This is a genomic window from Mycolicibacterium boenickei (assembly GCF_010731295.1).
Taxonomy (GTDB): domain Bacteria; phylum Actinomycetota; class Actinomycetes; order Mycobacteriales; family Mycobacteriaceae; genus Mycobacterium; species Mycobacterium boenickei.
Genome location: NZ_AP022579.1, coordinates 6,077,890 through 6,192,655, shown reverse-complemented (window position 1 = coordinate 6,192,655; position 114,766 = coordinate 6,077,890). Strand labels below are relative to the sequence as shown.

109 protein-coding genes and 2 pseudogenes (1 of these 111 cut by a window edge) are annotated in these 114,766 nt (G+C 63.9%); 49 read left to right on the top strand and 62 right to left on the bottom strand.

What is annotated here, in order from left to right:
* Positions 1-166 precede the first annotated feature (166 nt).
* From G6N57_RS29675 to G6N57_RS29640, 9 genes and pseudogenes are all read left to right on the top strand, one after another.
* Positions 167-3,505: an NACHT domain-containing protein gene (locus G6N57_RS29675; RefSeq protein ID WP_133118287.1), complete on the top strand. Its 3,339-nt coding sequence runs from the start codon at positions 167-169 to the stop codon at positions 3,503-3,505.
* Between the two features lie 173 nt (positions 3,506-3,678).
* Positions 3,679-3,802 (top strand): annotated as a pseudogene (locus tag G6N57_RS32150) (IS3-like element ISMyma8 family transposase); the annotation flags it as partial.
* Positions 3,803-4,217: 415 nt separating this feature from the next.
* The gene (locus G6N57_RS32340) at positions 4,218-5,309 is read left to right on the top strand and encodes a TniQ family protein (protein WP_077743301.1); all 1,092 of its coding nucleotides are present in this window, start codon (positions 4,218-4,220) and stop codon (positions 5,307-5,309) included.
* Between the two features lie 1,492 nt (positions 5,310-6,801).
* The gene (locus G6N57_RS29665; RefSeq protein ID WP_234815565.1) at positions 6,802-7,545 is read left to right on the top strand and encodes a TnsA-like heteromeric transposase endonuclease subunit; all 744 of its coding nucleotides are present in this window, start codon (positions 6,802-6,804) and stop codon (positions 7,543-7,545) included.
* Positions 7,542-9,692, top strand: coding sequence for a TnsB C-terminal domain-containing protein (locus tag G6N57_RS29660; RefSeq protein ID WP_077743302.1), 2,151 nt, complete (start codon positions 7,542-7,544; stop codon positions 9,690-9,692). Before G6N57_RS29665 ends, G6N57_RS29660 begins: the two co-directional genes overlap by 4 nt.
* Complete coding sequence (locus tag G6N57_RS29655; RefSeq protein ID WP_077743303.1) at positions 9,658-10,788, top strand: ATP-binding protein; 1,131 nt, start codon at positions 9,658-9,660, stop codon at positions 10,786-10,788. The genes G6N57_RS29660 and G6N57_RS29655 overlap by 35 nt, the downstream gene beginning before the upstream one ends.
* A gap of 56 nt (positions 10,789-10,844) precedes the next feature.
* A complete protein-coding gene (locus G6N57_RS32145; RefSeq protein ID WP_234815583.1) occupies positions 10,845-12,425 on the top strand; it encodes a TniQ family protein in 1,581 nt (526 codons plus the stop codon).
* A gap of 497 nt (positions 12,426-12,922) precedes the next feature.
* The gene (locus G6N57_RS29645) at positions 12,923-13,351 is read left to right on the top strand and encodes a hypothetical protein (protein ID WP_077743305.1); all 429 of its coding nucleotides are present in this window, start codon (positions 12,923-12,925) and stop codon (positions 13,349-13,351) included.
* Positions 13,352-13,424: 73 nt separating this feature from the next.
* Positions 13,425-13,583, top strand: coding sequence for a hypothetical protein (locus G6N57_RS29640; protein ID WP_174814532.1), 159 nt, complete (start codon positions 13,425-13,427; stop codon positions 13,581-13,583).
* Positions 13,584-13,617: 34 nt separating this feature from the next.
* On the opposite strand, the gene G6N57_RS29635 is transcribed toward G6N57_RS29640, so the two are convergent.
* Positions 13,618-14,007, bottom strand: coding sequence for an antitoxin Xre/MbcA/ParS toxin-binding domain-containing protein (locus tag G6N57_RS29635; protein WP_077743306.1), 390 nt, complete (start codon positions 14,005-14,007; stop codon positions 13,618-13,620).
* Positions 14,008-14,189: 182 nt separating this feature from the next.
* Here G6N57_RS29635 and G6N57_RS29630 point away from each other — a divergent pair, with 182 nt between their 5' ends.
* From G6N57_RS29630 to G6N57_RS29620, 3 genes are all read left to right on the top strand, one after another.
* Positions 14,190-14,789 (top strand): hypothetical protein, encoded by a 600-nt coding sequence (locus G6N57_RS29630; RefSeq protein WP_077743307.1) that lies wholly within the window; start codon positions 14,190-14,192, stop codon positions 14,787-14,789.
* Positions 14,790-15,038: 249 nt separating this feature from the next.
* Entirely contained in the window at positions 15,039-15,233 is a 195-nt protein-coding gene (locus G6N57_RS29625; protein ID WP_133118288.1) for a hypothetical protein, read from the top strand.
* Positions 15,234-15,593: 360 nt separating this feature from the next.
* Positions 15,594-16,142, top strand: coding sequence for a hypothetical protein (locus tag G6N57_RS29620; protein WP_077743308.1), 549 nt, complete (start codon positions 15,594-15,596; stop codon positions 16,140-16,142).
* 413 nt (positions 16,143-16,555) lie between these two features.
* On the opposite strand, the gene G6N57_RS29615 is transcribed toward G6N57_RS29620, so the two are convergent.
* Positions 16,556-17,008, bottom strand: a complete 453-nt coding sequence (locus tag G6N57_RS29615; RefSeq protein ID WP_061263190.1) for a hypothetical protein — start codon at positions 17,006-17,008, stop codon at positions 16,556-16,558.
* A gap of 358 nt (positions 17,009-17,366) precedes the next feature.
* Between G6N57_RS29615 and G6N57_RS29610 the strand changes: the two genes are divergently transcribed.
* The 3 genes from G6N57_RS29610 to G6N57_RS29600 all read left to right on the top strand — a co-directional run bounded on the left by G6N57_RS29610 (position 17,367) and on the right by G6N57_RS29600 (position 20,041).
* Positions 17,367-17,975 carry a DUF305 domain-containing protein gene (locus tag G6N57_RS29610; protein WP_061263191.1) on the top strand — a complete coding sequence of 203 codons (609 nt, stop codon included), beginning with the start codon at positions 17,367-17,369 and terminating at the stop codon, positions 17,973-17,975.
* Between the two features lie 732 nt (positions 17,976-18,707).
* The gene (locus G6N57_RS29605) at positions 18,708-19,343 is read left to right on the top strand and encodes an Rv1363c family protein (RefSeq protein ID WP_061263192.1); all 636 of its coding nucleotides are present in this window, start codon (positions 18,708-18,710) and stop codon (positions 19,341-19,343) included.
* Positions 19,340-20,041, top strand: a complete 702-nt coding sequence (locus tag G6N57_RS29600; RefSeq protein ID WP_174814531.1) for an Rv1363c family protein — start codon at positions 19,340-19,342, stop codon at positions 20,039-20,041. The genes G6N57_RS29605 and G6N57_RS29600 overlap by 4 nt, the downstream gene beginning before the upstream one ends.
* Here G6N57_RS29600 and G6N57_RS29595 read toward each other — a convergent pair.
* The 4 genes from G6N57_RS29595 to G6N57_RS29580 all read right to left on the bottom strand — a co-directional run bounded on the left by G6N57_RS29595 (position 20,021) and on the right by G6N57_RS29580 (position 23,780).
* Positions 20,021-20,641, bottom strand: coding sequence for a cysteine hydrolase family protein (locus G6N57_RS29595; RefSeq protein ID WP_061263193.1), 621 nt, complete (start codon positions 20,639-20,641; stop codon positions 20,021-20,023). The two genes, G6N57_RS29600 and G6N57_RS29595, sit on opposite strands and share 21 nt — an antisense overlap.
* Positions 20,642-20,976: 335 nt before the next feature.
* Positions 20,977-22,089, bottom strand: coding sequence for a cytochrome P450 (locus G6N57_RS29590; protein ID WP_077743562.1), 1,113 nt, complete (start codon positions 22,087-22,089; stop codon positions 20,977-20,979).
* Positions 22,090-22,149: 60 nt separating this feature from the next.
* Entirely contained in the window at positions 22,150-22,947 is a 798-nt protein-coding gene (locus tag G6N57_RS29585) for an SDR family oxidoreductase (RefSeq protein WP_061263195.1), read from the bottom strand.
* A 5-nt stretch (positions 22,948-22,952) separates the two neighbouring features.
* Positions 22,953-23,780: a mycofactocin-coupled SDR family oxidoreductase gene (locus tag G6N57_RS29580; protein WP_061263196.1), complete on the bottom strand. Its 828-nt coding sequence runs from the start codon at positions 23,778-23,780 to the stop codon at positions 22,953-22,955.
* 173 nt (positions 23,781-23,953) lie between these two features.
* Between G6N57_RS29580 and G6N57_RS29575 the strand changes: the two genes are divergently transcribed.
* Positions 23,954-24,781, top strand: coding sequence for an enoyl-CoA hydratase/isomerase family protein (locus G6N57_RS29575; RefSeq protein WP_061263197.1), 828 nt, complete (start codon positions 23,954-23,956; stop codon positions 24,779-24,781).
* A gap of 54 nt (positions 24,782-24,835) precedes the next feature.
* Here G6N57_RS29575 and G6N57_RS29570 read toward each other — a convergent pair whose 3' ends face one another.
* The 4 genes from G6N57_RS29570 to G6N57_RS29555 are packed head-to-tail and all read right to left on the bottom strand — an operon-like array spanning position 24,836 to position 28,709.
* Positions 24,836-25,615: an SDR family oxidoreductase gene (locus tag G6N57_RS29570; protein ID WP_061263198.1), complete on the bottom strand. Its 780-nt coding sequence runs from the start codon at positions 25,613-25,615 to the stop codon at positions 24,836-24,838.
* A gap of 45 nt (positions 25,616-25,660) precedes the next feature.
* Complete coding sequence (locus G6N57_RS29565; RefSeq protein ID WP_061263199.1) at positions 25,661-26,731, bottom strand: acyl-CoA dehydrogenase family protein; 1,071 nt, start codon at positions 26,729-26,731, stop codon at positions 25,661-25,663.
* Complete coding sequence (locus G6N57_RS29560) at positions 26,728-27,861, bottom strand: acyl-CoA dehydrogenase family protein (protein WP_061263200.1); 1,134 nt, start codon at positions 27,859-27,861, stop codon at positions 26,728-26,730. Before G6N57_RS29560 ends, G6N57_RS29565 begins: the two co-directional genes overlap by 4 nt.
* On the bottom strand, positions 27,858-28,709 hold the full coding sequence (locus G6N57_RS29555; protein WP_235680577.1) for an SDR family oxidoreductase: 852 nt from the start codon (positions 28,707-28,709) through the stop codon (positions 27,858-27,860). Before G6N57_RS29555 ends, G6N57_RS29560 begins: the two co-directional genes overlap by 4 nt.
* 106 nt (positions 28,710-28,815) lie before the next feature.
* Here G6N57_RS29555 and G6N57_RS29550 point away from each other — a divergent pair, with 106 nt between their 5' ends.
* From G6N57_RS29550 to G6N57_RS29540, 3 genes are read left to right on the top strand one after another with little or no spacing between them, the layout of a single operon-like run.
* The gene (locus tag G6N57_RS29550; RefSeq protein ID WP_061263201.1) at positions 28,816-30,033 is read left to right on the top strand and encodes a Zn-ribbon domain-containing OB-fold protein; all 1,218 of its coding nucleotides are present in this window, start codon (positions 28,816-28,818) and stop codon (positions 30,031-30,033) included.
* Positions 30,030-31,190, top strand: coding sequence for a thiolase C-terminal domain-containing protein (locus G6N57_RS29545; protein ID WP_061263202.1), 1,161 nt, complete (start codon positions 30,030-30,032; stop codon positions 31,188-31,190). Before G6N57_RS29550 ends, G6N57_RS29545 begins: the two co-directional genes overlap by 4 nt.
* Positions 31,191-31,201: 11 nt before the next feature.
* Entirely contained in the window at positions 31,202-32,011 is an 810-nt protein-coding gene (locus G6N57_RS29540; protein WP_061263203.1) for an enoyl-CoA hydratase/isomerase family protein, read from the top strand.
* Between the two features lie 45 nt (positions 32,012-32,056).
* Here G6N57_RS29540 and G6N57_RS29535 read toward each other — a convergent pair whose 3' ends face one another.
* The 5 genes from G6N57_RS29535 to G6N57_RS29515 all read right to left on the bottom strand — a co-directional run bounded on the left by G6N57_RS29535 (position 32,057) and on the right by G6N57_RS29515 (position 37,065).
* Positions 32,057-32,878 (bottom strand): PaaI family thioesterase, encoded by an 822-nt coding sequence (locus G6N57_RS29535; RefSeq protein WP_061263204.1) that lies wholly within the window; start codon positions 32,876-32,878, stop codon positions 32,057-32,059.
* Positions 32,875-33,615, bottom strand: a complete 741-nt coding sequence (locus tag G6N57_RS29530; RefSeq protein WP_061263205.1) for a FadR/GntR family transcriptional regulator — start codon at positions 33,613-33,615, stop codon at positions 32,875-32,877. Before G6N57_RS29530 ends, G6N57_RS29535 begins: the two co-directional genes overlap by 4 nt.
* Positions 33,616-33,726: 111 nt before the next feature.
* The gene (locus G6N57_RS29525; protein ID WP_061263206.1) at positions 33,727-34,869 is read right to left on the bottom strand and encodes an acyl-CoA dehydrogenase family protein; all 1,143 of its coding nucleotides are present in this window, start codon (positions 34,867-34,869) and stop codon (positions 33,727-33,729) included.
* 10 nt (positions 34,870-34,879) lie between these two features.
* Positions 34,880-35,860: an acyl-CoA dehydrogenase family protein gene (locus tag G6N57_RS29520; RefSeq protein WP_061263207.1), complete on the bottom strand. Its 981-nt coding sequence runs from the start codon at positions 35,858-35,860 to the stop codon at positions 34,880-34,882.
* On the bottom strand, positions 35,857-37,065 hold the full coding sequence (locus G6N57_RS29515) for an acyl-CoA dehydrogenase family protein (RefSeq protein ID WP_061263208.1): 1,209 nt from the start codon (positions 37,063-37,065) through the stop codon (positions 35,857-35,859). The genes G6N57_RS29520 and G6N57_RS29515 overlap by 4 nt, the downstream gene beginning before the upstream one ends.
* A 113-nt stretch (positions 37,066-37,178) precedes the next feature.
* Between G6N57_RS29515 and G6N57_RS29510 the strand changes: the two genes are divergently transcribed.
* From G6N57_RS29510 to G6N57_RS29485, 6 genes are all read left to right on the top strand, one after another.
* Positions 37,179-38,681 (top strand): aldehyde dehydrogenase family protein, encoded by a 1,503-nt coding sequence (locus G6N57_RS29510; RefSeq protein ID WP_061263209.1) that lies wholly within the window; start codon positions 37,179-37,181, stop codon positions 38,679-38,681.
* Between the two features lie 185 nt (positions 38,682-38,866).
* The gene (locus G6N57_RS29505) at positions 38,867-39,601 is read left to right on the top strand and encodes an SDR family NAD(P)-dependent oxidoreductase (RefSeq protein WP_061263334.1); all 735 of its coding nucleotides are present in this window, start codon (positions 38,867-38,869) and stop codon (positions 39,599-39,601) included.
* Positions 39,602-39,603: 2 nt separating this feature from the next.
* Entirely contained in the window at positions 39,604-40,185 is a 582-nt protein-coding gene (locus tag G6N57_RS29500; protein WP_061263210.1) for a nuclear transport factor 2 family protein, read from the top strand.
* Between the two features lie 32 nt (positions 40,186-40,217).
* Entirely contained in the window at positions 40,218-41,429 is a 1,212-nt protein-coding gene (locus G6N57_RS29495; protein WP_061263211.1) for a CaiB/BaiF CoA transferase family protein, read from the top strand.
* On the top strand, positions 41,429-42,373 hold the full coding sequence (locus G6N57_RS29490) for a VOC family protein (protein WP_061263212.1): 945 nt from the start codon (positions 41,429-41,431) through the stop codon (positions 42,371-42,373). The genes G6N57_RS29495 and G6N57_RS29490 overlap by 1 nt, the downstream gene beginning before the upstream one ends.
* A gap of 37 nt (positions 42,374-42,410) precedes the next feature.
* Positions 42,411-42,797, top strand: a complete 387-nt coding sequence (locus tag G6N57_RS29485; RefSeq protein ID WP_077743310.1) for a hypothetical protein — start codon at positions 42,411-42,413, stop codon at positions 42,795-42,797.
* A 50-nt stretch (positions 42,798-42,847) separates the two neighbouring features.
* Here the strand turns inward: G6N57_RS29485 and G6N57_RS29480 are convergent, their stop codons facing one another.
* The 9 genes from G6N57_RS29480 to G6N57_RS29440 form a co-directional block, all read right to left on the bottom strand.
* Entirely contained in the window at positions 42,848-43,759 is a 912-nt protein-coding gene (locus G6N57_RS29480) for an SDR family NAD(P)-dependent oxidoreductase (protein WP_061263214.1), read from the bottom strand.
* A 15-nt stretch (positions 43,760-43,774) separates the two neighbouring features.
* Positions 43,775-44,917 (bottom strand): acetyl-CoA hydrolase/transferase C-terminal domain-containing protein, encoded by a 1,143-nt coding sequence (locus G6N57_RS29475; protein WP_077743563.1) that lies wholly within the window; start codon positions 44,915-44,917, stop codon positions 43,775-43,777.
* 44 nt (positions 44,918-44,961) lie between these two features.
* On the bottom strand, positions 44,962-46,122 hold the full coding sequence (locus G6N57_RS29470; RefSeq protein ID WP_061263216.1) for an acyl-CoA dehydrogenase family protein: 1,161 nt from the start codon (positions 46,120-46,122) through the stop codon (positions 44,962-44,964).
* Positions 46,123-46,152: 30 nt separating this feature from the next.
* Positions 46,153-46,380 carry a hypothetical protein gene (locus G6N57_RS29465; RefSeq protein ID WP_061263335.1) on the bottom strand — a complete coding sequence of 76 codons (228 nt, stop codon included), beginning with the start codon at positions 46,378-46,380 and terminating at the stop codon, positions 46,153-46,155.
* 11 nt (positions 46,381-46,391) lie between these two features.
* Positions 46,392-47,543 carry an amidohydrolase family protein gene (locus tag G6N57_RS29460; RefSeq protein ID WP_097925771.1) on the bottom strand — a complete coding sequence of 384 codons (1,152 nt, stop codon included), beginning with the start codon at positions 47,541-47,543 and terminating at the stop codon, positions 46,392-46,394.
* Between the two features lie 116 nt (positions 47,544-47,659).
* Positions 47,660-48,811: an acyl-CoA dehydrogenase family protein gene (locus G6N57_RS29455; protein WP_061263218.1), complete on the bottom strand. Its 1,152-nt coding sequence runs from the start codon at positions 48,809-48,811 to the stop codon at positions 47,660-47,662.
* Positions 48,808-50,310: a class I adenylate-forming enzyme family protein gene (locus G6N57_RS29450; RefSeq protein ID WP_061263336.1), complete on the bottom strand. Its 1,503-nt coding sequence runs from the start codon at positions 50,308-50,310 to the stop codon at positions 48,808-48,810. The genes G6N57_RS29455 and G6N57_RS29450 overlap by 4 nt, the downstream gene beginning before the upstream one ends.
* Before the next feature lie 79 nt (positions 50,311-50,389).
* On the bottom strand, positions 50,390-51,610 hold the full coding sequence (locus G6N57_RS29445) for a cytochrome P450 (protein WP_077743311.1): 1,221 nt from the start codon (positions 51,608-51,610) through the stop codon (positions 50,390-50,392).
* Positions 51,611-51,649: 39 nt separating this feature from the next.
* Positions 51,650-52,804, bottom strand: coding sequence for a thiolase family protein (locus G6N57_RS29440; protein WP_061263220.1), 1,155 nt, complete (start codon positions 52,802-52,804; stop codon positions 51,650-51,652).
* A 135-nt stretch (positions 52,805-52,939) separates the two neighbouring features.
* Between G6N57_RS29440 and G6N57_RS29435 the strand changes: the two genes are divergently transcribed.
* Together G6N57_RS29435 and G6N57_RS29430 are read left to right on the top strand one after the other, a co-directional pair.
* Complete coding sequence (locus tag G6N57_RS29435) at positions 52,940-54,433, top strand: class I adenylate-forming enzyme family protein (RefSeq protein ID WP_061263337.1); 1,494 nt, start codon at positions 52,940-52,942, stop codon at positions 54,431-54,433.
* Positions 54,434-54,464: 31 nt separating this feature from the next.
* Positions 54,465-54,767 carry a hypothetical protein gene (locus G6N57_RS29430; protein WP_061263221.1) on the top strand — a complete coding sequence of 101 codons (303 nt, stop codon included), beginning with the start codon at positions 54,465-54,467 and terminating at the stop codon, positions 54,765-54,767.
* 48 nt (positions 54,768-54,815) lie between these two features.
* Here G6N57_RS29430 and G6N57_RS29425 read toward each other — a convergent pair whose 3' ends face one another.
* Positions 54,816-56,057, bottom strand: a complete 1,242-nt coding sequence (locus G6N57_RS29425; RefSeq protein WP_061263222.1) for an amidohydrolase family protein — start codon at positions 56,055-56,057, stop codon at positions 54,816-54,818.
* Positions 56,058-56,205: 148 nt separating this feature from the next.
* On the opposite strand from G6N57_RS29425, the gene G6N57_RS29420 reads away from it, so the two are divergent.
* Complete coding sequence (locus G6N57_RS29420) at positions 56,206-56,808, top strand: TetR/AcrR family transcriptional regulator (RefSeq protein ID WP_061263338.1); 603 nt, start codon at positions 56,206-56,208, stop codon at positions 56,806-56,808.
* A gap of 62 nt (positions 56,809-56,870) precedes the next feature.
* Here G6N57_RS29420 and G6N57_RS29415 read toward each other — a convergent pair whose 3' ends face one another.
* Complete coding sequence (locus G6N57_RS29415; RefSeq protein ID WP_061263223.1) at positions 56,871-57,476, bottom strand: TetR/AcrR family transcriptional regulator; 606 nt, start codon at positions 57,474-57,476, stop codon at positions 56,871-56,873.
* Positions 57,477-57,638: 162 nt separating this feature from the next.
* Here G6N57_RS29415 and G6N57_RS29410 point away from each other — a divergent pair, with 162 nt between their 5' ends.
* Complete coding sequence (locus tag G6N57_RS29410; RefSeq protein WP_061263224.1) at positions 57,639-58,646, top strand: aromatic ring-hydroxylating oxygenase subunit alpha; 1,008 nt, start codon at positions 57,639-57,641, stop codon at positions 58,644-58,646.
* A 28-nt stretch (positions 58,647-58,674) separates the two neighbouring features.
* On the opposite strand, the gene G6N57_RS29405 is transcribed toward G6N57_RS29410, so the two are convergent.
* The 3 genes from G6N57_RS29405 to G6N57_RS29395 are packed head-to-tail and all read right to left on the bottom strand — an operon-like array spanning position 58,675 to position 61,319.
* Positions 58,675-59,691, bottom strand: coding sequence for a DUF2889 domain-containing protein (locus tag G6N57_RS29405; RefSeq protein ID WP_077743312.1), 1,017 nt, complete (start codon positions 59,689-59,691; stop codon positions 58,675-58,677).
* 10 nt (positions 59,692-59,701) lie between these two features.
* Complete coding sequence (locus G6N57_RS29400; RefSeq protein WP_061263226.1) at positions 59,702-60,127, bottom strand: Zn-ribbon domain-containing OB-fold protein; 426 nt, start codon at positions 60,125-60,127, stop codon at positions 59,702-59,704.
* Position 60,128: 1 nt separating this feature from the next.
* The gene (locus G6N57_RS29395; protein WP_061263227.1) at positions 60,129-61,319 is read right to left on the bottom strand and encodes a thiolase family protein; all 1,191 of its coding nucleotides are present in this window, start codon (positions 61,317-61,319) and stop codon (positions 60,129-60,131) included.
* Positions 61,320-61,428: 109 nt separating this feature from the next.
* On the opposite strand from G6N57_RS29395, the gene G6N57_RS29390 reads away from it, so the two are divergent.
* The 3 genes from G6N57_RS29390 (at position 61,429) to G6N57_RS29380 (ending at position 64,703) form a co-directional block, all read left to right on the top strand.
* Positions 61,429-61,887: a MaoC family dehydratase gene (locus G6N57_RS29390; RefSeq protein WP_061263228.1), complete on the top strand. Its 459-nt coding sequence runs from the start codon at positions 61,429-61,431 to the stop codon at positions 61,885-61,887.
* Positions 61,888-61,951: 64 nt separating this feature from the next.
* Positions 61,952-63,145 carry a thiolase family protein gene (locus G6N57_RS29385; protein WP_061263229.1) on the top strand — a complete coding sequence of 398 codons (1,194 nt, stop codon included), beginning with the start codon at positions 61,952-61,954 and terminating at the stop codon, positions 63,143-63,145.
* Between the two features lie 19 nt (positions 63,146-63,164).
* Entirely contained in the window at positions 63,165-64,703 is a 1,539-nt protein-coding gene (locus tag G6N57_RS29380; protein WP_061263230.1) for a class I adenylate-forming enzyme family protein, read from the top strand.
* Position 64,704: 1 nt separating this feature from the next.
* On the opposite strand, the gene G6N57_RS29375 is transcribed toward G6N57_RS29380, so the two are convergent.
* A complete protein-coding gene (locus tag G6N57_RS29375) occupies positions 64,705-65,202 on the bottom strand; it encodes a CAP domain-containing protein (RefSeq protein ID WP_061263231.1) in 498 nt (165 codons plus the stop codon).
* Between the two features lie 51 nt (positions 65,203-65,253).
* Between G6N57_RS29375 and G6N57_RS29370 the strand changes: the two genes are divergently transcribed.
* Positions 65,254-65,604: a DUF732 domain-containing protein gene (locus tag G6N57_RS29370; RefSeq protein WP_061263232.1), complete on the top strand. Its 351-nt coding sequence runs from the start codon at positions 65,254-65,256 to the stop codon at positions 65,602-65,604.
* Here G6N57_RS29370 and G6N57_RS29365 read toward each other — a convergent pair.
* Both G6N57_RS29365 and G6N57_RS29360 read right to left on the bottom strand, forming a co-directional pair.
* Positions 65,583-66,899, bottom strand: coding sequence for a TetR/AcrR family transcriptional regulator (locus G6N57_RS29365; protein ID WP_061263233.1), 1,317 nt, complete (start codon positions 66,897-66,899; stop codon positions 65,583-65,585). The genes G6N57_RS29370 and G6N57_RS29365 overlap by 22 nt on opposite strands.
* 36 nt (positions 66,900-66,935) lie before the next feature.
* Positions 66,936-67,244, bottom strand: a complete 309-nt coding sequence (locus G6N57_RS29360; protein ID WP_061263234.1) for a hypothetical protein — start codon at positions 67,242-67,244, stop codon at positions 66,936-66,938.
* A gap of 102 nt (positions 67,245-67,346) precedes the next feature.
* Between G6N57_RS29360 and G6N57_RS29355 the strand changes: the two genes are divergently transcribed.
* Positions 67,347-68,546 carry an amidohydrolase family protein gene (locus G6N57_RS29355; RefSeq protein WP_061263339.1) on the top strand — a complete coding sequence of 400 codons (1,200 nt, stop codon included), beginning with the start codon at positions 67,347-67,349 and terminating at the stop codon, positions 68,544-68,546.
* A gap of 6 nt (positions 68,547-68,552) precedes the next feature.
* Here G6N57_RS29355 and G6N57_RS29350 read toward each other — a convergent pair whose 3' ends face one another.
* Together G6N57_RS29350 and G6N57_RS29345 are read right to left on the bottom strand one after the other, a co-directional pair.
* A complete protein-coding gene (locus tag G6N57_RS29350; RefSeq protein ID WP_061263235.1) occupies positions 68,553-70,157 on the bottom strand; it encodes an FAD-dependent oxidoreductase in 1,605 nt (534 codons plus the stop codon).
* Between the two features lie 27 nt (positions 70,158-70,184).
* Complete coding sequence (locus tag G6N57_RS29345) at positions 70,185-71,339, bottom strand: acyl-CoA dehydrogenase family protein (RefSeq protein WP_061263236.1); 1,155 nt, start codon at positions 71,337-71,339, stop codon at positions 70,185-70,187.
* Positions 71,340-71,662: 323 nt separating this feature from the next.
* On the opposite strand from G6N57_RS29345, the gene G6N57_RS29340 reads away from it, so the two are divergent.
* From G6N57_RS29340 to G6N57_RS29330, 3 genes are all read left to right on the top strand, one after another.
* On the top strand, positions 71,663-71,857 hold the full coding sequence (locus G6N57_RS29340) for a ferredoxin FdxE (RefSeq protein ID WP_072278936.1): 195 nt from the start codon (positions 71,663-71,665) through the stop codon (positions 71,855-71,857).
* A gap of 101 nt (positions 71,858-71,958) precedes the next feature.
* Positions 71,959-72,744, top strand: a complete 786-nt coding sequence (locus tag G6N57_RS29335) for an enoyl-CoA hydratase-related protein (protein ID WP_061263238.1) — start codon at positions 71,959-71,961, stop codon at positions 72,742-72,744.
* 19 nt (positions 72,745-72,763) lie between these two features.
* Positions 72,764-73,153 (top strand): PaaI family thioesterase, encoded by a 390-nt coding sequence (locus G6N57_RS29330; RefSeq protein WP_061263239.1) that lies wholly within the window; start codon positions 72,764-72,766, stop codon positions 73,151-73,153.
* A gap of 118 nt (positions 73,154-73,271) precedes the next feature.
* Here G6N57_RS29330 and G6N57_RS29325 read toward each other — a convergent pair whose 3' ends face one another.
* The gene (locus G6N57_RS29325; RefSeq protein WP_061263240.1) at positions 73,272-73,910 is read right to left on the bottom strand and encodes a TetR/AcrR family transcriptional regulator; all 639 of its coding nucleotides are present in this window, start codon (positions 73,908-73,910) and stop codon (positions 73,272-73,274) included.
* 224 nt (positions 73,911-74,134) lie between these two features.
* On the opposite strand from G6N57_RS29325, the gene G6N57_RS29320 reads away from it, so the two are divergent.
* On the top strand, positions 74,135-75,364 hold the full coding sequence (locus G6N57_RS29320) for a CaiB/BaiF CoA transferase family protein (protein ID WP_077743314.1): 1,230 nt from the start codon (positions 74,135-74,137) through the stop codon (positions 75,362-75,364).
* Between the two features lie 16 nt (positions 75,365-75,380).
* Here G6N57_RS29320 and G6N57_RS29315 read toward each other — a convergent pair whose 3' ends face one another.
* The 13 genes from G6N57_RS29315 to G6N57_RS29255 are packed head-to-tail and all read right to left on the bottom strand — an operon-like array spanning position 75,381 to position 87,179.
* Positions 75,381-76,220, bottom strand: a complete 840-nt coding sequence (locus G6N57_RS29315) for a thioesterase family protein (protein WP_061263242.1) — start codon at positions 76,218-76,220, stop codon at positions 75,381-75,383.
* A complete protein-coding gene (locus tag G6N57_RS29310; protein WP_061263243.1) occupies positions 76,217-76,960 on the bottom strand; it encodes an alpha/beta fold hydrolase in 744 nt (247 codons plus the stop codon). The genes G6N57_RS29315 and G6N57_RS29310 overlap by 4 nt, the downstream gene beginning before the upstream one ends.
* Before the next feature lie 13 nt (positions 76,961-76,973).
* Entirely contained in the window at positions 76,974-77,870 is an 897-nt protein-coding gene (locus G6N57_RS29305; RefSeq protein ID WP_174814598.1) for a TIGR03619 family F420-dependent LLM class oxidoreductase, read from the bottom strand.
* Between the two features lie 51 nt (positions 77,871-77,921).
* Positions 77,922-79,037 carry an acyl-CoA dehydrogenase family protein gene (locus G6N57_RS29300; RefSeq protein WP_061263340.1) on the bottom strand — a complete coding sequence of 372 codons (1,116 nt, stop codon included), beginning with the start codon at positions 79,035-79,037 and terminating at the stop codon, positions 77,922-77,924.
* A 44-nt stretch (positions 79,038-79,081) separates the two neighbouring features.
* The gene (locus G6N57_RS29295; RefSeq protein WP_061263245.1) at positions 79,082-79,669 is read right to left on the bottom strand and encodes a flavin reductase family protein; all 588 of its coding nucleotides are present in this window, start codon (positions 79,667-79,669) and stop codon (positions 79,082-79,084) included.
* 22 nt (positions 79,670-79,691) lie between these two features.
* Positions 79,692-81,182, bottom strand: a complete 1,491-nt coding sequence (locus tag G6N57_RS29290) for an aldehyde dehydrogenase (protein ID WP_061263246.1) — start codon at positions 81,180-81,182, stop codon at positions 79,692-79,694.
* A 9-nt stretch (positions 81,183-81,191) separates the two neighbouring features.
* Positions 81,192-81,971, bottom strand: a complete 780-nt coding sequence (locus tag G6N57_RS29285) for an enoyl-CoA hydratase/isomerase family protein (protein ID WP_061263247.1) — start codon at positions 81,969-81,971, stop codon at positions 81,192-81,194.
* Positions 81,968-83,542, bottom strand: a complete 1,575-nt coding sequence (locus G6N57_RS29280; RefSeq protein ID WP_061263248.1) for a class I adenylate-forming enzyme family protein — start codon at positions 83,540-83,542, stop codon at positions 81,968-81,970. Before G6N57_RS29280 ends, G6N57_RS29285 begins: the two co-directional genes overlap by 4 nt.
* Positions 83,542-84,057 (bottom strand): aromatic-ring-hydroxylating dioxygenase subunit beta, encoded by a 516-nt coding sequence (locus G6N57_RS29275; RefSeq protein ID WP_061263249.1) that lies wholly within the window; start codon positions 84,055-84,057, stop codon positions 83,542-83,544. Before G6N57_RS29275 ends, G6N57_RS29280 begins: the two co-directional genes overlap by 1 nt.
* A gap of 2 nt (positions 84,058-84,059) precedes the next feature.
* Positions 84,060-85,349 carry an aromatic ring-hydroxylating oxygenase subunit alpha gene (locus G6N57_RS29270; RefSeq protein WP_174814530.1) on the bottom strand — a complete coding sequence of 430 codons (1,290 nt, stop codon included), beginning with the start codon at positions 85,347-85,349 and terminating at the stop codon, positions 84,060-84,062.
* Complete coding sequence (locus G6N57_RS29265) at positions 85,346-85,786, bottom strand: PhlB family protein (protein WP_061263250.1); 441 nt, start codon at positions 85,784-85,786, stop codon at positions 85,346-85,348. The genes G6N57_RS29270 and G6N57_RS29265 overlap by 4 nt, the downstream gene beginning before the upstream one ends.
* On the bottom strand, positions 85,783-86,901 hold the full coding sequence (locus G6N57_RS29260) for a thiolase family protein (RefSeq protein WP_061263342.1): 1,119 nt from the start codon (positions 86,899-86,901) through the stop codon (positions 85,783-85,785). Before G6N57_RS29260 ends, G6N57_RS29265 begins: the two co-directional genes overlap by 4 nt.
* 32 nt (positions 86,902-86,933) lie before the next feature.
* Entirely contained in the window at positions 86,934-87,179 is a 246-nt protein-coding gene (locus G6N57_RS29255) for a hypothetical protein (RefSeq protein WP_061263251.1), read from the bottom strand.
* 198 nt (positions 87,180-87,377) lie between these two features.
* Here G6N57_RS29255 and G6N57_RS29250 point away from each other — a divergent pair, with 198 nt between their 5' ends.
* The 7 genes from G6N57_RS29250 to G6N57_RS29220 all read left to right on the top strand — a co-directional run bounded on the left by G6N57_RS29250 (position 87,378) and on the right by G6N57_RS29220 (position 94,924).
* Complete coding sequence (locus tag G6N57_RS29250) at positions 87,378-88,304, top strand: alpha/beta fold hydrolase (RefSeq protein WP_061263343.1); 927 nt, start codon at positions 87,378-87,380, stop codon at positions 88,302-88,304.
* Positions 88,301-89,122: a 2-oxo-hept-4-ene-1,7-dioate hydratase gene (hpaH, locus tag G6N57_RS29245; RefSeq protein ID WP_077743315.1), complete on the top strand. Its 822-nt coding sequence runs from the start codon at positions 88,301-88,303 to the stop codon at positions 89,120-89,122. The genes G6N57_RS29250 and hpaH overlap by 4 nt, the downstream gene beginning before the upstream one ends.
* Positions 89,123-89,166: 44 nt before the next feature.
* Positions 89,167-89,883, top strand: coding sequence for an aldolase/citrate lyase family protein (locus tag G6N57_RS29240; protein ID WP_174814597.1), 717 nt, complete (start codon positions 89,167-89,169; stop codon positions 89,881-89,883).
* 131 nt (positions 89,884-90,014) lie between these two features.
* Positions 90,015-91,187 (top strand): acyl-CoA dehydrogenase family protein, encoded by a 1,173-nt coding sequence (locus tag G6N57_RS29235; protein ID WP_061263254.1) that lies wholly within the window; start codon positions 90,015-90,017, stop codon positions 91,185-91,187.
* 21 nt (positions 91,188-91,208) lie between these two features.
* A complete protein-coding gene (locus tag G6N57_RS29230) occupies positions 91,209-92,231 on the top strand; it encodes an acyl-CoA dehydrogenase family protein (RefSeq protein ID WP_061263344.1) in 1,023 nt (340 codons plus the stop codon).
* Entirely contained in the window at positions 92,228-93,379 is a 1,152-nt protein-coding gene (locus tag G6N57_RS29225) for an acetyl-CoA acetyltransferase (protein ID WP_061263255.1), read from the top strand. The genes G6N57_RS29230 and G6N57_RS29225 overlap by 4 nt, the downstream gene beginning before the upstream one ends.
* A 66-nt stretch (positions 93,380-93,445) precedes the next feature.
* Positions 93,446-94,924 (top strand): class I adenylate-forming enzyme family protein, encoded by a 1,479-nt coding sequence (locus G6N57_RS29220; RefSeq protein WP_077743317.1) that lies wholly within the window; start codon positions 93,446-93,448, stop codon positions 94,922-94,924.
* Between the two features lie 120 nt (positions 94,925-95,044).
* Here the strand turns inward: G6N57_RS29220 and G6N57_RS29215 are convergent, their stop codons facing one another.
* Together G6N57_RS29215 and G6N57_RS29210 are read right to left on the bottom strand one after the other, a co-directional pair.
* Complete coding sequence (locus tag G6N57_RS29215; RefSeq protein WP_077743318.1) at positions 95,045-95,404, bottom strand: nuclear transport factor 2 family protein; 360 nt, start codon at positions 95,402-95,404, stop codon at positions 95,045-95,047.
* Entirely contained in the window at positions 95,389-96,000 is a 612-nt protein-coding gene (locus G6N57_RS29210) for a TetR family transcriptional regulator (RefSeq protein ID WP_077743319.1), read from the bottom strand. Before G6N57_RS29210 ends, G6N57_RS29215 begins: the two co-directional genes overlap by 16 nt.
* Before the next feature lie 74 nt (positions 96,001-96,074).
* On the opposite strand from G6N57_RS29210, the gene G6N57_RS29205 reads away from it, so the two are divergent.
* Positions 96,075-97,307 (top strand): FAD-dependent oxidoreductase, encoded by a 1,233-nt coding sequence (locus G6N57_RS29205; RefSeq protein WP_061263257.1) that lies wholly within the window; start codon positions 96,075-96,077, stop codon positions 97,305-97,307.
* An 8-nt stretch (positions 97,308-97,315) separates the two neighbouring features.
* Here the strand turns inward: G6N57_RS29205 and G6N57_RS29200 are convergent, their stop codons facing one another.
* The gene (locus G6N57_RS29200; protein WP_061263258.1) at positions 97,316-98,401 is read right to left on the bottom strand and encodes a phosphotransferase family protein; all 1,086 of its coding nucleotides are present in this window, start codon (positions 98,399-98,401) and stop codon (positions 97,316-97,318) included.
* 49 nt (positions 98,402-98,450) lie between these two features.
* Here G6N57_RS29200 and G6N57_RS29195 point away from each other — a divergent pair, with 49 nt between their 5' ends.
* Positions 98,451-99,512: a TIGR03857 family LLM class F420-dependent oxidoreductase gene (locus G6N57_RS29195; RefSeq protein ID WP_061263259.1), complete on the top strand. Its 1,062-nt coding sequence runs from the start codon at positions 98,451-98,453 to the stop codon at positions 99,510-99,512.
* Positions 99,505-100,839, top strand: coding sequence for a phosphotransferase family protein (locus G6N57_RS29190; RefSeq protein ID WP_061263260.1), 1,335 nt, complete (start codon positions 99,505-99,507; stop codon positions 100,837-100,839). Before G6N57_RS29195 ends, G6N57_RS29190 begins: the two co-directional genes overlap by 8 nt.
* Positions 100,840-100,857: 18 nt before the next feature.
* Here G6N57_RS29190 and G6N57_RS29185 read toward each other — a convergent pair whose 3' ends face one another.
* On the bottom strand, positions 100,858-101,493 hold the full coding sequence (locus G6N57_RS29185) for a TetR/AcrR family transcriptional regulator (RefSeq protein ID WP_061263261.1): 636 nt from the start codon (positions 101,491-101,493) through the stop codon (positions 100,858-100,860).
* 127 nt (positions 101,494-101,620) lie between these two features.
* On the opposite strand from G6N57_RS29185, the gene G6N57_RS29180 reads away from it, so the two are divergent.
* On the top strand, positions 101,621-103,036 hold the full coding sequence (locus G6N57_RS29180) for an amidohydrolase family protein (protein ID WP_061263347.1): 1,416 nt from the start codon (positions 101,621-101,623) through the stop codon (positions 103,034-103,036).
* A 68-nt stretch (positions 103,037-103,104) separates the two neighbouring features.
* Here the strand turns inward: G6N57_RS29180 and G6N57_RS29175 are convergent, their stop codons facing one another.
* From G6N57_RS29175 to G6N57_RS32135, 10 genes and pseudogenes are all read right to left on the bottom strand, one after another.
* Complete coding sequence (locus G6N57_RS29175; protein WP_234815567.1) at positions 103,105-103,371, bottom strand: hypothetical protein; 267 nt, start codon at positions 103,369-103,371, stop codon at positions 103,105-103,107.
* Positions 103,372-103,551: 180 nt separating this feature from the next.
* Positions 103,552-104,988, bottom strand: a complete 1,437-nt coding sequence (locus G6N57_RS29170; protein WP_061263263.1) for an MCE family protein — start codon at positions 104,986-104,988, stop codon at positions 103,552-103,554.
* Between the two features lies 1 nt (position 104,989).
* Positions 104,990-106,135, bottom strand: a complete 1,146-nt coding sequence (locus tag G6N57_RS29165) for a virulence factor Mce family protein (protein ID WP_061263264.1) — start codon at positions 106,133-106,135, stop codon at positions 104,990-104,992.
* Complete coding sequence (locus tag G6N57_RS29160) at positions 106,132-107,466, bottom strand: MCE family protein (RefSeq protein WP_061263265.1); 1,335 nt, start codon at positions 107,464-107,466, stop codon at positions 106,132-106,134. The genes G6N57_RS29165 and G6N57_RS29160 overlap by 4 nt, the downstream gene beginning before the upstream one ends.
* Entirely contained in the window at positions 107,466-108,827 is a 1,362-nt protein-coding gene (locus G6N57_RS29155; protein ID WP_061263348.1) for an MCE family protein, read from the bottom strand. Before G6N57_RS29155 ends, G6N57_RS29160 begins: the two co-directional genes overlap by 1 nt.
* Complete coding sequence (locus G6N57_RS29150) at positions 108,824-109,852, bottom strand: MCE family protein (protein ID WP_061263266.1); 1,029 nt, start codon at positions 109,850-109,852, stop codon at positions 108,824-108,826. The genes G6N57_RS29155 and G6N57_RS29150 overlap by 4 nt, the downstream gene beginning before the upstream one ends.
* A 44-nt stretch (positions 109,853-109,896) precedes the next feature.
* A complete protein-coding gene (locus tag G6N57_RS29145) occupies positions 109,897-111,333 on the bottom strand; it encodes an MCE family protein (protein ID WP_061263267.1) in 1,437 nt (478 codons plus the stop codon).
* Positions 111,334-111,337: 4 nt separating this feature from the next.
* On the bottom strand, positions 111,338-112,198 hold the full coding sequence (locus tag G6N57_RS29140; protein WP_077743320.1) for an ABC transporter permease: 861 nt from the start codon (positions 112,196-112,198) through the stop codon (positions 111,338-111,340).
* Positions 112,195-112,962, bottom strand: coding sequence for an MlaE family ABC transporter permease (locus tag G6N57_RS29135; protein ID WP_061263350.1), 768 nt, complete (start codon positions 112,960-112,962; stop codon positions 112,195-112,197). The genes G6N57_RS29140 and G6N57_RS29135 overlap by 4 nt, the downstream gene beginning before the upstream one ends.
* A 1,289-nt stretch (positions 112,963-114,251) precedes the next feature.
* Positions 114,252-114,766: pseudogene (locus G6N57_RS32135) on the bottom strand (IS1634 family transposase) (its annotated part continues 383 nt past the right edge of the window); the annotation flags it as partial.

Sequence of the window (114,766 nt, the reverse complement as noted above, 5' to 3'; positions counted from 1 at the left end):
ATTAGGCTTCCGGCAACGGTAGATGTGGATTGGGAGTTCGGCAGAGTTGAGTATTTCGGTACCCGTCGTGAAGGTCCTGTGGGCGCGCGCACGCAACCAATGTGCATTCCCGGGCTGTCAGCAATCCCTAGTCGAGGACTCCGTGGATGCAGACACGGGCGAATCGTTGACAAATCCGATCGGAGAACAAGCGCACATCCGTTCCTACAAAGTCAACGGACCTCGGTATGACGCGCACTACCCCAAAGAGAAGCTCCATACGTACGAAAATCTCATCCTCCTGTGCCCTACCCACCATGGGATGGTCGACGCCAACAACGGTGCCGCGTACAAGGCAGAAGAACTTGTCACGATGCGCGAACAGCATGAGCGCAGGGCTGAGCGAAAAGGCGCTCTGGAAGCGACCGTCAATAAATATGTCGCGCAGCGGTTTTCGCGGGAAGATCAGGTGCTCTTCGAGCAGGTCGACTTAAACGGTCCGAGTGTGGATTCGCTATTTGTCGACGTTCCGTTTGCATGTCGACCCGACGCTGCCATCGCCGAGCTCATGCAAAGCATCGCGCTCGTAGCGCCTGGTGACGTAGCGTCTGATGAGTCTGCTGACGGCCTTGTGGTAACGGGCGCGGCGCAGGCAATACTGCACCCAGAGTGGAAGAGCAACGCACTCTTAATCGGCGGACCGGGCCAAGGTAAGTCGACACTCCTGCAATACATATGCCAGTTCTATCGTTCCCGAATCCTCGGTAACGACCTTTATACAGGGAAGGCGCAGCAGTTACGCGATGTGACAGTCGTGCCCCGCATCCCTGTTCGGGTGGACCTACGTGAATATGCTCGGTGGGCTAGCAAGTCGACTGTGGTGTCCAAGGGACGCCAGGGCATTGCGAAAGGCCGTCCGATCAATAAGATCTCCTGGAAGACGATTGAGGAGTACATCGCTCGGGAGGTTGGCCGAAGCAGTGGCGGACGAGAATTTACGGTTGAGGATCTCGGAATTCTCATCTCTAGCGAGCCCGTCCTACTCGCGTTTGATGGCCTGGATGAAGTGGCGAATCTCCAGTTCCGCGAGGAAGTTAGTGCGCAGATCGTCGATACGCAAGCTCGCCTCAACATCGACGCCGCGGACCTCGTCATACTTGTAGCTACCCGCCCCGGGGGAGCAACCTCCGCGTTGTGGTCCTCCGACAGTTTCCCTAAGCTCAGCCTTCGGCGACTCACCTTTGGTTTACGGCTGCAGTACTTGCAGCGATGGGCCGCCGTCGCCAAGCTTTCCGATCAGGCCGTCGAAAAGCTGCAGCGGACGTTCCTTGAGAACCAGCACGTGCCTCATATTCGCGAACTGGCCTCATACCCGATGCAACTTGCGATTTTGCTGCATCTGCTCCATCGCCGGCAGCTACTTCCACAACGACGGACCGAGCTATATAGCGAGTACTTCAAGACCTTCCTCGATCGAGAACAGAGCGAAGATAAGGAACCGCTACTTGCCGAGGAACGCCAAGTAATAGAGGACATCCACGCCTACATCGGATGGTTCATACATACCCAAGCCGAGGAAGGCAAAGGTTTGGGAACCATCGATCGTGGCGAACTAAAGAGAGTGCTGCATGAGCATTTGCGAGGCAGAGAAGACGGGCAGGAGCTTGCGGAGGGCTTGTTCTCTGCGTTCACTACCCGCGTCTTATGTCTTGTGGAAAAGAATCCGGGGTCCGGGGAATTTCAGTTCGACGTTCAGTCGTTGCGGGAGTACTTCGCGGCGGTCTATATCTTCGATGAGGCGAGCCGCGACGCTCGGGACGACTGTCTCATCGCCCTACTGCAAAGGCCGTACTGGTCCAACGTATGCCGGTTCTTTGTGGGTAAATACTCGAAGGGCGAGGTTCGTGGAATGCGGGCTGTTCTGCAGGATATCAGCACTGATCGGCTTTTCGGCCTGCACCCGTTGCTGCGATCGACGGCGACGCTGTTTCTCAACGACCGGACATTTGAAGGTCAGAAGGACGGCCCGATACAGGAAGTCGTCGACTTCATACTCGACGGCCCTGGGGTCATACTAGCGGTCGATGGACTCCTGGATGTAGCGGGCTCAGCTCTAGAGTTTTCCGACCGTGCGGGCAGGATCCAAGCTGTGCGCCACTTGAAGTCGCGTCTGGAAGGTTTTCCACCGGCCGGTGTTCAACAAGCCCTGACTGCCAGCCTGCGGCGCCATGCAACGGAATCGGACAACATCGATGGGTGGTGGTGGAGCCGTTACGAGGAATCCTCGCAGTGGCTCGAAACGGCAAGTTCCCTGGGTATTCTCGGCAATCTGAGCGCTAGCGACGAGGAGCGTTTGGCCGCAGTTCTCCGCCACTACGCGTCGGCATCTCGTTGGGGGGTCGAGTTGCTGACCGCGGGCGGGTACTCAGGAACCACGGACGATGTTCTTGGCGTAGTGAGGGACGAGATCAATGACGGTGCCGTGGAAGCACTGCGCAACGTAGCTGCCTCGTCCTCGCTTGGACGTGTATTGGCGGGCGCTCTCCTGGCAATGAATCGCTTGAACGATGTGGACGATCAGACGGTCAGCGGTTCTTCGCGTCGAAGAGTACGTCGTCGCTCAAGCGCTGCAATCCTAGATGCGGTGGTGAGTTCCGTGGAGGAGTTGAGCGCTCGGACATCGGCAGGCACGTCCCCGACTGACTGGCAGCGCCGCCTCGTCCTGGTGGCGGCTGTCTGGGGCGACGGGTGGGTGTTGCGCCAAGCAGTCGCAGCCCTACCCGACGGCATCGACCTCGATCAGATCGCCACGATTACGAAAACCAAACACCCTGCGTTGCACGCAGCTTTACTTACGGAAGAGCAGGCGCGAGCACACCGCAAGGATGCGTCGTGGTGGCGCAACACTTTTGACAACGTCAACACAGAGCTGGACCAGCGGCACTGGATCTTTTCGCTGCTGACTACAGCGACCTCTAATGTAGTGATCGAACTGGCTGAGCAGATCGACAATGTTGTCGAACCGCTTCCAGCCAAGTACTTCGATGCGCTCCTTTCTGCAATCTACCGTTTCCGGGCTGCGACGCTAGGTAGCGAGCTGGTCATGCAAGAAGCGCTGCGACTGAATCGGATCAAACTATCCACCAAGTCCCTTTGGTTGTTGCGAGGCATAACAACTGAGGCGAGTGTGACCTGGATCGACAAGAGGCTCGCTGACTCTCCCGAAGGCCTATTACCAGTCGGCGTTGGTGATCTGCGAGATCTCGCAAGAATCTCTTCCGGGGGCAAGGTGGTCAAGTTCGAGCAGTTCAAGGGATTACGTACTCACTTTCCCCTAGGCGGTTGGGCTAGTGACACGCGAGTGGGTTCGCTCAAGGCCACGCTTGCCGAGAAGGTCTTGGAGCAGCCGCAGGATTGGCCCGGCGATCTGGTACAGCGCGCAGTAGAAAACGTTGAGGAGCGCATTCTGTCGGCAGTTGAACCCGTGGCGTTGATTGCCAAGCGCGAAAATTGGTTTGCCGAATGACAGCCGTCGCCGTAGCGAAACACGTTGCAGTGACCAGTAGTAATGGCAGCCGAGACTGCAGGTGATCGATGATGGTCCAGTCGCTATGCGACTCTGCTCCCCGGTCTGCGGGCAAGGAAGAAGTGGCAACGAAATGCCGCCGAAATTAGCGCCAGCGGCATCCTCCGGATCAGATCATTTGTAAGCTCGCCGAGGTCAACAAACTCGTTGGGACCCGGACAAGAGTGGGCCGAGATGTGGCGGCATCTGGAGATCGCGGAGTTGACGTGGCATTGCTGGCTGGCCCGGTACGGCGGACCTGGCCGCGGCCAACACCTTGCAGGACAAGTTCACCGCGACCTCCCTAATCAACTGGTCTGACCCAAACTATTGGTATGGGTCTTGTCCAGCCCGTCCATGAGGCGTTAACGCGGTGGGCAGCGTTGGTTTGCGGCGCGAAACAACCTCGCGGAATCCACAACCGCCATCGAGACAATTTGTTTCCCTCCCACCAGTGTCAACACGCTAATTCAATAGGGAACCATCGATTGAGCGCTTCGGTCCGGGTGAGTGGAAGACAGGCTCTCGGTGGCCGGCCGATCGCGGTCATCGGTACTCCGTCTTGGGGTAGGTAGTGTGCCCTACTAGTAAGGCATTAGGATACAATATCACTGGCTGCAGTGTCTGGTGCGAGAGAGTGTCGGTGTGCCTTGTTGTCTCGCGGAGATTGGTGATGGCGGTGCGTGCGGGACGGCTTCGTACATTTCCCCTACGAGTCCAGCCTTTGCCCGGTGAAGCGATCGACTCATGGCTAGAAGCAGTCGCTCGCGCCCACGGCGCGACCTTCGGGAGCGTGCTTGATCAGTGTGGAATCGATACGCGCAGTTTGAATCGCAAGCCATGGCAACAGATTTTCTCAACTCCGTCACCGACCATGATCAGCGACATTGCTTACACAGCCGGCATGTCTGCCGACGTTGTGCGTGCGACAACGTCATCCTCGGTTGGTGGGGACTCGGTGCTGAACCGCTATCGATGGGGTTGGCGGTGCAGCAGCCGGGCATGTCCGCGCTGCTTGGCTGAGACAGGTGGCCGGTGGTATCTGAACTGGCGACACAATCTGTGTTTCATTTGCGCCAAGCACAACTGCGTGCTGATCGACATGTGTGCGTCGTGCGGTCGTCCGTGGCGGACACGGCAACACCACGTCGGCCTGATACCGCGGGAGAGTTGTTGCGCGAATCCGCCGAATGGTGCAGGGCCGGGGACGGGCGCCATGTGCGGCGCGTATCTGCCTGCGTTAGAGCCGATAGTCCTTCCCGATGGTCATTCGGCAACTCGCGCCCAGCGGCTCATTGCTGACCTTACTGCGGATGAGCACGTTCCACTGGGCCTGTATAGCGCGCCTGTTCGCTCAGGCAAGGTACTCGAGGATATGAGGGTGCTGGCTCGATGGATGCTTCGTGCTGCCGAACTCACGGCCCTCGACCGGGTTTTGTCCACCGTCGACGCTGTAGTGCTGGGCGCGAATGCTGCACCATCAGTGACCGATCCTGATCGATTCGCTCAGCGTTCCGGTATCCACCCGGTAGCGATTGACATGGCGATCGGCTACACCCTCGCGCTGGAGGTGCTTGACAGCCCCACTCCACGTGCGGCGCACGAACTATTGGCCCTGGTCATGGCTGAGGTGCGACCTGAATGGGCTCTGCGTCTGGTGAGGGGCCGCGGACGAAAGGACGTAAGCGAGGATGTGTCTGTTGTGCTCATGTCAGCCTTTAACAGCGTCTTCAGAGGCCGGCCCGCCTCGGTCTGCCACAGCTGAGTCATTGCCCTGCGCATTCTGAGATTGAGCGAAGTCCACGTTCCGAGCGGGCTGCGGTCGATCAATCGAGGCACCCACCCGGGTGCCGGCAACGAGAGCGTGGGCGCGGACCGGGGAGGGCAAAAAGGGGACGACTAGTCACAGCATGACTGTGCCTTGAGTGGTCGAATCGCACCCGATGTTGACGCTTCAGGACGAGCCACGCCCGGTCCGCGAAGCAGGTGTAACCAGTAGGGCATGCGACTAGTAGTGCAACGGACGCAGATCTGCGACTAGGGTCTGCACCTCAGTGTCACCACAGTCTGGTAAACCTCCCCGAGTGCAATAGGCGAGAATTCAATCGGTTCTGGGACTCTGCGCGACGGTTTGATCGATCCGTAGGTCTGCGCTGCCAACAGGGACCAGAATGGCGTGTGAACGAGTCGCTCTGAGCAATGATCGGTGCGTCGCCGAGACAGGTCCGCTGGGGGACGTACCCGTTGGTAGTGCCAGATGCCAACGGGTTTGGTGTAGCGTGACCGCTTTCGCGATTCGGTTGGGTGCTAGTTGTGGCCGCTCGGCCTCGTTGTGTGAGCCTGCGATTATTCGCGGGTGCCGGTGTTCTGAATTGCGTCAGTTTTCACCGGTGGTGACTCATCTGGAGGGGCGCTCAGCCCCTTGAGGGTAGGTAGTGCTACTAGTAGTGCTACTCATTCTAAGAGGGTGAGCTTGATAGCTCCCCGATACCAGAGACCTCAGCTGCGCTCACGCACGTGCATCCTGGGGATCGGGGAATGTGCGCACATGTTCCGATTCGCAACTGTCGACAAATTCGTCACCACTTCGTGTGCGTACGCGACCGAGCCTTAGTGAGTTGAAATCGGTTGTACTGCCAGGAAATAGCAGAATTTGCAGGGTTACGCAGTTGCAAGGTTACGCAGTACTGTGATTCTGGATGAGGCATCACAGAATTCGCCATATGTGGTGAATTTTCCTGTGAAGGCAGCGATTTCGCGGTATCCACGCATGTTTTCGATTTCAATGTCGATTCGGGTGGCGCGCGCAAATGCCCAAATCAGTTCTTGACGACGGCAATTCGGTGGGCGCATGATCGGCAAGGTAGCACCGACGGCAGCGGGATCACCACTAGCTGCCGCGATGTGCGCCGCGACAGATCAGCCGCTCATAGAAGGGGGGCTTGGAAAATGGCGTAATGAATCTCGGGATTCAGATGGAGATCCCACCAACACCTCACGCAACGCTATCCGCATCTAAGGCGTTGCGCTCTTTCCAGGCGAGGTATGGCGCTAGGGGCGGCTACCCCGAAGCGCGACACCTCACCAACGAGCCTCGACAACTCTTCGGTCCTAGGAGGGCCAATGTCTATTTCACCTTGCGCGCATCCAACTGTCAAGCAACAACAAGGTATTGACGATCGTGCACACCCGGCCAACCGCCCGCCAGCGTTCACCTTACGATCAACTGCACTGTCCGCCGTGCGGGGGTGGTCTCGATGATGCGCACCGCGGTCGCCGCCGACGAACCGTCAGTCACGAATCCGACGGTCGCGGTACGCACAGACGACGGTCAAGCACACGAATGCAGTGTGCGCAACGCATCGGATCAACTCTTGCGTGGCGCGCAACCATGGCGGACGTTCCGTTGGTACTTCGGTCAGCGCCACTATTCGGGGAACTACTGGACGGCAACTGCCCAGCAACCACTGATCTACGAGTCGCTTCTAGAGAAGGCGAACTTGCTCCTGGCCGACTTCGATCGCGACATCACCCACATTGTGTCGCAACCGTTCCTAATGCGAGCGGAGGTCAACGGCAAGGTACGCCGGCACGTTCCGGACTTTCTGTTTTTCCGGCGAGACAGTGTTTCCGTGGTGAACGTCAAACCGTCGACGCAACTGGACAATCCGAAGGTCGTGGACACGTTCGCGTGGGTGCGGCGGGTGGTGGAGGATCGCGGCTGGTCCTTCGAGATCGCGTCCGAACCGGACCGCATCCGCCTGGCCAACGTGCGCTTCCTACGTGGCTTTTGTAAACCAACGGGCATCTCTACCGAGATCCTGCACGACCTTCGCACCAGGGCGCTCATCGGGCGCACCCTCGCCGAGTCGGTAGCTCTCATCGACGCCCCAGCGCCTTGCGTGCGGGCCGCCCTGTTTCACATGCTCTGGCACCACGAGCTGTCAGTCGATCTGACACGCATGTTGTCGTCAGACACTGTTCTGGAGGTTATGAAATGAACGATCCCTATATCCCCATTCGAGTGGGTACCCGCTTTAGCTGTGACGGTTCCCTGTGGGAAGTCATCGAGATCGACTCAAAGTACGGGGGACACGTCACCGCCGCCAATGGTGCATACGTCCGCACTATGACGATGAGCGAACTGCTGCACGACATACGGCACCGGTTCATCCCCCTCGATCCGCAGCGCGCCCCCGATCGCCTGGATGAAACGTGCGCGTTGATCCTCGCTCAACTGTCGGCCAAGGAGCTGGAAGAGGTTCAGGTCCGGGCCGGCCACGTCCGCGAAGTCCTGACCGGCTATAAGTCCGGTTCTGCAGAACTGGCACGTTCCAACGAACCAGAACCGCAATACGAGCCGACCCTGCCGCTGGAGGCTCGCTACGCAGCCAAAGCCGTCGAACTCAGGGTCAACGTCCGTTCGGTGAAACGGTGGGTCGCCGAGTTCCGCAAGTACGGCGAAGCTGGCCTGAAGGTTTCCCGAGAATACAAGGAACCACAGGTTGATCCGCGCTGGGCCACCGAGGCACTGGCAGTCATGGCCAGCTACGTCACTGCCTCGCGCCCCTCACGGTCGGCGGTCATTCGCAAAACCAACCGGAACTGCACAGAGCGATTCGGTGACGGGGAAGTGCCCACACCATCACGAGCGACCGCCTACCGCACCCTGTCCCTGCTGGATCGTCAGCAGTCGTTGTTCCGGTTGAGCACGCAACGCATCCGCGACATCGACCAACGCCCGGCACGCCCCTACAGAAACCTGCCCTGCACCCGACCCGGCGAGTACGTCTACCTCGACACCACCCCGCTCGATGTGTTCGCAATGGACCCGGTCACCCTGCGGTGGCTACCGGTGCACCTGACTGTGGCTATGGACCGCTACACCCGGTGCATCATCGCCCTCGTCCTGACCGCCGGTGACGCCAAAGCCGTCGACATCGCCTCGGTGCTCTATGAATGCATGCGCCCGCGCCCGGCGCCGGAGCATTGGCCGGCGTATGCGAGTTGGCCCGAGCACGGGGTGCCACGATGCATCCTGATCGACCCGGCCGCGATCGAAGAACCCCGCTCGGCGCGGCGTAAGAAGACCGAACGTCGTGCCAGCGGACCGGCCGTAGTGCCGGAGACGATCATCGTCGATCACGGGAAGATCTATATGGCCGAGCATGTGTCCAGTGCATGCGCTCGGTTGTGGATCTCGATTCAGCCGGCCCGCATTCGTGAGCCTCGCGACAAAGCGCCTGTCGAGCGGTTTTTCCGAACTATCCGTGAGGATCTGGTCCAGCATCTCGACGGCTATAAGGGTCCCGACGTGTACTCCCGCGGCCTTGACGTGGAGAACCGGGCGTTTTATTACGTCGACGAGCTTGAGCAGGTCATCCGCGAATGGGTGGCCACGGTGTACCACCACCGCCCGCACGAAGGACTGATCGAACCCGGGGTGCCCAACGCTGCGTTCACCCCAACCCAGATGTATCACCACGGTTTGGCCCGCGGCGGCTACATCGAGGCGCCTCGCGACCCGTACCTGGCCCTGGAGTTCCTCAAAGTCGTGCCACGCACCATCCAGCAATACGGCGTCGACGTGAACAAACGGGTCTATCGGGGAGAGATCGCCACCAAGCTGTACGGAAAACCCAGCCCGTATACGGGGAAGTTCAAGGACAAGTGGCCGGTCTACCTCGACCCCTACGACATCCGCCGTGCCTACATGCGTGATCCCGAGGACCACAGCTGGCAGACGCTGACATGGCAGTACGCCGAGATGTTGGATCAGCCGCTGGCGGAGGAAGCATTGGAGTTCGCCCGCAAACTCGCCGCCAAACGGCACCGGTTCGTCGACGACAAGCTCGCTCTCGAGGAGCTGCTGACGCGCTGGGAAGTCGGCAGTAAGAGCACCGTCGCCGAGCGCCGTCTCGCAATCAACATGGCTCGCCAGGATCGACGGCTACTGAGCGCTGACGTGCCCAAAACGGATGCGGAAACCGCTGCGGCGCTGGCATCCACCGCGCACGCCGTGCGCCAACAACAGCAGCCGTCACCTGAGCCTGAAACCGGCGACGACGACCTGCCCGAAGAACTCAACAACGACTACACCGGAGGTGAGGACGATGGCTTCTACGACGGCGCGTTCGAAGACGCCTAAACCTCGCGCCAATAACCGCACACGGTCGCTGGCCAACATCAGCCTGACCCGCAAAGAAGACTGGAACCACTATGTGCTGGCCCCCAGCCGCACCCGACCAGATCCAGTCACCCGCAGCCAGCTGACAGGCCTCAGCGACGCCGCCCGCACGCAGTACAACCGGGTACGCCGAGACTGGCACGCCAACCTCGGACCGTTCATCACACCGCAATTCAAGACGGTGACCGAGCAACTGTGGAACATCACCGACAGCAACCTGCACGACGGCGACCGGGTCAAGGGCGCGATCGCTCTCGACTCCGAGCCCGGTGTGGGCAAAACGACCGTCGCTCAGCATTTCGGCAAGCACTTCCACCTGGACCAGCTCAAACAGGAGGGACCACGCACCGACGACGGCCACGAACGCTGGCCGGTGTGCTGGGTGTCGCTGACCGGCAACACCACCCTGCGTGATCTCAATCGAGCCATGCTGTCGTTCTATGCCCACCCTGGCACGGACCGGGGCACCGCCACCCAGTACCTCCAGCGTGCCTTGGATTGCGTGTTGAACTGTGAGACAAGGCTTCTCGTCATCGATGACCTGCATTTTCTGAAGTGGCCGACGGCGCAAAGCATCCAGGTGAGCAATCACTTCAAGTTCATCGCCAACACCTTCCCAGTGACCCTGCTGTTCATCGGTGTCGAACTGAAGAAATCCGGCCTGCTCGCCGACCGCAACCACAGCAATGTCGTCGCCCAGACCGCACGCCGCACCACCGTGATCGGCATGGACTCCTTCCCGATCAAGGAGGACCACGAACGCGGAACCTGGCGCAATCTGCTCACCACCATCGAGGCTCGCGTGGTGCTGGCCGGGGCAGGGCGAGGCATGCTCGCTGACGTACTGCCCGACTACCTCTGGGCCCGAACGAACGGGTATATCGGCTCGCTGATGACGCTGATCAACCGGGGATGCTCCCTGGCAATCCGCAGCGGGGAAGAGGTTCTCACCGAGGAACTGTTCGACAGGATCCGGTTGGACGCCGCGGCCGAGGAGACCCGCGAAGAAAACTTCGCCGCCATCCGCACCGGAAAACTGAAAGCGAGGATGAACTGATCCGCAGTCTGCCGCTGCGCGTCGCGCCACAACCAGGGGAAAGCCTAACCTCCTGGTTGTGCGCGTACGCGCAGCGCAACGACGTCACCTGGCGCCAGATGCTCACCGCCACGGGACTGCATCGCCGCCCCGGCGACATGGACTACATCGGCTGGGCCTGCCGCCTCCACGGCCACGAGATCGACGCCTTGTCCGACGCGACGGGAATCGAATCCGATGTCTTGCAGGCGATGACTCTCGATCACTACGCCCCGCTGGGGTTACCCATCGTCCGCCGCCCCACCCGCACTCGCCGCGGCGCACTCAACCGGACCACATGCCTGAAACGTTTCTGCCCTCAATGCCTGCGGGAGAACCGGGGCCGATGGCAACTCGCGTGGTCGGTGGAGTGGACGTTCGCCTGTGTACGCCACCGGCGTCTCCTCGTCGATACGTGTCCGCGCTGCCTGCGTCCACCGATGCGTCCCGCGCCGCTGACCGACAAAGTTCCCAATCTCGCCCGCTGCACGCAGTCGGCCGACCGCCATGGGCGCACCATCTGCGGGGCAGACCTGAGCGCCCATACACCCGACCTGGCTTCACCGGAGGTGATCGCCGCCCAACAGGTCATCAACGACGTGGTTGCGGGGGACACCGCCCCATTCACCGTGTACGACCCAGCCACAGTGACGTCCGCGCATGCCGTGGCTGATCTGCGGGCACTAGCCGGCGACATCGCCCAGACACGGTGCCGCCGCACCGACGCCACCCGAATCGCGAGCGTCGCCGACAGCTTCGCCACCGCCGCCCACGTGCTGCAAGCACCCGATATCTCCACCGCCGCAGCAAGACTGCGTGAACATATCGCCTCGTCAGCAGTGATAGCAGTATCGCGTCGTGCAGGGCTGGCGCAAGACACCAGCACCCGCCATGCCCTCGCCGGCGCGATTGAACTGGGTGCGCTCGACACCGACCTACCGATCGTTGACGCGCTGCGCTACCGCACCTGCACCGCAGCGCCCCGTACACCGCGGCGACCGGCGGCCGCGCTTGCCACACTCACGCGCGCACTACCCACCCTGCTGTGGCCGGCATGGGCGACCTACATCCTCGACGAGGGCCATGAAGTCGATAGTGCACAACGTGCAGCACTGGCCTGCCTGGCGGCGCACGTCGGCACCGACACCCCTACACCGACGATCGTCACGATGCTGGGCAATAGCACCGCCGACTTCACCGAACTGTTTACCGCGATGCGGGCCCTTCGCCAACGACCAGACAGGGCGGACATCCTCAACCGGGTCATCGCGCTCGCCGATCAGCTCAGCTCTACACCCACCGAGATCGACTATCACCGCCGCCGCCGACTCGACTACACCGACCTGCTCGCCAACATCGAGAATCGGCACGGACATCGGGATCCGTTGCGATGTATCGCCTTCGAGCATCTGAGCGGGCTACCGCGCGCTTACGCTCCGTGGTTTCGCGACACCCAGAGCTTCGCACAGATGTGCCGCGTGCTCGAGTCAGACCAGACGCTATCCGAGCCAGCGGTGACGGAAGGGATAGGGGAGTTCCTTCAACACCGCAGGATCGAGGAACCGATCATCGCCGTGCCGGCATTGCCGCGACGAATTGCGGGCCGGTGCGCACCTTGACTGCCGCACCAATGACCGGTTGATTGGCCGACTGCCGGCGCTAATTGCTCAGAGAACAGGTGTGCTGCCTTCGGGCGATGAACCCAGTTCAGTCCGAAATCGCTGGTGCTGAAGGAATCCGAGTTCCTCGGCGCAGACGCTGCAGAGGGTTTTCACCCAGACGCGACGGCTCCGGTGCAGACTTCCAGGTTGTCCGCACCGTTCACAGGCGATCGCCGATGCGCGTCCGGCGTCGTCGATGATCGCATGCATGGCGTCAAACAGTTGCGATAGGCGGCCGACCAGAAAGCGGCTCTCTTGCCGTCGCCGAGCTGGATTTCCAAGTTCTCGGAGGCTGCTCGTCGAAATCGGACCGGGCCGGGGTACAGGGGGCTCGACTTTCTGCAAGCGTTGAGGTTGAGCGGACCGTGTCCGGCTGCTCCACGCACAGCCTCACTTCTCCGATACCTAACGTATCGAAAGGCGATAGGCTACGTATCAGTGACGAGGAGCAGGCCATGGCCACCGTTGAACGGATCACCCACCGAGCACTGATCCGCCGCGCCCACGAACGCCTCAACCAAATCGAGGAGATGCACGATGCGGTCCAGCTGCACAATCTCGGTAAGAGCCAACGAGACATCGCCGACCTGCTTCTCACCACGCAGCCGCGCGTCGGCCGGCTGGTGCGCGGCGGCCGGGCCCTCGGGGACACCCCAACCCCAGAAGAACTCATCTTGCGGGCCACCGTCGAAGCCACCCCCCGCGACGACCTGATCAAAGAGCTTTCCGCCTACGAATACACATTCACCGAATACGCCGCCTATCCCCATGACGGTTCTACACCGGGAACGTGGACCCAGGTCAGCGCTGCTCATCAACTCGGACTGCTCAGTGATCCAGAGTACGAGAATGTTCGGTCCGTTGTTAGACCGCCGGCTCCGTGACCGGATCCGGACCGCGTTCGCCAACCCAATTGTCGCCGCCACACTGTGACGCAGCAGCTTGAGGAGGACCGAAATGGCTGAGAACTACATTCGCGGCAACGACCGTCTCGCCAAGTTGCTCGCAAGTCCTGAACGGCGAGCACGCGTCGACGCCATCGTCGACGAAATGGACCAACTCGACCGCGCCGACAAGATGGGACTCCCATCGCCGCCCGACACGACCCAGCGGTGACATCGCGGTTGAGGGCAACGGGCCTCAGGCGACCTCAGGACTGGTAGGTGTCGGTGAGGAACGCCCCGGCAGCGCGAAAGACCGCAGGAATCTGATCCTCACGGACAAGCTGCGCCGGGGTCCGACCGTCGAGCCGAGGATTCGCCGACAGCAACCAGCTACGCGCCACCTGATCGTCCTCGGCGTCCTCGATCGACCGGAACGCCGCGTGCGCAGCCTTCAGACGCCGTGCCTTCTCCGGCGACGGCTCCGCATGCCCAGCATCTCCGGGCACAGAGGCCCAACGCGCCGGCATCGCAAGACTCTTCGACCCGGCCATATAGGCAACCGCCGTGCGCCCAAGTCGTTCCAGCAAGTAAGCGACCACCTCATGGGTCTTCATCCGGGCGGTGTCATCAGCAGCCTTGACCAGCAGATCGGCCATGCTTCGTGCACCTCCTTGCTTGGCAACCTCATAGTAGGCCGCAATAGCTCTGAAAATATCTCCATAATGACTGCCTAATACACCCAGTTTGACAGATTCAGTGGGGCGACTGCGTATCCCTGCGGCACTCGAACGCATCCCGCCCATCGTGACCTGTCCCCACGTCGTCGTAGGTTTATGCCATGACCGAGGACTCTCCCCAACCCCTCGACTCCGCTTCCGCAGCACGGTGGGAGGCCGCGCAGTCCGCGCTACGCGAGCTTGCCAACGCTGTTGTCGAGGGCAGCGACCCCGAGACTCGACAAGCCGCGGCTGAGGCTGCCAGACAAGCCCTCTCGGGTCTGGACCTCGACGCCCTTCGCGATGCGCTCAATGTTCCAGAGGACGCCGGCGACCACTACAACGCTCTGGCTGCCATCCTGCGTCGCATTCCCGACGGATGGGGCCGCTGGATCAGCTGCGACGCCGGTTGGTACTCCCTGATCGTGGACCTAGACCGTGACCTCGCCGCGATCGATCCCCATTACGCGCTACATCAGTGCAAGGAGAAGTTTGGCACGCTGCGCTTCTACGCACACGCCTCCGAAGAATTGCCCGACGAAGCAAGCCGTCGGTTTGCCGAACGTATTGCTGCCGCCGAGCGAGCCAGCGCAACCACCTGCGAAAGTTGCGGCACCACAACAGGATCACTGCACGAGCGGCGCGACTGGTTCAAGACGTTGTGCGAATCGTGCGCCACAGAAAACGGATATCGCCCGCTACCCAGTGGCGACGATTCATAACGCAGTTCGACCGCAGCCACGTTGCGCATGCAATTCGGTCACGAACTGTTGAGATGCCGAGTTCGCTCTGCGGCGCCGATTCGGGATCTGAGCGGCGCCCCAAGCGAGGCACGACCAACTGTTAGCGAAACCGTGCGTTCAGCGGGTCTGGAGAGGATGGCTTCGAGCGGAGATCGACGACCAGGGTGCTCGCACATTGCCGCCACCGCAGCGACTCGGCGAATCTGGTCGCTTACCAGTGGTTTTTTCGTGGGTTTAGATGTGCAAATTATTGCGTTATGCCATGCCAAAGGCGCTTGGGAGGTGATCACGGTGAACGGCAAGGAGCTCCATGCGCAGGCGGTGCGCCTGCCTGTCCACGAGCTGGTCAGTGAACTTCTCGATCATCTAGGGCCGACTTTGGTGGCCGCGTTGGCGGGGTCGCGTGACCGCAAACAGCCGTAGGGGTGAGCCAGCCAGGATGGCGCTGAGCCTCGGGATGCGTCGCTGGCGCGTCTACAAGTGGCCTATCGTGCCTGGTGGACGATCGCTGGCGTCGACGGCGAAACCATCGCGCGGGCATGGTTCATCGGAGCGAATCCTCGTTTCGACGAGCGTCCCCCTATGAATATGTCAATCCGACCTGGGTCCGGGGTGACGGTCTGATCTGAGTCCACGGTCTGGTCAGTGTTGGTGTTGTGGTGAATGTGACCCGCGTCCCGTACCCCGGTCGGTGCCGCGGTGTGCGCAGGCGAGATTCGAGCGGAGCGCTGCGCGCCTGCGGAGCTGGCTTCAGCGCAACCGGTCGACCTCTCCGGTAGTCCGATGATTCTTCAGGCCCAAGGCCAGGTGATGCGCCTGCTCCTCGCCGAAGCGCCGATCGCTACACGCCGCGGTCAGGGGTCAGTCGCTGCGCTCGACACCCTGAGAGTCCTCGTCAGGTGGGTAGCACTGACAATTGACTACTCTCAATTGCAGCCCCAGGCCGATTTACCCTGCTGCGATTCGGAACATCTCAATTCCGCGGCACCCCACTCGGGCCGCACCGCCCAGAACACGGCCGCCGAAACCGCCGCAAGGGTCACCACCGCACTAACGATCCTCAACGCGCACAGCATAACTGAGGCCGCGCACACCTGGCGGAACCTCATGATCGCAGCCACCCACGGCCGCATCCGCCGATCGAGCGAAGCCGACGAAGGCACCCTCACTCCTTCTCTGCGACTGGCCTACCGCCGCGCATACGCCGACGCCAACGTTCATCGCAAACTCCGCCGTTACTTCAGCACCTCCCGGGCCAAGCGCCAGTCGCATCTCGCCGGGTCTGCTCATGACGATCGGTATCGCAACGCCGAACAATGTTGGGCCCGTTGATATCACACCCTTGTGTGTACGGGCTTGTCCGTGTCGACGCGGCGAACTATCCGGTGACGGCCAAATGCGGTTCTCGTCTCGATACCGAGGTGGTCGGTCGCAGTCTCAGCCGCGGCGGCAACAAACAGTCAGTCGACATGCAGTTGTTCAGAGGTCATAGCGGTGGCAGAAAAGTCTGGTCCTTCAGAGGAAGGTCAGGAACCAGCTGACCGAACGGTGACACCTTCAACGGGAGCCGACGAGCCCGAGAAGCTTTGGCCAATAGACGGCCCCGCCCGTCGCCGTGGTGCAGCGCTGTAGAACTGCAGCGGGGAGTGGGATGGAATCAGCTGAGATTGCTGTGTGCGCACCTCATGTCGAGCATCCGCTTTCGTGCGGGCTGCTTTCCTCCGCAATGGTTGAGGGCCGATCGGCTACCCGTACCAGTCCAGCGCAGCTGCGCAGGTAAGTACTGACCGGGTAGGGCGTCCAGCCCGCAACCAGTCCAAGGGGGAGACCAACTTGTCACGGACGAGCAAATCGGGTTGGGGAGTGTGAAGGAATCCGTCGATGGACAAGGGATGAAGATCCGCGGGCAACTCCTTGAGCACCACCTCGAGGCCGGGCACTTGTCGGACCGGCCGCCCGTCGGCGACGACGAATTGCGCGGCCGGGAATCGCCATGTCCGCGCATGGTTGATTCCCCACAGCGCGCGGTGGCGCCGCCGGCGGTGCACGCTTGAGGCGCTGACCGAGAGCCCACGGGCCACTTCCTTGGCTGTGAACGCCGAACCGACCAACTCTCGGATGCGGGCATCGACGCCGATGCCGGCGTATTCCGGCAGATCGGCGATGTCGAGAAGTTCAGAATCGTCAGGGTTGAGCACTTGATGCACTACGTTCGTCTTCGCCGCATCTCCACCTGGTTGGGCCCGAGCGTCACCGCGCCGAATGGGGGGTGCGGGGCCGCCAGAACTGCCAAGAACGACCATCGGATGATGCGCGGCCCGCTCATCATCCTCAAGCAACGGACACTTCTGAAAAGCCGCTGTCGAACCCGCACCAGAACGCCCGACTCTTCCGAAAAGCCACTTCCGGACCCGCACCACTACCGTACTACTAGTAGGTCACGGCAAGGGGTCCGATCTTCGAAAACCCACTGATTTGGGTAGATCCGAATCTGTCGATCTAGTCCTTTCCGTCACTGGATGACGTTGGTCCTGGTGCGATCGATATGCTGCGGCGATGAGGCGCACTTCCTTCCGATCGCTGGCCGGTCTCAGCGCCGTGGCCGCGACGTTGTTCCTGGGGGCTTGTAGCGGCCCGACTCCAGATGAGAAGCCGCCATCGACATCGGAAGCGCCCGTCATCACCGGCGAACCGGCGGGATCAAATGATGAAGATACTGCTTTTGCGGACAGCATTATCGCCAATCATCAGCAGGCTATTCAGGTTTCAGGACTGGTAGCTGACCGCTCGACCAACTCGGACCTCATCGAATTTGCGGCAGACATCGCATCGTCACGGCGGCCTGACATCGAGCTGATGAAAGCACTACTCGTCCAATGGAACGCGGATTCCACCACGCCGCCCGATCCTGGCAGCCCTGGCCCGACTGCTCCGGGTGCTATCGACGAAGCGGCTTTGGCCCGGCTGCAAGGATCGAGCGGCCGGGACTTTGACGTTCTGTGGCTTCAGTCGATGATTGCCCACGGCCAGAGGGCCATTCAGATTGCCAACGCCGAGATTGCCAACGGGGTAAACGTCGATGCCGTCGGGTTTGCGAAGCAGATCGTTGGAAAACGGCAGGCGGAGATCGACCGGATGCAACAGATGCTCGCGGGTGGAGGATAGGGAGCTAGCGGAGGAAACTCGCTACCATATCGTTGCGGCACGCAACTGGTCCGCGAGATTGTTCAGCGACTCAAGGTCTGCTCTTACCGCGACCTGAACCTCTGAGGTGCGGGAGACGCGCTCGCCGCTGAAGCCATCCAAGGCGGCAAGACCGGGACGATGAAGTGTCGGAGCCGTCGCCGGACTTCGTCTTCGGACCAATCGATCTCCTCCAGCGGCGATGTACGTCTGCTTGACCAATTTGTCGATCTCGATGTCGGTACGCAACCTCACTGGTCACAACATCGTCGTGGTTCACATAGGCCACCTGGTGGCCTATGGCCGTACGTGGTCTCGCGTCGCGGAGGGATCGCCCAATCGTCGCGAGAGTTCTGTCCCGAGAAATCGATATATGATTAACTGTCTTGATGAAGTATCGGTGGTGCGTGAGTGCGTGGGGTGTGGGGCGCGTTCAGCAAAGCGGGCACCCACCGTCGCGTCATGTGACAGCAACGAGGTGCGCGTGCCGCTGAGCAAGGGTTTCAGTTGGAAGGGCGCCCCGACCTGCATATCACCTGGTTGGTCGGTTCCCGGTCACCGCCGGGATTGACGGCCCCACCTGCAGTGATGTCTGCGCCACCGTCGCATCCGGTAAGGCGCGGTCGCCGAGTATGACTCGGCGACGAAACGTACATCGGGCAGGACAGAAGGTCCACGCCCAACCAATGTGGCCCACGACGCAAAGGAACAAACATGGCAGACGACAGTGATGCCACCGGGACAGTGAATGGGTCCGTCGACGTCGTTGTCGACGAGCTTGTTGTCGACATCGATGCCGCTGCCGACAGCGACGAAGGAGGCGAAGTCGACATCATTGCTGGCGCCTCAGCGGACGCCAAGCGGTCGGCTTCACCCCTACGACTCGCACTCATTGCCGGGCTGATCGGCGTTGTGGTGCTGGGGGGCTTGGTCGGCTGGCTGGGATTCCGCACCTACCAATCTCAGCACGCAGAGAAGGAGCGGCAGCTATTCCTGCAGGTCGCCAGACAAGGCGCGCTGAACTTGACAACCATCGACTACCAGAACGCCGACTCCGACGTTCAACGCATACTCGACTTGGCCACGGGCCAGTTCCACGATGACTTCTCCCAGCGTGCGCAGCCGTTTGTCGATGTTGTGAAGAAGGCGCAGTCGAAGTCGGTGGGTACCGTCACTGATTCGGGTCTGGAATCTGTGACGGATGGTGAGGCCCAGGCGATCGTTGCGGTGACTGTCAGAACGTCCAATGCCGGCGCACCCGAGCAGCAGCCCCGATCGTGGCGGATGCGCTTCACCATGCAGAAGGTCGGTCAGGACGTGAAGGTTTCGAATGTGGGGTTTGTAGCGTGATCAAACTGAAGACGAGGCGTGCCGACGTGGACGCTATTGATGAGGATGCCGCTGAGGCCGTCGTTGACGGTGACGCCGCTGAACTGATCGCCGACGACATCGCGGACGTGAATGGCGAGCAGGACGAAGTACTGCCCACGGCAGAAGCCGGTAGCGGTGTCGGCGATGGTGACAGTGCGGCCTCAGAGTCGGAGACTTCGAGTGCGCGGCGCGGAACTAACTGGACACGCGTGTTCGCGTACGGAGTGCTGCCGGGTCTGGTATTGGTGCTCGTCCTAGTCGCGGGAATGCTGAAATGGCAAGATGGATCCATACGTGCCGCCGAGGCTGCGGCTGTCGAATCCGTTGAGGTGGCAAAGGATTCGACTGTCGCTCTGCTGTCGTACAAGCCGGAAAGCGTTGACCGCGACCTTACCGCTGCGCGGGATCTGCTAACCGGCAGTTTCCGTGACTCTTACACTCAATTGACCGATGACGTGGTGATTCCGGGCTCGAAGCAGAAGCAGATCACCGCTGTTGCAACGGTTCCTGCGGCAGCATCGGTGTCGGCGACACCGAAGCATGCGGTCGTGGTCGTATTCGTCAATCAGACCACGACGATTGGGCAGGACCGGCCGACGGACTCCACGTCGAGCGTGCGGGTCACTCTCGACAAGGTCGGGGAGCGCTGGCTCGTCTCAGGGTTCGATCCGATCTGATCCGGACCATTCCTGGATCAACTGATCGACGGTGGTCAGCCGGCCGAGGACGGCAATGGTGTTGTCCAGCACCTGCTGTGCGTAGCTGGCGGGCGTACCGCCGACCGCGTCGCGTGGGACCACGAGGTGAAACCCGGCCTGGGTCGCGTCTCCGGCTGTGTGCGTGATCGCCAGGTTCAGGGAGACTCCGGTAAGCACGATGGTCGTCACACCAAGGCCCTTCAGCACGGGCAGCAGCTCCGAGCCCGACGTCGGGAACAACCCGTGGTGCCGTGGCAGCACCAAGTCAGTAGGGGCCAACAGTTCGGAAACCACCGACGTGACGGAGGCCCCTGGCTTCCAGTCGGCTGTGGCGGGTCCCAAAGCGCGCCACAGCCGTGCGGTTCCGGTCGGTCGGCCACCCAGGTTTCCCTCAAAAGTGGCATGTACCACCCGCACGCCGAATTCGCGTGCGCTGTCGAGCAATCGACGTATGTTTCCCACCAGGTCCGTGGAGTCGGTGGCCAGCGCGGGCAACACCGAATCGGGGCCGAGCACACCGTTCTGGCATTCCACACAAACGACGGCGACGCTACTGGGATCGAAGAGAGGTGTAGACATCACTCAAACCTAGTTGAGTTGTGGGCCAAATGCCATCGCAATCTCACGAAATATGTTATCTCGTAGAACATTTCGATCAAAACGCTGAAACCGTTGATAGGGGAGTGTCATGCAGATTCGTGAGCACGCCGCATCCGGCAAACCAGCCGTGATCCTCGTCGGCAAGGTGACCTCGTTCGCCGAGTTGGAGGAGCGCACCAATCGCCTGGCATACTTCTGGCGTGCACTACAAGTGCCCGCGGTCGCTCTCGTTCGAAGACCAACTGCCGCGCACGGACACCGGCAAGCTCTACAAGCAGCGACTCGTCGACAAGTATTCACCTACGGTGTGCTAGTCAGCCCAGGCGCAATGGCAAACTGCGGATCCCAAAGGTATTCGCGGGGAACACTATCTGCGGTTCGTAGCCGGGCTCGAGAGAGAATTCGGGGATTCGCCGTAGCCACTCTCCGACGATGAGCGTCAGCTCCATCCGGGCCAGGTGCGAACCGAGGCAGCGATGCGGGCCTCCACCGAAGCCCCAGTGGCGGTGCACCTTTCCATCCATGACGACATCATTGGTCGAGATCGCGTCGCTGTCGTCGCGGTTGATCGCACCGATGCACAGCCGCACCCGGGTGTCGGGAGGCAGAGTGATGTCCCCGATGGTGACCTCCGCGGTCGTTACTCGTGGCAGCATTGGCGCCGGCGGCTCCAATCGGACGATCTCCTCGACAAATACGCCCATCTGGTCGGGATCCTCGCGGAGCGTGGTCCGCAGTTCCGGATTGCGGGCTAGTTCGAGTAGAGCGGCGGTCATCGCGGCAGTGACGGTGTCAAGGCCGGCGAGGACGAAAAGGTAACTCAGGCCGATGGCCTCGGCGTCGTCGAGAGCATCCTCGCCGGTGATCACCTGGGAAAGGATGTCGCGTCCAGGGTTCGCACGCCGTTCGTTGATCGCCTCGGTGAGGTAGGCGAAGAGTTCGAGGGCAGGGGTCAGGTCGGCCCCCTCGAGCGTCGGTGAATCCGCTAGCGCGATAACCGAGTCTTTCCAGGCGATGAGTCGGTCGCGGTCTTTCAGAGGCAGGCCGAATAACGTGAGGAACACCTGCGAGGGATAGGGGATTGCGATGTCGGCCACGACTTCGCAATTGCCCTTCGTGACCACGTCGTCGATGATGTCGGCCGCCTGCTTCTGCAGCGAGGGCAACATCTCGGCTAGGGTGTGCGGGCTGAAGAACGGTTGCAGCATCTTCCGGAACCGGGTGTGCTCTGGCGGGTCGAACGAGATCGGCACCAGAGGTAGTGGGCTGCCTAGGACATCGAAAGCCTTCTTCGATGAGAACAGTTCCGGTTTCCGCAACGCGGCCAGCACGTCGTCGCGGTGGCTCAAGTAGAACCAGCCGTCGACGAAGACCACCCGACCGGTGTCGCGCAGGGTCTTCCACCCGGCGTGGCGGTCGACTGCCATCGGCAGGCCGGCGTAGGAGAGTTGTGGTGCTCCAAGGGTTTCCACGTGTTCTCCTCTGGGCTAAAACGCCGACCGATGCAGGCCGCCGTCGACTTCGATCCAGCTACCGGTGAGGTATCCGGCAGGTTCCGAGCACAGATAGGCGATGAGCGAGGCGATCTCGTGTGGTTTGCTCATGCGGGCGGCAGGCACGCGGGCCTGGTTCAACATGAAGTCGCGCCGCTGCTCCTCGGAGCTTGTGCCGAGGTGGCGCTGCAGATAGTCGATCGCGTTCTGCGTCTCGATCCACCCCGGCGCGACGGTGTTGACCGTGATGCCGTACTGGGCATATTCGTCAGACACGGTTTTGAGCAAGCCGATGGTAGACGGGCGACTGGTGTTCGCCACCACATGGTGAATGTTCCCGGCGGGTTCCTTCGCGGTGGCCGAGCCGATGTGCACGAATCGGCCCCAGCCGGCGTCTTTCATCGCCGGCAGGACTGCCTGCAGCAGCAGGATCTGGCTCATCGTGTGCGACTCGAACGACTCGCGGTACACGTTGACGTCGGTGATGTCGGCGAAGTCGCCGGGCCGCTGGTACTTGGCCTGGCCGACGACGATGAGCGGCGATCCGTGTCCAGCTGTCACCTCATGGACGGCGTCGGTGAGTTCCTGCGGGTTGCTCACTTCGGCAGGGACGCCGATCGCGGTGCCACCCTCGCTGCGGACCGCCTCCACCGCAGCGTCGACGTCGGTCTTGGTTCGGGCCATCACGGCCACCCTGGCACCCTCTGCGGCAAGCAGTTTGGCGACTTCAAGGCCGATTCCCTTGCTGCCGCCGACGATCAGTGCCGACCGGCCTTCGATTCCGTAGTGCATGGGCGCTAGCGCCGTACGTCCATGCCGGCATCGACCTTCAGCAGGCTGCCGGTAAACGACCGGCCCGCGTCACTGAGCAGGAACAGGATGGCGTTGGAGACATCGCGGGGCTCGATCAATGGCAAGTCCGGCAGTGCGGTCTGCACGGCGTTGACCATGCTCGGATTCGCTTCGATCACCTTGAACAGCGCCGGGTTCTCGGTGATCATCGGCGTCGCGCAGTTGGTCGGTGCCACCGCGTTGACGCGGATCCGGTCGGGGGCGAGCATGGCCGCATAGGCCCGAACCAGGCCGACGATGGCGACCTTGGACATCAGGTAGGCGTCGCTACCGCCGCGGCCGTCGGTGAGATCCAGTAACGCAATCATGGAGCTGGTGGCGATCAGGTGGCCGCCCTGACCGCGTTCCTTGATGTGGGGGATGGCGACTTGAAAGGCGTTCCACACGCCGACGAGCATGATGTCGAGGCCGAGTCGCAGTGCCTCGGAGGCATCACGCTCATCCTCATTGGTCAGGACGGCGCCAGCGTTGGCGAGCACGGTATCGATGTGACCGAACTGCTCCACGCCTGCGTCGAAGGCGTCCTGCAATGCGGCCTTGTCGCGGACGTCAGCCTTGCGGGTCAGCATCTGTCGGCCGGTCTTCTCGACCAGGCGCGCCGTCTCTTCCAGCTCCTCGGCGGTGCCCAGCGGATACGGGACGACGTCGAGGTTCTCGCAGATGTCGATGCCGACGATATCTGCGCCCTGTTCGGCACACATCACCGCGTGCGAACGGCCCTGTCCTCGAGCTGCGCCGGTGATGAAGACGACCCGTCCGTCCAGTGAACCCATTCTGTATTCCTCCGGTGGTAGAGCGAGGCGGCCACCATGGTTCGGCGGCGCTGGGGCGCAGTGCATGTGAGATGCGCCACTGGCGTGAATGCTACGCAGAGAGGTTGGAAACATACAACTATTTCGCTACTTTGGGTGAAAATGGGTTCACTAAGATCTGGAAGGGATTCCTAATGCTCGACAAGCTCAATGGCGGTCCGCGGCCACCCGATGGCGATTGGTTGGGTACCCCTTTCCTGACGTTCAAAAGGGAAGGCCCGTTTGCGATCTGCACGTTGGATCGTCCGCAGGCGCGCAACGCGATGACACCCGCCATGTACTTCGGCATCCGGTACGCCATCAACCACGTGAATACCGATCCGGACCTGGCCGGCCTGCTCATCACCGGCACCGGAGATGTCTTCGCGCCGGGCGGCGATCTCGGCCAGGCTGCCGAAGACAACTGGATGGATTTCGCGTCGACCATGGGTATGGATGTCACGCCCTTCGATGTGCTGCGCCAGTCGCCCAAGCCGGTGGTATCGGCGGTCAACGGGCTCTGTCAGGGAGGCGGCCTGCAGATCGCGATGTGCAGCGATCTTGCCGTCGTCAGCGACCGGGCGACCTTCCGGGTGCCCGAGCTGTTCCGTGGTATCGCTGACACCTACTACAGCCAGGTGCTCGCGCGACTGATCGGCCCGGTCCGCACCAAGGACCTGATGTTCACCGGGCGAACACTCACTGCGGAAGAGGCGCTCGACTGGGGCATGGTGGCCAGAGTGGTTCCCCATGACGAACTATTGGATGTCGCGAAAGATCTTCTTGCACAATGCTGCCGGACCGCCCCTGGAGCCCGGGGCGTGATCAAAGCCAGCTTGGACAACTACCTGGGCCTATACGACCGGATTGGTATGCAGACAAGTTTGTTCGGTCCCGAGGCGCGGGAAGGTTTCCGCGCGTTCAAGCAGAAGAACTCGCCGGCCTGGGTGCACCCCGAGTTGCAGGTCGATGGCCGGCTTTAGCCCATGGCCACGGTCTGGCGCGGTGAGGGGTGCGCCAGACCGTGGCCGTCGGGGCTACTTTGGGGTGAAGCGCTGTGCGCCGTCGAGGCGCATCACCTCGCCGTTGACATAGCCGTTGCTCAGTAGGAATGCCGCAGCGTCCGCGTATTCATCGGGTTCGCCCAGACGCTTCGGGAACGGGATATTGGCCGCGAACTTGGCGATGGCCTCTTCCCCGACCGATTCCATGATCGGCGTCTTCATGGTGCCCGGCGCGATCGTGTTGACCCGAATGCCCGCCGAACTGAGGTCACGAGCGGCCGCGATGGTCAATCCGATGACACCCGCTTTCGCTGCGGCATATGCCGTTTGGCCGATCTGGCCCTCGTAGCCCGCGATAGACGCAGTCATCACGATGGCACCCCGTTCCCCATCCTCGCGGGGTTCTCTGGCGGCCACCGTTGCCGCGACCAGCCTGGTCAGGTTGTAGGTACCGGTGAGGTAGAGGTCGATGGTCTTGGTGAAGCCGCCCAGGTCGGCCGGGCTGCCGTCGCGCTGCACAATACGTTGGGCTACACCGAAACCACCGTGCGCCACCACGGCGTAGCGAAGCTCGCCCAGTTGGTTGGCCTGTTCGATGGCACCGAGGATGCTTTCGTCACTCGTCACGTCGGTGCTGACGAAGAGCGCCCGACTGCCCAACTCATCAGCCAGTGCCTTGCCCCTGTCGGTGGCGAGATCGGCGATCACCACGCCGAGTCCGTCGGCGTGGAGCCGGCGCACCGCGGCTTCGCCCAGGCCTCCCGCGCCTCCGCTGACAATCGCCGCAGCGCCTTCGAATTTCTTAACCGTCACCGGTACTCCTTCTCTCCTGTTGTTTTCATTGGGTTTTCGGTTGCGTCAAGTCGCCGCGACCAGGTCCCACGGGTCCTCGGTAGTGAGGCCAAGCCGGCCCAGCTTGCACGCGTACTGCCTCGTGGTGCCGTAATCTTCGGTCCAGCTCTGAGCGCGCAAAGTGAAGAGCCACAGGGGATGCTCGCGGGTAACGCCGATCGCGCCGTGCAGTTGGTGCGCGACGGTGGTGACCGGACCAACAGCACGTCCGACTGTCACTTTGGCGACCGTGACGGCATAGTCGGTGGCGGGAGAATCGAAGCCATGCTCGACGGCCGTGGTGACAGCCAGTTCTGCAGCCGCACGGGCGGTTTCAATCTCCCCGGCCATCCCGGCCAATGATTGCTGCACGGCCTGGAAAGCGCTGAGCGGGCGACCGAATTGGACACGCTCGCGCGTGTGGTCCACAGACAGTGCGGCGGCAGCGTCCAGCGCCCCGACGATCTGCAGGCAACGTGACCATGCACCGCGCCGCACCAGTTCCTCACCCACCTCCGGGTCTACAACAGCTAACTGATCGGCGGGCAGATCGAACGTGATCGAATCGCGGGGTTCGCCAGCGAGGTTGTGATCTTCGCGCAGGCTGCGGGGCGGCACCTCAACCAGGCCCACGCGCAGTCCGTCCGGAACGCGCACCGCCAGCAGCACCGTTGCGCAGGATCGTGCCCACGGCACCGACCGTGCCGTCCCGGTGACCCGGCGGCCGTTGGTGTCTGCGTCGGTAATGGCGACGGTCATCGGGCCCTCTGGCAATTCGATGCCGGCACGGAGGCCCAACCACCCTGCCAACAGGTCGGTTTCGGCCAGCGGCACTGACCCGGCATGACGGGCCAGGCCATAGAGCGAGATAGCAAGCTCTCGCGGACCGGCGCCATTATCGGGGGTGCTCGTCAGACGGGCCAGTCCGGCGTCTTCCAGGATGCGCCACAGGTCGGCGTCAAACCGATCGGGTAGGGCTCGGTGACCTAGCCGAGCGTCGAAGGCAAGCCGACCCAGATCGTCGACGAGCCGGCGAAGCTCGGCATCATCGTCATTGCGGTCACCGGAGCCGAACACTCCTCCTGCGAGTGCAGTCACCTCAACCCCATTCCGCGGGCGATCACGCCGCGCAGAACCTCGTTGGTACCGCCACGCAACGTGAACATGGGCTTGTGCATCCAGGCCGTTCTCAGCATGGTCTCCACTTCCGGAGTTGGGGGCAATGCCTCGAGCAGGTCGTCGATCAACCCGACGGACGCGGCTTCGAAGCTGGTGCCGAGGTCTTTCACCAACGCCGCCTGGTTCGCCGCGTCGCCGCCGTTGCTGAGCGTGCGGGCCACCGACAAAGACAGCTGTCGCAACGAGATCAACCGGGCCAGCAAGTCACCCACCGCGGTAGCCGTGCGGTCATCGACTGCCTGCCCGGACCCCAGCGCGCGGATTGCGGCGAACAGCAATGGGCCGGTGGAAAGGATGCGTTCAGGCCCGCTGCGTTCGAACGACAACTCCGACGTGACCTGGTGCCAACCGTTTCCGACCTCGCCGAGCACGTCGTCGTCGGGAACGAACACCTGGTCGAAGATCACCTCGTTGAAATGGTGTGCACCGGACATCAAGGCGATCGGTTCGACGCGGACGCCCTTCGCCGCGCACGGCACCAGGAACTGGCTGAACCCGGCGTGACGGTGCTCGGGGTCGGCGGGGCTGGTCCGGGCCAGCACCACCACCTGGTGTGCATGGTGGGCGCCGCTGGTCCACACCTTGGTGCCGGACAGCAGCCAACCCCCGTCGGTGCGGGTGGCTTTGCTGGTGACTGCGGCCAAGTCGGATCCCGCGCCGTGTTCGCTCATGCCGATCGACGAATACAGCTCTCCGGCAGCGATCTTGGGCAACAGGCGCTGACGCTGGTCCTCGGTGCCGTAGGTCAACAAACTCGGCGCAACCTGGCGGTCAGCGGTCCAGTGCGCTGCCACCGGTGCCCCCGCCGCGATCAGTTCCTCGGCCACCACGTAGCGGTGCAGGTGGCCGAGCTCATGACCGCCGTAGCGGCGCGGGATGGTCAGGCCGACGAAGCCGGCAGCGCCCAATCGTGCTGAAAATCCTTCATCCCAGCCGCCCAGCCACGAGTCGACGGCTGGCTGCCAGCCGAACTCTGCGTGGTCGGCTCGCAGGAAATCGCGCACGGCGGAACGAAGTTTGGCCAGCTCGGGCGCATCGTCGGCACTCACCGGGCGGCCGTCAGATAAAAGTTGGGCGTCAGGTCCTGCTCGTGGGCGGCCAGTCGGTAGTCCGACAGGTCGTCGCGGCCCTCGTCGCGAAGGATCTCCTCGTCGGTGTAGAAGTGTCCGCTGCACGTAGAGGCCGGACGGGTAACCAGCGCGTGCACCGCGTCGGCCATGATCTGCGGGCTCCGAGCCTGGGCGCGCACCTCCGCTTCGCCCATCGCAACCATCATTCCGGTGCTGGCGATCGTGGTGGCCGGCCATACCGAGTTGACCGCGATCGGCACGGAGGCGAATTCGTCGGCCCAGCCGAGTGTAAGCAAGCTTTCGGCGTACTTGCCGACGGTGTGCCCGACATGGGCGCCCACCCACCGGGGTTCCAGGCTCAGCGGCGGAGAAACGTTGACCACGTGAGCATTTGCCGATTTCCGCAAGTGCGGCAGGGCCGCCTGAACCACCGCGAAGGGACCTTCGACATTGATTTCCAGCAGCCTGCGCAAGTTCTTCGGGGGCAGAGTCTCGGTCGGTCGCAGATCCAGCGCGCCGGCATTGTTGATCACGACGTCGATGCCGCCGAACGCGTCGGCGACCGCCGCGACGGCCGATGCCACCGCGGCGGCATCACGGACATCGCACGCCACCGGAAGCGCCCGCCCGCCGGCGCGCTGCACCGCCTCCGCGGTCTCGGCCAGCGTGCCCGCGATTTTCGGACTGGGCGTCTCGGTCTTGGCCAGCAGTGCCACCGCCGCACCGTCCTGGGCCGCGCGTACCGCAATGGCAGCGCCGATACCGCGGCTGGCGCCGGTCACCACGACGACACGATCCTTCAGAGTGTTAGGAGCAGGAATGCTCACAGTCCAGTTGTCCTTCCGCCGTCGCTCGGCTGTACCCTTGAATGCTATAACTATATAGCTCATTAGTTGGCTGCTGTAGTGCGGCCACCGACCAAAGTGAGGCGCTATGACTCAGGTCGCCGCGATCGGCACCTACCTGCCGCCATGGACCGTGCGCGAACGCCGCGTGAAAGGGCCCGACGAGGACGCGCTGACCATGGCGGTCGCCGCCGGTCGTGCCGCCGACCCCGATGCCACCGCACGCCGGGTGGTGCTGGTGTCACGCGACTTTCCGCTGTTGGAAGGGGGTAACGGTGGTGTCCTGCTGGCAGGGCTGTCGCTGGCCGCCGATGTGCCGGTCAGCGAAGTGCTCGGCGGTGCACCAGCCGTGCTCGACCAACTCCTCGGGGCGATCGAGGGCACCCTGGTCATCGCCGCGGACGATGCATCGGTAGCCGGGGCGGCCGCGGTCCTGACCGGCGCCGAAGGCGCCACCCTGGCGCCGGTCGCCCGGCAGATCCGCAGCCTGCCGACCACCACCCGGGGTGAGGACGGCACGCGTCATCACTACGGGGACCCGCGGTTGGATCGTGAGGTCGGGGTCAAGTCGACCGTTGCGCGATTGAGGCTGGACAACTCCCGGAGGGTTGCGGCCGTCGTCGGCGTGAAGGCCAGAGAGCTCGGCGGCGACGTCGATGCCAGGGGTGCGATCGAAGACCCGATCTCGTCGGCCTCCGGAGTCATCCGCGCACTGGCCAATCTCATCGAGAAAGGTCAGACGAGCGGTCTGTTGCTGGCGGTCGAGCAGTCCAGCGTGACGGCGGCCGAAGTCATCACGTCAGCCAAAGCCCCGACGATCACACGTGACGAGGCCCCGTCGCGGGAGCTGCCCACATTCCGTACCGCCGAAGGCAACGGCATCCCGATCTCGCTGCCTGCCTACGCGCGCGCGTTCGAACCTAAACTGCGGTGGGAAGCGGCAGTATTCGACGAGCAGCCCGGCATCGACGTGGCTCCGCAGTTCCCGCCGCGCGCCCGGGTTAGCGACGACGGTGGCTTGGTCACCGACTACCGGTTGGAACCATTGCCGCGTACGGGGACCGTCTACACCCAGACCACCATTCGGATCCCGGTGCCGGACCTGCCCAGCCCGTATTCGATCGCCGTCGTCCAACTCGACGGCAGTTCCGTCCGGGTGCTGATGAAGGTCACCGGCGTCCCCGCGGGTGAGGCTGCCATCGGTCAGGCGGGATCGGTGGTTCTTCGCAAGATCGCCGACCGCGCCGGCGTTCCCGACTATGGCTATGCGTTTTGGCCCACAAGTACGGAAGGAACCCACGCATGAGGAATGTCGCGATCATCGGCGCGGGGATGACCCCGTTCGCCGAGCATTTCGACCTCGGCATCAAAGACCTGATCCCGATGGCGTATGCCGAGGCAGTCGCCCACGTCGACAAGGGCATCAAGAAATCAGACATCCAGGCCGCCTGGTTCGGCGAGCTGTCCACCACCGACGGCTTCCCGTCGGGCATCCTGGCCGACACCCTGGACCTCACCGACATCCCGGTCACCCGCGTCGAAAATGCCTGCGCCACCGGTAATGACGCGATCCGCAACGGGGCCTTGGCTATCGCTTCAGGGCTCTACGACGTGGTGCTCGTGGTCGGTGCGGACAAGGTACGTGAGACCTCGTCGAGCACTACGTTCTGGGATTGGGCGGCGATGACCCGCGATAACGCCTGGGACTATCCGCTGGGGCTTGTTGCACCCGCGAACTTCGCGCTGCACGTCGTCCGCTACCTGCACGAGTCGCCGGCAACCAAGGAACACATGGCGATGGTGGCGGTCAAGAACCACTTCCACGCGCTGAAGAACCCGAAAGCCCAACTGCGTTACGAGATCACCGTCGAGCAGGCCTTGGCTGCGCCGATCGTAGTGGAACCCTTCGGGCTGTATGACTGCACCCCTCAGAGCGACGGCGCGGCTGCCGTAATCCTTGCCGCCGAGGAGGTCGTGGATCGCTACACCGACCGGCCGGTCTGGGTGCGTGGTGTCGGTTTGGGTATGGACCGGGTGATGCACCAGCACAAGGGCGATATGACGAGTTTCCCGCCGACAGTACGGGCGGCGAAAGCGGCGATGGCGATGGCCGGCGTGACTCCGCGTGATATCGACGTCGCCGAGGTCCATGACTGCTTCACCGGGGTCGAGCTGATCAGTTACGAGGATCTAGGGTTCGCCGAGCGATTCGAGGCCTACAAGCTGGTCGAGGGCCGCGAGCACTACGTTGGCGGATCGATCCCGATCAATCCGAGCGGGGGACTGAAGGCTAAGGGCCACCCGCCAGGCGCAACCGGTGTCGCGCAATGCTACGAACTGTTCAACCAGCTGCGTGGTGAGGCCGAGAATCAGGTTGACGGTGCGCGAGTCGCGTTGGCCCACAACATCGGCGGCCCGACCGCGGTCTCCGCGGTCACCATCCTTTCCAACAAGAAGAACTGACGGGACATCACATGACGACATCCGAGATCGCGACCCTGGCCGGCTACGAGCAGTTCGCCCCGTGGCTGCTGGTGGAAAAGCGCGGCAACGTGCACGTGGTGAGCATCAACCGTCCCGAAGCGTTGAACGCGGTCACCGAGGAGGTGCACCACGCGTTCGCCACCATCTGGAAGGTGCTGGACGCCGACGACGATGTGAAGGCCGTCGTCACCACCGGGGTTGGCAAGGCCTTCTCGGCCGGTGGTGACATGGTGATGTTCGGTCGTCTGATCGAGGATGAGGCGGCGCGGGCATTCCAGATCCATGAAGCGCGCACGGTCTTTCTCGAGGTGATCAACTTCCCCAAACCGCTGGTATCCGCGGTCAACGGGCCCGCGGTGGGACTCGGGTGCTCAATCGCCCTGCTGTCCGATTTGCTGGTGATGGGGGAGAACAGCTACCTGGCCGACCCGCATGTCGCGGTCGGGCTGACCGCCGGTGACGGCGGTGCGGCGATGCTGCCCCTACTGATCGGCATGATGAAAGCCAAAGAGTATGTGCTGCTGGGGGATCGCATCACCGCCCCGATCGCCGAGAAACTCAACCTGGTCACCAAGGTGGTCGGCGACGATGCGGTACTCGACGAGGCACTTGCGCTGGGTGAGCGGTTGGCCGCGCTGCCGCCACAGGCTCTGCGATCGTCGAAGGTGGCGCTCAATATGCATCTGTCCCGCGCTGCGCACGGTGTGCTGGAGTACGCGCTCGCCGAAGAACTGACATCATTCTCAACCCCGGAGTTCAAGGAACGCGTCGCGGCGTTCCGGGCCCGCGCCAAGAAGTAACGATTTCGGGGCGCAGGCTTTTGTCCTGCGCCCCGAAATCGCAGGTCAGCGATAGGCGGTCACCCGCGCGGTGATCGCCACTTTGCCGTCGTCACCGATGGCCTGCGCGTCGCCGACGCCAGTGTTGCGGCCCACCCGCAGCGAGGTACCCACGTAGCGGGAGTCCGCACCGGCGAAGAACGGCCGCAGGAAGTTCACCCGTAACGAGCCCGTCCGCAGCGCGTCGTCGGTCCCGTTGATCGCCGCTGACGCGGCGAGTTCGAGACCGGTGGAAGCCACACCGCCGTGCACGATGCCGATGTCATTGTTGAGGTTGGGATCTGGGCGCTGGGCCAGTACCACGCCGTCGGTGTCGCGGCGAGGCGCTACCGCCATCAGATCCGCCAGGGTGGTCTGCGCTGTCCGCCGCAATGTTTCCGGTGGTCGCTTGGTGAGGACACCATCGGCTGGGATGAAAAACGACCGCACCGTTCCACCGCCGATCACGGCACCCCGATAGGTCAGGGTGCAGATCGACAGCGAAGTCGCTCCTATTGGACCCAGCGTGCGTGCGCTCGCGATGACGGGGCCGTTGAGATGCCTGGTGTCATCGGTGCTGAGTTCCACCGACAGCTCGGAGGACACCGTCCATTGCTCTACCGGCCTGCGGTAGTGGTTGACGATCCCGCCCGCCGCATCGATGAGGATGGCCAACGGTCCGATGGTCGGCGCGCCGGTGACCGGATTGCAGAAGCGCTCCATCGGCATCGAGTACACCGCGGTGGCCGCATCGGGGTCGGCATCCAGATACTCGATCCCGAATCGAACCTGAATGGAGTCCGGCGTCTCCAGGTCGTATTCGGTGGGGCGTTCGTCTACGCCCGTCATTCGAGAAGGTCGACGACAGTGGACAATTCAGATCCGGACAGGACGAACTCCTCTGCCTTCTGAAGATGCTTCTTCCATAGTGCGCCGGCCTTTTCCGCATCACCGGCCTTGATCATGTCCAGCACCATCCGATGTGTCTTGGCCGACCGGCGGACCGCCTGCTCGGCGCGGTCACCCCTGGTGGGCTGCAATGAGCGGTTGGCCTTCTCGATGATGTGGTGCAGCATGTCACTGACGATCTGCAGCGTGGCGTTTCCGGACAGGCGAGAAATCGCGGCGTGGAAGTCGGTGAGCTGGTCGACGGCCTCGTTGCCGGGTGTCAGCTGCGATTCACGCTCGACGATCTGCTCCAGTTCTGCGATCACCTTTGGATCCCGGTCCTTGGCCAACTGCTCGACCATCGGAACCTCCAGGGTCACGCGGGCCTCGTAAACATCCTTGACGGTGACGCTTTCGTACTCGAGGATCAGACCGGCGTAGCGTGCGAGTGTCTCGCGCTGGGGACGGGTGACGCGGGCGCCGCCCCGCACTCCGCGTTGAACTTGGATCAGCGACTCGGACTCCAGCACACGGAACGCTTCTCGCAGGGTTGGCCTCGATACCCCGAAGCGCTCCATCAGTTCGGATTCCGGGGGCAGCATGGTGCCTTCGGTGATCTCACCCCGGATGAACATCCGGCGCAGCACCGTGGCCACCCGATCCGCCATCTTCGGCTCCCGAAGACTGGTGACCTCCATGACAACCTCCACCGCTTGTGCAATCTACAAAATCATTAACTGTATTGCAGGTTAACCGAATCCCTGGTTCGATCTGGGTATTGGCGCCCCGCCAGTGACTAAAGTCATCTGTCAGTAACCCATCGCCCGACCCATGAGGTCTTTCATGATCTCGGTAGTGCCGGCGTACAGCCGCTGTACCCGTGAATCGCGCCAGAGTCTGGCAACCTCGTACTCATTGATGTAGCCGTATCCGCCGTACAGCTGTAGGCAGCGGTCGATGATCTCCCACTGGACCTCGGAGGTCCACCACTTCAGGCCTGCAGCGTCCTGGTCGGTCAGGGTGCCGTCGTTGACGGACAGCACGCACTGATCGAGGTAGGTCTGAGCGGCGTCGAGTTTGGTCTGCATCTCGGCCAGGAAGTGCCGGTTGACCTGGAACTTGCCGATCGGCTGGCCGAATGCGGTTCGTTCCAGCGCGTAGGCCTTGGTCAGATCGAGTGCGCGGCGGGCGGCGGGCAGGGCGTAACAGGCCACGCCGACACGCTCGCTGGGCAGGTTGGACACCAGATGGTAGAAGCCGCGGTTGAGTTCGCCGACCAGGTTCTCTTTGGGCACCTTGACGTCCTCGAAGAACAGTTCGGCGGTGTCGGCGGAGTATTGGCCGATCTTGTCGAGTTTGCGACCCCGGGTGAACCCCTCCATGCCGTCCTCGATCATCAGCAGGCTGATGCCCTTGTGCCGCGCCGAGGGGTCGGTCTTCACAGCGGTCAGCACGAGTTTGGAGAGCAGGCCGTTGCTGATGAAGGTCTTCTGGCCGTTGACCACCCAATGGTCGCCTTCGTCGCGGGCGGTGGTCTTGATGCCTGCCAGATCCGATCCGGCCGCAGGCTCGGACATCGCGATCGAGCCGATCAGTTCGCCCTTGACGAAGCCGGGCAGCCAGCGCTGTTTCTGTTCCTCGGTGGTGAGGTGGTTGAGGTACGGCATCAGTATGTCGTTCTGCACGCCCAGACCGATACCGACCGATCCGGTACCGAACATCTCCTCGGAGATGATCTGGTTGAACCGGAAGTCCTTGACACCCAGTCCTCCGTACTTCTCGTCGAACTCCCAGCCGATCAGGCCGTGTTCGCCCGCCGCGAGCCACGCTTCACGGCTGACCTTGCCGTCCTTCTCCCATTTCTCGACGTTCGGCACACATTCGCGCTCGAAGAATTCCCGGGCGGTGGCTCGGAAGTCGTCGTGGATCTCATCAAAGATGTTGCGGCGCATAAAAATCCCTCTACTCAGCCCACGTGACGACCGCGGGGAGTGCCTGGCCCGGGGTGTAGGTTTCGAAGAGCCGCTCGCCGAGGAGCGACTCCAGTTGATCGTGCGAACCGCACAGCGCATCCAGCTGGAATCCGCGGGTGACGTAGCGGTGCAGATCGTGTTCGGCGGTCAGGCCGATCGCGCCGCACACCTGCAGTGCTACGTCGCTGACCGCGCGGTGCGCCCGCCCGGCTGCGGACTTGGTGGTGATAGCCGACAGCTGGCCGCCGTAGCGCCACGACTCGCCGAGAAGAGCCCGCGCGCCGGCCAGCGCCGCCGACGCATCCGCGAGCGCGTGCCGGGGCGACTGGAACGATCCGATCGGTCCGCCGAATTGCACACGCACGCTGACGTGCTCGACGGCGATCCGCAACGCCTGCTCGGCCAGCGCTACCAGTTCGGTGGCCAAAGCCCGCTGTGCTGCGGCGATCGCCTGGTTCCACTCGGTGGACGCCTCGACGAGGGGAGTGTCCAGTGGACCGGTTACCTGTGTCCAGCAGACCGATGCATCGAAGGTGTCCAGGCGTTCGCCGTGTAATCCAGAGGCGTCGACCACGCAGATCGACACCGAACCCATCGGTCCTGGTACAGGGACTACCAACCGGCCCTCCAGCGGGCCGAGTGCGATACCCGAGATGTGGTGTTCATCGGAGCCAGGGAGGTGCCCAGGCGTCAGGTCGGGCAGCAGGACACGGTCGGCAGGTCCGTCGAGCAGTCCGGCCAATTCCGCCAACATGACGCGGTCCAGGCAGTCGGTGAGTGCCAGCGAGCGGCCCTGGGCGCGGAACAGTAGTTCGCAGGCCTCGACCGGATACTCGGCCTCGATGTCCGACCAGCCCAGGTCGGCGAGCCGCGGGCCGATCGCCACATGCTCGGGGGTGCCCTTGCCGGCCAGCTCGTCGAAGAGCCGGAATACCGCCTCCTCGACCATCGGCCACGATTCGTCGGTCATTTGCCCCTCTCCTTCGGGAGGCCGAGGAGGTGGTCGGCGATGATGCCGCGCTGCACTTCAGCGGTACCGCCCATCACCGTGGCGGCGCGCGAATACCACCACTCGGCACGCGCGGTGTTCAGCACGGCCCCGCCGGCCCCGACCCCGGCTATCAGGTGATCCCTGGTGATCTCGAGGACGAGATCGTTGACGTCTCTTTCGGCGCGGCCGAACAACAACTTGTCGATACTGCTGTCAGCGCCGACCGCCTCACCCGCGGCGAGCCGACGCACGGTGGTGGCGGTGCGGGCCTGAGCGGCCGCGACGTCGACGTACACCCGGGCGAAGCGCTGACGTTGTGCGGCGGTCGAACCCGCGGTGACCATGTCCTCCCGCAGACGGCTCAATTCGGTGAGCACCTTGTTCAGCACGGCGTAGCCGTACATTCCGCGTTCGTACTGCATCAGGTGCATCGCCACGGCCCAGCCACCGTCGATGTCGCCGACCACTCGCTCGCGGTCGACGCGTACATCGTCGAAGAACACCTCGGCCAGTTCCCGGCGTCCGCTGGCCAGCGCGATCGGCCGGATGGTGACACCCGGTGCATCAGCGTCGACCATCATCATGGTCAGTCCGCGGTGGCGGCTCTCGGGCGCTCCGGTGCGGACCAGCGCCAACAAGCGCGTCGCCGTCGGCCCTTGACTGGTCCAGATCTTCTGGCCGTTGAGGACGAATCCGCCGGCACCGTCGTAGACCGCGCGGGTACGCAGCGTGGCCAGGTCGCTGCCGGACTCCGGCTCGGAGAAACTCTGCCCCCACCATTCGGCACCACTGAGGTAACCGGGCAGATACTGGGCGCCCAGGTGGGATGCGAATTTCAGCAGGGCCGGGCCGAGCGTCTCCAACGTCCAATGCTGGGCCGGGATCGGCAGCATCGCGTAGCCGAGTTCCTCGTAGTAGACCGCGCGGTGAATTTCGTTGCCGCCCAGCCCTCCTGCGGACTCAGGCCATCCGTACCGGTTCCAGCCGTCGGAGTACAACCGGGCCATTACGGTGGCATCGTGGGCCAGGCCGTCCTCGGCGCTGGTGAAGGCGGCCGAGCGCCATTGATCGGCCACGTCCAGCTCACGCAGGTAGCGCCGGAAGTCCTGGCGAAACACGGCGATTTGGGCGACATACTCGTCGTGACGGCGGCCGGTCACGGCGCTGTCGGCAGGGGCGGTCAACCGGATCCCCCTTCGTTGGGTCGAGGATCCGTCGAGAAAGCCGAATCCGCTAAACAGTTATCTATAAAGGGCTACAATAGCGCAAGCCAACACTTCTTGGAGAGGGACCGCCAATGACGGCTTCACCGACCGCCGCCGCCACCGTCAACTGCAACTTCAACCCCGAGGCTCGACTGCTGATCAACGGTGAACTGCGTGAGGCGGCGACTGGTCAGACAGCCGACAACCTCAATCCCGCGACCGAGGAGGTGCTCGGTGTCACGGCCGATGCGGGTGCTGAGGATATGGACGAGGCGATCGCCGCTGCCCGTCACGCCTTCGACACCACCGACTGGTCGACCAACCGGGCGTTGCGTCAGCGTTGCCTGATCCAGTTACACGAGGCGCTGCAGGAGGAAAAGGAAGATATCCGCGCCGAGCTGATCGCCGAGGTCGGTGCGACGGTGGGGATGACCTATATCGCGCAGCTGGAATGGCCGCTGGCTGATGCCATCCGGTACCCCGCAGAGCTGATCTCCTCCTTCCAGTGGGAAAGGATGCTCGCCCAGGATGCCAAGATGGGCGTGCCTTATAACCGGGTCGTGGTGAAGGAGCCCATGGGTGTGGTCGGGGCCATCACGCCGTGGAACTTCCCGTTCGAGATCATCAGTAACAAGATCGGCCAGGTCCTGGCCACTGGTAACACCATGGTGCTGAAGCCGGCGATCGAGACCCCGTGGAGCGCGCTGCGCTGGGGTCGGATCATCGCCGAAAAGACCGACATTCCAGCCGGAGTCGTCAACATCGTGACGACGTCGGACAATGGCATTGCCCAGCGCTTGGTTACCGATCCGCGGGTTGACATGATTTCCTTCACCGGTTCGACGGCGGTCGGCCAGCTGATCCAGCGGCTGTCCGGGGACACCATGAAGCGCAACATGCTCGAGCTCGGCGGCAAATCGGCCTATCTCATACTTGACGACGCCGACATGAATATGGCGCTGCCGGGTTGTATCGGCGCGCTGATGCATTCCGGGCAGGGCTGTGCGCTGGCAACTCGAATGCTGGTGCCGCGCAGTCACTATGACCAGGCCGTCGAGGTTGCGACCGCGACATTCGGCGCTCTTGCCGTAGGTAACCCGGCCGACCCGAACACCTTCTGCGGTCCGCTGGTGTCGGCGAAGCAGCGCGACAGGGTCCTGAACTACGTCGAGATTGCGAAGGCCGAAGGGGGGCGGGTCACCGTCGGCGGCGGTGTGCCCGAGGGCTTGGCTCGTGGCTTCTTCGTGGCGCCGACGGTTGTCGCCGACGTCGCACCGGATCACACCATCTTCCAGGAGGAGGTCTTTGGCCCGGTGCTGTCGATCACCCCGTACGACGGCGGCGACGACGGTGCCGTCGAGATGGCGAACAACTCGAAATATGGTCTGGCTGGCGGGATCATGGGCTCCAACGAGCGCGCCATGGCCGTCGCTCGTCGCATCCGGACCGGCTCGCTGATGATCAACAGCGGCATGTACTACGGCGCCGATGCGCCGTTCGGCGGATACAAGATGAGCGGTATCGGCAGGCAGAACGGCATCGAGGGCTTCGAGCAGCATCTGCAGACCAAGACCATCGGATACCCGCTGAGCTGAATTTCTGGCAACTGTGTACTGAGATGTACTGCTCTGAATCTTATTCTTTGCCAGTCCACTTCTCTGTTTTGTGGGGAGATAGTGCGATACTATTCTGACAGTTATGTTCATAAACTGAAGGGTGACTGTCGGTGGATCTGAACGTCCGGGACAAGGCATATGTCATCGTCGGTGGTACCGCGGGTATGGGTTTGGCTGGAGCCAAGGTATTGGCGGCCGACGGGGCTGCCGTCGCAGTGATCGGTCGGGATGAAGTGCGGGCCAAATCGGCCATTGACGCTGTCACCGAGGCCGGAGCGTCGGCGGTGTACAGCGTGACGGCCGATGTCAGTCAGCCGGGCGTGGCTGTCGATGCCGTGACCGAGGCGGTGAAACTGTTGGGTCGCCTTGATGGCATCGCGGTCACGATGGGTACCGCGGGAATGATGGCCATCGATTCCTCCGACGACGCATGGGATGCGGCCTTCCGCGATGTGCTGCTCGCGACGACGCGGAGCGTCCAGGCGGCAATACCGCATCTGGTCAAGACGAGAGGGGCGGTCGTCACCACATCCGCGTATTCGTCGCGCGCGCCGCATGAGCCCCGGCTGCCATACGCCAGTCTGAAGGCCGCTGTCGCTACATTCACCCGCGGAATCGCGCGTACCTACGGTAAGGACGGTGTCCGGGCCAACTCCATTGCACCCGGAGCGGTGGAAACCGATGCGTTGCACGCTATTCGCGGATACATCGCGGAGAACAAGGGCTACCCGTACGACGAGGCTCTGGAGCGGGCCCTAGTCGAAGACTTCGGATTCGACGCGGCGCTGGCCCGGCCCGGCCAACCCGATGAGATCGGCGCGCTCATCGCGTTCCTCTTATCGGATCGGTGCGGATTCGTGACCGGCCAGACCATCTATGCAGACGGAGGAGCACCGTAGCCATGGCAGATCGTGCAGAGGTCGAGCGGGAGTTTCGTCACTACTATCTCACCGGTCCGGTGCTGGAGGACTGGGTCGGGTGGGCCAACCTGTTCACTGATGATGCCCCGTACTTCGACCACTTCTACGGAACCTTCATCGGCCCCAACGAGATTGCGCCGTACCTCGAAGGCACCATGGGTGCTTCGCCCATGGTGTACACCGTCCTGAAGTGGTATGTCATCGACGGTGATCGAGTGGTGTACGAGTGCCTCAACCGGGCCGATAACCCCGAGCCCGGAGCTCCGCCCATCGATTTTCCCTCCTTTCAGGTCGTCGACTACGCCGGCGCGGGCAAGTGGAGTCGCGAGGAGGACATTTGGCTCATGGGTGAGATGAAGGATTTCGCGCGCCGCTACGCCGAAGCCGAGCGCGACTTCCCGCAGACCCTCGAGGACAAACTCAGCCGCGACGACTGGGGCCCCTGGGTCGACTGGGCCCGCCCCGAGCCCGGCCACCGCGCACGACCATCCTGGTACGGAAAGCCCGATTTCACGCCGTTTCGGGGAATCGACGATATCCAATTCGGGATTCGATCCCACTGACCACCATTCCCTGATGCGAAGCGAGAGAGACAATGACAGACATTCTCAACGGAATCCGTGTCGTCGAGTTGGCGGCATGGACGTTCGTCCCGGCCGCCGGCGCGGTACTAGCCGACTGGGGGGCCGACGTCATCAAGGTCGAGCATCCTGAGACCGGAGACCCGCAGCGCGGCTTGATCAGCTCCGGAATCGTCACCGGCGCTGGGGGCGTGAACCACTTCGTCGAACAGCCCAATCGCGGTAAGCGCAGCATCGGCCTGGACACCTCGACCCCCGAGGGTCTGGAGCTGTTGATGAAGCTGATCGAGACTGCCGATGTATTCGTCACGAATCTGCTGCCGGATTCGCGGCAGCGCATGGGCATTGACGTCGACCAGGTCCGGGCGCGCAACCCCAAGATCATCTACGCCCGCGGGCACGGTTACGGCATCCGTGGTGACCTGGCCTCGCAGGGCGGCTTTGATCTCGCGGCGTACTGGGCGCGTGGTGGCATCGCCGATGCCTACTCCGACGGTACCGGCTCATACCCACCGATCCAGCGGCCGGCTTTCGGGGATTCCTATGGTGGGTTGGCGATTGCCGGCGGTATTGCCGCGGCACTGCTGAAACGTGAGCGCACCGGTGAACCGTCGGTGGTCGACGTGTCGCTGCTCAATGCCGCGATCTGGCAGCTCGGACCGGACATCGTCGGGGCGGGCGTCACCGGTCAGGACATCCCAAAGTTCAACCTGGACGAGATGCCCAACCCGGTGGCCAGTATCTACAAGACCCGCGATGACAGGTTCATCGCCTTCGTGCTGCTGCAGTCGGACCGCTTCTGGTCCGACTTCTGCACTCGGCTCGGCAGGGTCGACCTGATAGCCGATGAGCGGTTCGCCAACGCGGCCGCGCGCTTCGGAAACCGGGTCGAGTGCATCGCGGAGTTGCGACGCAGCTTCGAATCCGAGGACCTGGCCCACTGGGAGAAGGCTTTTGCGGGTTTCGACGGTGTCTGGGATGTCATGCACACCGCTCACGAGGTGCACAGCGATCCGCAGGCCATCGCCAACGGGTATCTGCCACGCACCACCGACGCGCAGGGCAACGAGTTCGCGTTGGCCGCCAGCCCGGTGCAGTTCGACGAGGTACCACTGAATCTGACCTGTGCACCCGGACACGGGGAGCACACCGATTCATTGCTGGCCGAACTCGGGTTCGACGAGGACGAGATCATCGACTTCAAGATCAACTCGGTGGTCCTTTAGTGGCGGTCGACGTTCTGGCCCGCCGTTTCCTGCACGTCAACCTGAACTGTGCATCGTTGGACACCACCGAGCGGGTCTACGGCGAGATACTCGGTCTGAACGCGCGGATGCGTACCGATCCCAAGGTTGCCACCGACGGCACGATTCTCGGTCTGGACGGTGAAACCTTCTGTGCCACCTCGTTTCTCTATGACGCGCGAGGTGGGCGCGGCGGCTGCGCGTTGGAGGCCATCGAGTACTTCTCACCGGCGCTGGGTCGGGACTTCAACAACGATCCGGTCCGGCCCGGGATTCGTGCCGCGCAATTCGGTGTTGCGGACCTCGATGGCGTGGCCTCGGCGCTACGTGAAGCCGGGTTGACGGTGGGGGAGCCGGTTGAGGGCTTGCTCGGTGACGGTACGGCGGTGCTCGCGATCGATCCCGACGGCGTCGTGATCGAGTTGACCGAACTGCCTGTCGGCGACGATGCGTCGAAGGGTGGATTGTTCAACGGAATCAGGATCTCGGCGATCGACGCGGCAGCCACCGGCGAGTTCCTCACTGCGATCGGGTTTGAGGAGGTGGATGCGCCGAAGACGGTGCCGGTGACAGGTGCCCAACTGGCTCCTCGCGGAACCGGCGCGATGGACTGTGTGGTCTCCAGTTACGCGCTTGCCGAGGATGGTCATCAGTTCACTCTCGTCGTGGTGCAGCACCCCGCGACCAAGCCGCAGAAGGTACCGTGGGGCGGCAACCGCCAAGGGCTGTACCGCTGCGCGCTGCGGGTGGAGAACGTCCGCGATGCGCTGGCATCGATACCCGATTCGGTTGAGCGCATGGGTGATCCGGTGTGGTGCCCGCTGCCGGGAACGAAGATCGATGGGTTGCACATCGCGTTTCTTCGGTCGCCAGACGGCGTGGTGTTCGAGTTCGTCGAGCGACCGCTGGCCCACTTCGGCCGCTAGCCACGCGGTCTGCAACGTAGAGATTGACGAGCAAGACATGACGGAAGCCAACGCGGTGGCCTGGGAACTGGCGGAGCTCGTTGGACCGCACCTAGGCCGCGCAGAGCGGGCCGAGCTCTACGTCAGTATCGGCAGCGGTGAAACACTTTTACCCACCGGGTATCTGATGGCAGCGGTGGTGCGATTGCGGTTGTCAGTACCTGATGACGTCATCGAGAAGTGCGTGGCGTGGCTCGAAGGCTATGTTGGCCATGACGCCGAATCCTCGCTTCGGGAGCTTGTCGCACAGTTCCGGACGAGTACGCGTATCCAACCGTCGCCTCCGCAACTGCAACGCAGGTTCCTGTCGGTCACCGCCCGCTACCGCCATGCCCGATCCAATTCGATTTCGCCGGAGGCGCCAGCCCGTTCCGACTGCCGGTGACCTCAGCCGTGGCACTCACGCAGAGTATCGCGGTCACGGTGTGAGGTCTGCTACCGCGCAGGTAGTGGACCGGCCAACCCCCGCGGTGATGTGCCGTACAGCCAGCTGACGGCTTGGCCGATCTCAGAGAACTCCAGTGACACACCATCTTTGGCGGCATAGCTGCCGGATGCTTCAGTGAATCCCTCGATCCGGCTGAGCTGGTGCCCGTTCACCCGCAAGATCTGGCCCGTGAGCCAAGACGACTCGCGCGACTGCAGCCACGCCACCACCGCCGAACTGCGGGCGGGGTCCAACGCTGGGTCGGCAGCCTGGTCACTTCCGAAGAAGTCCGCGCTGATCCGGGTTACCGCCAGCGGTGAAATTGCGTTCACTGCGACGCCATAACGACGGGCTTCCATCGCCGTGACGACAGTCAGATTGGCGATCGCCGCTTTGGCGGCACCGTATGCGCTCTGACCGATGTTGCCCCACAAACCCGCGCCCGAGACGGTGTTGACGATGTGCGCGTCGATCGGGTTGCCGGCCTTCGATTGGGCGCGCCAGTACTCGCACGCGTGCCGGGTCACCGCGAACGTACCCTTGAGGTGCACGGCGACCACCGCGTCCCAATCGGATTCCGACACGGTCGCGACCATGCCATCGCGCACGATCCCCGCGTTGTTGACAACACCGGTCAACGTGCCGAAGCTGTCGACGGCCGTCGAGATCATGTCGTCGACGTCGTCCCATGACGACACTGATCCCGTGTGGGCCACGGCCTTACCGCCGGCCGCCTCGATCTCGGCGACGACTTCGGCCGCTGGACCTGACGCATCACCGCCTGTCGTGCCGTCGCGGCTCACGCCCGGATCGTTCACCACAACGGCTGCACCGCGTGCGGCGAGCTCCAGGCAATGCGCCCGTCCGATGCCGCGCCCGCCCCCGGTGACGAGGACGACCTGACCCTCGAGTGTGGTCATGGAAATTCCCTTTCTTCAGGCGAAGAGTCCGGCGATGAGCGTGCGGCGCTGCGACCAGCCCGCCGCGCGCAGGTCGACGTACCCGGACTCGGTGACAATGAGATCGACATCGTGGGCCGGCGTGGAAACGGGCCGGCTGAGCCGTTCGACAAGTGGTGAGCGCCCATTGGTTTTGGCGGGCACGGCGATGATCGACAGTCCGCCACAACTCATTCTTGCGGCTGCGCAGTAGTCAGGGTGGCCACCGATCCCGCCGAACACCTTCTCACCCGCACCTTCCACGTTTATCTGCCCGTACGGGTCGATCTCGATGGCGGTGTTCACGGCGATCAACGGTGCGCCGCGGGAAAGCCGGCTCAGGTCGTGGGTGTGGTCGATTCCCCGCAAGATTCGGCGGCCGTCGGCCCAGTCGTAGAGCACGTCACTGCCGAGCAGGTATGTCGCCGACGGGGTGCCGACCAGTAGACCGTGCCGGTCGAGGTCGACGACGGCGTCGGTGAGCAGACCGGTGTCGATCTGCAGTGGTACCTGCGCCCGTTGCAGCAGCGCCGTCCCCAACTGGCCTGGACCATATTGCAGGCGCGCACCTTCGGGGACAAACCGCAATACCGCGTCGGCGAGCATCTCGTGGATCGGTTCAGGTTTTCGCTCGGGAAGGCGGGTCACGCCGCCGCCGACCGTGCCCAGCACTTCTACCGCGGTAACATCGACGGTGCGTTCAGCGTCGGCGGCGGGGGCGGACGTGTCGACAATACCGAGTACGCTTGCACCGCTTGCGATCACCGTGCGTTGCCAGGACACCTCGGTGCCGAACTGGAGCGCGCCGTCGCGTTGCACGAGGCGAGTGAGCAACACGTCGGGGCGCAGCACATCGGTCAACAGCGCGGGTATCGCAGCGAGCCGGGTCGGCAGGAACTGCGCCGACGGACTGCGTAGCACCTCGCGCACACCCCAGCCCGGCATCAATGCCACCACATCGGCGAACGCGTCTACTTCGATGCCGTCCACCGCGGCGGGCAGCCAGCCCAGCACGAGTCGTACCGAACCCACCTCGCGGGCTGCCGCGCTCACGGCCGTGCCGATCGATGTGCCGTCATCAAGGCAATTCAGCGCACCGACCCCGTCGCCGAGAGCCAGCGTCATCCCGGGACGCAGCATCGCACGCAGCGCGGCCGTGACGACGGCTGCGGTGAGATGCTGTGTCACCGTGGGGGTTCCTTCGGGAGCCCCAGCACCCGCTCACCCAGGATGTTGCGCTGAATCTCGCTGGTGCCGCCGAGGATTGTCTGCGCCCGCCCGACCAGCATGTGGTGCACCAGGTTCGAGGCGTCACCTGAGCCCGTCGGGTCGGTACATGCGTCGGTGCCCAGGACCTCGGTGGCCATGTCGCCGAGGTCCCGGTCAGTCTCCGAGGTCATCAGCTTGAGCACCGAGAAGGCCGGTGACGTCAGGTCGCCGGAGTCGATTGCGCGCTGCCAGGTGAATCGCAGCAGCCACATCCGAGCCCACAACCGCGTCATCGACCGGGAGAGTGTTTGGTCGAGCAAACCGCGTTGACGGGCCGCCTGGACCATCTGTTCGTGCAGCTGAAACATTGCCACGGCCTGCGTGCCCAGCGTCAGACGCTCGCGGCCGAGGGTGACCATTGCCACCGCCCAGCCCTGGCCGACCTCACCGATCAGTGCGCCTTCGCTCAGTTCGACGCCGTCGAGGAAGACCTCGTTGAACTTGCTTTCACCGTCCATCTGGGTGAGCGGGCGAACCGTGACTCCCGGAATGCCCATCGGCACAACGAACATCGATAGGCCGCGGTGTTTGTCAGGGCCCGTGCGGGCGAGTAGCAGCCCGTAGTCGGCCGATGCCGCCGCCGAACTCCACACCTTCTGACCGTCGATCCGCCAGCCGTTGTCGGTCCGCGCGGCTCGGGTGCGGACGCCGGCCAGGTCCGAGCCTGCGCCCGGTTCGGAGAACAGCTGCGTCCAGACGTCGTCGCCGAGCCGGATGCCGTCCAGGTAGCGGTCTTTCTGGTCCTGGCTGCCGAACTTGATCAACACTGGGCCGACCAGATCCGCCCCGGTGATGTTCAGTTGCCGGGGCAGGCCGGCCCGGGCACATTCTTCGGCGAAGACGGCCTGGTATGCCACAGAGGCTGCAGCGCCGCCGAATTCGAGCGGCCAGTGCAGGCAGGTGTAGCCGTGATCGGCGAGATAGCGGTGCCACTGCTGGCCCGCCTCGACGTCGCCCGCAGTCGGAGTGGGGCCGTAGTTCCGCAGGCCCGTCGGCTTGGGGGCATTGTCGAGGAACTCGCGGATCCGGGCACGCACCGCGTCGATGTCCTCGACCACGTCAGCGGAAGCCGACACATTTACTCCTTGGCCCCGGTCGGGTTGCAATCACTTCCCGTCCAGATAGTCGTTGTACTCGTTGTGGATTGATTCCATGGCGTGGAGCCGGCGTTCCAGCAGTGCGATCTCGGCCGGATCGCCGCTACCTGCAACGACTTTGTCGAGCCGGGCACGGGTGCGAGCGATCTCCTCGACGAGGCGCTCGCGTGCCTCGTCCTTGGTGAGGAGGTCCTGATCCGTCCAGTCCGACTGTGGCAGTTGCTCGATGCGCTCCACGCCGTCTCCCGTCACGACACCCGCGGGAAGTTGTAGAACTCGCGGGCATTCAACTCCACGATGCGATGCACCTCGTCGTCGGGAACCTTCTGCAGAGCTTGCGCTGCGCGATCGCGGCTTTGTGGCCAGAAAGAATCCGAATGCGGGTAGTCGCACTCCCAGGTGATCTGGTCGACGCCTACCGCGTGGCGCATCTCCACGCCGAAATCGTCCTCGATGAAGCAGCCATGGAAGTGTTTCTTCCACAGGTATGACGGCGGGTGGTCCTGGTTGATGTTGTTGTAGAACCGGTGCTTGCGCCACACGCTGTCGGCGCGCTCCAGGATGTAGGGAATCCAGCCAATTCCTCCTTCGGACAGCCCGATCTTGAGGTCGGGATGGCGGTAGAGGGTGTTGGAGAATAGCCAGTCGGTCAGCGCAGTCATCGACATGGTGCCCATCAGGGTGATGAATACCGCGAACGGGGCATCGGGAGCAATCGGCGGTGGGAAGCCACCCGACCCGAAGTGCTGGGCCAGCACCAGGCCGGTTTCCTCCAGCGCTGACAGCAGCGGATCCCAGTGGTCGGAGTGCACCGACGGCAGTCCGAGCCTGTCGGGGAGGTCGGGGAACGTCACGCACTTGGCGCCCTTGGCCGCGACACGGTGGATTTCCTTCACGCTGGCCTCGATGTCCCAGAACGGCAGCATCGCAACCGGGATGAAGCGGTCCGGCGCGGTGGCTGCCCACTCGTCGAGGTGAAAGTCGTTCCACGCGGCCGAACACAACTTGGCCAGTTCCTTGTCCTCACCCTCGGCGAACACCGCGCCGGCGAACCGTGGGAACGACGGGAAGCAGGTCATCGCCTGCACGCCGTCGATGTCCATGTCGGCCACCCGCGCTTTGGGGTCGTAGCAGCCCGGGATCATGTCGTCGTAGCGCACCGGCTCGATGCCGTACTCCTCGGGCTTCTTGCCCGCGACGGCGTTGAGGCCGATGTAGGGGTAGATCCGGCCTTCGTACTCCCAGACCTGACACATCTGGCCGGTGTCCGGACGCTCCCATTCGATGATTTTCGGCCCGGCTTCCAGGTACTTGCTGGGGAGCCGATCGCTCCACACCTTCGGGTGTTCGATCAGGTGATCGTCGACGGAGATCATTTCCATCCAGGGCTGCAGCGGCACTGGTGCCTCCTAGGGCTACTTCTTCGTGGGCCTAAAACAGGAAAACATTTAGTTATTTATGTGTGAGTCTAGTCACTCTGGTCAGTGCGCGGCAAGCCGGCTCAGCAGGGTGGGGGTCAGACCAATTTGGTCAATGCGGCCAACCGGTCCCAGTGTTGGGCGGGTGAGCCGAACAGCACCTCATCGGTGCGGGCTCGCCGCAGGTAGAGATGTGCGGAGTCTTCCCACGTGAAGCCGATCCCGCCGCGGATCTGCACGTTGGCGTGCGCTGCATCGCGGAGCGCTTCCGAGGACACCGCCTTGGCCATGCTTGCGCGCCAGTCGGATTCGTCTGCAGCACCGTCTGTGGCATCGATAGCCTGCAGCGCAGCCTGTGATGCCGACCGTGCCCACTCCAGATCGACCAGCATGTCCGCGCATTTGTGTTTGACCGCTTGGAAGCTGCCGATGGGGCGGCCGAACTGCTCGCGGGTTCTCGCGTAGTCGGTGGCGATTTCGAGGACCCGTTCGCATGCGCCGACCTGTTCGGCCGAGAGCACCGCAAGCGCCACGTTGACATTACGTTGGATGAGGTCGTCGATCGGTCCGGCACCGGAGAGTCGCGTCGCGCGCACCGCGCTGAGCGTGACGGTCGCCATCGGTCTGGTGCCGTCGAGCACTTGTTCGGCCTGGCTGGCGACGCCTTCGTCGGCCGATTCGACGAGAAACACCGCGGGCTCACCGTCTTCGGCGTTGGCAACCACGACGAGATCGTCGGCGATGCCGGCACTCAGTACGTGCCGCGCAGTGCCGTCAACGTGCCATTGTCCGCTTATGTGAGTTGCGTTGAGCGTCACCGCATCTCGGCTCCACAGTCCGCCGTCGCCGGTAAGCGCGGCCGCAGCGACCCGCCGGCCCTCGGCGAGTCCGGCGAGCCGCTTGTCGGAGTCGAGATCGTGCTCTGTCAGTTCGAGTAGCAGACCGGTCGCCAATACGGCTGAACTGACGAACGGCACCGGCGCGAGCGCGCGGCCCAGTTCGTGGGCGACCACGCCGAGTGCGGACGCGCCGTAGCCGGCACCCCCCAGATGTTCTGGCAGAGCGATGGCGGCCACCCCGACCTGATTGCACAACGCGTCCCACAGTGCAGCATCGAAACCGGCACGGCCGTCCGCACCGACGTCGCCGTAGGCGATGTCGCGCATTCGCTCCTCTGAGCCCATCCGTTCGCAGGCGGCACGTACCGACTGCGCGAGCTCGTGACGTTCGTCGTCTGCCAACGCGGTCATCGGGGTACTCCTGTGATCTGTCGGGCCAGTTCGGACTTGGCCACCTTGCCCAACCCGGTCAGCGGGAACTCGTCGACGATGACAAGGCGTTCCGGCCACTTCTGCTTCATGAGCCCGCGGTCGTCGAGGAATGTGCACAGTTCGGCGAGGGTGACGTCGCGGTGTTGCCGGGACCGCCGCACTACCGCGCATACCAACTCGCCGCGTTGTTCGTCTGGCTGGCCCAGCACGGCGATTTCGTCGACGAGCGGATGGGCCAGTAGCTCGTTCTCTATCTCGTCGGGGGCGATGTTCTCGCCCTTGCGGATGATCAGATCCTTGGTGCGGCCGGTGACCACGATGCGGTCGTCCGGACGTAGGTGGCCGCGGTCTCCGGTGCGGAACCAGCCGTCAGCGGTCAGCGCCTGCCCCCATTGTTCGGCGTCTACGTAGCCCGCTGTCAGGTTGCCGCCACGCAATTCGATCTCGCCGGTCGGCCCGACCCGGACGTGCGATCCCGGGATTGGCCGCCCCGCGCTGTTGGTGAGTTGTTCATCGGTGTCGGTGCACTCACTGACGCAGACCATCGGCGCCTCGGTCATGCCGTACGCGTGTACTACCGGAATGCGCAGATGCCGGCGTACCTGGTGGTGCACTTCGGGCGGGCACGCGGCACCGCCGCCGATCAGCATGCGCAGCGACGGCATCAGCAATTCGGTTGTCTTCGCGTCGATTTGGGCTGCCACCAGCATCTGGTAGAAAGCGGTGCTGGCGCCGGTCACCGTCACCTGGTGCTCGGCGAGCAGGCGGGGCAGGGACTCGGCAGAGACTTTCGGGACGAGCAGCACCGGGAAGTCTGCGAGCAGAGCCGCGGCGAGGTACACCATTCCACCTACGTGTGCGATGGGAAAGGCGATGGTGCCGACTTCCTGCGGATGATCGCCCAACCCGAGATGGGCCACGTACCCACGGGAAGCGGTGAGTAGCGTGGCGTCGGTGTGCACGACGCCTTTGGGGCGACCGGTGGTGCCCGAGGTGAAGTACACCCAGCGTGGGTCCGTCGCTGTGCGCGAGCCGTCCGGTTCGAAGTGTGGTCCCGGTACGGTCGGCAGCTGTCGGAGGAAGTCGTCTGGTATGACGACGGTAGGGATGTCGCCGGGGGCATTATCTGCTGTCGACTTGTCGGCCAACAGGATGTCGGCGTCCGCAACATCGAGTGCCGTGCGAACTTCACGTCGGCGATACAGGTGAAGGACGGGCGCCTGGGTGACGTGCATGCGGGACAGCGCCAGCATCACCACTGCCGCCATGACATGCGACGGCAGCTGCCAGGCCACTGTCGTCCCGGGCCGCACACCGGCGTCCCACAACCAGCGGGTAGCGGCCACCGACATCGAGGCGACCTCTGACACCGACAGTGTCATGCCGTCGGTATCGCGCAGGAGCGGCCGGTCCGGTCGGGCGGCCGCACACTCGTCGAGTAGACCGGCGACACTGCCTGCTGAGACAGGCCGCCGCACTTGGGTGTTCACTGGCTCAGCCGTCCAGGAAGCCGCAGATCACGGAAGCGGTCTGACCGGTGAATATCGTGGCTCAACGTCAGCTCAACCTTCGGCCGGGCGTGAACGTGACCGGCAGCTCGCGCACCGCGTACACCTCGCCGGCGTCTTCGAACAGCTTTGCCTCACCGGCCAATTCGAAGTCCGGTAGCCGCGACAGGATCTGGGTGATCATCACATCGAACATCATCTTGGCGTAGTGAGAACCCAGGCACCGGTGCATGCCGATGCCGAATGCCATGTGCTTCTTGGCGTTCGGTCGGTCAAGATCGAGGGTGTCGGGGTTTTCGAATATGGCGGGGTCACGGTTGGCCGCCGCCCACATCAGAATTGCCCGATCACCCTGGCACAGCGGTTGGCCGTGGAATTCGGCGTCGTGTGCGACGGTGCGGGCCAGGCCGAGCGTGGGCGTGTACAGCCGCAGCAGCTCGTCGGTTGACTTCTTGATGAGGCTGGGGTCTTCGATGAACTTCTCGCGGAGCTCGCTGTCTGTGCATAGCCGCAGCAGGACGTTACCGGTGAAGCCGCTGGTGGTGTCCATTCCGCCCAGCATCATCAGCACCGTGTACATGGTGATCTGGCCGTCGTCGAGCGGTTGGCCGTTGAGCGAACCGCGCAGGATATCGCTGAACAGATCGTCGCCGAGGCCCTCTGCGCGCCGTTCGGTCATGTGTTTGACGATCTCGCCGAACATCTCCATGCCGGCCGTCCCCGCCTTCTCCGGGTCGTGGGCGCGGTCGTGCACGGTGGTGTGCACCCAGTGCACCCAATCCATGAACCGTGACTCGTCGAAGTTCAGGAGGCGCAGGATCAACCGCGCAGGCAGCGGCGTGGTCAGCTCGCTGACGAGATCACACCGGCCCCGCTCGATGAACGCATCGATCGCCTCGTTGGTCATGCCGATCGCGGCTTCTCGGAAGCGTTCGGCCGAACCGGGGGAGAACCGCTTGAGGGTGACTTCGCGCAACTCCTGGGTCTCCGGCGGATCAGACTCGATCGGCAGGATGGGTAGCGGCAGCTCGCTGGCCGGCACACCGACCGAGGGGTAGGAGTTGAACAACGCATCGTCGCGGGCCGCCTCGAAAACCGAGGCGTAGTCGGTCAGGGCCCAGAAACCTTCGTAGTGATCGGAGTGCGCGACCGGACAACCGGATTCACGCATCTGACGGAATCTTCCGTAGGGGTCCTCGCGGAATTGCGCCGAGTGGTGATCGAGGTCCACCTCGGCGCGCGGGCGCGGCGTCGTTTGAGTTTCGGTCATCCGGAGGGCTCCTTCGTCGTTCGCGGCTACTTTTCGTGGCTACTTGGAGAGGATTGCGACCGCAGCTGTTCCCGGTGCGCCGTACAGCTGAGCCAGTCCGACCTGCGGGTCGTTGGGCACCTGACGTTCGCCGGCGGTGCCGCGCAGTTGCTGTACCAGTTCGTAGATCTGGCGCAGGCCGGATGCACCGACCGGTTCGCCGTTGGCCAGCAGGCCACCGTCGGTGTTGACGGGCAGCCGACCGCCGATCTTGGTGGCTCCGTCGGCGAGCAGTGCCTCCTGTTCGCCGTCTTTGCACAGGCCGGTCTCGGCCATGTGGATGATCTCCGAGCCCGAGTCGGTGTCCTGCAGCTGGGCGACGTCGACATCCTCGGGACCGATGCCGGCTAATTCATATGCGGCCGTGGCCGCTTCGGCTGTCGTGCCGGGCACGATGGGCAGTTCGATCGATGTCCGCAGCAGTTCGTAGGCGCCTTCGCGGCGGCTACGCAAGGCGGTTGATCGCAGGTAGATCGGAGTGTCGGTGTACTGCTTGGCTTTATCGGCGCGGCAGACGACCACGGCTGCGGCACCCTCGTTCGGGTTGCAGTACATGTACTGGCGCAGCGGCGCATTCACGACTGGGGAGCTGAGAATCGCCTCGATGCTCATGGGCTTGCGCCGCCAGGCGTGCGGTGCCAGCGCGCCGTTGTCGAAGTTCTTCGCCGCGACCCGGGCCAGCGTCTCTTCGCTGATGCCGTGATCGTGCATGTACCGCATGATCTTTGTGCCGAAGTAGTGGGTGGTCAGGAACATGCCTTGTTCGCCGTACCACTGTGGTAGGCCGGACACTGATGGGTCGGCGCCGAACGCGCCCCGCGGATGCTTGTCCAGGCCGACGCCGACTGCGATGTCGGCCTCCCCGAGTTGCACGTCGCGGGCCGCCAGCGTCAGCAGCGAGTTTCCGGTGGCGCACCCGCTGAGCGTCGCCCGTGCCGGCAGCCCGGTCATCCCGGCCAGCCCGGTGACCGCCTCGGGGTTGGCCACCTCGAGGCTGCCCGCGTACAGACTGCCCACGTTCGACCAGGCCACCCCGGCATCACGCAGTGCCCTGCTGATGGCCACGGCACCCATCTCCAGCGCGGAGCGATCCTCGTAGCGTCCGAATGGGTGAAGTCCGACGCCGATGATGGCGATGTCGGGCGTGCTGCTCATTGTGCTCCTGCGGTGTGCGTTGACTCGAGTACGCTAACTCTATAACTATATATCTGATTCTAGGGCGCAGGTTCTAGAATCAGATCACCGCCCGAAGGGGCGGGTCGGCGATATCGTGTGCGAAAGATGAGGGCGTTGAGTATCTCGTTGCTACTTGAGATGGCTGTTTCGGATGATCCTGACCGGGTCGCCTTCGTGGACAGCGATATCCGGCTGACCGCGGCCGAATTGAGCGGACTCGCCGACGGCGGCGCAGGCGTAGTGGCCTCCTCGGGGGCATCGCACGTCGTCTACGTGGGCACCGGGGGCGCGATGCTCCCGCTGCTGATGTTTTCCGCGGCACGCGCCAACGCCGCGTTCACCCCGCTGAATTACCGGCTGAGTGCCGACGGGCTGGGGCAGCTCATCGACAGGTTGGCCGACCCGTTGATCGTGGTCGATGACAACTACCGCGACATGGTGGCCGGGGCGCGCGTAGTGAGCTCCGCCGAATTCATAGCCTCCGCGCGGTCAGCCGAGCCTGCGGCGGAGTTCGCCGATCCCGATGATGTGGCGGTCGTGTTGTTCACCTCGGGCACCACGTCGCGACCGAAAGCCGTTGAGCTGACGCACAACAATCTCACCAGCTACGTCACCGGAGCCGTGGAGTTCGGATCTGCCGCCCCAGCGGACGTCGCACTGGTATGTGTACCGCCGTATCACATCGCCGGGGTCATGGCCGCGCTGTCGAACCTCTACGCCGGTCGGACGGTGGTGTACCTGCGGCGGTTCGATCCGCGGGAATGGGTGCGCCTCGTGGCCGACGAGGGGGTCACCACCGCGACCGTGGTGCCGACCATGCTGGACCGCATCGTGTCCGTATTGGAGCAAGACGCCACCGAGCTCCCGACCCTGCGCAGCCTGGCCTACGGCGGATCGAAGGTCGCGCAGCCACTCGTCCGTAAGGCGCTTGATCTGCTTCCACATGTCGGCTTCGTCAACGCCTACGGGCTGACCGAGACCAGCTCGACCATCGCGGTGCTGACCCCGGACGACCACCGTCAGGCCCACGTCGCCGACGATGAAGTCGTCGCCCGGCGGTTGAGCTCGGTCGGTCGTCCGGTACCCGATATCGAGGTGCAGATCCGCGCGGAGGACGGCACCGTGCTCGGCCCAGGTGACACCGGCGAGCTGTTCGTACGTGGCCCGCAGGTCTCCGGCCGGTATGCCGACATCGGCTCGGTACTCGACGCCGAAGGGTGGTTCCCGACCAAGGACATTGCGATGCTCGACGACGAGGGCTACCTGTTCATCGGCGGTCGATCCGACGACACCATCATCCGGGGTGGCGAGAACATCGCGCCGTCGGAGATCGAGGATGTGCTTGTCGAACACCCCGATGTCCGCGAGGTTGCTGTCGTCGGCCTTGAGGATGCCGAATGGGGCCAGATCATCGTCGCGGTGATCGTGCGTGAGGCCGGCCGGGATCCGGAACCCGAGCAGCTGCGGGAATTCGCCCGCACCAAACTGCGCGGGTCCCGCACGCCCGACCGCATCGTGTTCCGCGGGCAGCTACCGACCACCCCTACCGGCAAGGTGTTGCGCCGCGAGATCCTCGATGACCTCAGGCTAGCCTCCGCCGACCAATGAACAATTTCGCCGAAAGAGCTAGGAGCGCAGCATGATCAAGAACGGAACCCGGTTGCAGAGCCAGGTTTGTGACACCCAGGTGATTGTCGTCAAGGCGGCGGCCAGTCTCGACGATCTGCGCTGTGGCGGTCAGCCCATGGTCCCGGTGGGCGCCGACCGCCCGGTCGGTGCCGCGCCCGACCCCGCATTGGCCGACGGCAACGCGATGGGTAAACGGTATGTGGATGCGGGTGACGCCGAGGTGCTGGTCACCAGGGCCGGTGCGGGCACCCTCGCTGTGGGCACGACCGCGCTGGCGCTCAAGGAAGCCAAGCCGCTGCCCGCCAGCGACTGACAGCTAAAAAGGGCGCCCGGACACAAGCCCGGGCGCCCTTTCTATTGCTCAGGCGTTCGCCAACAACGGAGGCTTGACGGCCTCTGGGTCGGGATTGGCGATCGGCAGACCCATGAAGCGCCGCGCGTTGTCGCCCATGAAGTCGTAGGTGCGACGCTCGTCCATACCCTCGGCGTACTTGAAGTAGCCCTTGGGCGTCTCCAGGCCTTCGGGATGCGGCCAGTCCGAACCGAACAGCACCTTGTCCCACCCGACGGTTTTGACCACATCGGCAACCGAGCCCTCCCAGAACGGGCTGACCCAGATGTTGCGGCGGAACACCTCGTGCGGGTGCTCGGGGAAGTTCTGCGGCATCTTGCCGTAGGTTGACGCCAGATCATCGAAAAGCGGTTTGATCCAGGCACTTCCGTTCTCGACGCTGGCGATCCGGAGCTTCGGGAACCGGGTCAGGGTGCCGTGGCAGATCATGCTGGTCAGCATGTCGGCGATCTCGCGGTGCCCCAGCGCGGTCCATTTGAACGCCGACATCTCGAAGGCGTTACTGGTGTCCGCCGGCTCCCACTTGTCGATGTACTCCTGCAGTGGGGGTTGGCTGGCGTGGAACACGATCGGCAGCCCGGCGTCCTCGACGTCCTTCCAGAACGGGTCGAACTCGGGCAGGGCGGGAGAGCGCCAGCCCTTGTAGCCGTACACGGGCGCCGGTTTGATCAACGCGACCTTGGCGCCGTTGTTCAAGATGTATTCGAGTTCGCGACGGCCCTCATCAAGGAGGCCCAGGTTGATGACCGGCGTCGAGTAGATGCGGTTGGCGTGGCTGAAACCCCAGTGCTCGAGCATCCATTGGTTGAGTGCGTGGATGATCGCCGCCGTCAGCTCCGGATCCTCGGCCGAGGAGTGCTCGACCAGATTGGCCAGTGTGGGGTAGTTCAGGCAGGAATCGACGCCCTGGCGGTCCAGTTCGGCGATGCGGTCTTCGGGATTGCGTGACGCCGGCGGCGCATCGATACCGCGTCCGGACATCTCCCGCATGGTCAGGCCCTCGGGGTTCTGGCCCGAGTAGAACCGCTCGTGTGCGCCGGGGGCGGCGACCCGTTCGAAGGTGGGGTTCGGCATGTAGTCGGTGATCTTGTTCAGGATCGCGATCCGGGTGTGGCGGCCGACCTGGACGAACTGCACCTTCGACTTGTACTTGTCCGGCAGGAACTTCAGCAGCGCGTCGGGTGTCTCGTACATGTGCTGATCTGCATCGAAAATCGGCGCATCCGTGAACTGGTCAGTGGGCGGTGTCATCGGTCTCTCCCTCAAGGTCAAAACGTGGGCTCGGCAAGAGCATCGCCCATACTTGACACTAGTGTCAAGTATGGGCAGTCGATCTGTCAGAAATGATATTGAACTGCGGTGATTGAACTTGACGGATGTGTCATATATGGTCATCCGCATGACGATGACCTCGGGTACCGCGGCCGGTGCGCAACTGGACCGCGGCCGGGGTGAACGCACCCGGTCGGCAATCCTGGAGGCCAGTCGCCGGCTGTTCTTGGAACGGGGCTACGCCGGCACCCCGATCAATGCGATCACCGAGGCGTGCGGCATCTCGCGGGCCGGGTTCTACACGTACTTCAAGGACAAGCGGGAGATCTTCAACGTCCTCGGCAAGAACGCCTATCACGAGGTTCTCGCTGTCATCGCCGAATGGGCGGACGCCGATGAACCGTTCGGCGCGAATGACATTCGGACCTGGGTCGGGCACTACTTCGATTACATGGACCACCACGGCGCGTTCGTACTGGCTTCGGCGCAGTCCGCCCCCGATGACGACGACTTCCGAAACTCCCGTAACCGCATGGTGTCTCGCGCATCGTGGAAGTTGGGTCAGGCCATCGCCGGAAACGGCCCGCATTCACCGGATGTCATCGGTGTCGCGGTGATGGGCCTGCTGGACCGGGCCTGGCATACCGTGCATCGGCAAACGGTCGCCGTCGACCGCAACGAGATGATTGCGGTGGTCGCCGAGATGATCGGCCAAATGGTGATGCCGTAGCCTTGTCGTCGCGCTTTATCGGCCGAATTACACCTGTTTGGGAATGGTATTCCCATGACCGGTCAGGGCTCCACTGGCGCCGCTGATAATCCGGTTAAGATCAGCCGGGTCATCTGATTGCGAACCTCGTCGAAATCGGTGCCCAGGCGGCCGCGGATACGCGCCTCGAGGTGGCGCACGGCGACCGCGTGGATGGCGAACGAGTCGAGTTCGGGCCGCGCATTGGGAAGGCTGCCGTCGGCCAACCCCTCGGTCAGTGCTGCAGTGAGCACCTCGCGGTGACGGGCGTAGGTGGCTTCGAGGCCCGCGCCGATACCCGGGGCGCCGGCGACTTCTGTTGACATGAACGCTAATGCATCTCGGAACCGGGTCTCCTGCCAGCCGATGCTGAGGTAGTGCTCGATCCAGGCGGCCACCGCCTCGGCCGGCGTCGTCGCAGTGTCGACGGCCTGTTGTAGTTCGGTCAGGATCAACTCGCCCGCCCACTCCTGCATCGCGATGATCAAGTCGTCCTTGGAGGCGAAGTGGCGGTAGAAGATGCGCCGGTTGACCCCCGCCGCTTGCAGGATCTTCTCGATCGATGTGCTGGCCCTGGTCGAGTCGCTGCCGCGGCTGATCAACCGGTAGGCGGCACGCATGATCGCGTCGCGTTCGGATTGCTCACTCATGCGTGCATTCCTTTCTGGGAATCCAATTCCCAAATTAACATGAGCATTGTTTGGGAATGCCATTCCCGGTATGCTGGGTTCAGCCGCATCCCGACCCGTACGGCGGAGGTGATCGCCCGTCGTCGGCTCCAGTCCTCGGGTGTAGACGTCGAAGGGGAATTGATGAAGGGCCTGCCCAGCATGCAGCCGACCGGATGGTTCCAGGTCGGTTGGAGCGCCGACATCGCCAGCGGTGATGTCATCGGTTTGCGTTATTTCGGCGTCGAACTGGTCGCCTTCCGTGATCTCGACGGGTTCGTGCACGTGCTCAACGCGCATTGCCAACACCTTGGCGCGAACCTGTCCAAGGGCGGTTGCGTCGTCGAGGACGGCATTCAATGCCCGTTCCATGGCTGGGTATGGAACGGGCACGGCCGCAATGTGCGGATCCCGTATGAGAACCGTCCGAACCGTGGCCGCAAGGTGCGGTCTTGGCCGGTGGCCGAACTCAACGATTCCATCTACATCTGGCATGACGCGTCTGGACGCGACCCGATGTGGGAGGTGCCGGACGGGCTGCGGGTACTCGGGGACCACATCCGTGATCGGGGGTACCTCCCGGTTGGGCCGGAGGCGCGCATCAAGTTCCCAGGGATCCACGTGCACCCGCAGGTCATTGCCGAGAACGCCGTCGATCCGCATCATTTCCGATTTGTCCACCACACCCCGGTGAGCCCAACGGTGTTGCGGGAGAGCAGCGACGATTCGACGTGGTCGGCAAAGGTCGGCTTCGGCCGTCGGTGGAGCGATGGGGTCGACATTCCGGGGGAGACCACCAACACCCTGGAGATCTACTGGTCCGGCCTCGGCATTGCCTTCAACGGCGAACACACCCGCGAGGGGTACCGGGTCATCGCCATCTGCGCCACGCCAGTCGACGACGAGACGTCAGATATCTTCTCCACGTACTGGATCGACGAGGCCAACGGCAACTACGACGAACGCCTGAAGGCGGCCCAGGCGGCATTGCCCGACGATATCGCGATCTGGGACAGCCAGGTCTATATGGATCCGCCGGGCCTGACCGCCTCCGAAGCCGCGGGGTTCCGCCAGCTGCGCAATTGGGCTCGCGGCTTCTATCCCGAAACTGCCACAGCTGCTGCTGATTCCACGTCGTCCGGCGTCCGCTGAAGACATTGTCGACGGCGTCGTGCTCGGGTTACCCGCCGCGCACCCGCTCCATCAGCTGCGCAGCGTCGGCGACGCTGCGCAGCAGATCGTTGAGATGCGTGCAGGTGCTGGTCCCGAATAATTCTTGACGAACGCGGAAATGTAGGTCGCGCAATGTCATTCCGGTGATGCGCTCGGCGCTGGCGACCGCGCCCGGGCATTCCTGCCACGGCAGCACCCGTGGTGTGGCGTGTGAGTCGACGATGACGCCGGTGGCGGCATCCACTGTGGCGGTGAGCGTGTACTCGTGGATGATCGTCTCCAGGTCATCTCCGTGTACATAGGTATCGCGAAACATAGCGTCGATCCCGATCCGCTCGGGTGTCTCCTCGAAGACGTCGACGCGGCGCCGGCGACGCATGCCATAGCGCGGTAATGGTGAAACCTGATGCCAGGCATAGGGATCGTCGCTGTGATCGAGATCGGGAGCCTGTGGACCGGTGACGACTACCGGATCTCCCGCCTCGAAGGAGGTCATCAGCAGCCCGCCGGCGGCGAAGCCCGCACATTGATCGGCGACGGGCAGATAGCCGGAACTCCCGACGTCCCCGAGTAGACCGGACGCCGACAACGCATGCCCGGAGATCAGCGTCGCGACCGGAACATCGTCAAGCAGCGCGTAGCGCAGGTCTCGGGTCCGGCGCAATTCCGGGGCCGCCTTGTCGGCGGTGGCGCGGAACCCGCTCATGGCCGGTGCGCCTGAGAGTCGGGCCACCGCCGCGACCGGTGGCGTCACCTCAACATGCCGTACCACACGGGCCACCAATTCGACGGTGGCCGACAAACCGGCCGAACCGATTTCGGTGACCGCGCCCGCGTCGTCGGTCCAGATATCGCGGGCCCGCCCAGCCAAGTACACCGGGTCCAGCGCGCCCGTATCGCGCGTCATGTCGATCGACGAAGTGCGACGCGCGGACCGACGACGGCGCGGCGGATTGCCTGTCGTGGGCTGGTGCACACCGTGCAGGGGGTGAAGCCCGAACTCAGGGGTGCCCAGGTCTGTCACACCGCCGAGCTTAGGCAGGCCGGAACGCGAACGTCACCAGCGACTTGCCGTCGGCGGTCTCCAACGTGGTGGTCGTTGATACCAGGCGCTGCCCGATCCGCAGGTCGGCCGGTTCCGCACCGATGATCAACGTCTCCACCAGCAGGCCCTCGGCCAGTTCGACGAAACCCACCACATAGGGTTTGAACACCTCGGGGGACCGGTTGCCCTTGTACGGGAGCGGTGGCGCGAACTGCTGGGTGGTGTAGGTGTAAAGCGTTCCCTCGGTGGACAACTCGATCGCCTCGATATCGTCCTGGATGTCCGGAGCGCCATCGAAGAGTTCCGGTCGCTCGGCCGGGAATTTCACGGCACCCGTCGACCGCCGGCGCGACGCAAACAGGACGGCGCGGTCGCCGTCGATTCGGAACAGTCCCTCGGTGATCAATGTGGTCATCTCAGCTCACCTCGATGACCATCGCCGCGCCCATGCCGCCGCCGGCGCACATGGACAACACGCCGAGACCGCCACCACGCCTGCGCAGTTCGTAGATCGCCGAGGTGACCATTCGGGCCCCGGTTGCCGCGATCGGATGGCCCAGGCTGATGCCTGACCCATAGACGTTGACGATCTCCTCGTCGAGCCCGAGCTCTCGGGCACACGCGACTGCCTGGGCGGCGAACGCCTCGTTGATCTCGAACAGTGCCACGTCTTGCAGTTTGCGGCCGGCCAGCTCCAGTGCCTTGGGGATGGCGGTGATGGGTCCGCTGCCGGTACGGTTCGGCGCCACGCCGACTGCCGACCACGACAGCACGTGCGCCAGCACCTCGCGGGAGGCATCCGGGGTGGTCAGCGCCACCGCGGCGGCGGCGTCGTTGACACCTGAGGAGTTGCCGGCGGTCACGGTGAAGCCGTCGATCTCGGGATGGAGCACCTTCAGGCCCGCAAGTGTCTCGAGTGAACTGTCGCGGCGTGGATGTTCATCCTGGCTGAAGGTGATGGTCGAGCCGTCGGCCTGCGGCACCCGGACTGGCACGATCTCGTCGAGGAAGGAGCCGGAGTCGATGGCCTTGACCGCGCGCTGGTGACTGCGTAGCGCCCACTCGTCCTGCGCTTCGCGGGTGATGCCGTACTGCACCGCGCAGTTGTGTGCGACGGTGATCGACATGTCCAGGGCCGGGGCGTCCGCGGTGGGGGGATGAGAGAACGGGAACCATGGATCCTCGTAATCCTCGGCAGCCTTGCCGGTGGTAAACGGCTTGCGCTTACGCAGCAGTGGCGTGGTGGAGCAGGATTCCATGCCACCGGCCAGGATGGCCCGGCTCATGCCTGCCGCGATCTGGCCGGCGCCGACGGCGATCGCCGAGAGGCTGGACGCGCACTGGCGGTTCACAGCGAGGCCGGGGATGTTGGTAAGGCCGAGATCGACGGCGACGTAGCGGGCGCTGTCGCCGCCGCCCTGCAGGCTCTCGGCCAGCACCAGGTCATCGAAGTCCGCGGCACCGAGACCGGACCGTTCGACGACGGTAGCGACCACCGGTTTGGCGAGCTCGATCGCCGGCGTGTTGGCCAGCGTGCCCCGGCGTGCGGTTCCGATCGGTGTGCGGGCAGCGGCCACAATCGCTGCGCGGGACGTCGTCGAGCCCATGTGTCTCCCAAGATCCTCGAATGTCCGGGTCGCTTGCCCGGAGAGCGCAGTCAGTCTATACCGTTAAATGAATATCGGTATAGCGGGTGACGTCAGAGGGAGCTGGACAATGAAGGTGATCGGGTCTGTCGACGAGGCGGTCGCGACGATCGGCGAGGAACTCGGAGTGAGCCGGTGGGTAGAGATCGACCAGACCCGTATCGACGAGTTCGCGGACGTGACGATGGACCACCAGTGGATCCATGTCGATGTCGAGAAGGCCAAGGCTGAAAGTCCCTACGGCGCCACGATTGCCCATGGCTTCCTGACGATTTCGCTGATCCCGGGCGTGAGCAAGGACAACTATCGCGTGCAGAACGCGAAATTGGGCATTAACTACGGCCTGAACAAGGTGCGCTTCCTGTCCCCGGTCAAGGTCGGTAGCCGCATCCGGGTCCGCTCCCAGCTCGCCGACGCCACCCCGGTGGGAGAGGACGCCGTGAACCTGACGGTTCGTCATACCGTCGAGATCGACGGCGTCGACAAACCGGCCGCAGTCGCCGAACTGATCGCGCGGTTCGTGTTCTGATGGCTGCGGTGCAAGCTGAAAGGGTTAAACAGTTGGCTGGTATCGATGGCGAGGAGGTGATCGCATGAGGGGCGGTCCGTTCGAGGGCAAAGCCGTCCTCACCGGGGCGGGTAAGTCGCAGGTCGGGCGCCGGTTGGGCCGCACCGGCCTGGACCTGACGTTGGAAGCCGTACTGCGGGCAATCGAGGACGCCGGGTTGAGCGTCGACGACGTTGACGGCATCGCGAGCTACCCGGGGCCAGGGGTGCCCGACGCCGGGTTCTCCGGTGCCACCGTCCAGGAAGTCCGAAATGCCCTGGGTATGCGCTCGCGCTGGTACATGTCGGCGATGGAGACTGCAGGCCAGATCGGCCCGGTGATCGAGGCTTGCATGGCGGTCAGTCTGGGGCTCGCCAACCACGTCGTGGTGTACCGGTCGGTGTGGGAGTCGACCGCGGCACAGCAGGCCGGCGGCGGGCGCGCCTCGGTCCTGTTCGGCGGGGGCGAGCTGCCCCCGCATCTGGAATGGATGGCTCCGTTCGGCGCGCTGTCGGCGGCGAACTGGCTGGCGATGCCCGCCCAGCGTTATATGCATGACTTCGGTTTGACACGTGAGCATCTCGGCCTCATCGCGATCAACGCGCGCACCAATGCTGGGCTCAACCCCGACGCGGTCTACCGCGACCCGATGACCATGGAGGACTACCTCGGCGCCCGGATGATCTCCGAGCCGCTGTGCCTCTACGACTGCGATGTTCCATGCGATGGTGCCACCGCCGTGATCGTGTCGCGCCGTGATGCCACAGCCGACCTGCCACGGCATCCGCTGACGGTGGAGTCCGTCGGGCCGGGCATGTTCGAACGCGCCACCTGGGACCAACGTTCGGATATCACCACGATGGCCGCCCACGATTCGGCTGCCACACTGTGGGAGCACACCACGTTGACTTCCGCCGACGTGGACATGGCGCAGCTGTATGACGGCTTCTCCTTCCTGACTGTGATGTGGTTGGAGGCGTTGGGTTTCTGCGATCACGGCAAGGTCGGGGAGTTCTTGAACGACGGTTCCCGCATCTCGCTGGACGGCGCGCTGCCGATCAACACCAGCGGCGGGCAGCTCTCCGGCGGCCGGTTGCACGGTATGGGCTTCCTACACGAGGCGTGTGTGCAGATGTGGGGCGAGGGCGGGCAGCGGCAGGCCCCGAAGACGCCCGAAGTGGTGGCCGTCGGCGTGGGTGGCGGCCCGGTCGCCGGGTCCATGCTGCTGAGTAGTCGGTAAGGGCCGCGGGGCTCGCGCGATGGACACGGCCGACGGCATGACGCTCGGCGACATCGTGACCGATAACGCCGTGCGTTTCCCGGACGTGGCCGCCTACCGGTGCGGCAACCGCACCGTCAGTCACGCGCAGTTGCGTAACCGGGCCGTACGGCTGGTGTCGGCGATGGCCGCGGCCGGCCTGCGGCGCCAGGATCGCGTCGCGGTGCTCAGCCGGAACAGCATCGAGTTCGGTGAGCTGAACGCTGCCACCCAACTCAGTGGAATCATCTTGGCCACCATCAACTTCCGGCTCGCGACGCCGGAGATCCGCGACGTGGTACGCCGGGTGGAACCGTCGATCGTGTTTGTCGCCGACGAGTTCGTCGCCGTGATCACTGACCTGATGTCAGGTCTGCCGTCTCGGCCACTTGTGGTGGCCTTCGGCTGCGAACCACCACCGGGGACCGTCGGTTACGAAGGCTTCCTCAGCGCTGCGCCCAGTGAGGCGCTCGAGCTCGTCGCCGAGCCCGACGATATCGCCTACCTACTGTTCACCAGTGGCACCACCGGCGCTTCGAAGTGCTGCATTCTCGGGCAACGGGAGATGCGTGCCGTCGCGCTCACGATGAACAATGAGATGTGTTGCGGCAGTGATGACCGCGGGTTGATCACCATGCCGATGTTCCACGTTGGGGCACTCGCGATCGTCGGCGGCCTGCACGCCCGCGGCGGAACCGTGGTGCTGCAGCAGCAGTTCGACGCTGCCGATGCGGTGCGACTGATTGCGGCCCAGCGGATCACGGTGTTGCATCTGGCGCCGATCATGCTCCGGGCACTGCTCGATGCCGTAGGGGAGCGCGCGGATGTGGAATCGGTGCGCACCGTGGTGTATTCGGCCGCACCGATGACGGCGACTGTGCTGAGGCGCGCGATGTCGGTGCTTCCCGGCGCGGGCTTTCTCAACCTCTACGGGCAGACCGAGGTCATTGTGTCCGGGCTGCCACGAGAACTACATACCCCCGACGCGCAAGCGCAGCTGCGTTCGGTCGGATTCCCGTTTCCCGGCACCCGGATTCGCATCGTCGACGAGGACGGACGCGATGTGCCGGCCGGGCACGCCGGCGAAATCGTCGTGCGATCCGGCTCAATGTTCCGCGGCTACTGGCAGGACAGGTCGGCAACCGAGGTGACGCTACGCGACGGGTGGTGCCACACCGGCGACGTGGGCCGCGTGGACGAACGCGGGCTGCTCTACCTGGTGGACCGCAAGAAGGACGTGATCATCAGCGGTGGGGAGAACGTCTACTCGCCGGAGGTCGAAGACGCACTGAGTGCGATCGACGGGGTGGCGGCCTGCGCAGTGGTCGGCGTGCCCGACGACCGTTGGGGCGAAGCGGTCTGCGCGGTCGTCGTGCCATCGGCTGGCGCGACCTTGACGCTCGAGGTGCTGCAGGATGGAGTGCGCCAACGGCTCGCCCGCTACAAGGTCCCGCGCCGACTGGTGCTGGCCGCCGAACTGCCGGTGCTGCCCAGCGGCAAGGTGGACAAGAAGCGCCTGCGCGCCGAACTGGCAGTCTGAGCTACAGCGAAGGCTGCCCATACACCGCGACCACCACGGAGCGAGCCAGGCTGTTCTCCGACCAGACACCGATAGCTGTGTTCGCGCAGTCCTGCATAGTGGCCCGAGACGGCGGATCCCACCACCATTGGTTGAGTATTTCGATTCCGCTGATTGCCAGCGCCGGATTGATCGCGACGGTCTCTGACACCGTGCCGACGAACCCGGTGCCGTTGGCGCGGTCTTGCGGGGTCGAGCCATCAGAGCCGATGTCTCCGTTGATGTTTGGGTTGTTGAGCACGTCGAGTGCGTGGAGGCGTGCCGCCTCCACCAGGCGACCGTCCCGTTTCGGATTGGTGACGCAGCCATTCTGCTTCTGTGCCGTGTAGATGTTGGTGAATACGCTGTCGTTCAGTCGTTTGTTGTCGGCCTGTGCGGACGGCATCGCGACCGCGGCTGCGAGCCCGGACGCCAGCGCCAGTGTCAACGTGCAACGACGGCCGATGCGGGTGGGGAACATGGTTGAGCAGACTACCGGTAAACATATAAATGAATTACGCTTTGCCTGGTTATGAGGAAACTAATCTCATCGGTCGGGCTCCCCGCGCTGTTGGCTGCCGTGATGGTGGGCACGCCGGTGGCCCATGCGGACAACGTCGGGTATCTCGTCAACGTGACGGTGCGGCCCGGATACAACTTCGCCAACGCGGACCAGGCACTGGCTTACGGGTACGGGGTGTGCGACAAGATCGCAGCGGGCAAGAGCTATGCCCAGCTGGTCGGTGATATCAAGTCCGACTTCAACACCTCGGACGAATTCCAGGCTTCGTATCTGATCTCGCAATCGGCCCAGGAGCTGTGCCCGGCCCAGATCTGGCAGTTGCGCAATTCAGCGGCGGGCTACGTCGGCGCCCCGGGCTGACCCCAGGCCGAGCGAAGCAGGGAGCGTCGCAGCAAGTTCACGATGAGGTCGCCGGCGCGCTCGTCGCTGTCGGGTTCGTCGATCGCAGTCGGTTCGGTCATCCGTCCCAATACCGCGAGAAACACCGCACCGGCCGCTTCGCGGTCGATAGCGTCCGGCAGTTCGATGGTCTGCAGCAACGTATTCACCGCCAGGTGGATCGCCCCGATACCGTGACCCACCGCAGCGTCGGAGAGCTGCTCGGCGACGGTGCCATCGAACCAGGCCCGGATGACACCGCGGTAGCCGCGGTGGAACCGGACATAGCCATGAACCCATCTTGTGAACGCGTCGGTGTCGGCGATACGAGTCAGGGCGGTGGCGGACTCCTCGATCTCGGCCACCGCCTCGCGGGTGAGTTCGGCGAGGATCTTGTCCTTGGCGCTGAAATACCGGTACAGCGTGGCGCGGCTGATATCGGTAGCGGCTGCGATGTCCTCCATGCTGACCGCGTAGTAGCCATGCTCGGCGAACAATGACGAGCTGGCCAACAGAACGTCGTGGGCTATCGGCGACAGCTCGTCGGTCACCGTGGCGGGCTCGGGCGCGGCTCGTTCGGCGACGTCAGTCGGCATGTCGGTCGCTCCGGTGATTGGGGGTGGTGCGGCCAAGGCCTCTGCCGGGGTGTCGGGGAAGAGCATGAGCTGCAAGGCAACGGCCAGCGACCACGACACCACCTCGCGGGCAGGCAGCGGGAACATCGCGCGGTGCCGGTAGAGGTGGACCATGTGCGGGATGCGCATGAGCGCCGCCGCCGCATCATCGGTGCCGAGTCCTTGCAGTTTCGCGGCGTTTAGCCGGGCAGTCACGCGCCTGCGATACTCCTCGGCGACTGGACCGGCATCAATGACCGACATCTCGGTACCGATACCGGGGTACTCCGCGAACGCGGCCGTGTGGGCGTCATAGATGTCGGCCCATCCGGTGAGCCAGCGGTGCAACGCTCCAAACCCGTGCACGGTCGGGCCAAGATCGCCCAGTCGTTCGCCATGGTCGAGTACGGCGCGCCCGGCCGCGTCACTCAGTTCACGGAAGATCTCCTCCTTGCCGGCGAAGTACTGGTAGACGGTCGCTCGGGAGGCGTTTGCCTCCTTGGCGATGGTGTCCAGGGAGGTGCTGTGGAAGCCGTTGGACAGAAAGGCGTCGGCAGCGCAGGTCAGGATCCGCTGCCGAGTGTGCAAGCCGCGTCGTCCCACGCCGACGTTGTCCGACGGGGCGTAACCGGGACGGCGTGTCTTGTCGGGGGTAGGCGCCATAGGAGAAGTATCCGGGTTGGTCCACCCGGCGGTGGCCTACGGCGGTGGTCCTGGCAGGTTGCGTTTGGCCTTGCCGGGGTAGCCGAAGAACTTCTCGAAGTTGTCGTCGTTGATGGGCTGGGCGCTGTTGCGCTTGGCTGCGGCGCGTAGCGCTCCCAGCCGGGCGCTCGCCTTCTCCACGTCTGTCGGGGACCCGGTCTGCCGGATTCCCTCGAGCTTCGCTGCGGCCGTGGCGATTTCGAGGCGCAAACGCTCACCTGCTTCTCCGAAGGTCAGCAGATCATGGTCGTCCTCGTCGATCTTCCCGCGGGAGCCGGCCTCGCCGGCTTGATCCAAGGTGTTCATGTCGTGGCTCTCAATCGGTAGACGATCGTGTCCTACGTCATATAGTCTCTGAGATGAACCGTCAGAAAACAAGACGAAATGTCAGAAAAGAAGGAGCGTGTAGTGCCGCTTCAAGATGAACACCAGATCGTGTCCGTCGACGACCACCTAGTCGAACACCCGCGGGTGTGGCAAGACCGCCTGCCGCAGCGGTTCCTCGATGCCGGGCCGCGGATTCTTGAGATGGACGGTAAGCACCTGTGGAGCTACGACGGGCAGATCTTCCCGACGATCGGCCTCAACGCGGTGGCGGGCAAGCCGCCCGAGGAGTGGGGCATGGATCCAGTGCGCTACGAGGACATGATCCCCGGTTGTTATGACCCGGTGGCCCGCATTGCCGACATGGACGTGGACGGTGTGCAGGCCGCGCTGTGCTTTCCGTCCTTCCCGGGCTTCGGCGGCGGTACCTTCTATCGCGCCCAGGACAAGGAACTCGCCCTGCTGTGTGTGAAGGCGTGGAACGATTTCCATATCGACGAGTGGTGCGCCACCGCACCGGATCGTTATGTCCCGTTGGCGATCCTGCCGGTGTGGGATATCGATGCGACCGTCGCCGAGGCTGAGCGAGTGGCGGCGAAGGGGGCGCGGACGGTGTCGTTCCCGGACAGCCCGGTGCCGCTGGGGTTGCCGTCGTTTCATTCCGATCACTGGGATCCGTTGTGGCAGGTCTGCTCTGATGCGCAAATGCCGGTATCCCTGCACTTCGGGTCGGGCTCCTACGTGCCGGGGTTCTCGTTCTCGTCGATGAAGCCTGTGCCCGGCCAGATGGTCATCCCAGACGCCCCGTTCGCCGTGGCGATCACGCTGTTCTCCACCAACCTGATGTGGACGACGGTCGACCTCTTGTTCTCCGGCAAACTGCAGAAGTTCCCGAATCTGCAGATCTCGCTGGCCGAGGGCGGTATCGGCTGGGTGCCTTACATCCTGGAGCGCTCGGACTATGTGTGGGAACGTCACCGCTATTACCAGAACATCGATTTCGACACCCGGCCGTCGGATCTCTTCAAGAAGCATTTCTGGGGTTGCTTCATCGACGATGAGCACGGGTTGAAGAACCGCCACGAGATCGGTATCGACCGGATCACGCTTGAAATCGATTTCCCGCACAGCGATTCCAACTGGCCCAATTCGCGTCAGCGGGCCGCTGAGGTGCTCGCCGATGTGCCGGACGAAGAATGCTCACTGATCGTCGAGCAGAACGCCCGGCGGATGCTCAACTTCCCACGGGTCATTGCTGGCGAACACGAATTAGCCGGTGTCTGAACGGGTTCAGAGATTCGCCGCCGACACCATGTCGGCAATGGCTGTGAACTTCACGCGGGGCCGGGACACCTCGGCCCCGCGTCGACGTTCGGCGGCGTCGATCGACCGCCAACCTGCCCATCCGATCGGTGACAATCCGCGCTCGCTGAGCAGTCGCCTGACGCCCGCGGGGTCAGCCACATCGGGGGCCAACTTGCCGGTATGAAAGTCCTCCAGCAGGGCGGCGACCGTTTCTTCCGCGCAGTTTCGGTTGGTGCCGATGACGCCACGCGGTCCGCGTTTGATCCACCCGGTCACGTAGACACCGGGGACGGGCTGACCGTGTTCATCGATGACCCGACCGCCTTCGTTGGGAACCACGCCTCTTGCTGCGTCGAAAGGCAGCGAATCGATCGCCGATCCTTGATATCCGATGGCGCGCAGTATCAGTGGCGCCGTCAGCAGTTCGCTTTCCGGTGAGCCGTTGGTTGCCACGCGTAGGCCTTCGGCCCGGTCAGAGCCGACCACTTCGGTCGGAGACGCCGCGAATCGGAAGACGATCCGCTTGTTTGCAGCGGTGCTGGGCCGGTCTGCGTACTCGCGTGCGATCTGGAGTTTGAGCACAGTCTCGACATCGTCGTCCGGGCGGGTCGCCAAGTCGGTGCTGTCGATGATGACGTCGACTCCGGGGAGGTGGCCGAGAGCGAGGAACTCGCCCGTGGAGAAGGCCGCGTCACGGGGTCCACGTCGCGCGAGGACCACCACTTCGCGAATCCTGCTGTCGGACAAGGCAGCCAAGGCATATGGTGCGATGTCGGTGGTCGCCAGATGGTCGGTGTCGAGCAGCAGCACTCTCGCGACATCCAGCGCGACGTTGCCGTTGCCGATGATTACGGCCCGCTCTCCGGACAGATCAAACACATGATGTGCGTGATCCGGATGACCGTTGTACCAGCCCACGAAGTCGACGGCAGAGTGATTGCCGGGCAGTTCGTTACCAGGTAGGTCGAGCTCCCGGCTGCGGGATGCCCCGACCGCATAGATGACGGCATGGTGATGCGCCAACAACTCGTCGTGGGTCAGGTCCGAACCGATCTCGACGTTGAGATAACACTCGAAGCGCTTGTTGGTGAAGGTGTGGTCGAAGATTCGCACGACAGACTTGGTGTGCTGGTGGTCCGGCGCGACGCCGGCGCGGATCAGGCCGAATGGCGTGGGGAGGCGTTCGAAAAGATTGACCTCGACGCCGTCGACGCCGATCAGCGCGGTGGACGCATAGCAGGCGGCAGGACCGGCGCCGACGACGGCAACCCGCAGTGCACCTGGCTTGACGCCGTGGCGTTCCAACGGTGTTTCTTGGCTGTGGATCTGCAGTGGGTGTCGTTCGAAGAATCTGGCATTGATCTCGCGAAACCGCTCCTGGTCGGGTGGAAGATCCTCGTCGTAGAAGATCGCGTCGACTGGGCATTCCTCCAGGCAGGCGCCGCAGTCGATGCACGCGTCAGGATCGATGTACAGCATCTCGGTCCCGGTGAATTCGCCTGGACTGCCGGCGGGACGGATGCAGCTCACCGGGCAGACCGGGACGCAACTGCCGTCTTTGCAGCAGTTCTGCGTGATTACGTAGGCCACGGTCGATCCCTCGTTCGTTGCGTGGGTTTACAGGGTTCCGCGGGAGACCAGTTGCGCGGCGATGACGTTGCGCTGGATCTCGTTCGTGCCTTCGCCGACGATCATCAGTGGGGCGTCGCGGAAGTAGCGCTCGACGTCGTATTCGGTCGAATACCCGTAACCGCCGTGGATGCGGACCGCGTCCAGGGCGATCTGCATGGCAGCCTCTGAGGCGAACAGTTTGGCCATCCCGGCTTCCATATCGCAGCGTTCACCGCTGTCGTAGCGCTCCGCGGCATGCCGAGTGAGCTGTCTGGCCGCGGTGAGTTTGGTTGCCATGTCGGCCAGATAGTTGCCCACCGCCTGGTGTTTCCAGATCGGCTGACCAAAGCTTTCGCGTTCCTGCGCGTATTTGAGAGCGTCTTCGAGTGCCGCGGTCGCCACGCCGAGTGCGCGCGATGCCACTTGAATTCGTCCTGTCTCAAGGCCTTTCATCATCTGGGCGAATCCCTTGCCGGGCTCGCCGCCGAGTATTGCGGACTGCGGCACCCGGCAATCGTCGAACGAGAGCTCGCAACTCTCCACGCCCTTGTACCCGAGCTTAGGCAGATCCCGCGACACGGTCAGGCCGGGCCGGTGCTCGACCAACACCACCGAGATGCCGCGATGGCGCGGCGAAGCCTGTGGATCCGTTTTACACAGCAGGGCAATCAGATTGGATCGGCGGGCATTGCTGATCCAGGTCTTTGTGCCGTTGATGACGAGCTCGTCGCCATCGGCGCGCGCCGTGGTCGTCATCGCCTGCAGATCCGAACCGCCACCAGGCTCGGTGAGTGCCATCGTTGCCCGGTTCTCACCGGTTGCCATGTCCGGTAGATACTTTCGACGCTGTTCCTCGGTACCGAATAGCGAGATCAGCTTGGCGACCACGGTGTGCCCACCCATCGCACCGGCCAAACTCATCCAGCCTCTGGCAAGCTCCTGCGTCACCTGCACGTAGCAGGGCATCGACACGGGTGATCCGCCGTACTCCTCGGGCACGGCCAGGCCGAAGATTCCGATGCGCTTCATTTGTTCGATCCACGCATGTGGGTATTCGTTCGCGTGTTCGACCTCGCGCACCGAGGGTTTCACGTCACGGTCGATGAACGTCCGCACCGTCTCGACCAGCATGGTCTCTTCGTTGTTGAGCTCGGACGTCATTCGTGGACCTCTCTACCGGTGGACGACGCCTCATTACTATCGGATATAGCTGTCAGAATCAAGTGGGATACAGGCCTGATCATCCGCTCGAATGTTAGGGTTTGTGCACGGTAAAGACATGCTACCGGGGTTCCTCTTATGTGACAACGATGTCAGATTGTGGCAATCGCTGGATGGGCATTCCTGCGGGTTGTCGGCTTGGGCCCCACTTCCAAGCGCGACCGGTGATGCCATCCGGTAAAACTAAATAGTTAATCCTTTAGTGTTATGGATTGGAGTCTCGGCACCGCCGCAATCGTTGGCGGTCGAGTGGAGGAGGTCGCGTGCAGGTTCATCTCGACCGGTCGAAATGTGTAGGCCACGCGCAGTGTTACGCCGTCGATCCGGATCTCTTCCCGATCGATGACTCGGGCTACTCGGCACTTGAGCCGACCGAAGTCGGGCCTGGGGATCAGCAGCGCGTCCGCGATGGAGTTGCCGCATGCCCTGAATTGGCTCTGGTGCTCGAAGAGGAGTGACGCGACCTGCTCAGGGTTGACAGGCGCCGACTGCTCGCCATTCTGGCGGACTTCGGCGCCGGACAGACGAACGGTTCTCAACAAATCGACAAGGAGAAATCATGACTGACGCCGCCATCGTGGAGCGCAAGGGCAACGTCGCACTCATCACGATCAACCGGCCGGACGCCCGCAACGCGGTCAACGGTGCGGTGAGCACGGCGGTCGGCGACGCGCTGGAGGCGGCGCAACAGGATCCCGATGTGTGGGCGGTGGTGCTCACCGGCGCCGGAGACAAATCGTTCTGCGCCGGTGCGGACCTCAAGGCGATCTCGCGTGGCGAGAACCTGTTCCACGACACGCACCCGGAGTGGGGTTTCGCCGGTTATGTTCACCACTTCATCGACAAGCCCACCATCGCCGCGGTCAACGGCACCGCCCTGGGCGGCGGATCGGAGTTGGCGCTGGCCAGCGATCTGGTGGTCGCCGGTGAGACGGCCAGTTTCGGGCTGCCCGAGGTCAAACGCGGCCTGATCGCCGGCGCGGGTGGCGTATTCCGGATCGTCGAACAACTGCCGCGCAAGGTGGCGCTCGAACTCGTGTTCACCGGCGAACCGATCACCGCTGATGAGGCGTTGCGATGGGGGCTGATCAACCAGGTAGTGCCAGACGGCACCGTGGTGGAAGCGGCACTGGCGCTCGCCGAGCGGATCACGGTGAACGCGCCGTTGTCGGTACAGGCCAGCAAGCGGCTCGCGTACGGCGCCGACGACGGTGTCATCGCCTCTGAGGAACCCAAGTGGGACCGCACTTCGCGTGAGTTCGCGTTGCTCCTGAAATCCGAAGACGCACAGGAAGGCCCGTTGGCCTTCGCGCAGAAGCGTCAACCCATATGGAAGGCGCGCTAATCGGACGCGGATAGACACGGTGAATCTCGAGGGTGCGATCCCCATTGCCGACTTTCTCGGGCTGCGTGCTGCAGACGAGCATCCCGACGGCGCTTGGGTGGGTGAGATGTACGCCGGGCCCCAGACTCTCAACCTTGCCGATTCGGTTCATGGTGGCGCGACCGCGACGATGATCGATTGGGTGGCGGGCTGGGGCGCATTACATCTCACCGGATGTGCGGGATCGACTACAGACGTATTCGTCCGCTACCTTGCGCCGGCCCGCGAGGGTTCGACGCTGCGCGCGACCACCACGGTCGACCGCGTCGGTGCGACGACGATTGCCCTCTCGGTAAGGGTGTCCGATGACACCGGGCGGCTGATCGCGGTCGGCAACATCGGGTACACCATCACCTATCGAACGCAGTGAATTGCCTCGGCGAGTTTGTGCGGCCCGCATCGACGGCCGATTCGCGCCGGAGCAGACCGCCAAGGGGTACGCCGACGTGGTCGCCCGCGCTGCTTGCACGCAACATGCAGCGTGGGTCCTAACGCGTTCGAGGAGCCAAGCAAGCGGGCAGGAACGCGCGGAGGAGCCCTGCGTCGCCGCCGTCCTCGGGCCGACCGGGTTCGGCAACGAGGCTGAACGCGATACGGGTCACCCAGTGCGCCATGGTGTCAGCGGCGAGATCGTCGCGGACTTCGCCGGCGGCCTGGGCCACTTCCAGGCGTTGTCCCAGCACCTGCGCGAGGTGCTGACTCCAGGCTTCGGAAGCCTCTGCTGCGTGGAAGGTCCGGCCCAGGTCGTCGGTGCCAATCAGCAGCGCCATGGTCGGTGAGCTGCGCGCTGCCTTCAACCCGACCGCTGTCGCATTGACGAGGCGGTCGAGGAACGGTTCGTCGGTATTCCACAGCGGTCCGGTGGCGTCGATTACGGCACTGGTCGCGCGCACGAATGACGCGGCCAGCAGCGCGTCCTTGGTGGGGAAGTAGTCGTACAGGGTGCGTCGATGCACGCCGGCCTTGTTGGCTATGTCGCTCATCCGGGTACGGGCCGGACCGCGCTCTAGGTAGCACGCTTCGGCTGCGGCCAACAATCGCTCCCGGGCCTGCTCTTCGCCGACAGGCGCATCCGCTCCCCACGGGGCGGCTCGCCCCGAACTCGCTCGCCCCGACACGCTCGTCATTCTTGCCACCCCGATCCCACAGAACGTCTTGACTTCACGCCACAGTCGACCTTAGCGTGTGGTGCGAACCACAAAAATGGGAAAATGTGGTTCAAGAGGCAGGGCGTGCGAGTTGATCGACGCGTTCCATGTCTCGCAACGTTGGTAACTAGGCGCAGAAGATGGATTGGCTATTCGAAGCGCCGTGACATGCTCAGCCCTGGCCCGAGGATGGATGTGGGTAGATGCAGAAACCGATGACAGGGGTGCGTGTCCTGGAAGTCGCACAGTTCACCTTCGTGCCCTCGGCGGGCGCGGTGCTCGCCGATTGGGGCGCCGATGTCATCAAGATCGAGAATCCGGTAACCGGTGACGGCCAAAGGGGATTGGTGACCGTCGGCGGCCGCTCGGCCACCGCACCGGGGGTTGCGTTCGCGCCGATGATGGAGGCGCCGAACCGCGGCAAGCGTAGCGTCGGGCTGTCCCTGGCGCTCAACCACTCGCGCCCGGTGTTCGAGGAACTCGTTCGGCGCAGTGATGTCTTCCTGACCAACTACCTACCGCAGGCGCGGGCCAAGCTCCGGATCGACCTTGATGCGATCCGGCGGATCAATCCGTCGATCATCTATGTGGCGGGCAGTGGATTCGGCAGCGAAGGGCCGGACCGGGACTCCGGCGCACACGATGTAACGGCATTCTGGGCGCGCTCGGGCAGCGCCGACGAGGTGACGCACACCGACTCCGAGAGGTCGGCTGGTATGCCTGCCGCTGGGTACGGCGACAACATGGGCGGCATCACCATCGCGGGCGCGGTCGCTGCGGCGTTGTACGGCAGGCAGACCACCGGCCAGACCTCGGTCATCGACGTTTCCCTGCTGGCGGTGGGTGCATGGGCCAACCAATTCAATCTGAACCTGGCGATGCTGTACGACTGCCCGTTACCGAAAATCGATCACCGCGGCCAAGCCCCGGGTAACCCACTCACAGGGGCGTACCGGTGTTCTGATGGCCGGTTCATCCAATTGTCGATGCTGCAGCCGACTCGCTATTGGTCTCCCGTCTGCCGAGTGTTCGGTCTGGAGGAAGCCGCCGATGACGAGAGGTTCGCCTCGCTTGAATCCCTGGCGGCACACGCCGAGGAGGCCACCGAGCTGATCGCGTATGCGATCGGTTCGCGGACCCTTGAGCAGTGCAGGCACCTGCTCAACCAGTCCGGTGGGCAGTGGGCGCCCGTGCAGGACGCCTGGGAGACTGCCAATGACGAATCGCTGATCGCCAACGGGCGTATCGCCGATGTCATTGATGCACAAGGTAATAAGCAACGGCTGGTGGCCAATCCGGTGAAGTTCGACGAGGCGACGGTGCATCTCACCCGGGCGCCGATGTTTGCCGAACACACCGACGAGGTATTGCGGGAACTCGGCATCTGCGATCACGAGTTGGTTGAGCTGAAGATGGAAGGGGCCATCACCTGAGCCCCGTCGGGCTCGCTCAGCTCGGTACCAACGACCGCGGTGGCGTGAATCCGGGGTTCACCAACGCGGTTGCCATACCGCTGCCGATAGGCCCCAACGCGTCGAAGAGGGTGGCGACGCCGGTGCCGACCCCGGCATGGCCGTAGTGCGTGACTGACGCCAAACCGATGTAGGGACCTTCTGGCAACCGGCTGAGCGTGACGGTGTAGTCGGCGTTGATGAATTGCAGTCCGTCTGTGCCCCAATGGGTTATCGAGCTGGTCACGTCCCCGGCCATCGCGGCGCGCGTGAAAGGGGAGAGCGGCTCGTCGTCGACGAGCGACTTCGTCTCCCGCACCCACGCGAACTTCTGCCCACCGTGTCGCCATTCGTCGACCCCGACACCCGGACTGCCCGCGACTGGATCGCGGCCGTATGAATGGAACAGCATGAGGTGGTCGTCGTTCACCGCGTCGAGTCCAGCGGGGATCGCCGGCATCGTCATCGGCATTGTCCACACCTTGTCTGTGGTGTGCTCGCTGCGGCGGAGGAACAACGCGCTGGCCCGCGCCACCATGATGTCGTTCTGCGTCATCGTCGCGTCCACCAGCCGAAGCCGGCGGCCTTCGCGCACCACCGACGAATGCACCTGCAGCGGTGACAGAGCCACCGGTCTGAGCAGGTCGACCGTCAGCCGGGCGGGCTGCAGATCACTATCGGCATCGTTGACTTCCTGCTCGACAGCCCGCCCGAGCAATCCACCCACATAGTGACCGCTGAGCGACGGACCCCACGGCCCTCTCGCCAAAGGGGTTGGCACATAACCATTGCCATCGGTGACGAAGAAACAGGACGGCTTCGCCGATGAGTTTGTCACGCTTCTCCTCGCAGCCGGCACCGCTCGATCAGAATGCCTGCCAACACTTCTGGATGACTGATCATGACCTCGTGACAGGCATCGATGGGGATCACGTGCTGTACCCCGCCGAGTGCCGTGATGCTGGCCTGCTGGGACTTCTGTGACAGCGCCCGGTCCCGGGTGGTCAGAATCCAGGTTCGCGGGACATCGTCGGGGAGTCCGCTGCGGTCGACCGGTTCGGCAGGAATGCGGGCGGACTCGGCGTAGAGGCGCGTCAGCGTGAACTGGCGTTGTGCGCGTGTCATGCCGTTGCAGAAGGCATATTGCGCCGCGAGCTGTGGAATCTTCACCGGGTTGCCTCCTTTCGCGGCGCGGCGCGCAAAGAACGCCAACGGGCCGCCAAGAGTGTCCACGATCGCCTGGCCTTGCCCGGGCACAAACGCGGTCGCCAGGATCATCTCCCGTACCCGCGGCGTGCCAAGCTTGGCCACCACACCGGGTACCGTGACGCCGGCCATCGAGTGGCCGACGATCACGATGGCGCCCAGGTCTGCGTCGTCGATATCGGCGACCACCGAATCCACCCATTCGTCGATGGTCGCGGTGGCGAGATCACCCGGCTTGGCGCCGCGGCCGGGGAGATCGACCGCCAGGGTGCGCAAATCCGGTGCCTGACGGTGTAATTCGGCAATAGTGAGATCCCAGCAGTCGGCGGCATGCTCGCCGCCATGGACTAGGACGAGATCGGGAAGCGCCATGCGTAGCAGCCCCTCAGCGGTTGATCAGTCGGGATGCCAGTACGTCGATATCGGTGCGGAAGTCGCTGAAGCTCCTACTGGCGGGCTCGATGGTGATCCACGTGACGCCCGCCGCTGCGTAGTCGTCCAGCCTGGGCTGCACTGCAGTGGTGTAAGCCGTACAGTCGCCGCTGGCGAGCAGATCCGACTCGAACGGGACGAACGACACGTCGGCGGGGCCGCGGTCGAGTTCGCCGCGGCGCTTGTTAACTGCAGCAACCCATTCGCCGAGCGTCCCAATGTCTTCCAGCGGGCGCGACCGGGTGATGGTGGCCAGTTCACCCGATGCGGCCATCGGCATCCAACCGTCGGCCACCTCGATGACGCGGCGCTGTGCGGCGTCGCTGTTGCCGCCGATCCATACCGGCGGACCGCCAGGGGTCAGAGGGGGCGGCAGCGCGACGTGACCGCTCGCGCCGAACGCGGGTCCGTCATGGTCGATGCCCGCCCATGCCGCGCGCCACGCGGAGATCGCCTCGTCGAGCAGTGCACCACGATGGCCGAAATCGGCTCCCAGTGCCTCGAATTCGGCCCTCAGGTAACCGGCTCCGGTGCCCAGAGTGAAACGGCCGCCGGACAGCAGGTCCAAGCTTGCGGCTCCCTTGGCCGTCAAAAACGGGCTGCGGTAACCCGACACCAGGATGTAGGTCATCACCCGGATGCGGGTGGTCGCGGCAGCGGCAAAACTCAACGATACGAACGGGTCGAACGCGTGGTGGCCACCACTGGCCAACCATTTCTTGTCAGGGTAGGGGTGCTCCGACATCGCGAACCCGTCGAAGCCGGCCTCTTCGACCAGTCGCGCGATATCGCCGATGGCGGCGCCCTCGGACCACTGATTCCAGTGCTTGACCGCCCGCATTGGGAACATCAGGTTGTAGCGCACGTGACCCCTCTCGCCGACAATGAGCGAACTATATAACTATTTCAACAGTGATCTGGCAATAACCTCGCGCTGTACCTCGGTAGCACCCTCACCGAGTCGCTTGACCCGCAGGTCACGGAACCACCGTTCCAGTGGCAGCTCCGCGGAAATGCCCAGCGCGCCATGAAGTTGGATGCACCGATCCAGGACCTTGTAAGCCACTTCGGTGCCGTACATCTTGGCCACCGATGCGTCCACCCGGACATTGCGGCCCAGATCGGCATTCCACGCGGCTTGGTACATCAACAGTCGAGCAGCCCGCAGTTCCACTTCGCTGTCCACGAGCATCCACTGCACACCCTGTTTGTCGGCCAGCCTTCCGCCGAACACGTCACGGTCCTTGGCCCATTGGCAGGCCAGGTCCAGCGCACTCTGCGCGATACCGATCGGCCCCGCCGCATAGATGATCCGGCCGTGGATGAGGAAGTCGCTGGCCAGCGAGAAACCTTGTCCCTCTGCGCCGATCAGCTGCGCCGCCGGTAATCGCACGTTGTCGAAGTGCACTTCATAAGGGGCGAAGGAGGCCATCACCGGGATGCGGCTGAACGTGACGCCGGGGGTGTCCTTCTCCAGGATGAACGCCGAGATGCCCTGGCGGCCTTCCCCCGTACGTGCGTATACGACTCCCCAGTCGGCGCCGGGAGCGTGCGAGATCCACATCTTGGAGCCGTTGAGCACATACCCGTCAGCGCTTCTGACAGCCTTGAGCTTGATTGCCCGCGCCGGATCGGATCCGCCTGACGCCTCGGTGATCGCGGTGTATGCCTTGGACATGGTGCCGTCGATAATCGGCCGGGCGTACTTCTCGAACTGCTCGGCCGTGGCCTTGAACATAATGTTCGGTGGGTTACCGCCAAAGGCGCCGAGCGCAGGGAAGAACGCTCCCATCCGGCATTTCGCGGCCTCCTCGGCGACCACCACCTGACCCAGCACACTCAGCCCGGCGCCGCCGTACTCCTCGGGTGTCTGCAATGCCCACAGTCCGAGATCCCGGGCTTTAGCCTGCAAATCGACCAGCTGCTCACGAGGCAGCCCGACGCTGTCGTGGTCGAGTTTCTCCTCGAGCGGATGTACGTGCGCATCCATGAAACGCCGCACGGTATCGCGCAGCATCACAAGTTCTTCCGGCAGCTCCCAAGCGCCGGTCTGCTGGTCGGTCACGCCGATTGTGCGGCGGCCCGCAGGTCACGCGCGCTCTGCAGTTGTGGCTCGTGATTGGCCTCGTACTGCTCGATCCACTCGTGTGGCAGCTTGCCCCACGCCTCGCCGATACGCAGCCGCTGTGCGGAGCTGAACACCTCGGCGGCCACCACGTCACCGACGAAGATGGTGTTCTCGTCGTTGTCCAGTGAGCCGGTGATCCGGCACTCGACGTAGCTGTGTGAGTCCAGGAGGATCGGTGCCCCGGTGACACCGGTTTTGGTGCGCAGTTTGGCGATCTTGTCGCCGTCGCGGCCCGAGCTGCCGCCCAGTGTCATCAGGATATCCATCGACGCTTCGATCTCGTCGGGCCCGGCGGACAGCATGTGCATCACGAAAATGCCCGAGTTGACCAGCATGTCGTGGGTCCGGTTGTACTTGGTGAGGCTGACGGTGGCGCGCGGCAACTCCGGCACGATGCTGGCCGAGCCTGCCGACAGCGACATCAGGCCGTTCGCGAAGCCGTTGTCGATGGTGGTGATGGCCACCGGGAAGGGGCGTAAGCCGGCCAGTACCTTGTCGGCGGCCGTGAGGTCGAGTGTCATGTGTATCTCCTTTGTTGAGTCGCTACCCGAGAGTGAACGGGTCGCGGGTTTCCCCGGACAGTTCCACCCACACCGCTTTGGTCTCGGTAAAGTCCTTGACGGCGTCGATACCGTTCTCCCGGCCGATACCGCTGTGGCCGATGCCGCCGAACGGAACATGGGGGGCGACAACGCGATAGGCGTTCACCCAGACTGTGCCGGCCCGAAGCTTCGCGGCGACGCGGTGGGCCAGGTGGACATCCTTGGTCCACACTGACGCGGCCAGCCCGAACTCGGTGGAGTTGGCGGCGGCGATGGCCTCGTCCTCGTCGGAGAACGTCATCACCGCCAGCACGGGCCCGAAGATCTCCTCGGCGACGGCCCGCATCGACGGGTCGACATCAGTCAGGACCGTCGGCTTGACGAAGAAGCCACCCAGATCGGCGGCCGGCTCGCCGCCGTAGGCGATCGTGGCTCCCTGCTCACGGGCAGAGGCGAAGTGCGACAACACTTTCTCGTACTGCGGCTGATTCGACACCGGACCCATCTCAGTCGCGGGATCTTTCGGGTCGCCGAGTTTGATGGTGGCTGCGCGGGCGACGATGCGCTGCACCAGTGCGTCGGCGACGCTTTCGTGGACCAGCAATCGCGACCCGGCCAGGCAGGTCTGGCCGGTGGCGGCGAACACGCCGGCGATGATGCCGTTGGCTGCCGCGTCGAGGTCGGCATCTCCGAACACCACCTGTGCGGACTTGCCGCCGAGCTCCAGGGTGAACCGGGTCATGTTCTCGATCGCGGCTTTGCCGACCCGGATCCCGGTGTCGGTCGACCCGGTGAACGCGATCTTGTCCACGCCGGGATGCGAAGCCAACGCGGCACCGGTCTGTGGGCCCCAGCCGGTGACCACATTGATCACGCCCGGCGGAAAACCGGCCTCGGCGAACAACTTTGCGAACGCGAGCGTCGAGGCGGGGGTGTGGTCGCTCGGCTTCACCACGAATGTGCAGCCTGCGGCCAGACCGGCCGCCAGCTTCCAGGTCAGCAGCAGCAGTGGAGAATTCCACGGGGTGATCGCCCCGACCACGCCGACCGGCTCGTACCGGGTGTACACGAGATAGTTGGGTTTGTCGGTCGGTACGACGTCGCCCTGTAGCTTGTCGGCCAGCCCGGCGTAGTAGAAGTAATACTCCGGCAGCGCGCGCATCTGCCCGACCATCTCGCGGGTCAGCTTGCCGCCGTCGCGCACCTCTAACTCGGCCAACTGCTCGGCGTCACGCGCGATGAGCTCGCCCAGGCGCCACAGCAGCTTGCCGCGGGCGGTCGCGGTGAGTGCACCCCACGGCCCGTCCAGCGCGGCACGGGCCGCGGCCACCGCGCGGTCGATATCGGTGGCATCGCCGTCGGGGACCCGGGCCCAGGGCCGACCGGTGAACGGGTCCACGCTGTCGTAAGTGGCGCCGGATGCGGCGACCGTGGACTCGCCACCGATAACAAGGTCAAACTTGACCAAATGCTGGCTGCTGATGTCAGTCATGCGCGCTCCTCATCGAGTTCGCGGCTTCTTCTTGTTGTTGAGTGAGTCCGGCTTGGCGCCGGCATTGCCCAGATCGGTGTAGAACTTCCCGTGCCGCGCGGCGATCGTCGGCGGCAGATCACGGGCCTCCCACATGGCGCGGACTGTTCCCTGAATGCCCGCGGGGCGGCGGGCGGCGACCTCGGCCGCCAACTCGGCGGCGCGGGAGCGCAATCGAGCGTCGGGGACGATCTCGGTGACAATGCCGATGCGCAGTGCGGTCTGGGCAGTCATCCGTTCCTCGCTGCCCAGCAGCGCCCAGCGCATCACCTCGCCGTAGGGAAGGCCCATCGCGAGCATGCCCATGGGTTCCAGTGCCGACACGATGCCCGCATTGGGATGGGGGTCGAAGAAGGTGGCGGTCTCGCTGCAGATAGCGAAATCACATTCGTTGACGAAGTACATCGCACCGCCGGCGACGATGCCGTGTAGTGCGGCGATCACCGGCTTCCACACCTTGTGCGCCTTGGGGCCCAGGAGCTCGCCGGGGTCTTCCTGGTTGAAGATGGTTTTGTGCTTCCACCAGGTGCCGGCGGCGATGTCGATGCCGGTGCAGAAGGCTCGGTCGCCGTTGGCCTGGAGCACCGCGACGTGAATGTCGTCGTCGTCGCGTACTCGCGCCCACGCACTGCCGAGGTCGGCGGCCATCTGCTCGGTGAAACTATTCAACTTCTCGGGCCGATTGAGTGTCACAGTGGCGACGTGGTCGCTCACCTCGAACTCGATGGTCTCCAGGCCGGCGGTCGTCACGCGTGCTCCTCTGTCGATCCGGTGGGTACCGGCACCATCGCACCCTCATCGACGACGTTGTTTATCTGGTTGGCTATCTCGCGTTTGAGGATCTTCCCCGCGGGCCCCAGCGGGAACTCGGTCCAGAACATGAAGCGGCGGGGTTGCTTGTAGCCGGCCAACTCGGCACGACACAGCGCCGTGAGTTCTGTACTCAGCGCATCGCGATCGGTGATGTGCGACTTTGGAATGATCACCGCGACCGGGGTTTCGCCCCATTCCGGGTCCGGTGCGCCGACCACGGCAACCAGGTCGACCCCGCTGTGGTGCGCGATGACGCGCTCGATCTCCGCGGGATACACGTTGAACCCACCGGAGATGATCATGTCGGTCTTGCGGCCGGTGATGTGCAGATAGCCGTCCCCGTCGAGATAGCCGAGGTCGCCGCTGCGCAGGCCGTCGGGCCGGAACGTCTCCGCAGTCTGTTCGGGACGGTTCCAGTACCCGATGGCGTTGGCGGGGCTGGCGATCACGATCTCGCCGACCTCGCCCGTGGTGGCGTCGGTGCCGTCCGGGCCGATGACCCGGATGACGCACATCGGTGTTTCCTGGCCGCACGAAGTGGCGATCGATGTCCGGCCTGCAACGATATCGCGATGATCCTGTGGGGTGAGGATCGTTGCCTGCCCACCGCATTCGGTCAGCCCGTACCGCTGCTGGAGATCGCAGCCGAGCAGGTCCATCGCCTTGCGGGCCAGGCCCGGCGGCACGGGGGCCGAACCGTAGGAGATCCGACGCAGGCTGGACATGTCCCGCGGTGGACCCTCCTCCAGGATGGCCAGGGTGCGATGCAGCATGGTCGGGATGAATGTGGTGAAGGTGATCCTGCTGCGTTCGATCTCATCGATGACGGCCTGCGGGTCGAATCGCTGGTGGATCACCATGGTCTGGCCCAGATACAGCCAGGACACCGTGCGCACCATGCCGCCCGCGGTGAAGAACGGCGTCGTCGCCAGCATGACGTCCGAGCGATTGGCCTCGGTGACCAGGTTGGTGTCAGCAGCCTGATAGAGCAGTGCGCGATGGGAATGCATGACGCCCTTCGCGCGACCGGTGGTGCCGCTGGTGTACAGGATGACGGCGATGTCGTCGGGCGAGATATCGATCTGAGGGGCAATCGGATCCGCGCCGGCCAAGGCCGATTCGTACTCGGGGCCGATCGTCAGGACCACACTGAGACCGGTCAGCTCGTCGCCGAACTTGCCCGCGTGGTCGGCGTGAACGAGCACCGCCCGGGCACCGGAATCCTCGCGGACGTGGGCGACCTCGTCGGGTGCGAGCCGGATGTTGACCGGAACGGCGATCAACCCTGCTTTGGCCAGACCGAACGAGATCTCGGGCCATTCAATACAGTTGCGGGCGATCACCATCACCCGGTCCCCGGGTGTCAGCCCCCGGGTGGTCAGGTGGTTGGCGAGCCGGCGGGCCCGTTCGTCGACCTGGGACCAGGTGTGTGCCCGGTCGGCGTCGACGAGCGCGGTCTTGTCTGGGTAGCGGCGGGCATTGTTGGCCGCGATGTCTCCGATGAACATCAGATCAGGAATGCCAGGGTTTCGACCGGTCCACCCGCGTCGATCAGGTGCACGATCTTGCGGATCAGCCAAGGGCCGTCGGGGGAGCGGCGCACGGTGTGGATCACCCTTCCAGCCCAGAACCTTTGCCGTATCCGGTATTCGAACAACGCGAAGTTGGATTCGACGGTGACGGTATCGCCCTCTTCCGCGACGACCTCAGAGTTGGACAGCATCCTTCGCATCACCGAGGGCGGTGTCTGCGAGTGTCGATTGCCAGTGTTGAGTTGAGCCACCCGGCTCTTGATTCGGCGCCGGTTGTCGTTGATATAAGCGAGCGTGGTCCGTGGATTGTCCTCGGGGTGAATGGGGACGCGGTACTCGACCTGGTCGTCATCATCGGCCCATAGCGCTTCCCACTCCGAGTAGCGGCCCTCGTCGGCCAGCCGGGCCTCCAGGTTCAGGAAAGCCACGATCTCGGCGTCGGGAACCGGGTGCAGGACGGGACGGATCCGGGGTGTGGTGTCAGCGGTCATGGTCATGCCTCCCCGCCGACGACGGCCGCCCATTGCGAGTAGAACCCACGCTGCGGTGTCTCGGCGCTCTTGTCCCGGTTGATGATTCCGGTCTCGTCGGTGATGTCGTCGGACACTCCGCGGGCCAGGACCAGCCATTCCGGCAGTTCTGCGGCGAGTCCGGCTTGGTTGCGCATCCCGATCTCGCCATCATCGGCGATGAGGAAGCCTGCCGGGCCCATCGCACCCTCGGATCGCCGCAGGGTGCGTTCGTTGAGTGCATCCTGGCCGGGAATCAGCACCGCGGTGGTATACGCGACGGTGCGATCCGGAGCCTGCGGCTCGACGAACATCACGTTCATCTCGGCGAGGAACAGGTTCGGCCAGATCAAGGTGTGCGGCGGCCCGACCACCAGCGCGTCGTGTGCCTGCTCGGGGCCGTAGGCGCCTTCCAGCGCCTCGACGTAGTCGGGGAGCTTGGCCCGGGGAATTCGTCCGTACCAGACGAATTCCTCGTCAAGCTTCCGGTATTCGTCGGTGTAGTCGATCTCCGAGTGCCCATTGCCGAGATCGCGCACGAGCACGTCCACCTTTGTCGGGACGTGCGACACCTTGGCCGGCTTGATCGCGTCGTACACCGAGGCGTGGGTGAACAGTGCGTGGTAGCCGTCAACATTGTTCTCCACCACCATCTTCCAGTTTGCGTGGTGAAGATGCTTCATCCAGTTGGCCCGCAGGTCGATCTTGCCGGTGGGGGACAGGTTGAGCAGACGGTCGATGGCCCGTGCGGCGTTGCCGAGATGCTCGCGTAGGGAGACGCCGTCGGGGGACAGTGAGGCGAAGACGAACCCGCCATAGCTGTCCACCCGCGCGGCCTGTGCCAGACCGAGTTCGGCGCGCACCTCTGGATAGGCGTCGCCGTAACCCTCGCGCATCGGAACACCTTGTAGTGCACCGGTGTTGCTGAAGGTCCAGCCGTGATAGGGGCAGCGGAACGAGTTTGCGTTGCCCATCTCGGCGTTGCACAGCTTGTTGGCGCGATGGGTGCAGCGGTTGAGCAGGACCCTGACCTCTCCGTCCTTACCGCGGACCACCACGACGGGGTCGTGACCGATGAACCGGGTGAGGTAATCGCCGGGCTCGCTGACCTCGCTGTCGTGCGCGACGTAGACCCAGCCGGTCTTGAAGATGGTGTCCATCTCACGTCGGAAGATATCGGCGGAAGTGTAGACCGACCCGTGCACGCGGTCGGTCTGGACGATGCTGCGGACGTCGAAATCGTCAACGTCGGTCGCAGGTTCGAGAGTCGTCACTGGTCCTCCAGGGTGTCGATGGCTGGTATCGCGACATTGCCGAGGTGGCGGAAACCGATAGTCGCCGCGGTGCCGATAGCGGGTGCGGCGTCCGCAGGACGCAGCGTGGTGAGTACCAGACGGTGCCCGCTGTTCAGCTCGATGTCGATGATGGGATACGGGTTTTGTGCGCGGACCAGGCCAGGTTCGCGCCGGTGCATGAGCGTCGCGGAGTGCACGATGCCCTGCAGTTCGACTGTGCGCCAATTGTGTTCGGGGGACCCGCAGATATCGCAGATTTCCTGGTCGAGTTCGACGGGCTGCGCGCACCCGGCGCAGAACGGCAGCGCGAGCTCACCCCGGGTGGCCGCGTCATACAGCGGCGCCAACGAATCGCCGACGACGGTAGGCGCAAGGGTGTTGTCCAGCAACCAATCCTGCAGCGTCACGGTGGTCATGCCGTACGCTCCAGCACCAGCGCGGCGTGGTGGTCCAGTCGGCCGCCGATCCCGCCGACCAGTGCCACCGTCGCGTCCGGGACCTGGCGTTGCCCGCCGGCGCCACGCAGCTGGACGACTGCCTCGGCCAGCGGCGTCATGCCCTGCAGATAGAAACCGGACAGCTGCCCCCCGCCGGTGTTGGTCGGCAGCGCCCCGCCGGGGCCGGTCTGGCCGTCGCGCACAAAGGAGCCCGCGGGAACGTCGCCGGTCAGCTGGTATTCGTCGAGCAGCAGCAGCGTGACGATCGAGAACGGGTCATACAGCTCGGCGATATCGAGGTCCGACCGGGTCATGCCGGCCTGCTGCAGTGCGTCGTCCACTGCTCGGCGGCCCCCGCCGAACCATGACTCCGCGCTCGCGCGGCGGCGTCGCACCGGATGGTCGCGGCCGGCGCCGCGCACCCGCAGCCGGTTGGTCCCGATCGAGGGCCGGCCCGTCAGTACCACTGCGACCGCGCCGTTCACCGGGCGGGCACAGTCGAGCCGGCGCAATGGTTCGGCGATCATCGGGCTGGCGTCGTAGCCAGCGTCGTCGAGCGGTTCTCGATTCACGGCATCCGGGTTACCCAGCGCCCAGCCCCGGGCGGTGACGGCAACCGAACGCAGGGCGGTCGGGTCCGTGCCTGTGATGTGCAGCCAACGCTGGGCCAGTAGGGCGTACGTCGGTACCGAGCCGAGCAGCCCGGAGGCGCGCTCCAAGCCGCGGATCCCGGCATTGCCGCCACTGTGCGCATACGTCGAACCCGCTCCCTTGCCTGCGACCAACGGTGTGTCCGCGAAAACGCAGAGCACGGTCGACGCCTCGCCGGTCAAGATCGCGTGGCGGGCGCGCTGAATCATCGCAATGGTGGTGGCGCCCTTGATCTCAACGTGTTCGAGCAGCCGCAGATCCCCGAACCCGCCGGCCGCGGCGAATCCGACACCGAGGCGGTCCGGTCGCACGCCTTGCGAGGAGCCGACCAGCAGCCCGTCGATCTCGGCGCGGCCGATCTGAGAATCGGCCAGCGCGGCGGCACTCGCCTCGGCGGCCAGGTGCAGCGGCGTCGCCCCGGGCTGCAGCGACATCGCTGTCATACCCAGGCCGACCAGGTCGACATCGGGTGTATTCACCGCTGCTCCCGTGGTCGACGTTCGCCGCGGAAGTTGCCAACCCACAGCCAGTCTTCACGGTCCTGTGGTGTGGCCTGGGTGAAGCTGGCCAGCTCAAGGGGGCACAGAAAAACGTGCTGGCCGCTCTCCAAGTCTTCGACGAGCAGGCGAGGCCCGTTGCCGTTGACGTCCAACGACACCCGCACAGCGGCGAACTCGTTCACCAACTCGGCGAGTTCGCGGCGTCCGGCGGAAGAAGTCACCTGCCAAGTATTACCGCATACAACTGTCAGAATCAATGCGCGGGACGTGATCGGATCGGGGTGTTACAAGGGGGGCATCGGTCCATCTCATCTGTTATTTACATGGGAACATAGTGGTTATGGCACCATTGACGTACTCGTCTGGCGTCACGAGAATAAGTTGACAAGGATGTCAGAAAGATGATCAGGAAGGGTGAGATGACCCAAGCGCAGGCACCGCATACCGAGGCGGAGTGGGGCTCCGGGCCCGATACCGGCGATTACCGCAGCATCTGGATGTATCTGAAGGAGCTCGAGTTCCGTCAGGGGTTCATCGATATCGAGGTCAACGGAACGACGGTGCGGACGCGCTACGTCGAGGCCGGCGATCCAGCCAAGCCGCACGCCATCCTGCTGCACGGCACCGGCGGGCACTGGGAGACATTCGCGCCCAACTTGGCCGCGTTGAGCGAGCACTTCCATTGCGTGGCCATCGATATGGTGGGCAATGGCTTCACCGACAAGCCCGACTATGACTACGAGATCGCGGTCTACGTCGAGCACGTGCTCGGGGTGATGGACCACTTCGGCATGTCCTCGGCCAGTCTTGTGGCAATGTCGCTGGGCGCGTTCGTCGCCTCCGCCGTATCGGTGGGCCACCCCGACCGGGTGGACAGGCTGATCCTGATGTCGCCGGCCGGACGGGAGGCGTCGGCGTCGAATATGGCGCGGATTCGCGCGGAACGGACCAAGGCGGTCAATGAACCGACCTGGGAGTCGCTGCACGCCGTGTTCGCGCATCTGATCGCTGACGAGGCCAACCGCCTGCCTGACCTCATCGGTTTGCGTCAGTCGATCTATCGGCGTGCGGACACTCGCAACACCATCGACCGGCTGCTGATCCTGCAGGACGAAAAGGTGCGCCACCGCAATCTGATTCCGGACGACAAGTGGCGGGGTATCAGCGCGCCGGTGATGATCGTCGCCTCCGGCAAGGACCACGGCGTCTACCAGGACACCGCACGCACCATTGCGGATCTGATCCCGAACTCCGAGGTGTTCGAGATGCCGTCGGTGCGGCACTGGCCGCATTTCGAAGACCCAGAGGCGTTCAATGCGGCAGCGGTGGAGTTTCTGACGAGATGACCCGCCCCGATCCCGCTGCCCTCGAAGACATCGCTCGTCGGCTGTACGGCGCCGAGCGGACTCGCACGCCGATCCGACAACTGTCGCTGGACTACCCCGACATGACCATCGAGGATGCGTACGCCGTCCAACGGGCATTGGTGGAGCACAAGGTCGCGGATGGCCGAAAGGTCAAGGGCCGCAAGATCGGTCTGACCTCCAACGTGATGCAGCGCGCGGTCTCGATCGACGAACCCGACTACGGTGCGCTGTTCGATGACATGTTCTTCGAAGACGGCGGACGCGTACCGCCCGACCGGTTCATCCGTCCCCGCGTCGAAGTCGAATTGGCCTTCGTGCTCGGCGAAACACTACAGGGGCCTGACGTCACCCTGTTCGACGTATTGCGCGCCACCGAATTCGTCACGCCCGCAATGGAAATACTCGATGCCAGGGTGCAGATGTCCGATCCCGAGACCGGCCACTTGCGCACCATCGTCGATACCATCGCCGACAACGCCGCCAACGCGGGTCTGGTGCTGGGGGGACGGGTCTTCCGGCCGTTGGACGTCGATCTGCGCTGGGTATCGGCACTGCTGCTGCGTAACGGAACCATCGAGGAGTCCGGGGTCGCCGCCGCGGTGCTCAACCACCCCGGTAACGGTGTCGCCTGGTTAGCGAACAGGCTGGCTCCGCACGGTGTTTCGCTGCAGCGCGGTGAGGTGATCTTGTCCGGGTCATTCACCAAGCCGGTATTCGCCGAGCTGGGGGACACCTTCGTCGCCGACTACGGACCGCTGGGCACCGTCTCGGTGTTGTTTGATCGGGAGTCGTCGTGAACCGGTGGGTGCAACGGATCTGGGCCGGACGCCCGAGATTCGGCATGTGGCTGGCTTCTGGAAGCGGGTACGTCACCGAGATCTGTGCGGGGTCCGGTATCGACTGGGTGCTGCTGGACCAGGAACATGCTCCCAACGATCTGCACACCACGCTGGAACAGTTGCAGGTGCTGGCCGGCTACCCCGACGTCGACGTCCTGGTGCGCCCGCCGTCCGCAGACCCGGTCACGATCAAGCGGCTACTCGACATCGGAGTGCAGAACCTCATCGTCCCGATGATCGACGACCCCGCGGAAGCCTGTGCGGCGGTGGCGGCCACGCGCTACCCACCCACCGGCATCCGCGGCGTGGGCAGCGCCCTAGCGCGCGCGTCCCGGTGGAATCGGATCTCGGACTACCTGGCGACCGCGGACGCATCGGTGTCGCTGACCGTGCAGGTTGAGACGGTGGCGGCGCTGGAGCAGCTAGGTGACATCGCCGATGTCGACGGCGTGGACGCGGTATTCATCGGACCCGCCGACTTGGCCGCGTCGATGGGCAAGCTCGGCCAGCCCGAACACCCGGAGGTGGTGCACACCATCGAGACTGCGCTGGCGACGATCGTGGCACACGGCAAGAGTGCCGGGGTGAATGCGTTCAACGAGGCGATTGCGCGGCGGTACGTCGCAGCCGGCGCGAGTTTCGTGCTGGTCGGTGCGGATGTAGCACTGCTGGCGCGGGGGGCCGAGCAGCTGGTCGACAGGTATCGGGAATCGTCGTGAGATACGAGTATCTGACTTGTTCGTCACTAAAACGGACCGGGTGAGTAGCGTGTACTTACGCGACTATTACGCGCTCCACCGTCGCTGTGGCGCCATTGTTTCTGACGATCCTGTCACCTACACTCGTTAGTATGGACCTGGACTTCACTCCTGACCAGATCGAGTTCCGCGATCAGGTCCGCACCTGGCTCGACGAGAACAAGCCGAGCGAACCCCGCCCCCGTGACGATGCGGGCATCCGTGAGTACGACCTGGCCTGGCAGCGCACCCAATGGGCGGGCGGCTGGGCCGGCATCGCGTGGCCGCAGGAGTATGGCGGCAAGGGCCTGACCCTGCTGCAACAGCTGATCTGGTACGAGGAGTACGCCGCACGGGGATTCCCCGGTATCGACGCGTGCTTCGTCGGCCTGTCGCACGCCGGGCCGACACTGATCACCAGGGCCACTGATGCGCAGAAGTCCCTTCATCTGCCGAAAATCCTTCGTGGCGAGGTGATCTGGTGTCAAGGATTCTCCGAGCCGGACGCCGGATCGGACCTGGCGGCGCTGCGCACCAAAGCGGTAGTCGACGGCGATCACTTGGTCGTCTCCGGACAGAAGTTGTGGACCAGCTTCGCCACTGTCGCCGACTACCAGGAACTCTTGGTCCGCACCGACAACACCGGCGGCAAGCACAGCGGCATCACCTGGGTGATCTGCGATATGAGCACACCGGGTATCGATGTCCGCCCGATCGAGACCATCGAGGGCGGCGCCGAATTCTGCGAGGTGTTCTACGACGATGTCCGTATCCCGCTGTCCAATGTGGTGGGCGATGTCGGTGCGGGGTGGTCGGTTGCGATGGCCACGCTGTCGTTCGAGCGGGGGACCGCCTTCACCGCGAACCAGGTTCGACTGGCCAAGATCATCGAAGACCTCATCGACTATGCGCGCGACCATGTCGGCCCCGATGGTCGCCGGCCGGCAATTGCCGACGACGAGATCGCCCGCCGACTGGCTCACGCACGGGCATCGGTCGCAGCGCTGCGCGCGCTTACGTACACCAATATCTGTGAGGCGATGAAGACCGAAACCCCAGGCCCGCGTGGGTCGATCGTCAAGTTGATGTATGCAGAGTTGGCCAAGGAAATAGGCAAATTGGCGATGGACATTGTTGGTCCCGCGTCGAATCGTCATTCGTCACGATGGGACATCGACGGGTGGGTGGGCTACTACTACTACAGCTTCTCCCAGGCGATCGGCGGCGGCACCTCGGAGATTCAGCGCAATATCGTCGGCGAGCGGGTGTTGGGGCTGCCCCGATGAGTGATCAGTCAGGAGACGGCCGTGAACCTGTTACCAGGAGCTGAACAGCTCGAAATCGTTTCGGCGGCAGGGGAGTTCCTCGCCGAACGGATGCCGGTCGAACGCATCCGCGCCGACCGGAATGCGGAAATGTCAGTGCCCGAACAGCTCTGGCGCGAGGGTGCGGAGATGGGCTTGCTCACACTCGGGCTCGACGAGGAGTTCGGTGGGTCCGGTCGGCCGTTCGACGACGAGGTGTTGCTGTTCATCGAACTCGGTAAGCGACTCGCACCCGGCCCGTTCCTGGCCTGCACCCTGGCCGCCCGGGTGGCCGCGCGCAGCGGGGACACTGCGCTTGCCGAGCACATCGGTTCCGGACGTGCATTGGTGGCGCTCGCGGTGCTGCGAGGCGACGGTGAAGTCCGGCCCATCAAAGGCACCTTCGACGTCTTCGAACCCACTGGGGCCTCTTATGCACTCGTGGTGGCCCGCAGCGGGGCTGCGGTCATCGACATCGAGTCGCTCGGCGAACTGACGCCGGTGGATGCCGCTGACCCCGGTACCCGAATCGCCACCGCCACCGTCGAATCCGCCGAACCTCGGCACTGGCTGCCCACCGACGACGAATGGATCTGGGGTCGGGCCATGGTGCTGTCGGCGGCGTTCCTGTCCGGTCTGGCGGCCGCGGCAGGCGCCTCAGCGACCGAACATGCCAAGACACGAGAGCAGTTCGGTAAGCCGATCGGTGTGCATCAGGCCATCAAACACGCCTGCGTCGATATGGAGATTGCTGCCGAAGCCGCACAGGCACAGGCGTTCTTCGCCGCGATCGCACTAGCTGACGGGCGTGCCGACGCGCTGTGGCAGGTACTCTCGGCGGTGACTGTCGCAGGCTCGGCTGCGGTGGACAACGCCGCCGCCGGGATCCAGGTATTCGGCGGCATGGGCTACACCTTCGAAAACGATATGCACCTATATCTCAAACGCGCGCATGTGTTCCGACATCTCTTCGCTGAGCCCACCGAGGTGCTGGCCGAATTGCTGGCGCAGGACCGCGCGCAGTGAATCGCGGTGTTGCGATTGCCGGGGTTGCGCTGTCCGACGTCGGCCGAGTCGACGACAAGAGTCCCTATGAGCTGATCGCGCAGGCTAGTCGGCGGGCACTGGCGGATGCCGGGCTGACACCCGCCGATGTCGACGGACTGGCCTCCACCGGGCAGGGCACCCTACCTCCGGTCGACGTCGGTGAGTACCTCGGTCTGCGGCCCAGATGGATTGACTCGACCGCCGTCGGGGGCGCGTCATGGGAGGTGATGGCAGCACATGCCGCCGATGCCATCGCCGCCGGGCACGCCGACGTGGTGCTGCTCACCTACGGGTCGACCGCGCGGGCTGATCTTCGAAAAGGCCTGCGGGGAGCCAGCATCAACTGGGGTGCCCGCGGGCCGCTGCAGTGGGAGGCACCCTACGGGCACACTCTGATCTCCAAGTACGCAATGGCGGCGCGTCGGCACATGCACACCTACGGCACCACCATCGAGCAGCTGGCTGAGGTTGCGGTATCTGCACGATTCAACGCCGCCGACAATCCCGAGGCCTACTACCGAGATCCGATCACCGTCGACGACGTACTGGCCGGGCAGATGATCGCCGACCCGTTCACCAAGCTGCACTGCTGCATCCGCAGTGACGGCGGGGCGGCTGTCGTTCTGGTCAGTGCCGAACGTGCGAAAGATCTCAAGAGCAAACCGGTCTGGATGCTCGGAACGGGCGAGACCACCTCCCACATGCTCACCTCTCAGTGGGACGACCTCACCGTTGGCCCGGCTGCCGTCAGCGGCCCGCTGGCCTTCGCGCGCGCCGGGGTATCCCCGGCAGATGTCGACGTGGCCGAACTCTACGACGCATTCACCTACATGCTGCTGCTCACGCTGGAAGACCTCGGGTTCTGCCCGAAGGGCGAGGGCGGGGCGTTCGTCGAGTCGGGGGCCTTGCGGCTGGGCGGCGCACTGCCCACCAACACCGACGGCGGCGGGCTGTCGGCGTGCCACCCCGGGCAGCGCGGTCTGTTCCTGTTAGTCGAGGCGGCACGCCAATTACGCGGGGAATGCGGGCCGCGGCAGGTTCCTGACGCCAAGATCGCCTGTGTCAGTGGTACCGGCGGATGGTTCTGTTCCAGCGGCACCGTGATCCTCGGCGCTGAACAGCCGTAGATGCCCGACCAGCCCAATCAGCCCGCCGACACTACGGTTTGTGACAAGTACTCATCGAGTTCCGTCATGAACCGTAGTTTCGCGAGTACGCGGGAGCTGTTGGAGGCGGCGGCTCTGGCCCACGGCGACCGGGAGGCCTACGTCGAGCCGGGCGGGCGGGTCACGTTCGCCGAGTGGATAGGCCGAGCCCGCAGCGTTGCTGCGCAATTCGCCGAACTAGGGGTCGGCAAGGGCGACGTGGTCACGCTTTGGCTGCCGTCGGGCATTGACTATGCGACGTGCTACGCCGCAGCAGCGTTGATCGGAGCCATCACCACCGGACTCAACCCGCGGCTGGGCCGGCGCGAACTCGAATCCATCGTCCAACAGGCTGATCCCGCATTGATCGTGGCCGATGAACAACTGGGCGAGCTGCCGGCTGCCGGGCGCCGTCTGCTGCGGCGTGATGCTCTGTCGACCGATCCCGGCGGGGTGGCGCCACCTGCCGAACTGACCCGGCGCGACCCTGTGGCGCTGATCTTCACCAGCGGAACCACCGGAACACCCAAAGGAGCGGTGTTCGATGCTGACCGGTTGGCGGCCGGTGCCGCGGCGGCCGGAGTGATGAGTGCTCCCTACGATCGGCGGCTCACCTCGACGCCGTTCGCGCACGCCGGCTACATGTTCAAGCTGTGGGATCAGTTGATCTGGGGCACCACGCTAGTGATCCCGCCGACGCCGTGGTCGGCTCGGGGCATGTTCGACGTGCTGCGCGACGAGCGGATCACCGTGGCCGGTGCCGTACCGACCCAGTGGACCAAGCTGCTCGACGTTGAGGGCGTGAGCCCACGGACGTTGCCGCACTTACGGATCGGTGTGGTGGCGACCGCGCCGGCACCGCCCGAGCTGGTGCGCCGGGTCACCGAGCGGATCGGTGTGCCGCTGGTGGTGCGGTACGCGATGACGGAATGCCCGACCATCAGCGGCACCGCACCCGATGACATGCCCGAGGTACAGTTCCGCAGCGTCGGACGGCCCGCGGCGGGGACCGAGGTACGTATCGGACCCGACGGTGTCGTCGAGGTCAGTGGTCCGTGCGTGATGCGCGGCTACTGGCGAAACCCGGAACTCACCGCAGAGGTACTGCGGGACGGCTGGCTACGTACCGGCGACATCGGGGTTCTCGGCGACGACGGCAACCTCATCCTGGTGGGACGCCGGGGCGACATGTACATCCGGGGCGGCTACAACGTGCACCCTGGTGAAGTGGAACGGACCCTAGGTGACCACCCCGGGGTCAAACAGGCCGCAGTCATCGGCCGTCCCGCACCGGTGATCGGGGAGATCGGCGTCGCCTTCGTGGTGGCGCGTGACCCTACCGATCCACCGACGCTGGCCGAGCTGCGCACTCATGTGGCAGCCGAACTGGCCGACTACAAGGCACCCGACGAACTGCTGATCGTCGACGAATTACCGCTGACGGTGATGCTGAAGCCCGATCGGGCCGCGCTGCGAGAGCTGATCACTGTGCACGACAATGAGTTTCAGCGGCGGGTGCCGAACTGAGCGCACTGGCTGTCAAACTGATAGGCAATCTGCTGTTCGCTGCCAATGCCCAGCTCATCGCTGCGGCAACACAATTCGGCGACAATCTGGGAGATCGGCGCCCACCGAAATCCGCCGCGATCACTTCTTGGGTGAGGCATCCCAGAAGTCGCGGTTGGTCAGTACTTTGCCGTTGCGCACGGTTCCCACCGATGCGCCGTGCAGGCCTGCCGGTTGCATGACCCACTCAACGGCGAACTGATCGCCGCTGACCAATGCCGTAAGAACCTCGTAGCGGGCGCCCGGCACAAGCTTCAGGGCACCTTCGACGAAGCTCCGGGCTTCGCCTGCGCCCCTGGCGGTATGGCCGGTCGGGACGTCTTCCAGAACGACTTCGTCGTCGAACCAGGCGCTGATCGCCCTGGCGTCGCCGGAATCCCAGTCTGCGTAGTAGCGCTTCACCCAGGATGCGTCGTCGTTCGCCGTCAGTTTGTCGGACACTGCGGATCTCCTTTGGCGGTTGTCAAGATGCGGCGTATCGCACCTTCGATTGGTTGACCGCCATCGCGGCCCAGGTCTTCGGCGCCGGCAGCGGCCAACGCGGGATGGATGGTGTTGCCTTCAGCTCGGCTTCGGGTGGCCAGCCAGCCGACGAACATCAGGTATGTGGCGGTGAATGTCTGTACGGCAACCTCTTCGGTGAATCCTGCATTGCGCAGGATGTCCAGCGCGGTATCGGTGAGCCGGGTGGCCGCCGCTGACGGGCCGGTCGATGTCAGCGCGTGCAAGCCGGTACCCGGATAGGCGAGGAATGCTCGATCCATGGCGAGGACCAGTTCGACGTATTGGTCGATCCAGGAAGCGTCCGGATCCAGGTGCACCTCGATTCGCGCCGCGACGGCCTCGACAACGCGATCGGCAAGGTCGTCACCACCGCGGAGGTGGTAGTGGATCGCCGGAGGGGTCACTCCGCATTCGGCGGCTACTTCGCGAACCGTCAACTTCTCCAAAGAGGATTGCGAGACCACGCGCATGGCGGCTTCCACCACATCGACTTTCGAGATAGGGGACGACTGCGTACCGCCTCGGCGTCCCATGGCTGTACCCCTTCCTGTGGCGTCGGCAGATCTCATTATGTCATAGTAAATGGGATTCGTGGGAGAGGAGCCTGATGGACGCCGATGTTGTGGTTGTTGGTGGTGGGATTGCTGGATGTACGCTCGCGATTCGACTGGCCAACGCGGGAATCGCCGTGACGGTTCTCGAACGTGAGCAGGCCTACCGCGACATCGTGCGTGGAGAGGCCATGGTGCCCTGGGGTTTTCGGGAGGCCGTCGAACTTGGAGTAGCCGAAACGATCTTGCTGGCCGACGGTGTCTCGGTGATGACAAAGATGGTCCCGTACGACGAGGGCTTCAGCGTCGAGGAGGCCCAGCGGCGGTCCCGGGACCTTTCCACCGCGGTACCGAGCGCGCCGGGAGTCGTCGGCGTGGGCCACCCAGAGCTGCGCGAGGCGCTGGCCACCGCTGCGGCCAAGGCCGGCGCCGAGGTTGTACGCGGCGTTCGCCGGACGTCAATAAAGGCCGGTGCGACCCCCTCCGTCGGCTACGAGACGGACGACGGCACCCAAACTGCCATGTGCCGCTTGATCGTCGGAGCTGACGGCAAGATGTCGGCTACCCGATCGGCGCTAGGTATGACGCTGTTCACGACACAGGCCCGGGTTCGCTTGTCGGGCATGCTGGTTGACGATGGAGGGGTATGGGATCGCGCAGAAACGGCCATATCTGTGGACGGCCGGAACCAGTACATCGTCCTTCCGCGCGCTGACAACCGACTGCGGCTCTATGTCGGTCGCAGGGTCGACGACCCCGAGCCGCTCAGGGGGATCTCTGCGGTCGGCGAATTCATGAACGCGTTCCGAACGCCAATATTCCCAAATTCGAGCGCTCTCGCCGCCTCCACGCCGATCGGTCCGTGCGCGACGTTCCCGATGAATGACGCCTGGGTTGACGAGCCCGCCGTGCCCGGCGCGGTGCTCATCGGCGATGCGGCCGGCTGGAGCAATCCGGTTACTGCCCAGGGGCTCAGCATCAGCATGCGTGACGTGCGGGTGCTATCGGAGGCGCTGTTGGGCAGTTCCGACTGGACTCCGCATGGGCTGGCTGAATATGTCCACGAGCGGCGCATGCGGATGAGCCGCCTGCGCTTCGCCAGTGCCCTGACAGACCTGCTCACCGGTTTCGGCATGCCGGATCGGTTGGCCCGTCGGTCGCGGATGTTCAAGTTGCTGCATCGCCGTCCCGAACTCGGTGCCGCCCTAGATGCTGTGCACGCCGGCCCGTGGGAAGCGCCGGACGAGGCGTATACGCCTGACATCTTGACCACGCTGGCGCTGGCCTGAGCGAAGCGCTACAGCCGCCGCAGGTACCGCTCGACCAGGTCGACCGCGGACTGCGGGTAGCTGCGCGCGGTGGCGACATCCAGCCCGTCGCGCACCAACAGCAGCGCAAGCCGATTGTTGATCAGCGACAGTACGAAGGCCGCCACCAGCTGGTAGTAGACGATGTCGCCGGTGAGCTTCCCGCCGAATTCCCGGTAACGGCTGACGAATTCGTCATCGGTCGGCACCCCCGGAGGTCGGGCGAATCCCAGCGATTCGCAGAGAAACGTCTCGAACATGAGCCACCAGCCGAGATCGATGTCGGCGGGTCCGGTGCTGGCTGTCTCCCAGTCGAACAGGGCGGCCACCGAGAGATCATCGGCGAACGACATGTTCCCGACGCGCGCGTCTCCCCAGACAATGGTCTCGGCGTTGGTCTCGGGAGCCTGATCGTGGATCACCCGCAGCGCACGGCCCAGGGTGTCTGCGCCGACCTTCAGGTCGTCGCGGCACCAGTTATACCAACCCTGCAGGGTGTGCAGGTAGCGCTGTAGCGCGGTGGACCCACCGGGGTCAGTGGCGCGAAGAAACTCCAGGTCGGCCGGAGCATTGACCTGGTGGACCGCCACCAGTGCGCGTAAGCCGTTGTTGCACAGCAATTCCCGTTCTGATGCTGACAATTCGACAGTCCACCCACGCTTATGCCAGCTCGGGACATCGGACGGGGTGCGGCCGTGAACCCGCCGCATCACATAGAACGGTGCTCCCAGTATCGATGGATCTGTCTCGACCCCCACAATGTGTGGCACTGCGATTCCGTGCCGCCCGAGTCTGCGCATCACCTCGGCTTGCCGAGGCGCATTGGGTGTGGTGAACAGCTGATGGTCCTTGGCCTGCAGCCGCAATACCAGATCCTCGCTGCGAGGACGGCTCTGCGGATCGGTCCAGGTCGCCGTGAAGAACACTGTCTTCCCGGAGTAGCCGGCGTCAGGCGCGCTGAAATCGGAAATCTCGATCGGCGTCGCGTTGTCCGGCTTCAGGCATTGCGGCAGCCAACCGCGCATGATGTCGTCGATCCCGGAACCGATGTCACCACGCGTTGATGTGTAGGCCACGCTATACCCCTTTCGCCCACAAAGTGAACACTAGTGTCAGAATAGGGCGATGGACGCCGAAATATCCAGTCGCGTACCGCTCGGTGCTTACACGCTGCCGGGCCGGGTTTCCGACCCCCGGGCAGCGGTGGCGCAGGCCGATGCGGCTGAACGGCTGGGACTGCGGACCCTGTGGCTCAGCGAGCGATGGGGTACCAAAGATCTGGGTGTGATCGTCGGTGCGCTCAGCCAAGTCACCACAACGGTCCGAATCGCCTCAGGCATAACTCATTTCCAGTCCCGCCATCCTGCGCTGCTGGCTTCGCTGGCGATGACGGCCCAGGCGTTATCGGACGGCCGCTTCATCCTGGGCATCGGACGTTCCGTGGACGCCATGTGGGCCGCTGTCGGTCTTCCGCGCTCGACGAACGCATCGATCGTTGATCACGCCGACATCTTCCGGCGACTCTGCCGCGGGGAGAAGGTGCGCTACGACGGACCGGCAGGTCGGTATCCGTCGCTGCGACTCAACGATGTACCCGATCAACCGGTGCCTTCGCTGGTTTTCGCTGCTATCGGTCCTAGAGGCCTGGAGTTGGCCGGTCGGCACTTCGACGGTGTGTTGCTGCACCCGTTCCTGACTCCGTCGGCGGTGGCGCGCGCTGTAGCGGTCGTCCGAGACACCGAGCGATCCGCAGGGCGGCCGGTAGGTAGCGTGCGGGTGTACGCCACGGTGGTCGTCGCCTGCGATCTGCCCGCGGCGGAGGAGCTCGCTGTGGTGGGGGCCAGGGCGGTCACCTACTACCAGATTCCGGGGTTCGGGGAGCGCCTGGCGGCGGCGAACGGATGGGATCCGGAACCATTGGAGCGCTTACGCTCTCACTCTCTGCTGGCTGGGATCAGGGGCGCGGCAGACTCGGTGCTCACCCGCGAGCAATTGGTCGAGGTGGCGTCGGTGTTGCCAGTTGAATGGACCGCGGAGGCGGCTGCGGTTGGATCGGCGCGGAACTGCCACGAGGCTTTCGAACGCTATCGCGACGCGGGCGCAGACGAACTCGTCTTGCACGGCAGTACCCCCGATCGGTTGGGCCCGTTGTTTCCGACTATCAAGGTAGGTCCCGGACGTGAATGAAATCGAGCTGATCAGCGAATGGGTTCGCACCGGTCTGGGCGGTGAGGTTCTCGCGATCGAACGACAGACCCGGTGGCGACCGAACTGGCTTGTCGACGCAGAGCTCGATGGTCAGCGCCTCGAACTGATGGTGCGTGGACACCGGATCGACTCACCGCTGGTGTTCCCGCTGCACCACGAGATGACCTTCCAAGATCTCCTGTACCGGAACGGTATTCCGGTTCCACGGGTGTATGGCTGGCTCGAGGCCCTACCGGCCTACGTGATGGATCGGGTGCCGGGGCGCCCCGACTTCGCCGACTCCGCCGTGGCCGAGCGTGACGCGGTGATGGCTGAATACATGCGCATCCTTGCGCGTATTCACGCACTGAACGTCGATGAATTCGACGCGGCAGGTACGACCCGGGCATCGTCGCCAGTCTCGACTCCAGGCTCGGTCGGTATGGCTTACTTCGAGAAGCTCTACCGGCAGACCAAGGGCAGGCCGGATCCCTTCGTGGAGTTCGCGTTGGGCTGGCTGCGCCGAAACCCGCTGCCCGACAACACTCGCGAGGCACCTGTCGTGTGGGACTCCGGTCAGTTCCATCATGAGGACGGCAAGATCATGGCACTGCTGGATCTCGAAATCGGTCACATCGGTGACCCGATGATGGACCTGGCAGCCTTTCGCATGCGCGACACGGTTCTGAACTTCGGCGACTTCGATGAGCTCTACGGCATCTACGCCGAGGCTGGCGGGGCCGAGCTCGACATGGCGGCAATCCAACACCACCACTTGTCGTTCACCCTGACCAATGAACTCGCCTTTCATGGTGCTCTGGCGGCTCCGAGCCCGGGTTCGGCGTATATGACCAATTTGCAGTGGTGTACCGAAACCAACCTGCACTCGGTCGAAGCCTTCGCTGAGCTGCTGGGCTACGACCTTGACGAGACGATCGATGTGCCCGAACCGGCGCAGTTCACCAATGATGTTGCGTTCCATCACATGGTTCAGACGCTGGGCTCGGTGACCATCGACGAGCCGTTCGCCCGCTACGAGGTCCGCAATTCATTTCGACTGGCCAGACATCTGCTGCGCCGGCAGGAGATCGGGGCGCAGCTCGACGAACAGGATCTTGATGATCTGACGCCGCTGCTAGGGCACCGGCCCCGGGACGTCGTCGCCGGTGACGCCGAGTTGGAGGACTTCGTCCTCGCTGACGACGGGCGCCACGACGAGGCCCTGGTCCAGTTGTTCTATCGACGCTTCCTGCGCGCCAATGCCGTGCTGGGGCCCGCCGGATCGGCAATGACCGTCCACCGGAAGGTGCAGCCTTTCAAGGGATGACGCGGCGCAGATTCCATCTCAGCGTGGCGGACCGAGCCGTTGCAGTATACCGTCGATGACCTCTATGGCATTGTCGCGTGCCTGATGTGGATCGGGAGCGTTGGCAACGAACTGGGCGGCTTCGTCGGCGGCGGCGAGCAGCACATGGGCAAGCACGTCTAGTGGCTGCGGAATGACGGCACCCTGCTCGACCGCCTTCTCCAGGAGAGCGCGAATCGACCCGAGACCGAATTGAACCTGTAGCTCGCGCCACCGCTGCCAACCGAGCACAGCAGGGCCCTCGATCATCAGGATGCGCTGAACCTCGCCGGTGAGCGACGACTTCAGATAGGCACGCAGGCCGGCGCGCAATGCGCCCAAAGCGTCGTCGGCATCTTCGGGCCGCGGCGCTTGGCTGTTGACTTGTTCCTGGACGGCGAGAAAAACCGCGAGGAACAGTGCTTCCTTGTTCGCAAAATGGTGGTAGAGCGCACCTCTGGTGCCCACGCCTGCGGCCGCGACGATCTCCTCGGTGCCGGTAGCGAAGTAGCCCTTCTCGACAAAGAGTCGGCGCCCAGCAGCGACCAGTGCAGCGCGGGTGGCCTCAGCACGTTCGGCGATCTCCGCCGTACGGACAGCACGCTTCTGCGCTTTTGACGGTTGACCACTAGACATACAATTTGTATCCTCTACATACAGCCTGTATGTACCGCGTGCGGTGGCACCAGGTCGATCGGATTGAGTGCTCGATATTGCAAAGGTATCCCGCGCAGCGCCGGATGCCGTGAATCAGGAGCGAAACATGGGTGAGACGCAGGACAAGGTGCTGATCTTCTCGGCCGATGGGCATGCCGGCGCGAAACGGATGGCCGACTATCTGCCCTATTTCGATCCGGATGTTCGCGACACCGTCAAGGATCTGTTGTCCGAGGAGGAGCAGGCCTATCGACGAATGCTGGCTCCGGACTTCAGTTCGGGGCCGCGCGAGGAGCCGGCGGCCGAGTTGGACCCGCGCTGGGCCCCCGCCTTCCCGGAGCGCTTCGGTGGCTGGGACATCGGCGTACGCATGGAACAGCTCGATCGCGAGGGCGTTGCGGGTGAGATGTTGGTACCGGGGCACCAGTTCTCGTCACTGCCATTGTTCAGTGTGGTGAACAAGCCCTTCGAGGCGAGTTTGCGCGACGCAGGCATGCGGGCGTACCACCGGTGGCTGGCCGACTTCATGTCCGGGGGCGACGGTCGGCTCTACGGAATGGCGGACCCGGGTACGTGCCACGACATCGAGGCCTCAGTTCGCGAACTGCATTGGGCGCGCCGGCACGGCTACGTCAGCGTAGGTGTGCCCGGCATCATCGAGGACCCCGCCCTGCCGGCTATCGTCAGCGACCACTACGAACTGTTCTGGAAGGCGTGCGTCGACCTCGATCTCACCCTCGCAGTGCACGCCGGGTGGGGATTCCCGCAAGGTCGCTATCAGGAGTTCATCTCGGCGTTCGTGGCCACCCATCTTGGCGGCGCGGAGGCAAGCCAGATGATGGCTACTCAGCAGCGACTTGACGAGCAGGCCCGCGAGGCGCTGCAGAAGGAGTTCGCCGAATCCCCGGCATCGCCGTTCCGCTTGGATTACGGCCCACGCCGGTTGCTCTGGCAATTGATGATCGGTGGAGTGTTCGACCGGTACCCGCAGCTGCGGTTCGTCCTGACCGAGGTCAGGTCGGATTGGCTGCCAATCACACTGCAGATTCTCGATTCCTGGTACGAGCAGCGGGATACTCCGCTGAAGATGCGCCCGAGTGAATATTGGGAGCGTCACTGCTTTGCGACCCCGTCATCGATTCACAAGGTCGAGGTCGAGGCCCGCGACGATATCGGTGTGGATCGGCTGATGCTGGGCATCGACTACCCGCATCCGGAAGGCATGTGGCCTGACACTTGGAACTGGATCAAGGTGGCGTTCGCCGGAGTTCCGGAAGGTGATGCCCGAAAGATCCTGGGGGAGAATGCACTACGTGCCTTCCCAGTGGACGGTGCGCATCTGCGCGCAGTGGCAGACCGGATCGGTCCAGCTTCGATCGACGTGTTGACTGGCGGTGACGCCGTGCCAACGGAACACGTCGAGCACTACCACCGGCGGGGCGGATTCCTGCGCCCCACCGAACGGGTCGATCAAGACGCGGTGCTTCGGTTCGCAGACGAGGATCTGCTGCTCGCACCCTGAGCTGATACCGCCTGTCAAGGCGGCACTGTGCAACAAATCGGTCCGGGAGCGTGATACCGCGGGTGGTATCACGCTCCCGGACCGCATGGCTGGGCATTTCGAGGTGCCGATGCAACCGAAGATCGTCGATGTCGGGCCCAGCCGGCGAGGCGCAGCCCGGTGTTGCGGGTGCCGAATATGCCTGTGGCCATGATCGCGCCGAATTTATTTGCATCCCAGCGCTTCTGGCCGTTGGACACCGAGGCCGCCGGATACCAGCCCTTGAGCAGCTGGATATTCTCGCCGATCGCGCGGATCACCTGACCGCTGATGTGGTCGGCCTCGGGGCCGGCCAACCACGCGACCACCTATGAGCGCAGCGACGAATCCTTCGGGTCGAACTCATTTTCGCCGCGTTCACGGTCGCGCCGGAGTCAACCAAACCGGGGCAATCCCGTGTGCGGGGTCATCAACTGCGCGTCGTGCATCACCACCGGATTCCCAGCTCGACGGACCAGGCTCAATTCCGCCGGGCGTCAAGGCGTCGGAGGGATGAGCATCGTCTGCCAGTTCTTGTCCTTCGGTGCGTTCTGACCCACGTCGGCCTGGTTGTACAGCTTTCCGTCCGGACCTACGTAATCGCCCGTCGCAGGGTCATATTGAGCCACCGCTATTGGCGGCGCGGGACCCGTAGACCCCGGCGGCAACTGGGGGACACCCTGCCCTGTCAAGGTGGCGTTGGGGTCGCCTTTCCAGTTGAAGCCGTCGTTGAGCGGAACGTAGTTCTCGTCGCTTTCGCATAGCTTTACCGTCGGCGCGCGTTTGCCGGGCACCGTCTCGCACGGAATATTGCGTGCGCCACGGACACCCAGCGGCGAATCCTGCGGCACCCGGCAGTAGAGGTCACCGGCCGGGCGTTCGGGATAGTCCTCGAAGTTGGCGGTCCGCCGCTGCTGGGCCGGGAGGAATCCTGTCGTACACGGCGGGGGCAGGTTGAGATTAAGGTTGAAGGCCAACAGGCCACCCGCGTACGGGCTCGGGTTGTTCATGCTCGGAACGCTGATGGCCTGCATCATCGCGGTGGCCTGAGGGAGCAGGACGAGCAGCTGCTCCAGATCGGCGCGATAGGTGATCAGGACCGGCGCGACGTTGGCCAGGTTGGCCGCCAGGATCGGTAGCGTGGGTTGGACCCGGTCGATGAGCGCGCGTACCTCGGCGGCGGCCGGCGCGCCTTTCTCTAGGATGCCTGCCACCGCGCCGTCGTTGTCGCGCAGTTGCTGCGTGATGGTGGCCAAGTGAGATGTCCAGGCCTGCACCGAGTTTGATGTATCAGTCTGGGTGTCGAGGATAGGCCAGGCCTGGTCGACGAGGTTGGTGAGGTCTCCGAGGTTTTGCCGGGCGTCGGTGGCCAGCGCGGTAGATCCCTTGACGAACCGTGCGATATCGGGCCCGAGACCGCCGACTGCGTTGTACGCCTCGTCGATGGTGGTGCGCAGATCGTCCTGAGGGATCGCCAGTAGTCCGCGGTTGGTGGCGTCGAGCAGGCTGTTGATATCTGGTGGAACGCTGGAGTTGGCCCGGGTGATGACGTCGCCGTCGCGCAGCGGTGGCGAGTCGGCGTTGCGCGGCAACAGCGCAACGAATTGCTCTCCCACCGCGGTCTGGCTGTGCACCTCGGCCTGCAGATCTGAGGGGATTCTCACGTCGGACCTCAACGACAGCACCGCTTCGACGCCGCCGCCCTTGATCAACCGGACGTCTTTGACCTGACCGACTTCGGTGCCCCGGTAGGTGACGTTGCCGCGGGCGTAGAGCCCGCCGGCTTCAGGAAGTTGAACGGTGACCTGATAGTGCCCGACGCCGAAGAGCAGGTTGGGCAACCCCATGTAGCCGAAGGCCATAACGGCGAACGCGACCGTGGACACTACGAGAAACGCGATCAGCTGTATCCAGATGCGTCTGGTCATGTGCATACTAGGGTCCTTGATCGCCGTGGTAGGGCGCAACCAGTGGGTTGGCCGCGGTGTACGGGCTGGGCATCTGGCCGATCGTGCGGCCCCACTGCAGCTCCAGTTCGGTCAGGTCGCCTTCCCAGCGGGTGCCGGTGAAGAAGCTGGCGTCCAACCGGCTCAGTGTCAGGTCGAGGATGATGGTCTGATTGGCGTACTCGCCACGTAGCCACTTGTTGAGCGTCTCTTTCGGATACGGGAAGGTGGCGAAGAAACTCAGGGATCTGGTCAGCGCCGGACCGGCGTCGGCGAGCGACTGCAGAACCGGCCCGAGATCGTTGAGCTCCTTGATCAGATTCTCCTTGGTCTGGTTGACCGTGTCAGCTGTCAATGCGCTGAACCTGCCGAGTTCCGTCAACGCATCGGCAAGATGCTGACGCTGATCACTGAGCACCTGCAGGGCGGCAGGCAACGTCTGTAATGCCTTGTCCAGCACTGGCTTCTGGTCGGCGAGCTGGCTCACCAGTCCGTTGAAGCTGTCCGTGGCCGCGATGATGTCGGTGGTCTGGTCGTTGAGGGAACCGATGAATTGATCCAGCTGGGTGAGCAGGCTACGTAGGTCGCCTTCGCGGCCGGCAAAGGCGGTGCTCAGCGACTGTGTGATGTCCTGGAGTTGCCCGATGCCGCCACCGTTGAGGAGCATCGAGATACCAGCCAGGGTTTGCTCTGTCGAGGGATAGATAGACCCCGACGACAACGGGATCACCGCCCCCGCGGTCAGTCTGCCTTGCGGTGCGACTCCGACCGGCGGAGCGAGCTCGACGTGCAGTGAGCCCAACAGGCTTGTCTGGCCGACGGTTGCCGTGGCATTGGCGGGGAGTTTGACGTCGCCATTGAGGCTCATCGTCACTAGCGCGTGCCAGCCCTGCCGTTCGATCTTGGTGACATTGCCGACTGTGACGTCACCGACGCGGACGCGCGAATTCCTTTGCAGGTTCTCGACATCGGGGAACTGTGCCTGGATGGTGAACGGGTTGTTGCGGTGGCCTTCGGTGCCCGGAAGGTCCAGGGTGTTCACGCCGCGCCACTGTGAACAACCGGATGCGCTGCTGACTAGGACGAGGGCGGCCAACAGGGCCGAGCCGGTCCGATGGAGGCGGCGGTCGATCACGAGCCACCGCCGGGGGGGATCATCATGCCGGTCAATCCGTTGTCTGGGTTGGTAGCGACGGGTGCAGGGGCGGGCGGCGTAGACGTCGATGATTCCGCGGCCATCGGCGCTGTGTCGGTGGGCGCTGCGCCAGCCGGTGGCGGCGAAGATTGCTGCGGTGGAACGTAATCCGGCCGCATCCAATCCTCGCTGTAAGTGATCTCGTTGGGCCGCGCCTGAGCGCCGACAAGAACGTTTTGTCCCAAGGGAAGAAAGTTGTACTGCCGGTTCTTGATGATGGGCGCCAGGTATTGTGCGCACAGTTTGGCGGATTGTTCGGCGCCGAGTCGTGAGGCCGCCTGGATGGCGCCGCAGATGAATTCGATCGGATTGGAAAACTGGTTGACGGCCAGCGCGCCTGTCAGCGCGCCCTGTGCGGGCTGGTAGATGTTGACGAAGTTCTGCAACGCAGTTGGCGCGATGTGCAGCGTCTGTTTGATGTCGTCGAGGCTCTGATTGAGCGCGGTGCTTACCGAGGCCAGTTTGTCCGACGTGGTGCCCACCGTTTCCTTGTTGGCGGCGACGAAGGCCGTCAGTTCGCCGACGACGGAGTCGATATCGCGGACGGCGTTGGCGATCTCGTTCGGATCGTTGGCCAGAAGTCCGGTGACGGCGGCGAGGTTCTGATTGAGCTGGCGTAGCAGGTCCTGACTGCTCTGAAGCGCCGTGACCACGGCTGAGATGTTCTTGACTGTGCTGAACAGGTTCTTGCTGCGATCTCCGAGCGCCGAAAATGCCTGGGACATCTGAATAATCGTTTGCCGGATGTTCGCGCCCTGGCCGCGCAGGTTGTCCGCCGAGGTGTTGATGAGCCCGCCCAGCGTGCTGACACCGCCTGGATGAGTGGGTTGCAGGGTGTCGGTGAGTCGCTCCAACTGCACGCGAAAGTCGTCCCATTCAACGGGAACAGCGGTGCGCTCCTCAGGCACGACGGCGTGATCCGCCATGGTGGGCCCGGTGGTGTACGCCGGCGTCAGTTGGATGGCCCGGGAGGTGACCAGCGACGGAGAAAGGATAACCGCCTTGGCATCGGCGGGCACCTGGTACTGGGCGTCGTACCAAAAGGTGATCTTGACCCGGGTGGCCTCTGGCGTGATCGTGTCGATCTTTCCGACCGGCACCCCGAGAACTCGTACTTCGTCGCCGGCGAAGATGCCATTGCTGTTGGCGAAGTAGCCCACAACATTGACGCGGTTGATGCGCTGCTGAGTCTTCGTCACGACCACGATCCCGGCCACCACCAGGACGGCGAGAAGGGCGGCGAGGCCGACTCGCGCTCTGCGTGCGGTCATCACTGTCCTCCGTTGGTGGGTGCGCTCGGGGCCGGCAATTCACCGGGGGCATGAACAGTCACGGGGTTGGGTACCGGCGAGGGAACGGATGCCAACCCTGGGGCGGCCGCGGCCGGTGGTCCAGGAGGCGGGCCTCCCGGCGGTGGAGCGGGCGGCGGTTCCCGGTACGGGTAGCAGCCGGTCGGTCCGGGCAGTGGCAGGCCGGGCTGACCGCACCCCTGATCGCCCGGCTTGCCGGTGATCGCGTCGGGCAGTGTCAGATTCGGCTCGCCGCCCTGACCAGTGCGGGGGTAGGGGACCGGCAGAGCCGGTGTGCCGGGTTGGCCGACGGGTGGGTCTGTCAGTTGCGACGGCAGCAGCACGCTGGGATCCAGGCCGAGGTCGGAAAATGCGGCGTCGATAAAAGGTTGCAGGAACTGGCCCGGTAACAGGTTGCCGATGTAAGCCTTGAAGAACGGGGCCGCGGACACCGACTCGCCGAGAGACATCGCGTAGGCGTTCAGTAACTTGATGGACTTCTGCACCTGCTCTTTGCGATTGTCAACAATCGCGAGTACCCCGTTGAGCTTGTCGATCGCGGGCTTGAATGTCGCGTTGTTCTCGTCGATGAATGTCTTCGCCTGCCGCGAGAGCGCCGAGATGGATCCAGCGATCTGGTCGAGTGCCGCGCTTTGGCTCTGCAGCTGGACGAGCAGTGCATCGCTGTTGGCGATGAGGTTGACCACCTGGTCACTGCGCTCCGACAGCACCGCGGTGGCTTTGTCGGCGTTGGCCAGCAGGTTGCGTAATTGCTCGTCGCGGGCGCTCAGGGTGCGCGAGAATCGCTCCACGCCGGCAACCGCGACCTTCAGATCTGGGGGAGTGTCCTTGAATGTGTCGGTTAGGACCGCCAGCGAGTCCGACAGCTGATCGGTGTCCAGGCCGCTGATCGTGGCGGTGAGATCGCCAAGGGCATCGGGCAATTGATACGCAGAACGTGTGCGGTCGAGCGGGATCGGACCGTCTTGAATGCCACCACCCCGTGGGGTGATCTCGATGATTTTCGACCCCAGCAGGCTCTTGGTCTGGATGGCTGCTTCGGTGTGGTCGCCGAGACGGATGTCGTGGGCCACGTTGAACGTGACCAGCACGCGGGCATGGTCGAGCTTCACACCTTCGACGGCACCGACCTTGAAGCCGGAAACCTGCACTGGCGCACCGGGAGTGAGGCCACCGGCCTCGGCGAAGTACGCCGAGTAGCTTGTTGTCCGATTGACGACGGGCAGTTTGTCGTAGTTCAGCGCCAGCAGCATCAGACCGGCGGTGATGCCGACGCCGACGGCGCCGATCACCACGGGGTTACGTTCTCGGAAGGACTTCATTTCGGCGTGCACCTTCCGGAGTCTTGGCCGACGAGCTTGATGTAGACCGGTTGGCCCCCTTTGCCGTTGACTTTCAAGGCGACTTCGCACAGATAGAAGCTGAAGAAGTCTCCGTAAAGCCCTTGGCGGCCCAACTGCTGGTATGCCTCGGGCAAGGTGTTGAGGAGGTTGTCCATGTAGTCGTGGTCGGCCACTACCAGGCCTGCGGACCGGTCGGTCTCGGCGATAACCTTCTTCAAGGGGGTTCGTGCCTGGGCCAGCAGATCGGCGATCGAGTTTGAGGCGGCGTTGGTGTATGCCACGGAATTGCTGATATCGGATTTGTGGCTGGCCAAGGTGTCGACGAGGTCGGACAGGGAGGTCACGGCGGTGTCGACGTTCTTGCTCTGATCGCCGAGCGAGCCCACGACGGTGTTGAGGTTCACGATCACCTGTCCGATCAACTGGTCCCGGTCCGCGAGGGTGTTCGTCAGTGCCGCAGTTTGATTCAAGAATGAGCCGATCGTGGCGCCTTGGCCCTGCAGTGCTTTGATCAGCTGGCCCGACAAGGCATTGACCTGGTCTGGGTTCAAGGCGCGGAACAGCGGTCGGAAGCCACCGATGAGTGCGTCGAGGTTCAGCGCTGGCGAGGTGTTGGCTAGCGGGATAGTGCCACCGGGCTTGAGCTCAGCGGTGCTTCCCGCCCCCTCTTCGAGGGCCAGGTAGCGGCCGCCGATCAGGTCGTCGTAGCGGATCACCGCCCGGCTGCCCTGGGTCAGTACGACGGTGTTATCGGCGGTGAAGTGGACCAGCACCTTGTTGTCGGGCTGGATCCGGATATCCGTCACCTTGCCGACCTCGACGCCGGCGACGCGGACGAATTGGCCCGTCTCCAGTCCGCTGATGTTGCTGAACTCCGCCCCGTAGGTCTTTCCGTCCTCGAACCGCAGCTGGGCGAAAATCGCGAAGAGCGAAAAGATGCCTAGCGCTGCTGCCACTGCGAAGACGGCAAGTCGCCAGACGGCGCCTCGCAGATTAGATCTCACGACTGTTGCCTCTCATAGCTTCGCGGTACGGCTGTTTGGCGGATTCAGGGCACTGGCGGGGGTAGCGGTGTCGGCACCAGTTCCGCGGGCGCGGGCGGCGTGAACGGCTCCGCCCCGGCGGGGACATCGTTGGGGTCGGGTGGCGGTGACGCCGATGGAACTCCCGGGGGAAGTCCGGGCCACAGCGGGGTGCCGTCCGGGGCGTACATCGGTGCGCCGTAGGGCGGGGCGCCGGGATACGGGATGGGGCCGGGCGCTGGGCCTCCGAAGAGATTGCGGATGCTCGGCGGCTCGGGGTTGCCCCGGGTGACGGGGAAGAAGTTGTTGTAGGCCGGGAAACCGATACCGGGGTTGGTCCGAATATCGTTGCCGGTACCCCAACCGGTATTGGTGACCAACTGGCGCACGGGGTACATGTTTTCGACGTACGGAAGGGATCCGCATCCTGGCTTTCCGCCGGGACCGCCCTTGGCCGCGACGATCGGCAAGTTGTCCGGATACTTGTACGGGTCATCGCCCAGCAGAAGTCCGACGTCGGTGATTGTCGAGTAACCGTTTCCGCCTGCGCCCTTGTAGCCGCCGTTATCCAGAAAATGCTTTCCGCCGACGATGGTGCACGTGATCATCGGGTTGTATCCGAGCAACAAGCTGGTGGTCGACGAGAGGTCGTTGACTGACGTCACAAGGTTGTCCTTGCTCGACCCGAGTAGGTTCTCGCCGCTGCGTGAGAGTCCGGTCAGATTGAGCAGCAGTGCGTCCAGTGCCTGCGCGTGGTCGGTGATCGTGGTGCTGGTTGTACTCGCTGCATCCAGCACCGTCAGGATGTTCTGGGCGGCGGCGCTGTAGGTGTCGCTGAAACCCTTGAGCGACTGCCAGTCTCGCCGCATGGTGTCTGCTCGGGGGTTCAGAGCCGACAGCACCTCATTGGCATCGGTAGTGGCCTGGCCGATGGTCGAGCCCTGGCCGCGAAGGCCCTCGGCCAGGGCGGACAGCACACCATTGAGCTTGGCTGGATCGATCTGCTTGAGCACGCCCATCAGATTCTGGAAGACAGTGTTGACCTCGGTCGAGACGTTCGACGCCTCGATGACCGCCCCTGGCTGCAGGTGGTGTGCGCTCGGAGCAGACGGGTAGGTCAGGTCCACGAACTTTGCGCCGAAGGCTGTGGTCGCCCGAATCTGGGCGCCGATGTTGGCGGGGAGGTATTGGAGCTGGTCCGGGAAGATCTCGAGCTTGAGCCGAACGGGGTCGCCACCTTGGACCTCGCCAACCCGGCCTACCTCCACGCCCTGCATCTTGACCTTGCCGCCCGGCTCCATCACCAGGCCGGATCGGTCGGAGGTCAAGGTGACGGGCACGTAGGCGGTGAAGGCCCCGGAGAACAGCGCACTGGTCACGAACACCACGGCCGCAAGGAAAGCGACTAGGAAGAGCGTCCACCACCCGGGGTTCAGCCGGCTGTCATTGCGTAAAAAATCCATCGCGTTATCCCGAAAGGTGGAAGTTGCCGGACTGGCCGTAGACGGCTAGCGAGACGAACAGGGTTACGAAGACAGTGGCGACGAGCGACGTACGTACACCCCGGCCGACAGCCTCGCCGACTCCGGCGGGGCCTCCCGTGGCGGTGAAGCCGTAATAGGTGTGCACCAGCATCACCACGACGGCGATCAGGATCGCTTGCATGAACGACCAGATGAGATCGGTGGGGTTGAGGAACGTTTTGAAGTAGTGGTCGTAGACGCCGGTGGACTGCCCATAGACGAAGGTGGTACCGAACCTGGTGGCGACGAAAGCCATGATGACGGCGATGCAATAGAGCGGAATGACTACCAGCACACCGGCCAACACGCGCGTCGACGCCAGGTACGCGACCGACCGGACACCCATCACTTCGAGTGCGTCGATCTCCTCACTGATCCGCATGGCGCCAAGTTGGGCGGTGGCGCCGGCGCCGATGGTCGCGGCGAGGCCGATGCCGGCCACCAGCGGCGACACCAGTCGGACGTTGAGAAACGCCGACGTGAATCCAGCCAGCGCCTCGACACCGATTTGGGCGAGCTGGTTGTACGACTGAACCGCGATGAGCGATCCGGCGGACAACGTCAGGAAGGCCACGATGACCACCGTCCCGCCGATGAGCGCGAGCGCGCCCACACCCAGACTCATCTGAGCGATCTGCCGGATGACTTCGACCTTGTAGTGGACAACGGCGTCGCCGATGCCGCGCACGGTCCAGCCGTAGAACTGGGTCTGCTCGCCCACCCGTTTCCAGCTCTTGGAGCAGGACGCCAAGAACCGTCGGGTCCGGGGATGCAGGCTGCTGGCCCTTCCAACTTGCGCCGTCACGCTGTGACCCTGACTGCGACCGCTGTGGCGATGACGTTGATGACGAACAGAGCCATGAAGGTGAAAACCACTGTCTCGTTGACCGCGTTCCCCACGCCCTGGGGACCGCCGCCGACCGAGATGCCCTTGTAGCAGGCGATAAGGCCGGCGACGAGACCGAAGATCGCGGCTTTGGCAAGGTTCACCACCACGTCAATGCCCCCGACCAGGAGGGTCAGACCGGATGCGAAGGCGCCAGGCGTGACGTTCTGGAAGAACACCGCGAAGAAGAAGCTGCCGACGATGCCAACCATGGTCACCAGCGAGGTCAACATGACGGCGACGACGGTGGCGGCCAACACGCGGGGCACGACGAGTGCCTGTACCGGGTCGATGCCGAGCACCCTCATTGCGTCCAACTCTTCGCGGATGGTTCGCGATCCCAGGTCCGCGCACATCGCCGTCGCGCCCGCGCCTGAAATGACAAGCACGGTGACCAGCGGGCCGATCTGAGTGACCGCGCCCAGAGCGGCTCCAGTGCCCGAGAAGTCGGCCGCACCCAGCTCAACGAGCAGGATGTTGATGATGAACACGGTCAGGACCGTGAAGGGGATCGATAGCAGCAAGGTCGGCGCGATAGACACACGTGCGACGAACCAGGTCTGCAGCAGGAACTCGCGCCACGCGAAGGGCGGCTTGAACATCAACACGAACGTGTCCAAGGTGGTCGCGAAGAAGTCGCCGAGCGCGCGAAGGGGTCGATAAGCATTTCCCACGGTCACCAAGACTCGTGCACCACCTGTGCGTCGCGATGTTTCATGGCCTGCGATTCCCTTCATGGAACTTTATCGACAGATGACTGGATCGGAGATGTGGTCCAGCACACACGCCGTTGCGGGGGAACCGTACACCATTGTTTTCGGCGGTAGCAACAGATTCGACCCAATGCCGACGGACGATACAGGGGCCGACTAGTTCGGTCGGGTGGATTTGCTTGTTCTGTCGAGATGGTCGCTGTGACCGTGTCTTGCGCGGAGGCAAGAGCTGGTGCCGCTGCTCGTAGTGCTACTAACGCAACGTCCACTCCGGGTGAGATGTCTGATGTCAGTGCAGCTAGAAGTGCATATCGACATACCTGGCGCGGGTTGCGCCGCGTTGGGCATGAGCCTGTGCTCGTGCCTGGTGCGTCGACGGGGGCAAGGGGTTTGCGTTACCGGAGAGAGTTGCTGAGGTATTTGTCGCCGACGGTCGACACCCACTAGCTAGGATTTGCTAGCAACAAGCAAAGGAAACTCAATTGACGCCATTGTGGTGCTTATTCGGCCGCGAATATGCGCCCCTTCGTACGCGTTAAAACAGCCCCCCTTTATGACAGGAAGTGCGCCTGATGGTTTTTGGTCGAAATGTCTTATGTCGATGAATTCACGGTCGGTGTCGACGTGTCGGCGCCGGGCATCTCGGGGTGGTCGAGATCGCAGCCGGCAGGCGATTCGGGCAGTCTTGCTCCCGCCTGGGGCGCATCCGTGCTGCACACGGCGCCGCGCCCCCGGGGGGTCTCCGCCGGGGCGTCTGGCTGGTCGCCTGTGGAACCCATTGCGGCGGTGGGGGTCGGACCCACGGCCAGCAGTCGATTCTTACCTACATGGATCGTTAGATGGGCAAATGGTCGCCCGATGAAGGGGCAATATATATATCTATTTATCTAGTTAATGAACGGTGGTCAACGCGTTGAACGCGCCGTACCTGCGGTGGGTGCCGCACGCGGGACCATTGTTTGTCGACCGTTGCTCGCGGCGGTCTGCGCGGCCTTGGACCGCGTCCGCGCCGTCGACCTGACGTTCGCAGAACACGCGATGGAAGTTCTTCAGGTGTCGTTCGTCGGCCGGTGTAGGCGCGGGCGATCGTCCCTGGGTCGACACGGGTTCACAGGCTTTTGGAGACGCGAGCAGCTGGAGGCCGGCTTACCGGATAAGCGGTCCCGGTGCCGGGAAACGCAACACATCAGCCGAGATGCAGACCGCGGTCCCAGCTGGGGAGCGCAAGTTGACGATGGCAGATTCTCGCCGCCTTGCCGCAGGTCGTGGTACTCGGCGATCACTTCGGCAGCCGGTATCGCTGCGACGGCCATGTTGGTGACGTAGGTCTTGAGTCCGACCAGGGATTGCGCCGGGGCCAGGCTGGTCTCATCGACGCAGCGGTCATTGCCGCGGACTTTGACGAATCATGCTGAGTTGGCTTTCTTTTCGCCGTCTACGACCGCTCTCGCGCGGGCTTCCTGAGCGGCCAGGGGTTTCTGGTCGCGCCGGGACCGATTGGCCGAGTATGCCCAGATCGCCCACCACGCTCCTGGATGAGTGTGGGGGTCCCGGACCGGCTCGGCTCGTAGAGCTAGATTGTTGGCTTTGGCGTTGCGGTGCCGGGGGTGTGACCGTGTTGATGAACTGCCCGTCGGTGAAAACGTCACCGTTCCAAGGAAATGCGATTCCAGGTCTGCGGCCGCTTTTGTTGCGCGGGAGCCGACGATGGACGACAGTCCGAGCTCGTCGAGGGCTTCGAAGTTGACCGCCGAGAGCATGGCCCGCATCGGCA

Excerpts from the sequence above, each read along its gene's own strand:
- G6N57_RS29665 (WP_234815565.1), top strand. The coding sequence starts at position 6,802 with ATGATGCGCACCGCGGTCGCCGCCGACGAACCGTCAGTCACGAATCCG.
- G6N57_RS29380 (WP_061263230.1), top strand. The coding sequence starts at position 63,165 with ATGGACACGGCCGACGGCATGACGCTCGGCGACATCGTGACCGATAAC.
- G6N57_RS29180 (WP_061263347.1), top strand. The coding sequence starts at position 101,621 with ATGGGTGAGACGCAGGACAAGGTGCTGATCTTCTCGGCCGATGGGCAT.
- G6N57_RS29265 (WP_061263250.1), bottom strand. The coding sequence starts at position 85,786 with ATGACCACCGTGACGCTGCAGGATTGGTTGCTGGACAACACCCTTGCG.
- G6N57_RS29630 (WP_077743307.1), top strand. The coding sequence starts at position 14,190 with ATGACCGAGGACTCTCCCCAACCCCTCGACTCCGCTTCCGCAGCACGG.
- G6N57_RS29310 (WP_061263243.1), bottom strand. The coding sequence starts at position 76,960 with ATGGCGCTTCCCGATCTCGTCCTAGTCCATGGCGGCGAGCATGCCGCC.
- G6N57_RS29205 (WP_061263257.1), top strand. The coding sequence starts at position 96,075 with ATGGACGCCGATGTTGTGGTTGTTGGTGGTGGGATTGCTGGATGTACG.
- G6N57_RS29445 (WP_077743311.1), bottom strand. The coding sequence starts at position 51,610 with ATGACCGAAACTCAAACGACGCCGCGCCCGCGCGCCGAGGTGGACCTC.
- G6N57_RS29320 (WP_077743314.1), top strand. The coding sequence starts at position 74,135 with ATGCAGAAACCGATGACAGGGGTGCGTGTCCTGGAAGTCGCACAGTTC.
- G6N57_RS29540 (WP_061263203.1), top strand. The coding sequence starts at position 31,202 with ATGACGACATCCGAGATCGCGACCCTGGCCGGCTACGAGCAGTTCGCC.
- G6N57_RS29385 (WP_061263229.1), top strand. The coding sequence starts at position 61,952 with ATGAGGGGCGGTCCGTTCGAGGGCAAAGCCGTCCTCACCGGGGCGGGT.
- G6N57_RS29430 (WP_061263221.1), top strand. The coding sequence starts at position 54,465 with ATGATCAAGAACGGAACCCGGTTGCAGAGCCAGGTTTGTGACACCCAG.
- G6N57_RS29360 (WP_061263234.1), bottom strand. The coding sequence starts at position 67,244 with ATGAACACCTTGGATCAAGCCGGCGAGGCCGGCTCCCGCGGGAAGATC.
- G6N57_RS29240 (WP_174814597.1), top strand. The coding sequence starts at position 89,167 with ATGTGGCTGGCTTCTGGAAGCGGGTACGTCACCGAGATCTGTGCGGGG.
- G6N57_RS29545 (WP_061263202.1), top strand. The coding sequence starts at position 30,030 with ATGAGGAATGTCGCGATCATCGGCGCGGGGATGACCCCGTTCGCCGAG.
- G6N57_RS29635 (WP_077743306.1), bottom strand. The coding sequence starts at position 14,007 with ATGGCCGATCTGCTGGTCAAGGCTGCTGATGACACCGCCCGGATGAAG.
- G6N57_RS29480 (WP_061263214.1), bottom strand. The coding sequence starts at position 43,759 with ATGACCACACTCGAGGGTCAGGTCGTCCTCGTCACCGGGGGCGGGCGC.
- G6N57_RS29300 (WP_061263340.1), bottom strand. The coding sequence starts at position 79,037 with ATGCTGCGCGATACCGTGCGGCGTTTCATGGATGCGCACGTACATCCG.
- G6N57_RS29605 (WP_061263192.1), top strand. The coding sequence starts at position 18,708 with ATGGCAGACGACAGTGATGCCACCGGGACAGTGAATGGGTCCGTCGAC.
- G6N57_RS29475 (WP_077743563.1), bottom strand. The coding sequence starts at position 44,917 with ATGCTGCGTCCCGGGATGACGCTGGCTCTCGGCGACGGGGTCGGTGCG.
- G6N57_RS29655 (WP_077743303.1), top strand. The coding sequence starts at position 9,658 with ATGGCTTCTACGACGGCGCGTTCGAAGACGCCTAAACCTCGCGCCAAT.
- G6N57_RS29370 (WP_061263232.1), top strand. The coding sequence starts at position 65,254 with ATGAGGAAACTAATCTCATCGGTCGGGCTCCCCGCGCTGTTGGCTGCC.
- G6N57_RS29410 (WP_061263224.1), top strand. The coding sequence starts at position 57,639 with ATGAAGGGCCTGCCCAGCATGCAGCCGACCGGATGGTTCCAGGTCGGT.
- G6N57_RS29580 (WP_061263196.1), bottom strand. The coding sequence starts at position 23,780 with ATGGGTTCACTGGACGGACGGGTCGTCTTCATCACCGGCGCAGCTCGA.
- G6N57_RS29325 (WP_061263240.1), bottom strand. The coding sequence starts at position 73,910 with ATGACGAGCGTGTCGGGGCGAGCGAGTTCGGGGCGAGCCGCCCCGTGG.
- G6N57_RS29395 (WP_061263227.1), bottom strand. The coding sequence starts at position 61,319 with ATGGGCTCGACGACGTCCCGCGCAGCGATTGTGGCCGCTGCCCGCACA.
- hpaH (WP_077743315.1), top strand. The coding sequence starts at position 88,301 with ATGACCCGCCCCGATCCCGCTGCCCTCGAAGACATCGCTCGTCGGCTG.
- G6N57_RS29440 (WP_061263220.1), bottom strand. The coding sequence starts at position 52,804 with ATGAGCAGCACGCCCGACATCGCCATCATCGGCGTCGGACTTCACCCA.
- G6N57_RS29335 (WP_061263238.1), top strand. The coding sequence starts at position 71,959 with ATGACTGACGCCGCCATCGTGGAGCGCAAGGGCAACGTCGCACTCATC.
- G6N57_RS29425 (WP_061263222.1), bottom strand. The coding sequence starts at position 56,057 with ATGACACCGCCCACTGACCAGTTCACGGATGCGCCGATTTTCGATGCA.
- G6N57_RS29530 (WP_061263205.1), bottom strand. The coding sequence starts at position 33,615 with ATGGAGGTCACCAGTCTTCGGGAGCCGAAGATGGCGGATCGGGTGGCC.
- G6N57_RS29290 (WP_061263246.1), bottom strand. The coding sequence starts at position 81,182 with ATGACTGACATCAGCAGCCAGCATTTGGTCAAGTTTGACCTTGTTATC.
- G6N57_RS32340 (WP_077743301.1), top strand. The coding sequence starts at position 4,218 with ATGGCGGTGCGTGCGGGACGGCTTCGTACATTTCCCCTACGAGTCCAG.
- G6N57_RS29160 (WP_061263265.1), bottom strand. The coding sequence starts at position 107,466 with ATGACCGCACGCAGAGCGCGAGTCGGCCTCGCCGCCCTTCTCGCCGTC.
- G6N57_RS29415 (WP_061263223.1), bottom strand. The coding sequence starts at position 57,476 with ATGAGTGAGCAATCCGAACGCGACGCGATCATGCGTGCCGCCTACCGG.
- G6N57_RS29260 (WP_061263342.1), bottom strand. The coding sequence starts at position 86,901 with ATGACAGCGATGTCGCTGCAGCCCGGGGCGACGCCGCTGCACCTGGCC.
- G6N57_RS29620 (WP_077743308.1), top strand. The coding sequence starts at position 15,594 with ATGATTCTTCAGGCCCAAGGCCAGGTGATGCGCCTGCTCCTCGCCGAA.
- G6N57_RS29550 (WP_061263201.1), top strand. The coding sequence starts at position 28,816 with ATGACTCAGGTCGCCGCGATCGGCACCTACCTGCCGCCATGGACCGTG.
- G6N57_RS29575 (WP_061263197.1), top strand. The coding sequence starts at position 23,954 with ATGCTCGACAAGCTCAATGGCGGTCCGCGGCCACCCGATGGCGATTGG.
- G6N57_RS29345 (WP_061263236.1), bottom strand. The coding sequence starts at position 71,339 with ATGACGTCCGAGCTCAACAACGAAGAGACCATGCTGGTCGAGACGGTG.
- G6N57_RS29420 (WP_061263338.1), top strand. The coding sequence starts at position 56,206 with ATGACGATGACCTCGGGTACCGCGGCCGGTGCGCAACTGGACCGCGGC.
- G6N57_RS29535 (WP_061263204.1), bottom strand. The coding sequence starts at position 32,878 with ATGACGGGCGTAGACGAACGCCCCACCGAATACGACCTGGAGACGCCG.
- G6N57_RS29500 (WP_061263210.1), top strand. The coding sequence starts at position 39,604 with ATGGCAGATCGTGCAGAGGTCGAGCGGGAGTTTCGTCACTACTATCTC.
- G6N57_RS29220 (WP_077743317.1), top strand. The coding sequence starts at position 93,446 with ATGAACCGTAGTTTCGCGAGTACGCGGGAGCTGTTGGAGGCGGCGGCT.
- G6N57_RS29145 (WP_061263267.1), bottom strand. The coding sequence starts at position 111,333 with ATGGATTTTTTACGCAATGACAGCCGGCTGAACCCCGGGTGGTGGACG.
- G6N57_RS29590 (WP_077743562.1), bottom strand. The coding sequence starts at position 22,089 with ATGGCAGTCGACCGCCACGCCGGGTGGAAGACCCTGCGCGACACCGGT.
- G6N57_RS29155 (WP_061263348.1), bottom strand. The coding sequence starts at position 108,827 with ATGAAGTCCTTCCGAGAACGTAACCCCGTGGTGATCGGCGCCGTCGGC.
- G6N57_RS29375 (WP_061263231.1), bottom strand. The coding sequence starts at position 65,202 with ATGTTCCCCACCCGCATCGGCCGTCGTTGCACGTTGACACTGGCGCTG.
- G6N57_RS29610 (WP_061263191.1), top strand. The coding sequence starts at position 17,367 with ATGAGGCGCACTTCCTTCCGATCGCTGGCCGGTCTCAGCGCCGTGGCC.
- G6N57_RS29170 (WP_061263263.1), bottom strand. The coding sequence starts at position 104,988 with ATGCACATGACCAGACGCATCTGGATACAGCTGATCGCGTTTCTCGTA.
- G6N57_RS29305 (WP_174814598.1), bottom strand. The coding sequence starts at position 77,870 with ATGTTCCCAATGCGGGCGGTCAAGCACTGGAATCAGTGGTCCGAGGGC.
- G6N57_RS29275 (WP_061263249.1), bottom strand. The coding sequence starts at position 84,057 with ATGACCGCTGACACCACACCCCGGATCCGTCCCGTCCTGCACCCGGTT.
- G6N57_RS29645 (WP_077743305.1), top strand. The coding sequence starts at position 12,923 with ATGGCCACCGTTGAACGGATCACCCACCGAGCACTGATCCGCCGCGCC.
- G6N57_RS29235 (WP_061263254.1), top strand. The coding sequence starts at position 90,015 with ATGGACCTGGACTTCACTCCTGACCAGATCGAGTTCCGCGATCAGGTC.
- G6N57_RS29525 (WP_061263206.1), bottom strand. The coding sequence starts at position 34,869 with ATGCGCCGCAACATCTTTGATGAGATCCACGACGACTTCCGAGCCACC.
- G6N57_RS29295 (WP_061263245.1), bottom strand. The coding sequence starts at position 79,669 with ATGACACTCGACCTCACGGCCGCCGACAAGGTACTGGCCGGCTTACGC.
- G6N57_RS29510 (WP_061263209.1), top strand. The coding sequence starts at position 37,179 with ATGACGGCTTCACCGACCGCCGCCGCCACCGTCAACTGCAACTTCAAC.
- G6N57_RS29280 (WP_061263248.1), bottom strand. The coding sequence starts at position 83,542 with ATGTTCATCGGAGACATCGCGGCCAACAATGCCCGCCGCTACCCAGAC.
- G6N57_RS29505 (WP_061263334.1), top strand. The coding sequence starts at position 38,867 with ATGGGTTTGGCTGGAGCCAAGGTATTGGCGGCCGACGGGGCTGCCGTC.
- G6N57_RS29185 (WP_061263261.1), bottom strand. The coding sequence starts at position 101,493 with ATGTCTAGTGGTCAACCGTCAAAAGCGCAGAAGCGTGCTGTCCGTACG.
- G6N57_RS29250 (WP_061263343.1), top strand. The coding sequence starts at position 87,378 with ATGACCCAAGCGCAGGCACCGCATACCGAGGCGGAGTGGGGCTCCGGG.
- G6N57_RS29210 (WP_077743319.1), bottom strand. The coding sequence starts at position 96,000 with ATGGGACGCCGAGGCGGTACGCAGTCGTCCCCTATCTCGAAAGTCGAT.
- G6N57_RS29495 (WP_061263211.1), top strand. The coding sequence starts at position 40,218 with ATGACAGACATTCTCAACGGAATCCGTGTCGTCGAGTTGGCGGCATGG.
- G6N57_RS29390 (WP_061263228.1), top strand. The coding sequence starts at position 61,429 with ATGAAGGTGATCGGGTCTGTCGACGAGGCGGTCGCGACGATCGGCGAG.
- G6N57_RS29485 (WP_077743310.1), top strand. The coding sequence starts at position 42,411 with ATGACGGAAGCCAACGCGGTGGCCTGGGAACTGGCGGAGCTCGTTGGA.
- G6N57_RS29455 (WP_061263218.1), bottom strand. The coding sequence starts at position 48,811 with ATGACCGCGTTGGCAGACGACGAACGTCACGAGCTCGCGCAGTCGGTA.
- G6N57_RS29195 (WP_061263259.1), top strand. The coding sequence starts at position 98,451 with ATGGACGCCGAAATATCCAGTCGCGTACCGCTCGGTGCTTACACGCTG.
- G6N57_RS29520 (WP_061263207.1), bottom strand. The coding sequence starts at position 35,860 with ATGACCGACGAATCGTGGCCGATGGTCGAGGAGGCGGTATTCCGGCTC.
- G6N57_RS29640 (WP_174814532.1), top strand. The coding sequence starts at position 13,425 with ATGGCTGAGAACTACATTCGCGGCAACGACCGTCTCGCCAAGTTGCTC.
- G6N57_RS29585 (WP_061263195.1), bottom strand. The coding sequence starts at position 22,947 with ATGCACTACGGAATCGAAGGCCGGTCGGCACTGATCGTCGGCGGCAGC.
- G6N57_RS29365 (WP_061263233.1), bottom strand. The coding sequence starts at position 66,899 with ATGGCGCCTACCCCCGACAAGACACGCCGTCCCGGTTACGCCCCGTCG.
- G6N57_RS29400 (WP_061263226.1), bottom strand. The coding sequence starts at position 60,127 with ATGACCACATTGATCACCGAGGGACTGTTCCGAATCGACGGCGACCGC.
- G6N57_RS29660 (WP_077743302.1), top strand. The coding sequence starts at position 7,542 with ATGAACGATCCCTATATCCCCATTCGAGTGGGTACCCGCTTTAGCTGT.
- G6N57_RS29595 (WP_061263193.1), bottom strand. The coding sequence starts at position 20,641 with ATGTCTACACCTCTCTTCGATCCCAGTAGCGTCGCCGTCGTTTGTGTG.